The sequence below is a fragment of the Pseudomonas sp. UMAB-08 genome, assembly GCF_900095225.1.
Classification (GTDB): domain Bacteria; phylum Pseudomonadota; class Gammaproteobacteria; order Pseudomonadales; family Pseudomonadaceae; genus Aquipseudomonas.
The window spans coordinates 114758-218116 of record NZ_LT607414.1 but is presented as its reverse complement, the minus strand read 5'-3'; the positions used below and the strand labels follow the sequence as shown (position 1 = coordinate 218116).

The following is a 103359-nucleotide window of genomic DNA, read 5'->3' as shown; positions in this document are numbered from 1 at the left end:
GTAGTGAAAAAACTCGGGCAAGTAATTGACCTGACCCCGGGTCTCGCGGATCAGCTTGCCGTTGTCGCGGCTTTCCAATTGCGCCAGTTGTTCTTTGTTTTCGGCGATCAGATCGCCAAGACGGCGCAGCAGTTTGCCGCGAGCGGTGGCGGTAAGACCGCGCCATGCTGGACTTTCGAATGCCTTTTGCGCCGCCTGGACGGCGCGCTCGACATCGGCTTCGTCTGCATCGGGCAGCTCGGCCCAGGCTTGGGCCAGTGCCGGGTTGAAGCTTTCGAAGGTCTTGCCGGAGAGGGCATCGACCCATTGGCCGTCGATGCACATTTGGAAGCGTGCGAGCGTCATGCAACGTTCCCCTTTGTTGGGTGTTGTCGGGTTTGCGCGGAGGCGAGAAAGTCCAGCAGCACCTGGTTGACCAGTCGCGGCGACTCCACCAGCATCATATGCCGTTGCTCGTCGAGGACAGCAACTTGCGCGCCAGGGATCCGCTCAGCCAATTGTCGGGCCATCTCCGGTGTCGAACCGGGGTCCAGCGCGCCGGTGGCGATCAGGGTCGGCACCTGGATGTTGCCCAGGTCTTCTGCGCGGTACATGTCTTGGGTGGCGAACAACTCATAGGTGGTCAGATAGCCCTGTGGGTCATTACCGGCCAGCGTCTGGCGGATCGCGGCAATCTGCCCGGGATTAGCGGCCTGGTATTCACGACTGAACCAGCGTGACAGCGCCGCCTCGGCATTCGCATCAGGGCCATGTTCGGCGGCTTGAGTCGTCCGCTCGTTGACCCCGGCACGCTGTTCGGCGCTGCGGTTGAATACGCTGTTGAGCACCACCAGCCCGAGCATGTGCTCTGGATAGTGCAAGGCGAACGCGCGAGCGACCAATCCACCCATGGAGAAACCAATCACCGTGGCTTGTGGCAGCTGCAAATGGTCGAGCAATTCCAGTAGCTGATCGGCGTAGCCAAGCAACCCGGTGCCCGGTTCCGGGCGCGGGCTGGCGCCGTGCCCCAGCATGTCATAGGCAATCACGCGGTAGTGCGGAGCGAGACCAACGATCTGGCCGCCCCACATCTCTTTATTCAGGCCCACGCCATGGATCAGTACCACGGGTTGGCCTTGGCCGGTCGCCAGATAACTGGTGCCGGCCGGGGTACGTTCAGCGGTGAGCCGAATCATGGATCGCTCCTGCAAATCTTATGGGTTACTGGGCTTTCTCTGCGGCCAGTTCTTCCAGATCGATGTAACGATTGCCGATGCGTGGGTGCAGACGACCCCCGTTGGCACAACCGAGAACAACCACGATCTCATCCGCGCGCGGGGCGTCTTCGATCTGCATTTCCAGGGTGATGTAGTGCGAACGCAGGCCTTCGTCATCCTTATGCATCATCGGTATCTGAATCGACGTGCCTGGGCCACCGCGCTTGTTGGTGAAGCTCAAGTAGCTTTTTGCGTTGACTGCTTCACGGTAATGGTTGCCGAAACGCAGGGTGTGGATCACCGCAGAAGCGTGCTCGATTTCGCCATCGGCGCCGACCACGGCCGCTTTGCCGTAGGCTTCGATCTTGTCCGCACCGCCGATGGTGGCAATCAGACGCTCGACCATCAGTGCGCCCAGATCGGAGCAGTTGGCCCGAATTTCCGGCTTCAAATCTTCAACAAAACCACGACCCAACCATGGGTTTTTGATGACAACAGCCAAGCCAACCATGGTCACTGGGGTATCTGTGGCTTTGCCGCCCTCGATGAAGGTTTCTTCGATGTAGCTGACGATTTTGCGAATTTCAAAACTCATGAGCGGCTCCAGAAAAGAGGGAGGGGGAATGCATCGCTGTATGATGGTATACCATAATATTGCGTATGCAAGCCCCAGCTGCATGTTCATGAAAGGGGAAGACGACGGAAGGTAGGGACGTGAAGCGTTGGCCGGTTAAGGATAGGTATTGCGGGGCGGGGGGGGCTGCGGTAGTGTTTGCGCTTAAGCGCGAGGGAGTCGCCGCCTCACAGGGCGGCGCGGAGGACATTACCGTCTAGCAGTTCTGGCGTGCGCACTACTAAAAGGACGCCGGGCACCCCTGGTTTCGCGGGAGGGTTGCCCGGACCTTGGGTGCACCAGCAATGGGGGATTCGGGTGACTTCAGCTCACACTCACATCCCGCATCAACAACCCGAAACGCAAATCCAGCGCATCCGGTATCGGCAAATACACCGTATGCCCATCCCCGGGTGCGACCTCGATCGGCTCGCCTTTGACGTTCTGCAACTGATGCAGATCGAAGTGGAAGTTGCCCTTGGGCGTCATCAGCTCCATGTGATCGCCCAGACCAAAGCGATTCTTGACCTTTACTTCGGCCAATTGGTCACGCCGTTCGCCGGTCAACTCGCCAACAAATTGCTGTCGCTCAGAAACCGAGCTGCCGTTCTGGTAGTTCTGGTATTCATCATGCACATGTCGCCGCAGGAAACCTTCGGTGTAGCCGCGCTGGGCCAGGGATTCCAGATCGGTCATCAGGCTACGGTCGAACTCTCGGCCAGCCACCGCATCGTCGATCGCCTGGCGATAGACCTGAGTGGTCCGCGCGCAATAGAAGTGGGATTTGGTCCGGCCTTCGATCTTCAGTGAGTGCACGCCCATCTGCGTCAGGCGCCCGACATGCTGTACGGCGCGCAAGTCTTTGGAGTTCATGATGTAGGTGCCGTGCTCGTCCTCGAAGGCCGGCATCAGCTCGTCCGGTCGATTGGCTTCCTGCAACAGGAACACCTGATCGGTCGGCGCGCCGGTACCCAAAGTCGGTTCGGGCTGGAAGGTCTGAACGATCTCGCCGAGCTGATTTTCCGTGGCCTCCTGAGCCGTGTATTTCCAGCGGCAGGCATTGGTGCAGCTACCTTGGTTGGCATCGCGCTTGTTCATGTAGCCCGACAGCAAGCAGCGGCCGGAGTAGGCCATGCACAGCGCGCCGTGGACGAATACTTCCAGCTCCATGGCGGGTACTTGCTGGCGAATTTCAGCGATTTCTTCCAGGGACAGTTCCCGGGACAGAATGATCCGGCTCACGCCCTGTTGCTGCCAGAACTCGACACTGGCCCAGTTCACCGTATTGGCCTGCACCGACAGGTGGATCGGCATCTGCGGGAAGTGTCGGCGTACCAGCATGATCAGGCCCGGATCGGACATGATCAGTGCGTCCGGGGCCATGGCAATCACCGGCTCCAGGTCTTTCAGGAACGTCTTGAGCTTGGCGTTGTGCGGCGCGATGTTCACCACCACGTAGAAGCGCTTGCCCTGGGCCTGGGCTTCTTGAATGCCGAGGGCCAGGTTGGCGTGATCGAATTCGTTGTTGCGCACCCGCAAGCTGTAGCGCGGTTGGCCGGCGTATACCGCATCGGCGCCGTAGGCGAAGGCATAACGCATGTTTTTCAGGGTGCCGGCGGGGGCGAGCAATTCCGGGGTCGAGAGGGTCATGGCAGTGTCGGTCGCAAAAACCGCCGAGGGTAATCGGCTTGCCCGCGGGGTTTATTGATCTGGATCTATGCTTGGTGAACAAACGGATGGCACTACAAACTGCTGTTGGTATAGAGCAGGTTGCAAAGAGCCTGCTCTAAGCGTCAGGCGTTGAAGCCCATTTCGGCAGAGATCAGGCGGGCGCTGTCCAGCAGCATGTTCTTGAAGCGTTCACGATTTTCAGGGTTGTCCATGATCGCGTCTGGTCCGGACAGGTTGATGGCCGCGACCACGGTGCCCCGATGATCACGAATGCCGGAGGCAATAGCGGTGGAGTAGTCGGAGCGGTGCAGCACCCAGCCCAGTTGCCGGTCCTGCTCGGCGATTTGTTGCAGCTCGGGCAAGGTTTTGGGCGCGGGTGCCGGGTAATCGTCCAGGCGTACGTGCTGATACAGGCTAATCAACGTGGCTTCGCTCAAATCGCTGAGCAGCACCCGACCCATTGCCGTGCAGTGACAGGCAATACGCGTCCCGATGGGCACGTTGACCGACAACCGTTGGGACGCGAATGCGCGGTAGATATAGACGCTGTCGGTCTGCTCGCGCACGGCCAGGTGGCACGACAGCGAGCTGCGATCGCGAAGGGTGTTGAGGTAGGGGATCGCAACGTCCACCAGGTCGCGGCTGGCCAGGTAGGTGAAGCCATTGGCGATTACCTGCGGACCCAGTTCATAGGTGTTCTTCGCGACTTTTTTCAGGTAGCCCATGCCATTAAGCGTCTGCACGATGCGGTAGATCGACGACACGCTGACCCCCAGGCGTTCGGCGATGTCGTTCATGCCCAGCACCCGTTCGGTGCTGCTGAACAGCTGCAAAATCCACAGCCCGCGCTGTAACGCCGGAACACGGTAATCGCTGTCGATGGTAGGTTCTTCAATGCTGTTGTTCATAAGGTTGTCAATTCCTGCTCATTTCCAGGGCATCACCGCAGACTTCTTGTAGGAGCGCGCTTGCCCGCGATGGACCGCGAAGTGGTCCCGAAAATGCCGAGCACAACTTTACTGCCAGAATCGTGTTCCGCAGCCCCTCGCGTGCAGTCGCGCGCCTACACAATGTCCTATGCCAACAACGCATCCACCCCAACAGGCTTGCCACCAAACTCCTGCATGGCATCCAGTAACGCGCCCCACAAATATTGCGCCGAAGCCCGATCACACAGGATGTGAAACAGTGGCAAGTCCGGTTGCGAGCCGTTGATGATGATTGCGCTCATCCGCGCCACTGAGGTTTGCGCCACGTCGCCCGGGGCGAATGCCTGTTGGCGCAGATCGACGCCGCAGACCTTGGCCATCACTGAGCTGATGTGTTCACCGGTCAGCACCAGCCACGCGTGACTGTCCTGACGTGGCAGCAAATAGCAGCCCTTTTCGGATAACTGCCACTGGTCTTCGAGCTTCTGCAAGCGTGCACCGGCATCCTGAAAACTGCCCAGCAGGAAATACTCGGTCTGCGAAAGGCGGGCGACATTGCTGCCATCGCCCTGCACCACACAGCGGTTGGGTGCGGTCGGCAGATCGAATTGCTCCGCGTGTAGATGCGCAGCGGCATCGACCCCACGAAAGCCGACCCGCGCCAGATTGCTCAGATCAAGCAGGGCGCAGCGGCCCAGTTGTGCGGTTTCGTCCTGCTCGGCATAACGGCTGACGATCAGGCTGTCACCCAGCCGTGCCAGTCGGGCGGTGGCCTGCAGCGTATACAGAGGGCTGCGCTCGCGAAAATCTTTGGCGTTAAGAGTGACCATGCTTACAACTCCTGGCGTTTGCTGTCGACATCGAAGAACGGCAGTTTGACCACCGTGGCCTGTACCACTTCACCGCCTTCCACCCGAATCGGAATCTGCTGGCCGGGGACGCTTTGATCGACGGCGGCATACGCCAGGCCGATGATCATGCCCAGTGTCGGCGAGTATTCGCAGGAGGTGACGTTGCCGCTGATGTCCGGTCCTTTGAGCACCAGATGACCTTCCAGTGGCTGGCTGCTGCCTTTGGGCAGGCTGAAACCGACCAGTTTGCGCTTGAGCGGCTGGGCTTCGAGGATGTCCACGGAGCGGCGCCCGACAAAAAACGGTTTCTTGCGGGAGATGGCCCAGCCCATGTCGATCTCTGCCGGATGGGTCATGCCATCGGTGTCCTGGCTGATGATCACATGGCCCTTTTCCAGGCGCAGCAAACGTTGGGCTTCGACGCCGAACGGGCGAATGCCATGTGCCTGACCCGCGTCCATCAACGCGTCCCACAGGTATTCGGCATAACGTGCCTGCACATGGATTTCATAACCCAGCTCGCCGACGAAACCGACGCGCATGACCCGCGCCGCGATCCCGGCAACGGTGCCCTGACGCACGCCCAAATACGGAAAGGCGTCAGGCGACAGGTCGATGTCGACGCAGAGCTTTTCCAGCACTTCGCGCGAGTCGGGTCCGGCCAGGTTGACGGCTGCAATGGCGGCAGTGACGTTGGCGATATCGACGTTCAGACGCCATTGCACGTTCCACTTGAGCATCGCCTGATAGATCCGGTCGACGCCGCTGGTGGTGGCCGTGACATAAAAATGCTGATCGGCCAGTCGCGCACAGACGCCGTCGTCGATCACTACCCCGTGTTCGTTGGTCATCAGCGCATACCGAGTGCGGCCGATGGGTTGTTTGGCAAAGGCGAAGGTGTACATCCGCTCCAGCAGTTCGGCGGCGTCCGGGCCACGAATATCCAGGCCGCCAAGGGTCGAGACATCGATCAGCCCGACGCCTTGGCGCACATGAAGGGCTTCTTCCTGCATGCAGCGTTCGCGCGTCGCTGGCTGACCTTTTTCATCCTTGAAAGCGTAATAGGCCGGACGTTGCCAGTTGCCTGCAGGCATCATTTTTGCGCCCGCTTGTAGGTGGCGGTTATGAATCGCGGTACGGCGAATCGGGTCAAAGCTGCGTCCGGCGATGTGCGCCAGTTTTTCCGCTTCGAAGGGCGGGCGTGCCGTGGTAACCCCGGTTTCGCTGACGGTGCGCTGGGTGCTGGCGGCAACCAGTCGCGCCGTTGGCAAGGCGGAATGACGGCCTTGGGATGGTCCCATGCCCACCGTGGAAAAGCGTTTTACCAGCTGCACGTCGCGGTATCCGTGGCGTGTAGCGTTGATGATGTCGCGGATTTGCAGGTCTTCATCGAAATCGACGAATTCCTTGCCACTTGGGTGGGGGAAGATCGGCCAGTCGAAGTTGACCCGTTGTTCCGGGCTTAGGGTCTGCTCCTGATAGTCCGCCGACAGTCCCAGTGCCGCCGCCGCTTGTGCCCCGACTTTAGCGCCATCCTTGAGTACGTTTTCCAGCAGATGACGACCGTTCACGGAGCCGGCGATGGCCAGGTTTTTTGGCAGGCCAGTGATGGCGAACTCGGCCGAAGGGTCGGCGTACGCCAACTTACCGCCTGCCTGACACGCCAGTTGATAGACCGGCATGTAACCGGCGGTCATGCACAGCAGGTCGCAATCAAGTTGCAGGCTGTCCTGGGCGACTTCGCCACGGGCAGTGATGCGCCGCACATCGACGCCGCTGATATGGCGCATGCCCTTACTGTGCAAGGCTTCATACACCGTGTGTTGCAGGTACACGGTGATGCCCAGGCGTTTGAGCTCCGCAGCCAGGCGCGCATCGTCTGCGCCGTTGCGCATGTCGACCACGGCGGCGACGTCGACACCTTGTTCCACCAGGTCCAGCGCTGTGCGATAGCCGTCATCATTGCCTGTAAGGACCACCGCGCGCTTGCCGGGTTTGACTGCATAAAGCTTCATCAGGCGCTGGGCAGCGCTGCACAGCATCACGCCGGGCAGGTCGTTGTTGCGGAAAATTACCGGCTGGTCGAAGGCGCCGGAGGCGATGATGCATTGGCTGGCGCGCACTTTGTACATGCGCTTGTCTTTGATCACCGGCAGGTAATTGTCGGTGAACCAGCCATTACAGGTGGCTTCGGTGAGAATCTGGATGTTGGCGTGCTGGCTGACTGCATCGACCAATGCCTGGCGCACTTTATCGGCCTGCGTGCCTTGTACGTCGAAGCGTGCATAGGTGAGCGCTCCGCCCAGCAGACGCTGTTGTTCGATCAGCAACACCTTGGCCCCGGCGTTGGCGGCCGTGAGTGCCGCCTGCAAACCGGCGGGACCGGCACCGACCACGGCCAGGTCGACGAACAGGTAAGCCTTGTCGTAATACTCGGGCTTGAAGTCCAGATTAAGGATGCCCAGCCCGGCTTTCTTGCGGATCAGCGGCTCCCAGATTTTCCACATGCCCTTGGGCTTGTAGAACGAACGGTAATAAAACCCTACTGGCATGAACCGTGAGAGCTTGCCCAGCAGCGCATCGCGGTCGTTGTCCAATGTGCCGCTGTAGTTTTGCCCGCTGACTTCGGCACCGGCTTGCAGCCAATGGGTGTCGGCCAGCACGTTGGGTTCATCTGGCAGTTGCACCAGGGTGTTGGCGTCTTGCCCAGCCATGGTTAACGGCCCGCGAGGGCGGTGATACTTGAACGAGCGCGAGAGCAAATAACGACCGTTGCCGAGCAGGGCGCTGGCGATGCTGTCGCCGGCAAAACCGGTATAGGCCTTGCCATCGAAGTTGAACGCCAGTGGACGTTGACGATCAATCAGCAAGCCCATGGGCAACGGCAAGCGGCTTTCAAAAGTGGAATCAGGCTGGCTCATTGCTGTGCTCCGCAGGGCTGAACTCGACGCGCTGGTTGTAGACTTCCCGGGCATCGAAGGTACGCAGGATTTCATCGGTGACGGTGTGCCGTTCGGCCAGGAACCAGTAGCTGGATGCGTTGTGCATCCACCACTCACGGACCACGCCTGCGGCGTTTTCGCTGTTGAACACGTAATGTGCCCATTGCGCATCGCTGCAGGTGGCCGGGTCTGGCATGTCCTTGAATTCGCCGCCGTAGGTGAATTCGGTGATGTTTCGCGGCCCGTTCAGCGGGCAATTCATGACTTTCATACGGTTTGCCCCTTAGTGGCTGGCCGCCGTAGCGCCCATCTCGTTGACTTGCTGGAAGGTCGAAAACCGCTCCAGACCGAAGGGCTTGATCAGGTCCGGTACCTTGCCGCCGGAGGCGACCAGTTCGGCCATGGTCTTGCCGCAGATCGGTGTGGCCTTGAATCCCCAGGTGCCCCAGCCTGCGTCGAGGTAATAGTTTTCGACCGGCGACAGGCCCATGATCGGGCTGTAATCGGGGGTCATGTCGGTGATCCCGGCCCACTGGCGCATCAGCTTGGCATTGGCCAGGAAGGGGAACATTTCGATGGCAGCGGAAATCAGGCTTTCCTTCAGGTCCAGGGTCGAGCGGGTGTTGTACAGCGGGTAGGGGTCGGAACCGCCGCCGAACACCACTTCGCCACGGCCGGTCTGCTGCACATAGCAGTGCAGGGCCGACGAACTCACCAATGGGTCGAGAAATGGCTTGAACGGTTGGGTGACCATCGCTTGCAGGGGATAGCAGACGATGGGCATTTCGATCTTGGCTTTTTTGGCCATCAAAGAACTGTGCCCGGCCACAGCCTGCACCGCGCAACCGCACTGGATCGTGCCGCGGTTGGTTTTTACGGCGGTGATCCGGCCGTTTTCGATGATCAGGTCCTGAACTTCGGTCAACTGATGGATTTCCACCCCGCGCTTCGCTGCGCCCTTGGCGTAACCCCAGGCCACGGCGTCATGACGCGCAGTGCCGCCGTCGATATGCCACAGCCCGGCCATTACCGGCAGATGACCGGGGTCAAGATTGAGGCTCGGCACCAGTTCGCGAATCTGCTGGCGGTCGAGCATTTCCGTACGGCCGCCGAAGTGCTTGTTCACTTCAGCGCGTTGGCGGAAGGCGCGTACGGTGGCGTCGGTGTGGGCCAGGGTCAGTTGGCCACGCTCGGAATACATGATGTTGAAGTCGAACTCGTTGGACAGGTCCTTGAACAGCTTCACCGACTCGCTGTAGAACTTCACACCCTCGCTGGTCAGGTAGTTGGAACGAATCACCGCCGTGTTACGTGCGGTATTGCCGCCGCCCAGATAGGACTTTTCCAACACCGCGACATTGGTGATGCCGTGGTACTTGGCCAGGTAATAGGCAATTGCCACACCGTGACCACCGCCGCCGATGATGACTACATCGTAAGAGGACTTGAGTTCTTTCGGCGGCGGCAGGTCCATTTCTGCCGTGTACTCGGCAGAGAGGCCATATTTCAAGAGATTGAATGGCATCATGCCTCCTGAGGTGAAGTGTGAGTGGCCGCAGGCTCAGCGGCGCGCAGCAACTGCCTGCGCGTGGCGATCACGGTGTTTTTCAGCAGAAAGGCGATGGTCATCGGTCCGACACCGCCGGGAACCGGGGTAATGGCGCTGGCAACGGTACGGGCGCTGGCGTAATCGACGTCACCCACCAGTCGGCTGCCCTGTTCGGTGTCGATGCGATTGATCCCGACATCGATCACCACCGCGCCGGGCTTGAGCCAGCTGGCGTCGATCATCTGCGGGCGACCGACGGCAGCCACTACGATGTCTGCCAGGCGGCACAGCGCGGCGGCGTCGACGCTGCGCGAGTGCACCACGGTGACCGAGCAATTGGCTTGCAGCAGCAGGGTGGACATGGGTTTGCCGACGATGTTCGAGCGGCCGATGACCACCGCATGCTTACCAGTCAGGTCGCCGCACGTGTCGTGCAATAGGCGCATGCAGCCGCTAGGGGTGCAGGGCGTCAACACGTCTTGGCCCTGGACCAGCCCGCCGACGTTTTGCCGATGGAAACCGTCGACATCTTTGGCCGGGTCGATGGCTTGAATGACCGCACCTTCGTCAATGTGCGCAGGTACCGGCAGTTGCACCAGAATGCCATTGACCTCAGGGTCGGCATTCAATTCGGCGATGACTGCCAGCAATTGCGCCTGGCTGGTGGTCGCGGGCAGACGCTGCTCCAACGAGCGAATGCCGGCTTCTTTGGCGCGCAGGATCTTGTTGCGCACGTAGACCTGACTGGCCGGGTCTTCGCCCACCAACACCACGGCCAGCGTGGGCGTGACCTGTTGCAGTGCGAGTTCGCGGACGTCGGCTGCGACTTCACTGAGTACTTGGGCTGCGATGGCTTTCCCGTCGATATCGCGGGCGAGTGGAATGGGGCTGTTCATCGGAAGATCACCGTTTTTTCGCGATTAATAAACACCCTGTGTTGCAGGTGATATTTGACTGCCTTGGACAGCGCGACGGTTTCCGTATCGCGTCCGATACTCACCAGATCGTCGGCTTTGTGCGCATGATCGACACGCTGTACCTCCTGCTCGATGATCGGGCCTTCATCCAGGTCCGAGGTGACGTAATGGGCCGTGGCACCGATCAGCTTGACCCCGCGCTGGTGGGCTTGATGGTACGGCTTGGCACCCTTGAAACCCGGAAGGAACGAGTGATGGATGTTGATCGCCCGGCCCGACAATTGCTTGCACAGGTCATCGGAGAGGATTTGCATGTAGCGCGCCAGCACCACCAGATCGGTCTGCGTCTCTTCAACGATTTTTAGCAGCGCGGCTTCCTGCTGGGACTTGGTGTCTTTGGTCACCGGCAAGTAGATGAAACGGATGCCCTCGCGCTCGGCCATTGGCCGTAGCTCCAAGTGGTTGGAGACGATGGCGGTGATCTGCATGTCCATCTCACCTTTGTGGTGGCGGTACAGCAGATCGGTGAGGCAGTGGTCGAATTTGCTGACCATGATCAGCACGCGCATCGGATTGGCGACCGTGTGCAGTTGCCAGTCCATATTCAGCGCCGTGGCCACTTCATTGAAGTCCAGACGCAGCGCATCGATGTCGCCCTTGACGCCGCTGTTGAAGCGAAACACGGCGCGCATGAAGAACTGACTGGTTTCTTCGTCGTCAAACTGGGCCAGCTCGCTGATATAGCAACGGTTGTCGGCCAGGAAAGACGTCACGGCGGCGACGATACCCGACGTCGCGGGACAGCTGATCTTTAAAATGAAGTGGTCCGGATCGGTGCTCATAACGGGTCCTCGCAGGGAGACATGCACGCTGAATGTTCATGGGTGGGGATTAAATTCAGGGATGAAGAAAAATTCCTCATGTGAATAAAATATTCCTGTGGCGCTTTTTATAGGTGAATTAAAAATCGGCGTCCAGCATTGTTTGGTTTTTTTTTGCGGGGGAGGGTGGAGAGTCGCGGGGACGCACAGTCATTTTTGCGAATGCGGCGTATCAGGTACACGGCATCAAGGGATGCACAGAGGGATGTTCGGTTACTGACTTGTTGGGGCAGGCAACGGCCTACGCTTTCATGCGCGCCGATCCGATTGCTGCGAGGCCGAGCTTCAACTCGATCCCGTTGAGGGTGCGCTCATAGTGCGCCCGCAGGTCGGGTTCCCAGCCGATCACTTCATCCAATGTCGCGGCGGCCTTGCCCGGCGTCAGCGCAAAGTGTGCGCAATGGCTCAACAAGTTGGCGCGACTGATCACCCGACCCTCGCGGCCCACGGCCATCGCGAGATTGGGCGGAGAAGACCCTTCGAGGCACGGCACGACATCGTACATGGGTGCCAGTCGCCAGCCTCCCTTAAGCCAGAGGATGGCGTGGTTCTTGGGGTGATCGTCGTCGTTACCCACCAAGGCGTTGAAGCACATTCGCTTAAACAACTCCTGGAGGTCTTGCACCGGTACGCCACGTCGACTCATCTCGTTGGCGACGGAGGCATAGACCCAGGCGCTGCGGTCGTTGGTGTGCCATTCGGCGTCGAGCAGCGTGAGTGCGCTGAGCATCGGTATACGAACGCTCATGTCAGCAGGCGGCATGCGGTCGAAGCGCTCTACCAGCAAGGTCGAGGGCTGTTCGGCATGCAGCGCGGTACGGGCGACATTCAAACCTTTCCCGGCCGCGAACGTCATGCAGGCATGTTCCAGTGCCGGAATATCGCACTGATCATAGCGGTCACGGGGTTTGACCAGAATCAGCACGCCGTGGTCTTGCAGGGTACGCTTGGGACGGGCGCCACCCAGAGAAGACCTTTGCCTGCGTAGCTTGAGGGTCTGGATCGCCTCTTCATCCAGTTGGTTATCGAATATGGCTTCGGTGGCCTGGATGAAGGGTGTGAGGCCTTTGAGCGACGGTAACGGATCTTGCCCGATACCAGCTGGCGGATGGCGCGTCTGGCCTGCCATAAGGTTGCCCGCGCGATCATTGTTCGGGGATTTCAACAGATAATCGATAGGCCCCAGTGGGTGTCGATGGATTTCTTGCAAGACCCGCTCCCCCCAGCCATCGGGCATCGCGTCGTTGATGAAGCCGGGTATTCCCTTGTTTTTGGTTATCGGGCCGAACGTTTCGCTGCGCAGCGGATAGCGAACCGGGTCGGGCACCCAGCCACGGGTGGCGACGTACTCTGGATCGTAAGTGAACTCGCCGACTCCGTTGACGACGACCAGTCGACCCAGAGAGACCACCTTGGCGGTTTCAGGATGCTCCATGTAGACGTAGGCCCTGGACATCAAAAATCATCACTCTGTGGTTTGGCCAGGCGAACCCGATGCGGTGTATGGGGATCATTGGCTTGCAGCTGCGAGGAGGACTCGATGCCGTCGAGGCTGCGAAATACTTCCTGTGTGAGGCCCAACTGCCAAAGCACCATCATGAACGAGCGTAATTCCACGAGGGGGTCGCCGCCCTCGATTTTACGTACCGTCTGCTCGGAAATTGAAAGGGACAGGGCCAGATCTTTCTGTCGAAGTCTGGACTGCAGACGCCTGCTTTTTACCAGAAGCCCTATTCTATATAGGTTGTCGGCGCATTCCAGTGGAAAAAAGCTTTTCATAAGCCGCCTTTTAGCATTGCTAAATGTAGATAAGCAGCACTATAGCACGCCTAATCATTGCGAAAGAGGCAGGGACGCTTGCTGGATACCCGAACGCCAGGCGGTCAGTCGTCGCCGTAGTTCATGATCGACAACAGATGAATCGGGACTTTCACCAACTGCTCCGGGCCATGCGGAACATCACCATCAAAGGTCAGGCTGTCGCCGGGTTTCATATGATAGAGCTGGTCGCCATGGCGGTAGACGATCTCACCTTTCAACAGGTGCAGAAACTCGGTGCCGGGATGGGAGAAGGTCGGAAACTCTTCGCTGGCATCGTCCATGGTGACCATGTAAGCCTCGAACGTCTTCTTCGGGCCGCGGGTGTGGTTGAGCAGGTGATAGGTGTGGCCTTTCTCTGTACCACGGCGCACCACCTGCATCCCTTCGCCTTTGCGCACCAGCAGGGCGCCACTGCCTTGTTGATCGTACTGACTGAACAGTTTCGACATCGGCATGCCGAGGGCATCGCACAGGCGGCTCAAGGTATCGAGGCTGGTGGAGACCTGGGCATTTTCGATCTTGCTGAGCATGCCTTGGCTGATGCCTGCCAGTTGCGCGACATCAGCAATCTTCAGCTCTTGCAATTGACGCTGTCGCTTGATTTGCATGCCCAGGTACTGCTCGAGCCTCAAGCGTGGCTCGGCCTCGGTGGAAATCACTTTGCTCATGCTTCATTTCCGGTCATGAATATAAAATTCGCACTATGAATGTGCGATGCACCCTTGTTGCTGTCCGCCGATTTACAGCGAGAGCGCTGCCAGCATGTCTGAAGTTTTCTCCACGCGACACTCATTTCCCCGGCCAAGCCTTGAAAAGCCTGCATTGCAGGATTAAAGACAACCAGGATCTCTTCGTGGGTAACCATTTTGGCAAGGCAATTGCATTCTCTTTAGGAAAGTAACTTTCTTGTTGAGAATACATGGGTCGACTTCAGGTCATGTCCAGACGAATTCTAGCACTGGGCAATCATTAACGACTGGCGCCGACCCTAGATGCAGATCCCGCTGTTTTGCCTTGCTCGAGGAGTCCAAGTGATGTTGCCACCAGAAACACAACGAATTATCGATGAGCACAAAATCAAATATGTGCTGGCTCAGTTCGTGGATATCCACGGTTCGGCCAAAACCAAATCGGTACCCGTCTCCGGACTGCAAACTGTCATCGACAGCGGCGCCGGCTTTGCAGGCTTCGCCATTTGTGGCATGGGCATGGAGCCCCATGGCCCGGACTTCATGGCCAAGGGCGACCTGAGCACCTTGACTGCCGTGCCATGGCAGCCAGGTTACGGACGCATTGTCTGCGTCGGCCACGTCAATAACGAGCCGCACCCTTACGATTCGCGTTACGTGTTAATGCGCCAGGTAGAACGCCTGAATGCACGCGGCTGGACCCTCAACACGGGCCTGGAACCTGAGTTCAGCCTGTTCCGTCGCGATGCCGAGGGCAAGCTATGCAGCGTTGATGCCAGCGATAACCTGGACAAACCCTGCTACGACTACAAGGGTCTGTCGCGTTCGCGGCAGTTTCTGGAAAACCTCACCGAAGCGCTTCAAAAAGTCGATTTCGACATCTATCAAATCGATCACGAAGACGCCAATGGTCAGTTTGAAATCAACTACACCTACAGCGACGCGCTGACCTCGGCGGATCGTTTCACCTTCTTCCGCATGGCTGCCGGCGAAGTGGCCAACGATTTGGGGATGATCTGCTCGTTCATGCCCAAGCCTGATCCGAAACGTGCGGGCAACGGCATGCACTTCCACTTGTCCATCGCCGACGCGGTGAACAAGAACCTGTTCCATGACGCCAGCGACTCGCGCGGCATGGGCCTGTCGAAAATGGCCTACCACTTTGCGGCGGGTCTTCTGGCTCACGGCCCAGCGTTGTGTGCCTTCGCCGCACCCACCGTCAATTCATACAAACGCCTTGTGGTCGGCCGCTCGCTGTCAGGCTCGACCTGGGCTCCAGCGTTCGTTGCCTACGGCTCTAACAACCGCTCGGCCATGGTTCGGGTGCCTTATGGTCGCCTTGAATTCCGCCTGCCGGACGCGGGCTGCAACCCCTATCTGGTCAGCGCCGCGATTATCGCCGCCGGCCTGGACGGCATCGACCGCAAGCTGGATGCGGGTGAGCCGTGCAATGAAAACCTGTACTCGCTGAGCCTGGAAGAAATTGCCGGTCGGGGCATCGCCACTTTGCCGCAAAGCCTCAAGGAAGCCTGTGACGCGCTGGAGGCTGATCCGCTGTTCCGCGAAACGATGGGCTCGGAAATCATTAACGAGTTCATCGAGCTCAAGCGCATGGAATGGGTCGAGTACAGCCGTCACGTCTCCGATTGGGAGATCAAGCGCTATACCGAATTTTTCTAAGCGGCTTTCGGTAAAAACACGTTTTCAACCACTCGATTTGAATCAACCCGGGGCCTTTGAATCAGGCACCGGCTGCCAAGCAGGAGAAAGTGTATGTGCGGAATCGTAGGTCTGTACTTGAAGAACCCGGCGCTGGAGTCCCAGCTCGGCAAGCTCTTCGAACCCATGCTGCTGTCGATGACCGACCGTGGCCCGGACAGCGCCGGCTTTGCCATCTATGGCGATGAAGTGGCGGATGGCTGGATCAAGCTGACATTGCAGGCGACCACAGAGAACCAGGACTGGAAGACCCTGATGGGCGAACTGGAAGGGCGCTTGGGTTGCTCCCTGGAGTGGTTCCAGAACGCTACCGCCGTGGTGTTGAAAATCAAGACGGACGAAGCGTCGGCCCGCAACGCGTTGGCCGAGCTGGCACCGACCGTGCGCATCATGAGCGCCGGGCAGAGCATCGAGATCCTCAAGGGCATGGGCTTGCCGAAAGAGATCTCCGAGCGCTTCAACCTTAAAGGCATGAAAGGCAGCCACATCATTGGCCACACCCGCATGGCCACCGAAAGTGCTGTGACCATGGAAGGCAGTCACCCGTTTTCGACCGGCGCTGACCTGTGCCTGGTGCACAACGGCTCATTGTCCAACCACTTCCGTCTGCGCCAAGAGCTCAAGCGTGAAGGGATCGTGTTCCAGACCGAAAACGACACTGAAGTCGCTGCCGGTTACCTGGCCTGGCGCCTGCAACAGGGCGACTCGCTCAAGCAAGCCTTGGACAACTCCCTGGAAAACCTCGACGGCTTTTTCACCTTTGCCATCGGCACTCGCAATGGTTTCGCGGTGATTCGTGATCCGATCGCGTGCAAGCCCGCGATTTTGGCCGAGACCGATGACTACGTCGCCATGGCTTCGGAATACCAGGCGCTGTCCAGCCTGCCGGGCATTGAGAACGCCAAGGTCTGGGAACCAGCACCTTCAACCATGTACATCTGGGAACGCCAAAGCGCCTGAGGAGCACCGTATGAAAGCTATCGATCTATCTGTCAGTGAAGTACGCGAGCTCAATCAGGGGCTGCACGATCAGGCCAAACAATTGACCGATGCGGAGTGGGTCGTGACCCATTCCGATGGTAAACACAACCTCGCGGTCGGTGTCGATCAAGAGTTGTTCATCGATATTCAAGGCCACGCCGGTTACTACTGCGCAGGCATGAACAAGAAGGCCCACATCACCGTGCACGGCAACGTCGGCACTGGCGTGGCGGAAAACATGATGTCCGGTTCGGTACGGGTCAAGGGCAGTGCCTCCCAGGCTGCTGGCGCCACCGCTCATGGCGGCTTGCTGGTGATCGAAGGCGACGCCGGTGCCCGTTGTGGCATCTCCATGAAAGGCATCGACATTGTGGTCGGCGGCAGCATTGGCCACATGAGCTGCTTCATGGGCCAGGCCGGACGCTTGGTGGTGTGCGGCGATGCAGGCGATGCCTTGGGTGATTCGCTGTACGAAACCCACATCTACGTGAAGGGGAAAGTGGAATCCCTAGGCTCGGACTGTATCGAGAAAGAGATGCGCACTGAGCACCTGGACGAACTGCAGGAGCTGCTCAATCGCGCCGGTTTCGACCACAAGGCAGCCGATTTCAAGCGCTACGGCTCAGCCCGTCAGCTTTACAACTTCAAAGTCGATAACGCATCCGCGTATTAATTCGCGTATCAAGGAGTACACCATGAGCGACAAACCCACTCCGGTCCTGCGCGAATCCGCGACCTTCGACCGTCTGACCATTCAGGAAATCCAGCGTGCCGCCGAAACCGGCATCTACGACATTCGCGGGGGCGGCACCAAGCGCAAGCTGCCGCATTTCGATGACTTGCTGCTGCTGGGCGCCAGTGTTTCCCGTTACCCGCTGGAAGGCTATCGCGAAAAGTGCGGCACTGACGTAATCCTCGGCAACCGCTTCGCCAAGAAACCGCTGCACTTGAAAATCCCGGTAACCATCGCGGGCATGAGCTTCGGTGCACTGTCGGCCAACGCCAAAGAAGCCCTGGGCCGTGGCGCGACCATCGCCGGGACCAGCACCACCACGGGTGACGGCGGCATGACCCCAGAAGAGCGCGGTCAATCCGAGCATCTGGTCTATCAGTACCTGCCATCGCGTTACGGCATGAACCCCGATGACCTGCGCAAGGCCGACGCCATCGAAATCGTCCTGGGGCAGGGCGCCAAGCCAGGCGGTGGCGGTATGTTGCTGGGGATGAAAGTCACCGAACGTGTCGCCGGTATGCGCACATTGCCTATCGGTGTCGACCAGCGCAGCGCCTGCCGTCACCCGGACTGGACCGGCCCGGACGATCTGGCGATCAAAATCGCAGAGATTCGTGAAATTACCGATTGGGAAAAACCGATCTACGTCAAAATCGGCGCCAGCCGTCCGTACTACGACGTCAAACTCGCGGTTAAAGCCGGTGCCGACGTGATCGTGCTCGACGGCATGCAAGGCGGTACCGCAGCGACTCAGGAAGTGTTCATCGAACACGTCGGCATCCCGATTCTACCGGCTATCCCGCAAGCGGTTCAGGCGTTGCAGGAAATGGGCATGCATCGCAAGGTGCAACTGATCGTCTCTGGCGGTATCCGTAACGGTGCCGACGTGGCAAAAGCCATGGCGCTTGGCGCTGATGCGGTGGCCATTGGTACTGCGGCGTTGATTGCACTGGGAGACAACCATCCGCGACTGGATGAGGAATTGCGCAAGCTCGGTTCGGCGGCGGGGTTCTATGACGACTGGCAGAACGGTCGTGATCCGGCGGGCATCACCACTCAGGACCCTGAGCTGTCGAAGCGTCTGGATCCTGTGGAGGGTGGTCGTCACTTGGCTAACTACCTGCGGGTGTTGGTCCTCGAAGCACAGACCATGGCCCGTGCCTGCGGCAAGTCACACCTGCACAACCTCGACCCCGAGGATCTGGTGGCCTTGACCGTCGAAGCCGCCGCGATGGCCCGCGTGCCGTTGGCCGGGACCTCGTGGATACCAGGCCAGCAATACTGATCCACCCGACGCCGCCCTGATGGGCGGCGTTTTCTCTAGCTGCCAACGGGCACAGATCCGTATGCACCGCGAGCCTGCAGGACCTCGCGCTCCCTCTTTCTGCCAGTCCCTTGTGTCGACTTCCCTGTTTATGGAGCTTGCTGACTATGATTTCTGACTCGCTTACACGACCTCTTTCAAGGACGACCGTGGCGCTGCTCGCATTGAGCCTGTCGCCATTGGCCTCGGCAGCCGACGTTACGCTGGACACCGGCACCACCGCCTGGATGATGACCGCGACGATGTTCGTGTTGTTGATGTGTGTTCCGGGCCTGGCGTTGTTTTATGGCGGCATGGTCCGGGCCAAGAACTTTCTCTCGATGTTCACCCAGTTGTTCGCGGTCGCTGGAGTGATCGGCGTGCTGTGGGTGGTCTACGGCTACAGCATCGTGGTTGATGCCACGGGCATGGTCGCTGGCGAAGTCAATCTGCACAGTTTCATCGGAGGATTGAGCAAACTGTTCATGCTCGACATGACCCATGACAGCCTGGTGGGCAACATTCCCGAAGGTGTCTACAGCGTGTTCCAGATGTCCTTTGCGATCATCACTCCGGCGCTGATTGCCGGTGGTTTCGCCGAACGCATGAAATTCAGCGCGGCAGTGGCGTTTATGGCGCTGTGGTTTACCTTCGTCTATGCGCCTATCGCACACATGATCTGGGGCGGGCCAGGGGGGCTGTTGGTCAACTGGGGTGTGCTGGATTTCGCCGGCGGCACCGCGGTGCATATCAATGCGGGCGTTGCGGCACTGGCGGCGTGCCTGGTACTGGGCAAGCGTAAAGGCTACCCGAACCTCGCCATGCCCCCGCATAACCTGGGCTTCACCCTGATGGGTGCCGGTTTGCTGTGGGTCGGCTGGTTCGGCTTCAACATTGGCTCGGGTGCTGCGGTGAATACGGGTGCTGGCATCATTATGCTCACCACCCAAGTCGCCGCGTGCGCGGGTGTCGTCGGCTGGATGCTCACCGAAACCCTGATTCATGGCCGTCCCAGTGCCCTGGGCGCAGCGTCCGGTGCCTTGGCCGGTCTTGTCGGCATCACCCCGGCCTGTGCCTACGTCGGTCCGGCGGGCGCCATCGCAATAGGTTTGATTACCGGCGCGGTGTGTTTCTTCGCCGTCAGCCAGCTCAAGCAGAAACTGGGCTACGACGACACACTGGACGTGTTCAGTCTGCACGGCATCGGCGGGATCGTCGGCGCACTCCTGACCGGGGTTTTCGCGTCGCCTTCGTTGGGTGGTTATGTCGAGAACCTGGAAATCGGCGCTCAAGTGCTGACCCAGTTGAAGGGGGTCAGCTTCACCTTCGTCTATTGCTTTGTCGTGAGCATGATCATCCTCAAAGTACTGGAATGGACCATCGGCCTGCGTGCCAGCGAAGAGAACGAAGCGATGGGCCTTGACCTCGCGGAGCATGATGAGCGGGCGTATAACGTTTAATTGATAGCGGTAGTCGAAACGCCTCACGGAGTGGGGCGTTTTGACAAGGTGCCAAAGGCTACGCGTGACGTGGTGATTCAACAGGCGGTGTGCCGTCGTGAAACAGCCCTTTCAGTTGTGCGCGTAACTCCGGTGAATCAGTATGTTTGTGAACAGTGACCGCATGCTGTGCAGCCGCCTCAAGCAATTCTTTTTCAGAGTCTGCGGACAGCGCGACCGAGCAGTTGATTTCGCTCGGGAATTCGCGGCAATCGATGTATTTGCGGGCCATGATGTTCTCCTCATAAGAAGGCAGGCCATGAAGCCTGCGTGAACGACCGCTCGACACATTGCGCGGAATACATGCAATACAACTACGCGTGGCATCAAGCGTAATCATCTTGCGCAAGGCCTCGATGGGCATAAAAACTCCCCGAGAATCGCTTGGCGCACTACGAAAAAGCCCGCACATGGCGGGCTTTGAAAATCAAGTAGGTGGCCGGCGCTGGTCTCCGGCTTACAAGGTTTATCAGGACTCTCACAGAAAAGTTTTGTGCCTTCCTGCTTCGCACGGCATAAGGGCTGGATCTCAGCGCGGAGATCTTTCTAACCGTGTACCCTTCGGAACGCGCCCCACGTTTCCTTGCTATCCTTTTGCGCATCAGTCTGCGTCTTCACCTACAACTTCAGAATAGCAAAAAGTCCTCAACGCTGGCCGGATTTTTTAGAACGATTTTGCTCGGGGGGAAGGCAGGCAAGATGGAAAACTACTATCCCAAGGCTGCGGCGATATCTCGGCCTATGACGGGACCGTGGAGGACTCTCCCAAAGGATGAATATGACATTGACTGTCGAAAGGTTGGTCAGGATAGCAATGGCCAATCCAATAAACGCTCAAATTACCTCACGCTTGCCTTCACTCGGTTTGAGTCAATGCATGCTCACTGCGGGCTGCCTGTTCCAGGCCGTCTGGAATCATCAGTCACACCGGCCTTCAGCGTGGGGGGTTAAGGATTACGACGTTTTTTACTTCGACAATGATCTGTCCTGGGAGGCCGAGAATGCGGTCATCGACTCCGCTCAGCGTCTCTTCCAAGACCTTGACGTTAACGTTGATCTCAAGAATCAGGCGCGCGTCCACCTTTGGTACGGTCAACGGTTTGGCAGGTCTTACCCTCAGCTTCAGTCGGTCAAAGACGGCATTGATCGTTACCTGATTGCGGGTACGTGTATTGGGCTGGATGCTGAAACGGGTGAAGTCTATGCGCCCTACGGCCTGGCCGACGTCGAGCAAGGGGTTCTTCGTATCAATCCAAAAAATCACCAGCCGGACTTGTTCGAGCAGAAGGCGAAAAGTTATCAGACTCGCTGGCCTTGGCTCAGGATTTCAGGAACCGACCTTTCATAAAGGTAGCAACATTGACGCGGGCCCTCGGGCGCTGCGATTTCAGCGCTGTGCCTTTAGATGTATTTTTGGAGAGTGCTCGTTTGGAAAACGTCTGAGCTGTTTCTGCTAGTCTGCCGAGCCCGGAAATTAACAAAGCCAGGCTCAACCCAATGATCAATATCCGTGTCATGACTATGGACGATTACGATGCCGTCATCGACCTCATGAAGCGCACTCCCGGCGTCTCCTTCCGTGCTGCGGACTCTCGTGAATCGACCTCAAGTTATTTAGAACGAAATCCCGGGATGAGTTTCGTTGCTGAAGACGGAACCGTTCTCTGCGGCTGCATCATGTCTGGACACGACGGCCGCAGAGGGTATTTGCAGCATTTGGTTGTCCTTCCTCAGTATCGGCGTCAAGGCATAGCAAATGCGTTGGTAGAGCGCTGTCTTTCGAGTCTTGAGAAACACGGAATACTTAAATGTCATCTCGACGTGTTCAAGACAAATACGACAGCTGCTGACTATTGGCACAGCCAAGGTTGGCAGCTCAGGTCCGATATTGATCGGTATTCGTTTACCCGATCGGATAATGAGAACGCATGACCGAGTAGACCGAACCAGCATCGGTGGTGTGATCAAGGATATTGAAAACATGCTCGCCGCAGCATAATCAGAACCGCTTCCCCTCAAGCCCCGTGACTCGGGGCTTTGTCGTAAGTATCCTCCTCAATCCAATTCGAAGATGTTAAGCATGAACCTACGCAAAATTGCAGTGGGGCTGTCAGCCCTTGTTTTGTTCTCGACGGGTGCGGCAGAAGCTCGCAGCCTGCTGGACTTCATCAACCCACCCAGCCAGCATCAAGAGCAAGGGCACCGCTCTGGCTCAATCAGCCAGAGCGTGGCGATTGACCTCTATTCAAGCAAAGAGAAGCAGGCATCGTTTGATGGGTGTGCCGACCTGTTCCCGGCAGCCAAGCCGATCAGCATGGCTATTGTGCCCGCAACAATGAAACCCTTGGCCCTGTGTTCCGATAACTTTGCGGTGCTGTACTCGCAAACCAGCAAGACTCCTATGGTTGTGGTTGAACGCCTTAATTCAGCCCAGCTAAATGATGCCAAAGGTGAGGAACGAACCAATCAGTTCTATCCGGACCCACGTATTCCCAAGAGCGGGCGGGCAGAGTTGAGCGACTACCGTGGCCAACATCCGGCAGTGGATCGTGGCCACCAGTCTCCGGCAGCAGATGCACCGAATCCGAATGCAATGGCCCAGTCCTTTGCGCTTTCGAACATGGTGCCGCAAGACCCCACCAATAACCGGAAGATCTGGAGCAAGGTCGAGTCTGATGTCAGAAAGTTCGCGAAGCGAGCCGATGGCAATGTCTTCGTCTTTACCGGACCGCTCTTTGACACTGGCCATACCACCATTGGCGACAACAAGGTCTGGGTACCTACCCGCCTGTTCAAACTGGTCTACGACGCTTCGTCCAAGCGGGCCTGGGCCTATGTGCTACCCAACGCGGAAACCCGCATCGAGAGGCCGATGGACTATGAGACATTCGTGAAGACTACGGGGCTCGACCTGTTGGAAAATCTACCGGTCTCTGGTTCGGTGGTTCGCTCTTGATCTTCGAGAGTCCACATTCCTGATGGTTTCGGTCTTGTCGGTGAGCAGACACTGGAACAGTCCATGACAGCAGGGCGATTCATTAGGGGCGCCGCGCCTGTAGCGAGTGATCAGGTTTTTTCTGCTTCTGACAGGGCCTTGGCCACTACGGCAGGCAAGCTTCCGGGCGCCCTTATACGCATCTGCTTGTTCAAATTAAAACGACCGAACACAACCGTGATGTCAGAAACCGAGACGTCAAACTCTCGGGCGAGAAACTTAACCATGTGGTCAGTCGCCCTGCCTGCTACGGGGGCGGCGGTGACGCTAATCTTGAGTTGACTTCCTTTCGCCTTGCCGATGGCATCCTTTTTGGCGCTCGGAGTTCCAAGTATGTTCAGAACTAGAACCTCTCCATCCCACCCACAAAACGAGGACATCTCAACGCCACGGCCGGATGATTTCTTTTTGGTAATCGCTTTTGCTTTCTTCACATGGATCCTGCGTGGTTTGAATAAAAATGCCTAAGGAAGGTCTGAAGTAAGCAGCCGTTTCTTACGGCCTCGTTGTTTGAGGTTCAAAAAACGGTGATTTAATCGAAAATCAGACCTTTCCTCCTCTCAGTTCGCTGTTTTTTTGCTGAATAGCCCTTTTTCAGGACTCATTGTCCACATCACAGGCGCACCTCGTCTGCATTAAACAGCCTTTTTCGCATCATCCACAGGTTCGACAAGGCAAACAGTATGGTCTGCTGCGCGGTGTTTTTAACCAAGCCCCGGAAGCGGACTTTCGTATAACCAAACTGGCGCTTGATCACCCGGAATGGATGCTCAACCTTGGCCCGTACTTGAGCTTTCACGTATTCGATTTTGCGGCGCACGCGACCGATCAGGCTCTTTTTTGCATGCCTCTTATAGCTGCTGGGTTGCGCTGCGATCGACCTGAGTCACGTCCGCCACATTCGCCGCCGTACCTACTACGCTATGCACCAAACCGGATTCAGCATCGACACCGATGTGCGATTTCATCCCGAAATAGTACTGATTTCCTTTCGTTGTCTGGTGCATTTCAGGGTCACGTTTACCGTCTTTGTTCTTGGTCGAACTGGGCGCATGAATGATCGTCGCATCGACCACAGTACCCTGACGTAGCAGCAAACCTCGGTCGCCCAGATAGCCGTTGATAACCTGCAAAATCCAACCGGCCAGCTCATGTTTTTCCAACAGCCGACGGAAGTTGAGGATTGTCGTTTCATCCGGAATTCGATCCAAATGCAGCCCGGCAAACTGGCGCACAGTCGTGGTTTCGTAGAGGGACTTTTCCATCGCTGGGTCTGCTTACGTTTGCCAGTGCATTCGGCATCAGCGAAGGACATTGGCTTCATCGGGGCTCAACCGTTCAGTTCGTGGGGCAGGCGTATTTCACCAGATTTTGAAGTCTTTTTCAGAGTTTCCTTAGCGGTAAAGGCATTACGATGTCGCGTGATTCTGTCGCAGGTGCTCAATGAGCATGCGACATGAAATGCGATAGATGCGGCATTGAGAAGTAGGGATGTTAATCCGATATGCTCGGCCCCCCCCCACTCAGCGCAAAGATCTGGAGCCGCAGCGAGGTGCGCGGGCGAGCTTGTACCTGTCACGACTGACCGGGAATGGCCGATTGTGTTGAAAAAGTTGGCTTCAGTGTTGCCGCTTACACTCAAAAAAAGTTTAAGTTTGGATCCTGAACGCCGAAAACTAATGGAAGGATATATCGTCACCGGCGCAAAGCGCCGTACTAGGGCCGTTTCAAGGGACTGGAAATGCTAAGTCAGATCTATATCCGTTTAATCATCACTGTCACCACGGCATTGATACCCGGGCTGGCAACTGCCGTAGTCACGAGTGAGAGTGCCCATAGGGCTGATCTCTTAGGCGTCTATCAGGCAGCTCTGCAGAACGATCCCCTGATTTCTGCCGCTCGGCACGCTTTCGAAGGTCAGGTAGAAGCCGTCCCCCAAGCGGTGTCGGGACTCCTGCCTAACATCAGTGCTGGGACCAAGACGGAAATGACGCGCCTTGATCGTGATCGTCCTGCCCTCACTCGTGACCGCAGCGGCAACACTTTTCAAGCCAATTTAAGCCAACCGCTGTTCCATGCAGACCGTTGGTATCAACTCAAGACAGCCCAGTCATCCGTTGACCAGGCTGAACTAGAACTCGCTGCCAAAGAACAAACTTTGATTTTGACCTCCGCACAGGCCTATTTCGAGACTTTGCGCGCGCTAGATTCACTAGCGGCCGCCAAAGCCGAAGAGGCAGCCTTGCTTCGCCAACGAGACCAGGCTCAAGGCAAGTTGGCTGGAGTTTGACCAGGTGCATTTCCGGTATCGGCCTGATGGGTCTGAAATCCTACGGGGTATTAACCTCACCATTGAAGCCGGTGAGGTTATCGGAGTAGTCAGCCGTTCGGGGTCGGGCAAGAGCACTTTGACAAGGCTGCTACAGAGGATGTACGTCCCCGAGCGGGGGCGCGTGTTGGTCGATGGCATGGACCTGGCGCTCGCCGACGTCTCTTCGCTACGGCGTCAGATCGGTGTAGTGCTTCAGGACAACATGCTATTCAACCGCAGCATTCGAGAAAACATTGCCTTGGTGGACCCGGGTGCGCCGCTTGAGGCTGTCATCCGTGTCGCCACTTTGGCCGGTGCGCACGACTTCATCATGGAACTGCCCGAGGCGTACGACTCTGTCGTTGGTGAACACGGTGCTTCACTATCAGGTGGACAGCGACAGCGCGTTGCGATCGCCCGGGCACTGATGGGTAATCCGCGAGTACTGATCTTCGATGAAGCTACCAGCGCCCTGGATTATGAATCGGAGCGCGTCGTTCAGCAGAGCATGAAGTCGATCTGCAAAGGACGCACTGTGATCATCATTGCCCACCGGCTTTGGGCGGTGAGGGACGCAAATCGCATCATCGTCGTGGATCGAGGCCAGATTGTGGAGCAAGGGAGTCACGCAGAACTGTTGACTCACCAAGCTGGCCATTACTCAAGGCTGCACCGTTTGCAACAAGGAGGTAGTCATGTCCAAGCCTGAGCAAAATGGCCTCGTCCATCGTTATAAGCGCGCCTGGAAGCAGTCCTGGAAGCATCGGCACTCCATGCAGTCGCCGCATCGGATAGCCCATGAACTTCAGTTCCTGCCGGCAGCCTTGGAGCTACAGGAAAAGCCGACCCATCCAGCACCCCGCGCGATGCTGTGGGGCATCGTCCTTTTCGCCGCCGTAACGCTGGTATGGGCGTGCGTGGGCAAAATCGACATTGTTGCGAAGGCTAGCGGGAAAATCATACCCAGCGGCAAGAGCAAGGTCATTCAGTCGAGCGAAACAGCTGTAATCAAGGCAATACATGTGGTCGATGGCCAACTGGTCAACGCGGGCGACGTGCTTCTCGAACTCGATTCGACAGCCGCAGAAGCTGATGTTGGGCGGGTAACCAGCAATCTGGTAGCTGCACGAGTTGACAAGGCTCGATCAACAGCAATGCTGGATGCCATCAGTTCGACCCCCCCCCCCCGAAATCATTGGTCAACAGGATCATCGGCGCCGATCCCTCACAAGTACTGGCCGCCGAACGATGGGTCCAAGGTCAGTACCTAGAATACCGTAGCAGCCTCGATACCGCAGCAGCTGAAGTACAGCAACGCCAGGCGGATATCCAGTCAGCGCGCGCGCAGGTAGCCGGGTTGCAGAAGAGCCTTCCTATCGCCACCAAGCTGGCAGTTGACTACCAGCACCTGCTTGAGAAGCAATACATCGCGCGACATGCCTACTTGGAGAAGGAACAGGCCCGTCTGGAGATAGAGCGGCAACTGAGCGTGCAGGAAGCAAGCCTCATGCAGTCTTCAGCATCTCGGCAGGAAGCCGAACGCCGATACGACGGTATCGTTGCGCAGACCAGGAGAGCCATGCTTGATTTGCTACAACAGTCGGAGCAGAAGGTTAATTCGCTTGCTCAAGATCTGGCCAAGGCTCAATACCAAGACCAGTTGACTATTCTGAGAGCGCCCGTCAAAGGAACGGTTCAGCAACTGAACGTCCATACTATTGGGGGAGTGGTCACTGCAGCGCAGCCCCTCCTTACATTGGTGCCAGAGAACCAGCCTGTCGAGGTGGAGGCCATGCTGGAAAACAAGGACGTGGGGTTTGTTCATCCATATCAGAAAGTCACGGTCAAAGTCGAGATGTTTACGTTCACTAAGTACGGAACTGCTAGGGGCGAAGTGATAAGTGTTTCTGATGATGCTATTGAAGATGAAAAAAAAGGTCTGATATATAGTACAAAAATCAGACTGGTCGACAATCACTTATCTGGGGGTGACCAAAATATGGTACTCAGTCCTGGTATGGCTGTGACCGTTGAAGTTAAAACAGATAAAAGGCGAGTTATTGATTATTTTCTCAGTCCGCTGGAGCAGCATCTCAGTGAAAGTCTAGGCGAAAGATGAGAAGTAGCGTATTCGATATTGCCGATCATAGGTAAAGTTTGGTTGGTAGGTTTGATGCTTAAGATAATCAAGGAATGTATGCATATTATACAGTTATTTTTCGGGAACAAGCTCCGCGAGGCAGCTACAACTCTGCCAAAAATCTGCGAATATATCCAATCTGCACCCATTAAAAGGGAATTTTAAGCATGACTAGCATCATTGCTATTGAGCTATCCTTATGATATTCATCCTTTTCTGTTATCAATTTTCAGCCATCATCGGATCAATGGTTTTTAGCTATGTCTTATATAGGATGACCAAGCTGTGGTCGCTTGCTTGGATAGTGTTAATTGCGCTAATTTCTTGCGTAATTATTCCTGATAAAATTGCCGAGGAACACTGGCGAAGAATTTGCAGTTCTGACGGGGGAGTGCAAATTTATAAAAAGGTTGTAGCTCCAGGATTTTATATTGAAGGAACAACCGATAGCTTTATGCAAGAAATGCTTGGAAAGGGTTACTCTCGCGTAGAAACCAAGAGGATTATAGACGGTAAAAACAGCATTGTTTCATACTTCATCTCAGGTAATGGAGTTAGTAAGTCGACAACCAGTGGAATTGCTAGTGACTATCGAGTGGTAGATAGAAATTCTACACACAAGGGTTACTATACCGCTGAGACTGTAATTGAGAATAGCGCAGGAGTGCAGTTGGCGACGGACCGGACATTATATTTTTATGGTGGGCGCGTTTTTAAAAGTCTTAGAATCCTAGCCGGCGGCTCTGATCTGGATAAAAATCAATGGCTGTATATGTGCCCGTCTTACCCAGATCCAACACAACTAATACTTCAAACGATTCAGCCCGATCCATCGCAAAAGGACTAGATGATGACAATTTCCCAACTAAGTGATTATGCTCAGTTAGCAGATGCTACGTATGCTGACTTGCCATCACAATACAGTGACGACCAAGATATTATTTCAGCCCTGATGAGAGAAAGAGGGTTCTCTCAATAGCAGGCTATTGATTTTACGACCAGATACCAAACGTTATATCCTCTCTCAAACGACTCCGTAGGATTTGCTGCTGCTATATACAGGGATAAAAATACTGGCGAGACGATTTTTGCTATACGGGGATCCGAGGATAAAAAAGACTTTTATGAGGATGCTGCCGCAATAGGTTTATCAGGCATAGCGCTAAATCAAGCTGTTAGTCTTTTTAATTTCTATCAGATTTGGCGCGGTTCAAGCGCCGAAGCGAAAGCCGCGACACCACCGCGTTAACTATTTTGAAGAGAGGTTGAAATGGGTCAGGCAACTTGGACAGTCCAGAATACGCGCCCATTCAAAGCAATTATGTTTCTGTTAGTGCATTTGTTAGTTTCGGCCTGCCATCAAAAGCAAGTGGATCCTGCTTATGTTCGTGGAACGCACCAAAATTTCTGTATGGCTCTGGCGAATCAGGCGTCTGAAAAAAAATATGGGATACCAGCTGATCAGAGCGTAAAAGTGGAAACTAAAAAAACTACCGTATGGATAGGCGCTAGTGAATTTACTTTTGGAGTGGATGATGTTTTTTATCTTAGAAATAAGTATTTAGCCGAGCCTCGCAAAAACGAAAACCCCGAGTATGTAGAAGGGATTTGGGCCGGCGCCAGATATAGCGTAGAGGAACTGGCACGCCATTATCCAAATGTATTTAACTCCGGCTCCAGTGAGTCAGCTATATTTTATCTTGATATTAGTTGTTCGCCGGGAAATAAGCCGGGAAACTTAAATAAACTGCGCATATTTAATAAGGTCGAGGGCGCGGATGAAAAACTTGGACTCCTAAACTATACGTATCGCAACGGAGTGACAAGCATTCCTCTCAATAATGCCATTAAAAACCCTGATGGTACTCCGATTCTGATCGACTGCGACAGTGTGAATAAAACATGTAGTGCGGCATTTTCCCTTGAGCCAGATATGCTAGTTAAGTACAGCTATCCGCTATCGCAACGTTCAAATTGGTTAAAAATACAGCGATTTATAGTTAATGCCCTTACTCAAGCAAAGGAGTGAGAGTATGAATAAAGAACTCACTGAAAATCAAATTAATGAGCTGGCCGCCGAAGCGAAAAGGGCTTCAGAGCAAGCAGTTGACGTAATCGGAGCCTACGCTTTCACTTACGCGATGATCTTAAGTTTTATCGATCCTGAAGCGACTGAGTTGCTTGCGGACTTGAAGAGCAATGATCCGTTGATAGGTGCCGGCGCGGCTACAGAAATGTTTGCATTGCTACATCGATCTGATGCAAATGTGCGCGATATTGCTATCTGGTTGGTTGGCGCCTATATGGTTAACAGCGGTATAGGCGGTAATCCCCCCTGAAAAAAGTACTCGTCGGAAGTAGAATTTTCTCCTAATCGGATCAAGGAAATTTTGCGTGAAGACATCGCGTTTTTCGGACAGTCAAATCATGGCTATCCTCAAGCAAACTGAGGCTGGAACCCCAGCGTCGGAGCTGTGCCGCGAGCATTGCATCAGTTCGGCTACGTTCTACAAGTGGCGTACCAAGTTCGGCGGTATGGATGCATCGTTGCTGACTCGGCTGCGCGAGTTGGAGGACGAGAATCGTCGACTAAAAAAAATATACGCCGAAGAACGTCTTAAAGCCGAAATTATCCAGGAAGCCATGGCAAAAAAGTGGTGAAGCCATCGCGGCGACGAGAGAGGGCGCAGGAAATGGTTCGCTCAGGTCGGCGCAGCATCAAGTTGGCGTGCCTAGCTTTCAGGGTTAGCCTCACGTGCTATCGCTATCAGCCGCGTTTGGCGCCTGAAAACGCCGAGATCGCCAATAAACTGGTCCAACTCACGTACAACCAGCGGAACTGGGGATTTGGCTTGTGCTTTCTGTACCCGCGCAACGTGAAGGGCTATCGGTGGAACCACAAGCGGGTGTAACGGATTTACCGCGAACTGGAGCTGAATCTGCGGATCAAGCCGCGTAAGCGCATCGTGTGCGAGAAGCCTGAGCCGCGGGCTGTTGCTGAGGCCACCAACCAGTGCTGGTCGATGGATTTTATGCACGATCAGTTAGCTGATGGGCGTAGTTTTCGGATTTTTAATCTGATTGACGACTTCAACCGCGAAGCCCTGGGCATGGAGATTGATGTGTCGCTACCGGCTGAGCGTGTGGTGCGTGCACTGGATCAGGTTATTGAATGGCGTGGAAAGCCGCAGGCGATCCGCAGCGATAATGGTCCAGAATTCATCAGCACCAAGCTCGCTGAGTTGGCCAAGAAGCGGGGCATCCGACTTGACTTTATTCAGCCGGGCAATCCGCAGCAGAGTGCCTATGTTGAGCGCTATAACCGTACTGTGCGCTATGACTGGCTGGGACATTACCTGTTTGAGTCGATAGCTGAAGTTCAGGACTACGGTACGAACTGGATCTGGACATACAATCACGAGCGCCCGAATATGGCCCTCGGCGGCATTACCCCAAAACAGAAGTTGGCCCTGGTGGCCTGACCTCTATTTCTGGTGAGTATTAGGAATGGGGGGATTACCCGTGACTCCCGCCTCAACATTCAAAATCGCGATAAGCCTGATGGGCTTCGACGCGGCTTTTTTGCAAGACGAACATTTTCCGACTTTGCCATACCATCGAGGTGATCCCGAAAAAAACAATGGCCTTGATCGTGCCTGTATCAGTTCCTCTTTGAAGATTTCCCCTCACGAGCAAATAATTTTTTTGAAGAGGCTGGTGAATCGCCAATTGCCCGTGAGTCCTCATGCCTTTGATATGACGAGTCGGATTTTGCAAATCGCCCAGCGACCCGACGGTTGGGATGTTCACGGCAAAACAGGCACGGCCTTCCCTCAAATGGAGGACGGAAGCAGCGATGAAGCCCACGGATACGGCTGGTTTGTTGGCTGGGCGACAAAGGATGAGCACTCGCTGGTTTTCGCCTGTCTAGTTCAAGACGATCGCGTGCAACCTGTTCCCGCAGGACTACGAGTACGAGATGCGTTGATGGAGCAATGGCCTCAGCTATCGAACTCGCTAGTGAAATGAGATGACTGAAGCGCAGCCAGTTTCCATATAGAGCCTGAACGGAGCCATGTGCGTCCCCGCGTAACAAAATCTAACATCCACGCTTTAGCCCGCTCAGCCATGGCCGATATAGAGGAAGGCCACGTACGTATGCCACCTATACGTCACGCCACCCACTAATAAGAGCCCAGCCATGAACCCACTGACCCTCTTCAACAAGGCCCGAGCCAACGCCCAAGGCGCTGTGAGCGTGACTTGCACCGCTGGCGAACTTGACCAAGCCCTGGCTGGCCTGCGCATAGACCCGGTGCTGGTCACCGGATTTGTTTCCCCTTACCTGGACATCGACCAGATCGCCGCCAAGGTCAAACGGCGCTTTGCGCACAGTGCTATCAGCCTGTGCACTACATCGGGGGAGTTGTGCAACGGCGCGAACACACTGTACTGCGCGACCGGTGACAGTTGGGACCGGGTGGTGTTGCAACTGTTTGACGCCAGTGTGATTGTGTCGGCCGAGGTGGTCATGGTGCGGCTGGAGTGTGAAGACATTCGCAGCGGCGGCAAACGCCTGGCGATGCGCGAACGGATCGCCAAACTGGTAGGTAACATCAAGCAGGCGCAGGTGCGGACGGCCATTGACCACCGCGACACCTTGGCGTATGTGGTGTTCGATGGCCTTTCGGCATCCGAATCGTTCTTTATGGAAGCGCTTTACGAGTCTGGGCGCTTCCCTTGCCTGTTCGTCGGCGGCTCTGCAGGTGGCAAGCTTGATTTTAAAAAGACCCTGATCAGCGATGGCCAGCGCAGTTATCAGAACCACGCGCAAATTGTCTTCTTGAAGACCGCCGCGGATGTACGCTTCGGGGTATTCAAAAGCCAGAACTTCCAACCTGCCGGGCTGAGTTTCAGCGTGCTGACCGCTTCGGTTGAAGACCGCACCATAGACCAGGTTATCGACAGCCGCGGCAACATCAAGAGCATGGTGCAGGCACTGTGCGACGCATTCGAGTGCAGCGCTCAGGCACTGGAAAAAAAGCTGGCCGATTATTCATTCGCCATCCGTGTGGGCGATGAACTGTTCGTGCGCTCTATTGCCCGCATCGACTATCAACAGCAGATTGTCCAGCTGTATTGCGACGTCGCGCCCGGCGAAGAAATGGTGATGGTAAAGCGTACGCCCCTTCGCGATGCCACCCGTACCGACTACGAGCAATTCCTCAGAGGTAAAGGTGGCCAGCCGGTTGCGGCCATTCTTAACGACTGCATCCTGCGCCGGCTTAACAACAGCAGCGAGCTGGGCAGTATGGCCGGTATTTTCGGTAATGTGCCCTTGGCCGGTTTCTCGACTTTCGGTGAAATTCTGGGCTTGAACCTTAACCAAACGCTGACGGCGATTTTCTTCTTTCGAGTCGCCAAGGGCGCCAGTTTTACCGATGAATTCGTCGACAATTTCATCGCCCACTACGGCGAATTCAAGGCATTTTTCCTGCGCCGTCAGGTCAAGAAACTAGCGGGTCTGAACAATTTAGTGGTCAAGCAGATCATGGCGTTCAAGAACCATGACTTCAGCAGCGCCTTGGATACCCGCGGACTGGATAGCACGATTTTGCCAGTGTTCGACGGCCTGGCGGACCTGGGCCAGGTATTGGCCCAGGCCAGCCAACAGCAAGAGCAGATGGCCACGCAAATCAAGCATTACTCGGGCGAGCTGCACTTGTCGATGGACGAGTTGGCGGGCACCATAGACCGGCAAAACACCGTCGCGGCGCAAGCCGGGACTACCGTTGAGCGCCTTACCACGCAAGCGGGTGAAGCGGTGGTAGGCGCCCGCGCGCTGGCCGGCTCAAGTTTGCGTATCCAGTCGATCGTGCAAGTGATTCAGCAAATCGCCGGGCAGACTAACCTGCTCGCACTCAACGCCGCCATCGAAGCGGCGCGGGCCGGCGAAATGGGCAGAGGGTTTGCGGTGGTGGCGGACGAAGTGCGTAAGCTGGCGGAAATTACCCGCAAGAATGCCGCTGAAATTGGCGTCGATATTGACCTGCTGTCAGGCGAGATCCAGCACGTCGCGCAACAGATCGAAGACCAGTCCGTGGCCGTGGACGCCCTGCGCGAGATGCTCGATGCCTTGGAAGACTCAAGCCGCACGACTGAAGGCACGGCGCAACGCACAAAGACCATCGCTGATACCTTGACCGGGTTGACCCACTCCACGGTTTAAGAGGCCGATCACAGTGGACCGGCGCTTTACCCTGCCTCCCTCACCAAGCATTATGGGCCGCTAGCACTATTGCCAAAGGTGCCGGACATTCGTGGTGAAAAGGAACTGCAGTTGAACGAACAGACATTGTCCATGCGCCTTGAACGCGTGGCGGCGCATATGCCAGCAGGTGCGCGCCTGGCCGATATCGGCTCGGATCACGGCTACTTGCCGGTGGTGTTGATGCGCCGTGGAGCCATCACGGCGGCGGTGGCCGGTGAGGTGGCACTGACGCCGTTTCGCTCGGCCGAACGCACCGTGCGCGAGAACGGCCTGGACCAGCGGATCACCGTGCGCCTGGCCAATGGCCTGGCGGCGATCGAGCCGGGAGACGGGATCACGGCGATCAGCATTTGTGGCATGGGCGGCGAGACGATCCGCGACATCCTCGACAGCGGCAAGGCGCGCCTGAGCGGCCAGGAGCGCTTGATCCTACAGCCCAACGGCGGCGAGCAGCCACTGCGCCAATGGTTGATGGAAAATGGCTACCGCATCCTCTGCGAGGAAGTGCTGCGGGAAAACCGTTTCGACTACGAGATCATCGTCGCCGAGTGCGCCGGGCCGGTGATGTACACCGCCGAGGAGCTGTACTTCGGCCCGCTACAGATGCAGGCCCGCAGCCCGGCGTTCCTGGTCAAGTGGCAGCGCATGCTGCGTCAGAAACAGCAGACCCTGACCAACTTCGCCCGTGCGCGGCAGGCCGTGCCCGAGGAGAAGGTGCAAGACATCGCCCGGCAGGCCCGGTGGATCACCGAGCTGCTGGCTTGAGCATGACGAAGCGAGGGTCAATATGAATCGCCCTCAAATTCTCAGACACATCTGAATGACAGCTTTTGGCCGGTCATTGCCTCGAAACTTGTGGGTCTCATTCGATGCAAATGGCGGGTCAGTCGCAACATCGGACGCGATCACTGTCCGGGAACGGCCTGGCCTGGCTGCCCCTCGGCGCTGTCGAGGAACACGTTGCGGAGGGTAGGCTGTTGTCGGTGCTCGACGAGTGGGCGACAACGTTTACCGGCTACCACGCCTACTACGCCAGTCGACGTGCCTCGCCGGCATTGATGTTGGTCGTGGAGGCGTTGCGGCCTCCAGAAAACCGGTGAATGGTATCGGGCTGTGGAAGGCCGAAGGTGGCGGCTTGATCTGAATTTGCAGTGAGGCGACTGTCTCGTAGCGCCAAGACCCGATTGTGCATTCGCGCATCGGATATGAATGTCCGCGTGCCGGCATCAAACTCATCGCACCGAGGGTCGGCAATGGGGCGTTGGCTGCCGATCACGACGCCGTACTGATGGCGCGATCCAACAGCGGACACACTTGCTGTGCTCGCTCAGCAAGCACATTTCGCAGTGCCTGCATCTGAGCCATACGCTCGTCCAGCAAAGCGATCTTTTGTGCGAACAACTCTGCCAGATGATCGCTGGACTCACCTTCGGTACTCCACAGCAATGGCAGGTTCTCACCGATTTCTGTTAAGGAAAAACCTAACTGTTGCGCCAGTTTGATGTACCCCAGCAGTTGCAATGTTTCCTGCGGGTAGAGCCGGTAGCCATTGGCGGTCCGCTGAGGCTTGATCAGGCCTCTCTCTTCATAAAACCGCAAAGCGTCTACGGAAACGCCCGTGCGCTTTGCGACATCTCCGATTCTCATACTCATGGTTTCTCGCATTGACTCTGGACCTAACACCAGGCTTTAGCCTCAGGGCCCAAACTGTGAGGGATGAACATGATCAACGCAAATCAAAACCTGAAAATCGTTTGCGCCAGCGCCTGGTACGACCTAGTGGCGACGGCGGGCTTCATGACGCCTTGGACTGCGTCGCTTTGTCTGAGTGGATTTGCAGTTTTATCAAAGGCCTTGGGGCTAGCCCGCCCGGTCCCTGCGCTGGACGTAACCCAAATGCTTTTCGCCAACTTGCTGGGCAGCGTGGTGGTGGTCTGGTCGCTGTGGCGGCTCAGACACCCTAGTCGCGCTGTTGGACTTTATGATGCGCTGGCTAGAGGCTTGTTTGCTTCGTGGCAGCTCTACGCTGTTGCCAATGGCGCAAGCTTCCTGATTCTTGGGTTTACTTTTCTGGAGGTGGTCTTCGCAATCGCCCAAAGCATGCCGGTGATCGATAAAGAAGCGGCCGTCGGGTAATCTCCGTTGGCGGCGTGGTGTTCATCGTTGGCGTTCTGGCCATCGTCTGGCAAGTAGCCTGCGACGTGCTGTTCCGCGTCCGCTCCAGCGAACCCTCGACGCAAGGCAGCGATGCCCGGGCCGACGTGTCGACCTGCCCGTACTCGGCCACGGGCAAGGCGGAAAAAGCACGCTAGACTAAAAAATAGGCGCGACGCCCGGCAGGGCAGGTCGGCATCAACCGGTGCCTGGGTCCAGGCGTACAGGCTTCCAGGTTTACGCGGGCCATTGGCGGCCCAGGGAGACGTGATGAGCAAGCTTCAGCGGTGGTTGAACTCGCAGGGCAGCACCCCGTTGTGGGTGGTCTTCTGGCTCTACGGCGTAGTCCTCAGCAATGTACTGTTTGGCCTGATCCTGATGGCTTTCAATCAGGTAACCATCCCTCTGTTTGGCCTCATGCTGCTAAGTTTTGTGGTTTATACCGCGTGCGTGCTCAATGCCGTATGGCGCAATGCGGATAATGTCGGTGAACCCCTATACGGTCAGATTGCTCGCTTTCTAACGGTGGCCTGGTCGATCAATGCGGTACTGGTTTCCGGGTTTCTCTTCCTGAGCCACCTGAATGCCGTGGTCTCCCCACTGCCGTTTCCCTTCTAATCCCCAATAAGCCAAGGCCCGTAATGCGGGCCTTGGGTATTCAGCGTCTTCACTGCGGCCCCTCTAGCCTCGGCTGACTTGGCCGCGGGCGTTGACGATTGCTAAAATCAGCCGAAAGGAGTCCTTCGGATGTGCCTGAAAAAACAGGGGCAAGCCCAATCGGGTGTGCCTGCTCACTAAATCGAAGGCCGCTCTGCCGGCATACGTGGAGAGCCCCGAATGAAGTTGAGCATCAGTCGTTTGTCGGCCCGAGACATCAACTTGATCGCTGCTGTCGCCATTGTGCTTCTGTTTTTCTGGGGGCTGGGCAACGTGCCATTTCTCAGTGTCAACGAAGCTCGTCGAGCAGTCACCGTGCGTGAGATGCGCGCAGCGGGGGGCTGGCTTTTGCCCTACATGAACGGTGAGCTGTACCTGTCCAAGCCGCCGTTTTTTTATTGGATAAGCCTTATTTCGACCGCCGCGCTGGGCAGCTTGTCCGAGTGGAGCGTTCGCCTGCCATCGGCGCTGTCTGCGACATTGTGTTGTGTCGGAGCCTATCTGTATGGAGCTAAGCAGGGAGGGCGGCAGGCAGGTTTGTTCGCCGCAGTATTTCTGGCCGCAAACGCGGGGTTCAGCCTGTTTGCACGCCGCTCGGAAATTGAGATGCTGTTGACCCTGCTGTGTTTTGGTTCCTTGATGGCAGCTTGGCAGTATGTGTTCAACCAGGGACGAGTCGGTTGGAGCCGACTCAGTTACGCGCTTCTGGGTTGTGCGCTGTTGACCAAGGGGCCGGTCTGCCTGTTGTGGGTGACGGCGCCTATTCTGGCCTATGCCTTGATCTATCGAGACGCCAGGGCCAAGGCCTACTTATGTGATGGCTGGGGCTGGTTGGTCGCCGCTGTGGTGGGCAGTTCCTGGTATGTGGCGGTGTCTCTGACGCTGGGTTGGGGTATCTGGGCGTCGATCATTAACGAAGACATCGTGAAAAAAATCGACGGGCAGGGTGCTGAGTCCTGGTACGCCTATCTGCAGTACCTGGCCGGAGACTTCTTTCCATTCTGGTTGATTGTGTTCGTGCAGCCTCGGAAATTCTGGGCGCTGATTCGCGAGCGTCGCGAGGCGGCCATGCTGCTGTGCTGCAGTCTGCTGCCATTGCTGGTTTTTTCTCTTTTCACCGAAAAGCATGCCAAATATCTGTTGCCGACTTACCCGGCTATCGCGCTACTGCTGGCCCTGCACTGGGCGGCGTTGTTTGAAGATACCAAGGGACGCTGGCGAGTTTGCCTCGCCATTGTTCCATACGTGATGCTGGCCGGATTTTTAGTGTTTTACGTGTTCATCGAGTCGCGTGCACTGGCTTATCGGGTCGACGGCCTCGAACAAATCGCCACCCTGTCGGCCGAGCACCCTGGTCAAAATGCCTACAGTGTGGGTGAACCGGATATTCGGTTGGTCTATTACATGGGGCGTCCGGTTGTGCCACTCACGATTGAAGAGGTGCAAAGAAAAAGCGAGTCACCGGGGCTACTGTTCGTGCAGCAACCCTTGGCGCAAGAATTGCTGGGCCTGGCATCGTGCAAACTGGGCGAGATTGAGCCGTATTTGAAACCACACCGCTCAGCGCTTCTCATCCAGTTGGGGGCCCACTGCCGCTGATCCCGCGCTCTTCATACCCGCGAACTGTCGAGCCACTCCACTGACGTGCGCCAGGCGCAGATACCCAAAAAATAGGCTGACATCGTGAGCCACAGCCCCATCACCATCGGGTTGCTGTCGGGATGGTTCATAACCAGCGACAGGCTGCACAGCAGCCAAATGGAGGTCACTGCAATGTTGATCGGCATGAATCGACGGACGCGGAAGGGGTGAAGGAACTTGATCCGGGTTAGGGTCAATAGCGCCAACCCGATAATGGTGATCAGCGTTAGCCAGGGCGTCGGGGAAATAATGTAAAGACACAGGGTGACAACGTTCCACGCTGCCGGGAAGCCCTGAAAGTAGTTGTCCTTGCTCTTCATGTTTACGTTGCAGAAGCAAAAGAGTGACGAGACCAGGATTAGCGATATGGTCAGCAGCAGGGTGTAGTCCGGTAGCGGGATATAGCGATAGATGAACAGGGCCGGGATAAATACATACGTCAGGTAGTCGATGACAAGATCCAGGACGGACCCGTCGAAACCCGGCAGTACGGACTGGACATTGACCTTACGGGCCAGCGCACCGTCCAGTCCATCCACTATCAGGGCGACGCCTAGCCACAGCAGGCAGGCTTTAGGCTGATTTTCGAATAATGCGATGGTCGCCAAAAAGGCAGTGACCACGCCGGTGGCGGTAAAACCATGGGCGCCCCATGCTTTGAGTCTGGCTATGCGTAGAGTCGATATCACGGGGACGTTCTCCAGGAAGTAAAGCAGTCCAGTGACCACCCTCGACGGGGTCACTGGAAAACCTAGCTAGGTTGCAACTATCGACCGGATATCCGGTGATAAGGTTCACCGGCAAGACGTATTTGGGGCTGCGACTCACTTTGTGGCTTGGCAGGACAGTACTTCTAAGCTGTGTTGCTCGCAGTGGCTGCGAGCGGCAAACAAAAAACTCTACAACGATGGCGTGGCCTCAAGGGAAGCCGATCGAAAGGTCTCCTGCGGTTCGCTTTCGACCTCGGGCCTTACTCTTTGCCGCTTTCGATGGCGCGCTGGGCTTGCTCCAGTTTCTCGATATCGGCTTTGCTTAGCTGAGGCCGGTCGATCTTCAGGGTGATCTTGTTCAGCTTGCCGGTGAAGGTGAACGGCGGCAGATAATCGGCGTCGTTGACCCCTGTGAGGGTGTCAGAGCCGATATCCAGGCTTTCGTCCCATGCCAGGGTGAAGGGCAAACTGTGGTCCATTTTGTGTTGATCCGCCAGCTTGCCATCTACCTTGAGGGTGCCCATACCGCCGCGACCGACACCGGAGAAATTGTTGAACCCCAGCGTCTCGGCGCCCAGGCCGTCGTACTTGAAGTCGAACTCCAGCACATGCTTGCCCGGCGTGAGTGCGTCGGCACCTTCCCAGCGCACTCGCTCCAGATCGATCAGGTTCCACAAGAACACCGGTTTACTCTTCAGGACATAGAAACCGTAGCCGGCGAAGCGTCCGCCTTGGGTGATCAGCATGCCTTCGGCGCCGTTTTGCGCAACCTCCACCTCGGCAGTGAAGGTGTAGGAGGTATTCAGCACGCTCGGCGCGTCACCATTGGGCGTACCAATCAGCGGATGGGTCCAGGTGAACATATTGCGCCCGGCTGTAATGCTCGGTCTCGGGGCGATCATCCGTGGCAGTACCGAGGTATCCAGCGGCAGTACCTGATACTTGCGTGCCTCGTCCATGAACATGGCCTGCATCTGCTTGAGCTTTTCGGGATGTTGCGTCGCCAGATCGGTGGACTGCGAGTAGTCCTCGTTCAGGTTGTACAGCTCCCATTCCATCTTCATCGGATCGGTTGCTTTGGCGGTCATGTCCCACGGTGCCCGCACGACCTTGGTACTGGCGATCCAGCCGTCGTGATAGAGAGCATGGTCGCCCATCATCTCGAAGTACTGGGTCTTGTGGGTAGAGGGCGCTTCGGCGTTGGCCTTGTCGAAGGTGTAGAGCAGGCTGGTGCCCTCGATCGGTTTCTGGACAATGCCATTCACCAGCTTTGGCGCACTGATGCCGGCGGCCTCCAGGATGGTCGGTACGATGTCGATGACGTGGTGGAACTGGGAGCGGATGCCGCCCTTGTCAGTGATCCGCGCAGGCCAGGAAATCGCCATGCCCTGGCGCACGCCGCCCATGTGCGAAGCTACCTGCTTGACCCACGTGAAGGGCACATCGAAGGCCCAGGCCCAGCCAGCGGCCATGTGGTTATAGGTCTGGTCGGTGCCCCAGGCGTCATAGAATTTCTTCAGCTGCAACTCGACCGGTATTTGCACGCCGTTGAACATGGCGACTTCGTTGGGTGTACCGAACATCTGGCCTTCAGAGCTGGTGCCATTGTCGCCAGTGATATAGATGATCAGGGTGTTGTCCAGCTTGCCCATATCCTCGACAGTCTGGATCACCCGGCCAATCTCGTGGTCGGTGTAGGCCTCATAAGCGGCGAACACCTCAGCCTGGCGGATATACAGCTTCTTCTGGTCGGCGCTCAGGCTGTCCCATTCGGGCAGCAGATCTTTTGGCCAAGGAGTCAGCAGGGTGTTCGGCGGGACCACGCCGAGCTTCTTCTGGTTGGCGAAAATGGTCTCGCGCAGCTGGTTCCAGCCGCCGTCGAAGAGGTGCATGTCGCTGACTTTCTTGATCCACTCCTGCGTCGGGTGGTGCGGCGCGTGGGTGCCGCCGGGCGCGTAGTAGACAAAAAACGGTCGGTCCGGCGTCAGCGCGTTCATGCGTTGCATGTAGTCGATCGCATCGTCGGCCATCCCCGTGGTCAGGTTCCAGCCGGGCTTGCCCTCGAACGGATAGATCGGTGTGGTGTTGCGGAACAGATTGGGTTGCCACTGATTGGTGTCACCACCGACAAAACCGTAGAAGTACTCAAAGCCCATGCCGGTTGGCCACTGATCGAAGGGGCCGGCCTGGCTGGCCTGGAAGGCGGGAGTGTTGTGATCCTTGCCGAACCAGGAGGTGTGGTACCCATTCTCCTGCAGTATGCGGCCGACAGTCGCCGTGTCCTTTTCAATGACGCTGTCATAGCCGGGATAGCCGGTGGCGGCTTCTGAAACAGTCCCGAAGCCGACCGAGTGATGGTTGCGTCCGGTAATGAGCGCTGCGCGGGTAGGCGAGCACAGTGCGGTAGAGTTGAAGTCGTTGAAGCGCAGGCCGTTGGCCGCGATGCGATCCATGCTCGGCGTCGGGATCACCCCGCCAAAGGTACTGGACACACCATAGCCGGCGTCGTCGGTGATTATCAGCAACACATTCGGCGCGCCCTTGGGCGGGACTATCGTCGCCGGCCAGTAGGGTTTTGAGCTTTGCGCGATGTCCGTGATCGAGCCCTCGAACGGCAGGTCGGGCGCGGGTAGCTGCTGCCCTGAAATCACTCGGGTGGTGCTGGTTGCGCCGGGGGGGCCATTGAGTTGATCGGCGTGTGCGCAGCCGATGAATACACCGAGGCCAAGGGCGAGGCATCGTAGCAAGGGGTGGACAGTTCGCCGAGCTGAGGTTGAACGAGGGACACTCATCATGTGCTCCGGTGCGGGCATGCGCCGCTACGTGTCGGTTACTGCTCAGGCTGATGATAGCTTTTGGTTCAAATTTGGCTCGGGTTGTCCTGTTTTAACCGACAGCCGTAAGCCTGATCAATCTCGCCGTGCGGCTCGCTGGCGCTGAAGTTCTGGCGCTGTCTGTAACCCGTATGGCCTTTGACAAGAGAGGTACGGTGTCTATAACTGATCCTGACGTCAGAAAGGCTGAGCAATGACCTCAGCCTGAAGGAAACCAAGGGGCGCACAAATGCTTGTCAGGAAACGGCGCTGGAGCATTGCCATAATCGCAGTCGGGGTAGTGTCTGCCTGCCTGGCTTTTGCTGTGAATCAGTACATTCGTGGTCCATCGTCTTTGACGCTGGGTGATGGGAAAAATGGCCCTTTGGATATGGTCTGGATTCCTCCCGGTGAATTCTTGATGGGGAGCGATCATAAGAAGGCGCGACCCAATGAGGGGCCGGCCCATAAGGTTCGACTCGATGGTTATTGGATTGACCGCAACGACGTTACCAACGCAGATTACGCCCGTTTTATTTCTGAAACACATTATGTGACCACCGCCGAACGCAAACCCAAATGGGATGATCTGAAAGTACAGCTACCACCTGGTACGCCAGAACCGGATGACAGCGTCATGGTGCCCGGGGCATTGGTTTTTGTGGGCGCAGACAGGCCAATCCCCCTGAATGATTTCAGCCAGTGGTGGGCGTTTGTCCAGGGGGCTGACTGGCGCCATCCGTCTGGCCCCGACAGTACAATCGAAGGCAAGGAAACCCATCCGGTCGTTCAGGTTTCACATGAGGATGCAGAGGCGTACGCAAAGTGGGCACACAAGCGCCTGCTGACCGAGGCTGAATGGGAATACGCCGCAAGAGGCGGGCTGGAACAAGCGGACTATGCATGGGGGAGTGATTTCACGCCGGGCGGCGAAAAGATGGCCAATACCTGGAATGAGGTACAACCGTTCCCTGTTACAGGGTCCCGCAATAAATTCAAGATTGGCACCCAGCCTGTAGGCAGTTACAAGCCCAACGCTTATGGGCTGTACGACATGTCAGGGAACGTTTGGCAGTGGATCGCCGATTGGTATCGCGCTGATGCGTTCAGAGTAGGGCTCAAGCTTCAGCCGGCTGGCGAAGTATCGTTTAACCCGATGGGTCCGCTCCAGAGTTATGACCCGGCACTCGGGGTAACAGCCAATGCACCGCAGCGTGTGATTCGCGGTGGATCTTTTCTTTGCAGTGACAGCTACTGCACGAGCTTTCGAACCAGCGCCAGGCAGGGGGCGGATCCGATGAATGCCATGTCGCACCTCGGGTTTCGCTTGGCGATGAGTAATGATCAATGGGGAAAAAACCGCTGAATGCGATACGCAGGCGCGAAGAAGGTATAGCGGTTTATCAGCGCGGTAGCGCCGCCCCGACGTTCTGGCGGCTAGGGGAGGGCAGAGGGCAAGCCGCGCAACACTTTGTTAGCGTGAAGACACGTTATGATGAGCCCGCCCGGCGCTGATCTTTCAAGTCACGGGCACGCCTTAGTCCCGGAGTCAGATACGTAATGTCCACCATCACCCTCTTTGAAACCCCGCCGCCCGAGCCCATCAAAAGCCAGATTTTGCAGATGGTCGTCGATTACGTAACCGACATCAGCATGGTGGCGATCGCACCGAGCAATCCTCTCTACAACCTGTATCAATACGGTATCGGATACGAGGTTCATCTCTATCTGGACGCTATGGACGGCTCCAAAGGTATTCCGGTCGAGTTGATCGTAGCGTCGGATGCTCAGGACCCTTCCGCAGTCGTCGGCTTCTTGCTGTATCTGCCCGTGAAGGACGATCCCGAAGCCTGCGCAGTGGCCTATATGGCTGTGCAGGCAAGCCACCGACGTCGGGGTGTTGCGCGCGCGATGCTGCAGGAAATGGTCGGTCGATACCCTCATGCCGAGCTGGCCTGCTTCGTTGCCAAGGTTCCGCATTTCGAGTCGATGGGGTTTCAGGTTGTGGGCGTGCGCGGTCCCCAGGTGCTCATGAACACCCGTGACCACGGTACGGACAGCCTGTTGGCGGTGCTGGATGTCGCGCCTATTTATAAATCTGTGGAGGTGCGGCAGATACATACTTATCTGCTTCAGCAACATGGAAAAAAGGCGATGATGGATGCCGAGAAGCAGCGCGACCGGCATCTCGACCAGATGACACGTCACGCGAAGGCCTTTGTGCTGGAGCGTCTTGGAGAGGCCTCAGTGCACAATAACGGGCGCGGCCCACGCATGCTCTAGGATGTGTTCAGGCACTCACTGCGTGCCGAACATAGCCGTCCAGTAAATCCCCGCATCACTCTTCGGATCAACCGCATAGGCTGCGCCCAGCTCGCGGAACTGTGGGTTCATCAGGTTGGCGCAGTGACCGGAACTGGCCAGCCAGCCATCGACCACCTTGCGCGCGACGTCCTGCCCGGCGGCGATGTTCTCGCCGATCTGCTGGCCGACGTAGCCTGCCAGTTCAGCCCGGTCGCCCGGTGTGCGGCCATCGCGGCCTTTATGATCAAAGAAGTTGTTGTTGGCCATGGCCCGGGCATAGTTCTCGGCCGCCGTCGCGAGCATCGCGTTCCAGGCCAGTGGCGTCGTGGCGGCAAAGGATTGGGTGCCACACTGGCGCGGCTGCGTGCGTGCGGTGTTGATCATTTCGAGGAGCTTCTGTCCTTCCGCCTGCCAGTCGCCCAAGCGCCCAGCCAACAGCGGACGCGCCAGAACGATGCGCCACTCACGTCCCTCTCGGCTCACGCCGATATCGACGAATTGCGGGTCCAGCACGACTTGGCAAAAGCTCTCCCGCACCGCCGTCATGGCCGACTGCGCATCACGCGGTCCGGACAGGCTGATCGCCTGCACGTTGACCATCGGATAAGTCGCCCGCGCCAGCGCCTGCTGCAAGTCCCCGACACTGTTGGCGGGCAGGACCAAACGCGGATCGGATGCTAGCGGCGGTAACTCCTGGGACGCCTGGCCCGCGCAGCGCTGCCCCTGGCTGCGGTAAGCGTTGATCGACTCGACCAGTTGGGTGTCCTCGGTCGCCACGGCAGTGGCGGCGAACACCAGCCCCAGCGAAAATGCGGCAAGACGAATAGCGGATGATAGGAGGCGCATGGAAGTCTCTCTTGAACTGACTGCGGCCATGATGCGCGATTTCGCCCCACCCAGCGCAATGCCTTTTCACGCCGGACCGAAAATCGTTTGGTACGCATGACGCTTAGTGTGTTGACACACGCTGCTGGAATGATTTGACGACTACAATAAAGCGAAGTCGCAAACAGGGCGCACCCATCGATGCACTACAGAGTGGTTCCGTCAGAAGGTTCGACCATGCGCCTCAAAGGGATAGCAGCCTGCCTCGCAATAGCCCTTCTCATAGGTCCGGCGATCGCGGCTGACCAGGCGCAAAATAAGGAAGTGGCTGTGGGCAAAGCGCAGGTCCTGGAGCAGAAAGCTGCAGAGAAGGGGAGCACGACACCTGCGCCCAAGGCCGAGGCCATCACACAACCTGAAGCGCAGGCGGTCGATCCGGTAGGAAAAGCACCTTTGGACGATGCAATTACCTGTCTTGCACGCTCCATTTACTGGGAAGCCAAAGGTGGGGCCTCTGCCGACATGGAAGCCGTCGCCAGCGTTGTCATGAACCGACTTGGCCATGAGGGTTTTCCAGATACGGTGTGCGCGGTGGTCAAGCAAGGCTCTGAAAAGCATGCCTGTCAGTTTTCGTGGTGGTGTGATGGGCGTTCGGATCAGGCAGAAGAGGACGCCCCTTACGCGATTGCCAAGGACATAGCGCGAAAAGCGCTCAACCAGCAACTGACGGACCGAACCCACGGCGCTATGTATTTCCACGGCAAGAACGTGTCGCCCGACTGGGCCAAGGAATACATCAAGACAGCCGAGACCGGGAAGTTTCTCTTCTATAAGCCCCACGACGGTACAGCGCGATAGGCCTTCAATCTGGCGTGCGTTTATCCGTGGTAGCTAAAGGGGCGCATCGGCCACTATCAGTGTAAAGCGCGAGCAAAACGCTGCGCGTAGCATCGCTGATCTCCAGCCCGTAGGCGTGGTACCAAATCTCGGCGGGACCTGTATCCAGGCAGTCAAACTTTATTGATTCACCGAGCGAATAACACTGGCTTGCGAGAGCCCCAACGGGTCAATCGTATTCCGCTTCCTGATGCTCTCCCAACAGCCGCCGCTGACGTGGCGAGGCCGTCGCCAACACTATGGGGTTGAAGCGCCAGTGCAGATAGGGCGCGAATTTCTGCGCCACCATGCGCCGGCCGTAGTGCACCTGCAACAGGTAGCGCGTGCGGTCGAGGGTTTGGTTGTTACTCCCTGCGTGCCACAGTTCGCTGCGAAACATCAGTACGTCCCCGGCCCGGCACAGCACCGGCTGCGCAGAACAGCCCTGCCAGTGGTTTTCGCCGTCAGCCGGCGGACGCCCGGCCCGGTGGCTGCCAGGTATCACCCGAGTGGGGCAGAGGTCTGCATCAATATCGTCGAGGTAGAGGTGCGCGGTGCAAATCTGCATCGGCAACTCGAAGGTGGGGTCGGCCAGCAGGTTTTGCGGCAGCTCCATCACCAGGTAGTCCAGATGCAGTTTGGTGCCGACGAAGCCGGGATGGCAGCGCCAGGCGGTCTGGCCGATGATGTGGCAATCGGTTCCGAGAGCAGCCTCGGCCAGTTCGATGATCCCGCTCAGGTCGAGAAACGGCAGCCACAACGGGTCGCGGTTGAACACGCACTTGTAATGGTCGAGCAGGCCGCTGTAGTCCCAATGCTGCGGGTCAAGGCAGTCGATAGCATTGCGCAGCGTGGTTATTTGCGAACCATCCAGCACTCCGGGCAGCAGTACGAAACCCTCTCGGTGCAACGTCCCAAGACGGCCGGCGGTCAGTGATGACAAGATCGCTGTGGTGGTCATGTTGCGCCCCCGACAAACGCAGATAACTCCAACTCATACTGGCACTGAGGGGGGTACTTCGCCAGGCTCGCGTCCTCCGACTATTACTTTTTCACGATAATGGGTCGCTCACTTGAAAAGGTGGCAGAAACAGCCAGGAGGTTTTTCCGATAATACTGCGGGTTACGCGGCGGTATCGTTATGTTGAAGCCGGCAGCCTGAGTGCCGAGCATTGTCAGCGATACGGCGATTGCGACGAGATACAGCAACCGAGGGTAATCCCCATGCTAGACCACGTTTTTATTTCAGTAAGCGACCTCGACAGGTCCATCGATTTCTACGAAAAGTCCCTTGCGAGCCTCGGGATCAAGCATGTCGTCGACTATGACGGTGCGATGGGCCCGGAGGGGCATCCGGATTTAAAGGGATTTGGCCGAGACGGTCGAGTTTTCTTCTGGCTAAGACTGGGTAGGGCGGACAGCCGGGCCGTTCATGTTGGCTTTGTCGCCAACAGCGAAACCGAGGTTAACGCATTCTATGAAGCTGCCATCGGGGCAGGTGCTACCGATAACGGCAAACCGAGTGCTCGCCTTTATTACGACCCGCGCTACTACGCCGCCAATATCTTCGACCCCGACGGCTACAGCATTGAGGTCGTGTTCAAGAGTTGGCAGCACCCGCAGTCTTAGCCTTGGGCCGCGACGGGACTTGGTCCTATTCAATTGTGGGCGTGTCTGCTGTCGCTTATTCAGTGACTACGAAACCAGAGGCCACTCGGCCAGCGGTCGATAGCGGCCTTTGTGCGATTCGAACAGGGTGAGGTGTCTGGCACTTAGGTGAAAGTCTGGTTGCGTATTGGACTCAGGGACGGGTGCTCGATAGTCCCGCATCAAGGTCAGGTGAGGGCGAAACTCCCGGGTGGCTTCCACAAACCCAAGCGGTAGCAGCGCCTGTTGCAGGGCATAGACCAGCTGGCGTAAGGCCGTTGGTGGCTGCGCTGGAGCGAGTAATAAAACGTTGGATTGGTGCCATACATCCAGGCGGTCGAGAGGTACAGTCCAAGGCTGACCTGGCGTTCGAGCCCGTGCGGCAGCGGCGCAGATGTCCGGGATTTGGCTCACGGCTACAGAACCCAGAAACATCAGCGTCAAATGAAAATTTTCCGCTGGCACTGGGCGTCCGCTGCTTAGCTCAAGAGCGCGCCGCCACTGGGCTATGGCTCGACGTTGTGCATCTGCGCAGGGCAGGGCGAAAAAAAGACGCTTGAGCGGTTCGCCTTGCTCACGAGCTTCATGACCCATGCCTTGCCCCTCCAGGTCGCAGTTTGGCTTGGCTGCCACCGGCGAAGCACACCGGCAAGCCGTAGCTGTGAATCACCGCCTCAACCTCGCTGCGGTTCATGCTGTCCTGTTCGATACGGGGCAGTACGTGTTGCTCAGTCATTTCCAAATCCTGTGAGGTCTGAGTTCAGTTCAGCGGGGAGGGCCGTACGCCTGCGACGCTGTGCTGCATGTCTGTATTCAGGGCAAAGCTGTTAGCATGCTGGCTTCAAGCCATCATGGCGTGTCATTCGGAAAAGGAGTTTGCCCACATGTCGCAAAACATCAGCATCGCCGTGATCGGCGCAGGCCGTACCGGCTCACCGTTGCTGCGTGAACTGCTGCAGTATGACTACATTCAGGTTCTCGGTGTCGCGGACCTCGATCCCAACTCCATCGGGATGACCCTGGCCCGCGAGCACCAGATCCCTTGCTTTTCGGACCCGATAGCGATGGTCGAGGCCGTTGGCGAGGTGGATATCCTGGTTGAAGTCAGCGGTGATCGGGAGCTAAAGGCCAAGATCAAGCAGCACTACGAAACTGCGGGCAACCGCCACACCATCATCTTGCATGACCTGGTGGCGCGGCTGGTGATCAGCTTGTGCGATCGTAGCCCGACCCTGGTGCCGTCGCGACATCCTGACGACCACGGGATTGGCTGAGGGCGCGCGTTACGGGTAGATATCCACCCAACGCTGACGCTCAGGCTATGGAAAGTAGATCTACCCCGTTTCCCCAGGATCGATAAACCGGACTAATAGCCTTACTCCTTGAGTGTTTTTTTCAGGTAGTAACGCTGATGTCCGGGCGGGCAGTCTTCCAGCACGCCCATTATCTGGAAGCCCTGCTTCTGATAGAAGTCGGGCGCCTGGAAGCTGTAGGTGTAGAGAAACAATCCCTTACAACCCCGACGTTGCGCTTCCTCCTCTGCTCTCTTCAATAACTTGCCGCCTAGGCCATGGCTGCGCAGGGTATCGTTCAACCAAAGATAGTCAATGTAGAGCCAGCCCATCCCGAAATGGCCGAACATGCCTCCTATTATCTGGCCGCCGCTATCGCGGGCATAGAGTTGAAAGTCCTCGTAGGCATAGGGCCCGATCTGCTCCACATTGAAGCGTTCCAGACCTTGGCGCACCACAGCCATGGCCTCGGCATCAGCGCCTAAGCTGAAACAGTAAGGGGTATCGGTCATAAGCTCTCCCGTGCGGTGTTGTCAGCTGAAATTAATACGCTGCATGATTGTAATCGTTGGCTGGCGATGCTGCTTGCGCGACGACTACGGCGACTAACTGTTACATCACACAATCTTCAATGGATTGATCGGCCGGCACGACTAATCCCCCTCGCAACTGATATTCGCCCTGCAACTTTCCAGCAGGTTGCGCTCATGCATCAATAGCCATTAGGGTTGACGACAACTGAGTCGCCCGACGTGAATTACCCAAGGAGAGTTTTATGTCGTTCACCATTAATCCAATAAGTGCCGCTGACACAAACCAGGCAGCGGCGGCCTTATGTGAATTGTGGCCGCGATACTCACCGGCTGAGATTATTTCGACAATCGACGAGTTACTTCGCCCCAATGGCTACAACCTTGTCGGGCTTTGGGAAGAAGGTTCAACCTCAGCGGTAAGCGTACTGAGCTATCGGATTCAGTTTTCTCTCTGGTTAGGAAAGTCTTTCTATATCGTGGACATTGCGACACTGCCTCAGTGGCGTGGAAAAGGCCATGCCTCAAAATTACTTGATTGGGCTGAGGCTGAAGCCGTGCGCCTGGGTTGCTCGGCCGTGCATCTTGACTCCGGGGTCGGCACGGACAGGAGTGCAGCTCATCGACTCTACATGCAGCGTCACTATCAGATTTCCTGCCATCACTTTTTGAAACGGCTGGCCTGAGACTGCCTGTGTTTTCTAGCCTTCTGACTGAATCAGCCCGGGCTGTGTGTAAACGTATTCACGAATTTTAGGTCTGCGTTCCTGCGTGAAACCCGCCAGCTTGGTGATCAGCGGTTGGTGTGCATCAACCCACACCACGTCCTTATTCCGCTAGAGAACCCTGATGCACAACATTGCCGCAACCCAAAGCACTATCCCCGCGACGGTTAGTGGCGCAGAAAACGAGTGGCTCCAGTCGAACAGATAGTTGGCCACCACGGGGCCGGCGATTTGTCCGACACCATACGCGGCGGTCATGGCGGCCAGAACGTTGAACTGCACTGTGCGAGCGATACGACTTGCAGCGGGCATAGCAATTGTCACTGTTCCCATAAATGTGCCACCGACGATCAAAGCACTGGCCAGGTAGGCTGCCGGCAAGGCGCTTATTACGGGCAACACGACACCTATTGCCTGTACGGCCAAGTTGGTGAAGAGGGCAGTGCGCGTTCCCCATCGGGCCACTACGCTCTGCCATAAAAAGCAGGAAGGCACGGCCCCCAAGCCAAATACTGCCCACACATGAATAGGCGCGAGCGTGTCCACTGCATTGCTGACCAGCAAGGGCAGAAAGGTGGCGGTAATAATGTAGCCAAACCCCGCCAAGCCATAAATGACGATCAGTTTGCCGATGCCCAGTGACATCATGCCGTCTGGCAAAGGCTGCACGCGCATCGAGGTTCTGGTCGCAGTACGATCTCTCAGGCCGGCAACCGCCAAGGCCGCCAAAGCGGTAGCGCTCACCGCCAGAAGTAGCCATAGGTCATGGCTGTGGAAGCCAAAAAACTGCCCGGCCGCCAATATTTCCGCAGAGAGCAATACCCCCACCCCCACCCCGGCATACAGCAATGGTGCGCCCTGACTGTAGCCTTTGTTTTGCAGCAGCCACACTGATGCCCCGACCATCGCCAAAGAGCTGAATATCCCCGCCAGTCCTCGAATAAAAATAATCAGCCAAATCCCATCGGCGACCGACAATGCGGCCAGCGACAGTACCGTGGCCGCCAGCATCCAGATGCACAGTCGGTAGGCGTGTTTGTTGTTTATACCCACAGCCATCAGTGCGCCGAGAAGGTAGCCACCATAGTTAACCGAGGCCGCGATGCTGCCCGCGTGAACGTTGAGAAGGCCATCGTCGACCATAGTTGGATAGATGCCGGTGAACGCAAAACGCCCGAAACCCATTCCAACCGCCATCACCAAGGCGGCCGCCAATGCAGCGAACATGGGCTGGTTACCCAAAAATCGATCTGCTGTCATGGCGCCCGGAACTCCTCTTGCGTGGAGGTGAGTACGTCGCGCAACGCAGCGAAGGCGGGAGTGTTGAAATTGCGGCGCCATATTAGCCAGGTATCCACGTTCATCACTGGGTGAGTCTGAACATCGGGCGGATCGCGCAATAACTTCAACACGCTACGGGGAACCAGGCTGACGCAGCTGCCAGCCACTACACAGGCAAGCATGCCGTGGTAAGAACCCATTTCTTGGATATCGATGGAGGTTTTTTGCAGTTCGGTGGTATCGGCGAGCCAGTCTTCTGCAATCGCACGATAGCTACAGCCTTGGCCAAATGCCGCGAGCGAACGTACAACCACATCGTCGGGACGAGTGACCGGCGGATGGGAGGCAGGCAGTAGCAGCAACAGCTCCTCACGGAACACGGTCTTGCCCATCAGGCTCATGGCTTCTAGGTCTTGAGGGGAAAGGGCATCACCCACGCCTGGTAATGCCACCAACGCACAGTCCAATAACCCGTTGCAAACCGCGTCCAGCAATGGCCGTGACGGGCCGGTAGAGATTCGCAGCTGAACCTTTGGCCACTTGCTGTGGTAGTCAGCCAATGGCGTCGGTAGGCGGCTGGCGGCGGTGCTTTCCATGCTGCCAAGGCGCAGAATCCCCTGCGGTGCCTGAGGACTAAGCATCTGCCTAGCCTCTTCAGCGAGTATCAGCAATCGGTTGGCATAGCCGAGAAAGCGCTCGCCCTCAGCGGTAAGACTCAAGCGTTTTCCTTCACGCAGGAAAAGCGCTACCCCCAGTTCTTCCTCAAGTTGCTGGATACGGGTGCTGACGTTCGATTGCACACGCCCTAACTGCTTTGCAGCGCGTGTAATGCTCAGCTCAGTAGCTACCGAGCAGTAGATTTCCAGGGACTGATGATCCATTTTAAAGATCTCGTAAAGAGAATAACTTTTAAATATTATTCTCGAAATGAGATTATCGAAAGGAAATTCTCTAACCCTCAGGAATCCACCGTCCGTAAACACCCACACGCGGCCAAGTCTTCTGGCCGATTTCTGCGTGCTGCGACCGGCTGAAATCTACCCAAAGCCAAGGTTCAGAAACGGGAGCACCACTTGGGTAGGTTAGGCTACGACAGGATGGTTGGATCGCTAAGAAGCGGCTTCAGCTTGAATGAACTGTTAGGCCGCGCCCTCGGAATGCCTAGACCAACCGGATTTATAAATTCCGGTGGTGCTTAAGTGACATAGATCAGCTCTCAGAGGAGATGATTGAGTCATGACTGGATTCAGCAGCTAGTTTCAATCGGTCAGCTTTACTAATGTATTTAGACTTGCTTGGCGGTGCCAATTTGGCACTGGCCTTTTTGGCATGAGCATTTAATAACTGCTTTATTTTCTTACGACGATTCATGTTTTCCTACTCGTCCGTCGACGGTTGATTACCGGTGTACTCGGTTACGCCCATTGCGTTTGGCTTGGTAAAGCGCGTCATCGGCACGCGTGACGAGGCTTTCCAGGGTGTCACCCGCTTCGAAGAGGGCGACACCAAAGGAGGCCGTTATAGTGTCGAGCACTTTGTCCGCTTTACGGGCCTTGATCCGTAATGACTGGATCTTCAGGCGCAGTTGCTCGGCGAAGGCATGGGCGCTGGCGAGATCGGTGCACTGCTTCAGGATGACGCAGAATTCTTCACCGCCATAGCGTGCCGCCGTGGCGTGAGGTGGAAGCGAGTCCCGTAGCACCTGGCCGACGTGTTGGAGTACGCGGTCACCTAGAGGGTGACCGTACTGGTCATTGAATTGTTTGAAGTGATCGATATCCAGCATCACCAAGGCCACCGTCTGGGGCGCGTTGCTTAGCGCTTGTTCCAGCAGCCGGGTGAAGGTGTCTCGGTTGAACACCTGGGTCAGACCGTCCAGCGTCGCGGCCAGTTGGGCACGTTCAAGCTTGTCTCGCAGGTTTTTGATCTCACTTTGAGCCGCATGCAGTTGAGACAGGAAAAGCGCTTGCTGATCCTGCATGAGCTGGGTGCTCTGTTGCAGCTCGCTGAGTATGCCGGGCAATCGCTCATCGATCGGCTCATCAAGCATGTCGAGGCAATGCCCGAGGCTGGCCTGAAAGTTAAGATTGCCCTTCACGTGATGCGAAACGTCTCGCTCCATGCCGTCTACCAGACTGATCGCTTGTTGCTGCCCGATGCGGGCATCCTCCAGCTCGTCGCGGATGATGTAGTCGCGAAAAAGCTTGGCCGCGGATTCCGGAGGGAAATAGTCGAAGTCTCGGACAACCCGATCCAGGTGGCGATTGAGTTCTGGTTCCTGGCCCTTGCTGTAGGTGTACCAGAGGGCGTAGTGCACGGGGTTGGGCGCAATGTTATGACGCACCATCAAAGGTACAGCTTGCTTCAGCAGGGCCGCCGCCTCGCGGGTATCCTCTGGATAGAGTGCCAGGGCAGTCGCTCGCTTCTTTGATTGGCTCATAACATCACTGTTGTTGTTTATTTTGGCGAATATACAGCAAGGTTCCGCTGTCCGCGACGACTCACAAAACAAGCAGGGTCTTGCATAAAAAAACAGGCCCGGAAGGCTGATCTACGGTACGTAGATTGCACTTCCAGGCCTGTCTCTTCGCCCGTCACACAAGGTTCAACTGCTCAGTCCTTCACGCCACCAACCGATGGCAGAAGTACACCACCAGTACACCCGCAGCCAACGTCACGTACGGCAATATGCCTGCGCGTTTGGCGCCGTCATCTGCCTGAATGTACAGGTCGGTCATCATGGCGGCGGGGAAGCGGCCCTTGTCTTGTACGTAGTGCCGATAGAAGAACACCGGGATGATCAGCAGCGCCAGCAGCACGCCGGTGAACAAGGTGCCTGCGCCCCAGATGTCGGCGCCAAGGCCCATGCACGCGAGGTTGACGAAGCTCAGTACGCCACCCAGGACCAGCAACACGGTGGGTGCTTTGTAGGGGCGCACCCAGTCCGGGCGGTCCATGCGGTGGATCCAGCCAGCGTTGAGGTTGAGGAAGTTGAAGATAATGTAGCTGACGTTGGACGCCGCGAGGACGAACACGTAGTCGGACATCAGCAGCAACAGCAGGTTGAACGACAGGTCGGTCCACATGGCTGCGGTGGGGGCACCGTGTTCATTGGTGCGGCCCAGGTATTTCGGCAGCCAGCCATCCACGGAGGCTTGGTACAAGGTGCGCGACGAGCCGGACATCGAGGTCATGATCGCCAGCAAAGTGGCGAGGATCAGCATGATCAGGACGATATTGGCAACAAGCTTGCCGCCACCGATGCTGTCGGCCATGGCCTGACCCACGCCCATGCCACTGTAGATCGCCGGGGACAGCAGGCCGCTGTAGACCGCCGGGGTGGTGATTACGCCGTTGGCATCCACCACCGCCGCGCTGACCAGTTGACCGAGACCAAGGCTGCCCTGAAATGCCATGGGTACCAGGGTGAACACCAGAATGCACAGCAGACCGGCATAGAAAATCGCCTTGAAGGTGTCACGCTTGGGGTCTTTGAACTCGCGGGTGTAGCACACGGCGGTCTCGAAACCGTAGGTCGACCACGCGGCCATGAATAAGCCACCGGCCATCAGCGACCAACCGGAAATGTCCCAGGCGCCATCGATGACCAGCCCGCCGGCATCGTGAGCCAAGGGATACAGCGGCAGGAAGTTAGCGTGGGTGGCATCGCCGGTCAGCAACGGCACCACGCCGACCAACAGCAGCGGGATCAGTGAGGTGACGCCGAGGATCAAGGTCAGGCGCGCCGAGCGCAGAATGCCGCCGTGTTGCACCGCGAACACCCCGAGCAGAATCACCACGCCCACGACGAAGGTCGCGTTCAGGCGCAGGGACAGCCCGCTTTTGATCCAGCCCAGGTCCAGCAGCGTCAACTGCCAGGTATTGATCAGTGCATCGGGTGCAAACAACGCAGTGAGGATATAGCCGGCCGCCAGCCCGGAGCCGATGGACAGCACCGGCGACCATGCCAGCCAGTTGCACCACACCGAGACAGGGGCGATCAGCTTGCTGTAACGCACCCAGGCCACGGCACCATAGACCGATGCTCCACCGGATTTATGCGGAAATAATCCGGCGATTTCGGCGTAGGTGAAGGCCTGGATAAAGCCGAACAGGATCGAAACGATCCAGACGATCCATGCCGGTTTACCCACCGTTGCGGCAATCGCACCAATGGAGAACAAGACCAGTGCCGGCACGCCGCTGGCGACCCAGAATGCACCTCTCCAGTCAATTTTGCGATGCAGGCTACCGGCCGTCTGGCCTTCCTGCGGTACGGTCTCGAACGTAGTCGCTTCCATCTCTGTTATCCCATGTGTAAGTAAAGTTGTCGGGGGCAGTCGGAAGTTGAGCCAGCACCCCCTTCGTCGAACCGGAACAGCGGATTCGGCGGACGTAAGGGGTGTCGGTCAGCGAGTGCTTGCGGTCTTGTTTAAAGACTCTTGGTCTCGCTGGTTGGCAACGCAGTAACAGTGTTCGATTAACAGTGTTCGGTGCTGCAGTGACGTGTTCTATCGTTTAACTGCGCACCCGGCTTTTGTCCGGGTCGTAGAAAATCGGTGCCATGACCTGAGCGTCGATGCGCTTTTGCAAACCATCGACCTTGCCCACTTGCAGCGTTGTGCCCACGTCGGCACAGGCGACATCCACCCGGCACAACGCGATATTGCTGGCCAGCAACGGTGAGCGGCAGGCACTGGTGACCACGCCGACCTGAGCGCGGCCGCTGTACACGCCATCGCCGTGATGCGCGCCTTCGTTGCCACTCAATTGCAGGCCTACCAGCTTGTGCATCGGATTGGCACTGCGTCGCAGCAGGGCATCGCGGCCGATGAAGTCGTCGGTTTTGCTCTTGAGTGGCACGCTGAAGCCGATCCCGGCTTCAAAAGGATCGGTCTGGTCGCTGAATTCGTACCCGGCAAATATCAGCCCGGCTTCGATGCGCAGCATGTCCAGTGCTTCAAGGCCCAGCGGGACGATGCCCAGCGGTTCGCCCAGTTGCCAGATGCGATCCCAGACCCGCTCGGCGTCCTGTGGCTGACACCAGACTTCATAGCCCAGCTCGCCGGTGTAGCCGGTGCGGGAAATCATCAACGGGCAACCGTCGTAGTCGTCCAGCCGACCAACCAGGAAACGGAACCAGCCCAGTGCTTCCACGGTCGGCTGAGTGGCCGGAGTCCAGACCATTTGTTTGAGCAATTCACGGCTCAATGGCCCTTGCACCGAGAGGTTGTGAATCTGCTCGCTGGCAGACTTCACCCAGACTTTCATCCCGAGCTTCTGCGCTTGCTCACGCAACCAGACCCCGGCGTAATCCTCGCCACAGATCCAGCGGAAGTTGTCCTGCCCCAGACGCAAGAGGGTGCCGTCGTCGAGCATGCCGCCGTGTTCGTGGCACATCGCCGAATACACCACTTGGCCGATGGCCAGGCGCCGAACGTCGCGGGTCAGGCAGTACTGGAGCAAGGCTTCAGCGTCCGGGCCGATGATTTCGAATTTGCGCAGGGCAGTCAGGTCCATCACCGCCACCCGTTCGCGGCAGCCGTAATATTCATCGATGGCGCCGAACCCGTCATAGCGCAGCGGCAACCACCAGTTGCGGTAATCGGTGAAGCTGCCGGTGAGGGCGCTGGTGCGAGAGTGAAAGCCAGACTCACGGGTCAGCGTCGGGTCGGCATCAGCAGTTTTTCGAGTGGCCATGGCGATAGAAAAGCGCTCCTTGTCGGAATAGACACGAATCTGGATGTCGGTCGGGTTCCAGCCGTTGGCCGGGTCAATGTCATCCGGGCACGATGAGCTGGCGCAGACCAGATCTGTCATGGCCCGCAACAAAACGTAATCTCCCGGTCTGGACCAGGGTTCATCCAGGGTCATTTGCTGGTGCGCATCGATCCCGGTGTTGAAGAAAAAGTTGATGGCCGGCCAACCGCTGCGGGCTTGTACCCCGAAGGATTCCAGCGCACGACTGATGTTGTCACTGCAGTTGTCGTGCCCAAAATAGCCGTGACTTTCGTAGTAGCGAGCGGCGCAGGCCAGGGCAAAGGAGTCATGGCGGCCCACGGTGTCGCGCACCACTTCCAGCATGGGCTGCATCTGCCGGTCAAAAAACTTGGCGAACAGGCCCGGAGCGGGGTAGGCGTTACCGTTGAGGGTCCGCGTGACGGTTTGATCGAGGTCCAGCTCTTGCCGACGATCCAGTGCCCGGTGATTGAGGGCGACGAAATCCGAGCATTGCCGTCCGGCAACATCAAGCACCTGGATGTACTGGCCCTGGCGCACGGTGTAGCTGTGCGCAGTGCCAGCGCGAACGGTGAACTCCTGCAGCGGCTCACCTAAGGGCTCGGGCGGGGGCGGGACCAGAATCGACGAGGGGTTGGCCCGCTGCACGATCAGTCGCAGCTCGCTGGCCGTCTGTTGCAGATCGACGGCGCCGGGCTCACTCGGCGCAGCGACGATGATCAACAATGCTTCGCCCGCCACGAAGCTGCGGCTGTACCCGGCAGGTGAGTCTTCGTCCCACAGCGAAGCTGATTCGGGAAGGCGATGCGGGTCTACGCCGCGCTTGCCCAACGCTTGCACAATGCGTCGGGTTTGCAGGCTGGGTTCAGCGAGCTGCGTCGCGATAAAGCGGCACCCCCATGTTGCCACCAGCCCCAACGCGGCCAGGGTTGTGCGCCCCAGTCTGTCGAACGCCAGCAGCTCGCAGGGTTGCAACCCTTCGATGTCGATCACTTGCAGGGTGTCGCCGGGTTCCAGGGCGATCAGCGTCAGACCGCCACCGGCTACCCGATAGCGTTCAATCGCAGGCGCCCGGGCAAACAACCCCGGTTCCCACGGGTGCGAAACACGCGGTGCACTCATGTGGATGCTCCTTTATCTGGCGTACAGGCTCAGCCGACGGATTTGATGGCAGTGGGCGCATCGCCCAGATACGCGGCCATGGAGTCATCCAGTGCTTCAAGCCAGGGCGTGTGATGGGGCGGTGATTGGGTGCCAGTCATCAGCGAGCGATAGGACTTGTCGCGATACCCCATGATGTTTTCGGCTTTGTCGTGCTTCCAGTTCAGGAAGGTGTTGTTGACGGCGGGGATATCGAAGCTCGGGTAGTCAGTGGCGTCTACCAGTTGTTGAATGTATGAGCCCTGGAATTCGAACATCTGCGAGGTGGTTTCCAGCGCCAGCTCACGCTCCTGCCATTGTTTGCTGTCAGCGATCATGTGGGCCTGATCGGGCAGGGCGATGCGTTTCAGAATCACGTCGCGGGCATACCAGGCCTGAGCGTCGAACATGTTGAACGAGTACCACTGGTCCTGCATGCCGAGGTACATCATCTGCGGGTTGGATTCCCAGAAAATGCCCTTGTACAGGTTCATCGGCCACAGACGGTTGTCGGTCTTGAGGCACAGTTCGTCCGGCAGGAACGGGAAGTTATGTTTGTAGCCCGTGCAGAGGATCACCGCATCGATGTGCTTGTGGCTGCCATCGATGAAGTACGCGCGATTTTTCTCCAGGCGTTGCAGCAGCGGCTTTTCTTCCCAGTTGGCAGGCCAGTCATAGGCCATCGGCTCGGTGCGGTAGCAACTGGTAATGCTGCGGGCGCCGTATTTGTAGCATTGCGAGCCGATATCCTCGGCCGAGTAGCTGCTGCCGATCAGCAACAGATCCTTGCCCTTGAATTCCAGCGCATCGCGGAAATCGTGCGCATGCAAGATGCGCCCGCCGAAATGTTCGAAACCGGGGAAATACGGCATGTTCGGCGTCGAGAAATGGCCGCTGGCGTTGATGACGTAATCGAACGCTTCCGACGTCTGGGTATTGCTGTTGTGGTCTTGGGCGACGACTGTAAAACGCTTGCTTTGCGGGTCGTAGCTGACGTGGCGCACCGCGTTATTAAAGCGGATGTAATCGCGAACCCCGGCCTTTTCGACGCGGCCCTTGATGTAGTCCCACAGCACTTCCCGTGGTGGATACGAGGCGATAGGGCGGCCGAAATGCTCCTCAAAGGTGTAGTCCGCGAACTCCAGGCACTCTTTTGGGCCGTTGGACCACAGGTAGCGGTACATACTGCCGTGGACCGGCTCGCCGTTTTCATCCAGGCCGGTGCGCCAGGTGTAGTTCCACATGCCGCCCCAGTCTTGCTGTTTCTCGTAGCAGACCAGTTCGGGGATTTCTGCTCCCTTGTCCCTGGCCGATTGAAAAGCCCGGAGTTGCGCCATGCCGCAAGGGCCAGCGCCGATGATTGCAACGCGTAGGGTCATGTTCGTGCCTCGTGTCTTGGGTCTTTCTGAAATGGGTGATGAGTTGCTGAAGCCTTGGCTCATCAACGAAAAATTACCGTCTTGTCCTGGTTGATGAACACGCGGTGTTCCAGGTGGTATTTCAGGGCTTTGGAAAGTGCGACGGTTTCGGTGTCGCGGCCAATGGCGACCAGCGCATCGGGCAGGTAGGTGTGGTCCACACGCTGGATTTCCTGCTCGATGATCGGGCCTTCGTCCAGGTCGGAGGTGACGTAGTGGGCGGTGGCGCCGATCAGCTTCACGCCGCGCTCGTAAGCCTGGTGATAGGGCTTGGCGCCTTTGAAACCGGGGAGGAACGAATGGTGAATGTTGATCGCGCGGCCGGACAACTGCTTGCACAGGTTGTCCGACAGAATCTGCATATAGCGGGCGAGGACTACCAGGTCGGTCTCGGTCTCTTCGACGATTCGCAGCAGCTCGGCTTCCTGGCTGGATTTACTTTCTTTGGTCACCGGCAGATAGATAAAGCGGATGCCCTCGCGTTCGGCCATCGGCCTCAAGTCCAGGTGGTTAGAGACAATGGCGGTGATTTGCATGTCCATCTCGCCTTTACGGTGGCGATACAGGAGGTCGGTCAGGCAGTGGTCGAACTTGCTGACCATCAGCAGCACGCGGGTCGGCTTGGCCGAACTGAACAGCTGCCATTGCATGTCGAAACCGCCAGCCAGTTGGGTCATGCCCTGGCGTAACGCAGCCGTGTCACCGACTACGTCCTTGTTGAACCGAAACACGGCGCGCATGAAAAATCGCCCGGTGAATTCGTCATCGAACTGCGACAGTTCGCTGATATAGCAAGCCTGTTCGGCCAGCCAGGACGTGACCGCTGCAACAATGCCGGAGGCGGCAGGGCAGCTGATCTTGAGGATGTAATGCTCGTGTGACGTGTCCATCGGGGTCTCCCTCGTAGTTGAAGTGGCGCAGGCGGTCGATCAGCCTTTGGCAGTGCGTTTGGTTTTTTCCGGGTCATCGAAGGGCAGGGCATGGGTCATGGCGCTCGCCTCCAAACTGCCGCGCACCTGCAGGGCAACGCCTGGCGCCGCGCAGTCAACTGCAATGCGGGCGATGGCCATGGAGCGTTTGCTCAGGCGCGAATACATGCCACAGGTGATGACGCCGACCTGTTTGCCGTCGTGCCACAGGGTGTCGCCGGCGTCAGCAGCGCGGGCGCCCTCTATCAGTACGCCGGCAATCTTGAAGCGCTCTTGGCCGCGCAGACGGAAGTGTTCGTGGGCGCCGCGGAAGTCCTGTTTCTCCGGGGATACGGTGAAATCCAGACCCAACTCCCACAGCGTGTCGCCGGCTTTTTGATCGGCGAAGGGGTACATCTGCGAGTTGTCGTAGGGGAAGAACATCAGCGCGCTTTCCACCCGCAACCAGTCGAGGGCGGTGAAGGCGCACGGAATGATGCCCATGCTCGCCCCCTGTTCGAGGATCTCGTCCCACAACAGCGGGGCATCAGCGGCCTTGCAGAAGATTTCGTAGCCGCGTTCACCGGTATAGCCTGTGCGGGAAATCATCACCGGACGGCCGAACAACTTGGTTTGCAGGTGGTGGAAGTACGGCAGCTGACGGATGCCCGGTACGTGTTCGGCGAGGAAGTCCACTGCCAGCGGCCCTTGCAGCGACAGGTCATGCAGGTCGTCGTCGAACAACACCGCGACCTGACGGCCTTGTGCTGCGCGCACCAGCATCTCGTAGCCAGTGCCTGCGCCGTGGACCACCATGAACGCGTTGGGGCCGGTGCGGTAAACGATGCAGTCGTCGACAAACTTGCCATCCTCATCAAGCATCGAGGCGTACACCGATTTGCCGGGGTAGAGTTTGGCGATGTCACGGGTGGTCGCCCATTGCAGCAGGCTTTCGGCGTGAGGGCCGACGTAATGGACCTTTTTCAGTCCTGATACATCCATCAGGCCAGCGCGTGTGCGGATCGCCTGATGGTGGTCGGCGAGGTCTGTGGCATAGGTCCAGGCGGTGCCCATGCCGTTCCAGTCTTCAAGCTGAGAGCCAAGCGCGCGGTGACGTTCAGCCAATGCGGAGATGCGCCATGAATGGGCCATGTGGTGATTCCTTGTCTGGAAAAAGGGCAACGAAAAGTGTTCAGGTCAACTTTTCAGGATTGGGTATCGAAGCGGCTTAACCACTCGACCAGGGTTTGCCGATAGCGGGTCATGCCCTTGTAGTCGGCGATGGGGTCGGGCAAATCACGCAACACCCGGTGCAGGCGGCAGCCCCAGCCGGGGTGGCTGACCAGTTCGTTCATGCTGATCAGGTAAGTGCGGATGCTGAACATCAGGCCGTTGCTGCGGGGCAAGCGCGCCATGAATTGCAGCTCCACACGCAGGTGCACGAGTTGGCCGACGTTGTCGGCAGTGACGCTGCCGCGTTCGGCGCCCCATTCGTGGAAGGTCTCGGACGAAGAGTCCAGGCGCGGATTGATGGTCAGCGTCCAGTTCAACCGACGTACGGGCTGATCCACTTGAATGTTGAGCAGGTGCTTCAGCGCCCGCTCGAAAATGCCCATTTGGTTGGCCATCGGAACCGGTGAGTGCCATTGCTTGAAGCTCATTCCGGCGTCGAAAGCCAGGGACCAGTCAGCCGGGTTGGTGACCATTCCTGCGTCCATGAACAGATCGCCGTCGCGCTGGTCGAGCAAGGCGATGTCGCCTTGTACCTGACGGGTGATGAACTCCAGAGGCTCACAGGGCAGGGTCGAGGCATCGCCGAAGCTAAACACCTGATCTATGTCCAGCGCCTTGTTACGCCAATGCCAACGATCACCGTTGCAGCTCAGTTCGAACCACTGCGGGTAGTCGGCTGACAGGTGCTCCATGAACATCTGCAAGGCATCCCAGGCCGCTTCCTGCATATGCGGCATGACCAGATAGCGGCTTGGGTCTTTGTCCAGAACCAGGGCGCGCTCGGCCATTTCCGAACGGTAATGCTCGTCGATGTCGAACCAGTGCTGGTAAACCGACCCCGATTCCTTGGCACGTGCCGGTTCGATGTTCACCGAGTACATGTAGCTGTCTTCGATGAACGGAAAGGGGAAGCGCTCGATGGCGAATGCACTGTTGCGAAAGCTGAACGTATCCCGGTAGCTTTCCAGAGGGCTGAATTGAACGGTCATGGTCGACTCCTAAAGGTCCAGCAAAACGGAAGAACCGCAGGCGCGAGAGACGCAGGGCATAAGGAATTCAGCCTGCTCGGCAGCGCTGAGAACATGGTCGCGGTGTTCGATATCGCCCTTGAGATGACGCGTAGCGCACTGCCCGCAGACCCCGCCGCGGCACAGGTTGGGGATTTCCAGGCCGGCTGATTCCAGCGCCTCGAGCAGGCTTTGCTCGGCGCTGACCTGAATCCGTCGTCCGCTGCGCGCCAGCTCCAGGCTGAACGGCAGGCCCGGCTCCGCACCGCTAAAGGCTTCCCAATGCACTCGGCCCTCCGGCCAGCCAAGGGCCTTGGCCTGCTCCTTTACGCCCATCAACAAACGTTCCGGGCCGCAGACATAGACATGACTGCCCAATGGCCGCTCGCTGAGAACTGCCGCCAGATCGAGGGTCTCGCCAGCGCTGCTGTCATAGCCATGCAGACGCGCACCCAGGCGTTGTTGCAGTTCGTCGGTGTAGGCGTCGGTCAGGCCTTTGCGGTAGGCGTAATGCAGCTCGAAATCGGCGTGACGTTGCTCCAGCGCAGTGATGTACGCCAGGAACGGCGTGATGCCGATGCCGCCGGCAATCAGGATGTGCTGGCGTGCAGCTGAGTGCAGGGCAAACAGGTTGGCCGGGGGCGAGATGCGCAGGCTGTCGCCGACCTGCACCTGTTGATGCAAAAACCGAGAACCGCCACGGGAGTCGTCCTGCAAACGCACGGCGATGCGGTAGTGATAGAGGTCGGCAGGGTCGCTGGTCAGCGAGTAGGCATTGCGCAGACTGCGTTCGCCCAACGGCAGATGGACCTGCACGTGACTGCCCGCGGAAAATCCCGGCAAGCGCCCGGAAGGACTGGCGAACGTGAGCTCGCGAATCACCGGGGTCAGCATTTTTGCGTCGGTGACCCGCACCTCCAGAACCGTGCTCATGGTCGTGCTCCTGACGTGGCCTGGGAGTAGGGCTGATCAGGGTTGTCGCAGACGCCCAGATAAGCCCCCAGGCGCTGGGAAAAATGCTCGCGCACACCCAGCACGACATGGCAGTGGATGCAGGCCACTTGGCCTTCGGGACCACTGTCCTGAAGCCTGGCGCAGTGCACGCAATACACACGACGTTTTGTGGGTCCGGATTCGATCAGGTCGATTTCTTCGTTGTGCATTCCCGCCGCGTGGGCCATGCCGTGGACATGCCACAGAAACGCTTCGTCGCCGAGGATATAAAGGTGGGTGCCAACCGCTGCGGCATGGAGCAAACCTTTGAGTTGCTGCTCGAATCCGTCTACCCCGGCGCAGAGCACTCGGGGTGCGGGCAGCGCCGCTTGATCAAAGTGCTGGATCAAGTCCCCCAGCGCTTTTGAAGTGGCGGACTGCGTCACCAGAATGTGATGCAGCGCATGGGGGCGCAACGTCGGTTCGCGGTACACCGGCACACTATGCGGTCTGTACGGCGCAGCGCTTTGTGTCTCAGTCATTGCAACCCTCCTGGTGGTTCAGTGTTTCAAAATCGGTCGATTGAACGTCCTGATCTGGTGCACAGGCTGGGCGTTTGGCCTTAGCCTGGTGCGCTGCTTTTCGGTGATTTACCGTGCGCAGGATCGGTGTCGTTGTTTCCTGGTGGGGAAGATAGTTTCCCAAAAGGAATTACTGCTCAATCTAGAAAAAGAGATATCTCTTTTGGGGTAGTCCGCCGGTAATAACCGCGAAGGCATGGAAGTTGCTCGGCAAACGCCATAGATTTCCAAAGGGCAGGCGGATGTCATTGAAAGCTCCAATGCGACCCGGGTGGTTGGGCCAATGGTTCCTGCGCACGCGACCACGTCAGGTGGACGACGTGCGCGCCTTGCTGGCCAAACTGCCGCTATGCCTGGCACGCGCAGACGATGCTTTGCCCGATTTTCTCGACCGATTCGAAGCGCTGAACCCCGGTAGCAAGCTGGGGGTGTTATTGACCGGCGAAGATTTCGGCCCCACGCGCCGGGCTATGGTCAGCCCGTGCGATGAGGTCTCCAGTTGCCCTTGGCGCGACGGCGAGATGGCTGAGGCGCCGTTGGTGTGCCCTGCGTGCCAGAGCCGTGGGCGTCATCGATTACTGACCGCTTTACCAGGCACTGCACCCGGCAAGCGCGGAGTCTTGTTGCTGGACACGCCATACCCTGCCAGTCGCGAGTTTCATGGCGTGCTGAGGGAGACGGCGCGGGGGGTGGGGGTCACGGTGCAGTTGCTGTGTCACAAGCGAGAACAGCAACGCAAAGAGGCAACGTTCCAGCACGGTGCGTTAGCGCGTGAACTTCACGATTCGGTTGCACAACAATTGGGCTATCTGTCGTTTCAGGCCAGCCTGATGCAGGCAGCGCTGCGTGAGCCCGAGCAGGCCGCCGTTCTGCTGACTGATTTACGCGGCGGGTTGAGCCAATTGCAACGCCAGGTGCGCGAACTGATCACCAGCGCTCGCCTGACCATGGATGGACGCTCGCTGCGTCAGGCACTGGCTGATTCCGTAGCCGAGTTTTCCCGGCGCTGCATCATCGTGTTCGAGCTGGACAACCGTTTGACCGAGGATGCGCTGTACCCGGAAACCGAATTGCAGATTTTGCAGATCATCCGGGAAGCATTGGCCAACGTGGTGCGGCACTCCCACGCCCGGCATGTGCGGATCGAACTGCGCCAGACCCCGCAAGGCGAGATTTCGGTGACCGTCGAAGATGACGGCATCGGCTTGAGCCCCGCGTCGCTGGAGGAAAATCATTATGGCCTGGCGATCATTCGTGAGCGCGCCTCGACCATCGGCGCGCAGTTGTCCATCGAAACCATTCGCCCTCACGGCGCTCGCGTGCACCTGACCCTTATCCAGAACAATGACGACCCACAGAGGCGCTTCGATGAACAGCACGACCTTATTGTTGATCGATGACCATCCCTTGTTCCGCAAGGGGCTGGCGCAATTGTTTGCCGCCAGCGATGACTTCGATGTGGTTGGCCAGGCCGCCAGCGGCAGGGAAGGGATCAACCTGGCCCTGCGCCTGACGCCCAAGCTGGTCTTGCTGGACCTGCACATGCCGGGCTTGAGCGGTTTGCAGGTGCTCGACGAGATGAAGCAGTTGGGGCTCGAGTGTCAGATCGTGGTCTTGACCGCTTCGATGGATCGCGGCGAGCTGCTGACGGCCTTGCGCCTGGGTGCCAGCGGCTACGTCTTGAAAGAAACTGAGCCGGAAGCGCTATTGGCGTACATGCGCAATTGCAGCAAAGGCGCGATTGTCCTGGATGACTGTCTGGTCTCGCTGCTGGCCGGGCACAACGACATCAGTGCCGATGCCCCGCTGGACGGGATCGACGCCTGTGGCCTGACTGATCGCGAAGCACAAACGCTGGCATTGATCGCCTCGGGCATGAGCAATAAACAGATAGGCCGTGAGCTGGGTATCAGCGATGGCACCGTGAAGATCTACGTGAAGAACCTGTTGCAGAAGCTCAACCTGCGTTCGCGACTGGAGCTGGCAGCCTGGGTGCACAAGGCTGCGTCAATGAGAAAAGAGGAGCGGCATTGATGGCCGAGCACAGCGCGTCAACGCTTGAGTCGATATTTACCCGTCAGGCACTGCAGTATATGGATGTATTCCCCATCGCCTTGCTAGAGCTCACTGACAACGGCGAGATCACCCAGTACAACACCGCCTGGGCAGACCTGATGGAGCTGCCGGGCGATGAGCGAAACATGGTTGAATACGTGCACCAGGAAGACCGTTCCCTGTGGCGGCAGGCGTTGTATGAGTTGCGCCACCGCCCTGATATTTCCTTCAATCAGCGCCTGCGTTTCGTGCACCCCCAAGGTGAGCTGCGGTGGTTCGACATCAGCCTGAAGCGGCGCGACGTCAGGTTTTATCTGGTGGTCAACGACATCACCCAGCACAAGCGCCGCGAGATCGCCTTGCAGGCCAGTCAACGCAGCGCCCTCAGCCTGCTGGACAGCATGCCCGGCCTGATTTATCGCGGCCGCAACAACCACGACTGGACCATGGAGTTCGTCAGTGCTGGCTGTCTGCAGCTCACCGGTTACCCCGCAGAGCGCTTGATGGACAGTCATGACTGCACCTATAACAGCCTGATCCACCCCGACGATGCGGATTACGTCTGGCGCGAGGTTCAATACGCCTTGACTCGTTACCAGCCCTACGAACTCAGGTACCGGATTCGCTGCGCAGACAACTCGATCAAGAACGTCTGGGAAAAGGGTGTTGGCATCTATTCGGACAGCCGTGAGGTGTTGGGTATCGAGGGTGCTATTTTTGAAATTGTCACTCCGTAGGCAGGTCCGGCGTGAAGGGCTGTTAGCCGGTACTTGCTATTACCTTTACGTTAACGTAAATAATGGGCCACGTGCTTTTGCCATTGGCCCAGGTTTTGCTCTTTGCAGAGAACACCTGCCTGACCGGGCAAACTTTTCTTTACTGCCACCTGAACCGGGTGTAGATATTCTCAACAGCTTGCGTGTCTCGTCGCCAGCTCCGGGAGTGGCTCGGGGATGCACTGGGCGGACCGATTCGGAGCGCTGAATGTCGCTAATAAAAACAATAAATGCTGAGTTACAAGGCGAAGCCCGGCTGGCCCGGGAGACACTGCACGGCGAAGGCGAAGTGCCCGATGGGGTGCTGCGCGCCGAAATTGATGCCTCATGGCGGCGCAGTCTCAGCCACGGTGTGCATTTCAATAGCAAACACGAGCTCGCGCTGGAGTCGACGGCCAGTCTTGAGTTGCTGTTGGCGAGCAATCGCCTGCTTATCGACGCCGCGACGCCGGAGATCGACTACCTGGCGGCTCAGCAAGGTAAGGAAGGGCTGATTATTCTGGCCAATGCCGACGCCACCATTCTCGCCCTTGAAGGTCGCGCCGATGACCTTAAAGGCAGCGGTTTACAGGACATCGCTCTGGGTGCCTGTTGGAGTGAGGCGGCTCGCGGCACCAATGCCTTGGGCACTGCGCTGGTCGATGCGCGTCCGACATTGATCGATTGTGGCGAGCACTTTCTGGATCGCTTGAGTCCTTTCTCATGCACCTCTGTGCCGATTCACAGCCCCCATGGCGAGCTGCTCGGTGTGCTTGACCTGACCCGCGAAGGCCCTTTAGGGCGCGTTCAGGACAGCACAGCGCTGTTGTGCATGGCCGTCACCCAGATTGAAAGCCGCGTGTTCAACGCGACCTATCCGGATCAAATCGTCCTGGCCTTCCACAGTCGTCGCCAATACCTTGAATCCGCATGGCAGGGCCTGCTGGCATTGGACTTGACCGGGAAAATTCTGGCGGTCAGCGCGCATGCCTGTCAGTTGCTCGGTGCGCCTCGTGCAGGGTTGGTGGGTCGACGCTGTGAAGAGTTTCTGGGCATCGATGGCCTGCAACTGCTCGCGCGTCTGCGGCAGGGCAGCATAGGCAGCCTGCAAACCGCCAAGGGCGAGTTCTTCTATAAAGCCCTGCGCGCGCCACAACGCTCGCCCAACGTGGCCAGTGTTCCCCGGGGCACGCCGAAAGCGGCCCCGGCGCAACCCGATCTCGAGGCGCTGGCGGGAGGTAACAGTCGGTATGCCCGCGCGCTGCGCATGGCACGCCAAGGGCTGGCGAACGAGCTGCCGGTTTTGCTGCTGGGCGAAACGGGGACCGGCAAGGAGGTCATCGCCCGGGCCCTGCACAGGGCAGGTACGCGCGGCGATAAGCCGTTTATCGCAGTGAACTGTGCGGCCATCCCTGAAGGGTTGATCGAGTCCGAGTTGTTTGGTTATCGCGAAGGTGCTTTCACCGGCTCACGGCGTGGCGGCATGATTGGTCGCCTGCAACAGGCCCATGGCGGAACGCTGTTTCTCGACGAGATCGGTGACATGCCCTTGGCGCTCCAGGCCCGTTTGCTGCGCGTGTTGCAGGACCGCAAGGTCGCACCGTTGGGCGCAGGCGAGGAACAGGATATCGACGTCGCACTGATCTGTGCCACCCACCGCGATCTCAAGCGTCAGGTTGAGGAAAAGCAGTTCCGTGAGGATCTTTTTTACCGGGTGAATGGCATCAGCGTGATGTTGCCCGCCTTGCGTGAGCGTGACGATTTTGATGCGCTGGTGAGCAGCTTGTTGGGCAAATTGGGCAATGTGACGGTCAAGCTCTCCACTGATTTGCAATCGTTGCTGGCGGGCTACCACTGGCCGGGCAACATACGCCAGTTGGAGATGGTGCTGCGCACAGTGTTGGCCATGCGCGACGAGGGCGAAAGCGAGTTGGGGCTGGAGCACCTGCCCGACAGCATGCTTGATGACCTGAGCGCGTGTGACCGTCCTCAAACCGGCCGTATTCGCGAGAATGAACTCGAATTGATCCGCAATTCCCTGGACAGTCATCAGGGCAACGTTTCGGCCGCCGCTGACGCGTTAGGCATCAGTCGGGCGACGCTGTACCGCAAGCTCAAACAGTTGCGCAGCTGATGCAGCGATTGATTGTCAGGCTGGTCGACAGCAAGGACCCGCAGGCACTCCACGACGCGTTGACATGGCTGTATGGCTTCGTCCGTCCGCATCGCCTGGCCATCGGCGGTTTGTTGGGCCTGTCGCTGTGTGCTTCGTTGCTGGTGCTGGTGCAACCCTGGCTGACCAAGTTGCTGATCGACGATGGTTTGCTGGCGCGTAACTTTTCGATGCTGACCTTGATCGCCGGATTGATGATCGGTGCCGGGCTGCTGGGCACGGTGTTATCCGGGATCAACCGTTATCTGTATACGCGACTGTCCGGACGGATCCTGTTCGCGTTGCGTGACGAAATTTATCGGCATTTACAGACATTGTCGCCGACGTTCTATGGACAGCGACGCATTGGCGACTTGATGTCCCGGCTTGATGGCGATGTCGCGGAGGTCCAGCGCTTTGCCGTCGATTCACTGTTCTCGGCGGTCTCCAGCATCATCGGGCTGGTCTTCGCGGTGGCGATGTTATTGGCCCTGTCCTGGAAACTGTCACTGCTGGCCGTGGTGTTGATTCCTTTGGACATCCTCTGGCTGCGCTGGATGCGGCGTAAAGTCGCGCATGAGGTCAAACAGCTGCGCGAGCGCTCGGCGGACGTGTCGTCCTTCATGGTCGAAACCCTGCCCGTGATGAAGTTCATCCAGGCCGCTGGTCAGCAACAGCGCGAAGCACGCAGGCTGGAGGCCTTGGGGCAGGGCTACATGACTCAACTGCTGCGCCTGCAAGTGACTGAATTCTTCACCCAGGCGGTGCCCGGCACCTTGACCTCATTGTCTCGGGCCTGCGCGTTCCTGATCGGTGGTTATTGGGTGGTGCAGGGCACTTGGCAGCTCGGCGCGTTGATCGCCTTTTCGACGTATCTGGGCATGGCCGTCGGCCCGGTGCAGAGCCTGCTCGGACTGTATGTCGCCCTGCAGCGCATGACCGTGAGCCTTGGCCGGGTCATGGAGTTGCGCGGTGAAAAGCCGGGGGTCAGCACGCCGGAGCACCCGCTGCCGATGCCCACCACGGGCGAGGTGTGGTTCCAGTCGGTGCACTTCAGCCATCCGGGGCGTCCGGCGATCCTCAAGGGCATTGATGCGCGTATCCCTTATGGCCTGAAAGTCGCCTTGAGCGGCGGTTCCGGGGTGGGTAAGTCGACGCTGATCGATCTGCTGCAACGCTTTCAGGATCCGCAAGCCGGCCGTGTCCTGCTCGACGGCTGTGATCTGAGGGATCTGGACCTGTTCGAGTTACGTCGGCGCATCGCGGTGGTCAGTCAAGACATCGTGCTGTTTCGCGGGAGTCTGGCGGATAACCTGTCCTACAGCTCGCCAAATGCCAGCCGTGTGGCGATTGCCGAAGTCGCTCATCTGGCGCAACTGGACAGCCTGATCGAGTCCCTGCCCGAAGGCCTCGACAGCCCGCTCGGCGAGCGAGGACAACAGCTTTCCGGTGGGCAGAAACAACGAATCGCTATCGCCCGCGCACTGTTGCAAGACCCCCTGATTCTGGTCCTCGATGAAGCCACCTCGGCGGTAGACGAAGCCACCGAGCGTGAAGTCATTTGCGCCATCGACCGGCTGTTTGCCGGGCGGACACGGATTTTGATCAGTCATCGTCCGTCGACGCTGGCGGATGCGGACCTGCGTTTCCATATGGTGGACGGCGTGCTCACGTCGTCGACAGTCGTCCATGAGGCCTGAATCCCTTATGCAGCCTGTGCGCATCGGCATCGTCGACAGCGGCCATTCGCCCGCGCAACAGCGTCGGGTGGTTGCCAGTCGACGTTTCTTGCTGGTGGAGCAGGGGTTGGCAGAGGACGAGGCGCTGGAGGATGAGCTCGGGCATGGCAGTGCGATCATCGATGCTATTTGCCGACGCGCGCCCGAGGCTGAGTTTTGCGTGGCCCAGGTCTTCGATAAACGTGGGGTCACCAGTGCGATGCAAATCTCAAGCGCGATCGGTTGGCTGGCTGAGCACGAAGTTCGCCTGATCAACTTGAGCCTCGGGATGCGTCAGGACCGAAGCCTGTTGCGTGAAGCCTGTGCGGCGGCGCTCAAACGTGGGGTGTTGCTGTGCGCCTCAAGTCCGGCTCAGGGCGAGGCGGTATTTCCGGCGAGTTACCCCGGTGTGTTGCGGGTTACCGGCGATGCGCGCTGTGGTGAGCAGGATTGGTCGTGGCTCAACAGCACGCAGGCGGATTTCGCCGCGTGCGTGAGTGGCACATTGGCCGGGCAGTCCGGTGCCAGCCTGGGTTGCGCGGCGTTGAGCGGGCACATTGCCGCGTACCTGGCTGAACAACCGAACGCCTCTAACTCGGAAATCATCGACTGGCTACGGGCCCATGCCCGTTACCGTGGTCCTGAGCGGCGGGTCGGGCCATGAGTACGATTCTGATTTTGGGCGCCGGGCCTGCCGGCGCGGCGGTTGCATTGGGCCTGCGCCGGCTCGGTTACCGCGTCTCGATCGTCAGCGAGTGGCGGCGCTTCCCTGCACTGGAAGGTGTCTCGCTGAGGGTGCTGGAGGCGTTGCGTGCGGCGGGTTTGGAACATGCGCTGGTCGATGCGACGCTGCCGTCTCAGCGCAAGGTGTCCTGGAATGGTCAGCAGCACGCACAAAACATTGAATGGCTGCTGGATCGCCCACGGTTTGATCGCGGTCTGCGCGAGGATCTGCAGCGTGCCGGTGTCGAGCTGATCGAGGGGCGTGTGCTGGCGGTGCAATCGTCTGCCTCGGGGCATCAGGTGCAGATTGAAGGCCACGCCGATCTTCAGGCGGACTTTCTGGTCGAGTCACGCGGTCGTCAGGCGCCCGCGTTGGGCAAAGGCCTGCGCGGGCCGGAAACCGTCAGCCTGCTCAACCGCTGGCAGGGCGCGCCGGGTGCGACCGCGAGCGCGGTTGAAAGCATCGAGCAGGGTTGGGTCTGGATGGCGCGCCAGGCCGATGGATGTTGCTACTGGCAACTGACGGTGGATGTGGCCAGCGCCGACTTGCCGGGCAAAGCGCAGTTGCTCGACTACTGTCGGGAAAGACGCCGGACCTCGGCGTTGGCGACGGCATTTTTCGCCGACGGTCCCGAGGTTGATGTGCACCTGCATGCCCGCAGCAGCACGGCCATTCTCTGCCCGCAGGTGTGCGGCGATAACTGGATTCGGGTCGGTGATGCCGCCATGGCGGTGGACCCGCTGTCGGGCAACGGCATCTTTCAGTCACTGTCCTCGGCGCTTCAGGCCCCCGTGGTGATCAACACCTTATTGCGCGCGCCTGAACGGGCGGCGTTGGCCCAGCAGTTTCATCGGCAACGTGTCGAACAGTTGTTTTTGCGCTTCGCCAGGATCGGGCGCGATTTCTATGCCGATGAACAGCGCTGGCAGGATCAACCTTTCTGGAAGGCGCGTCGCCAATGGCCGGACGCTGAGCTGGCGCACAAACCGGCTGATTTCTCGGCCGTCAGCGTGCAGCAGGCACCGGTATTGCGTGACGGTCTGGTGGATGAGGCGGAGGTGGTGGTGACGGCGGATCAACCGCTGGGGGTCTGGCACTTGCAAGGCATCGAGCTGGCGCCCCTGGTCCGTCGTCTGCAAACAGAGCCCGCGCAGCAGGCGCTGGCGGGCTTGTCGAAAGAGCAGGAGCATTTGGTGCGCAGTTGGCTGCTCAGCCAGGGCTACCGCCCTTAAACACCCTCCGGCAGTCAGCCTGTCGGAGGGTGTTGCTGGCTTACAGTTTGATCAGCACGGATTTCAATTCGGTGTAGTGCTCGATGGCGGCATAGCCCATCTCCCGGCCGACCCCGGACATTTTGTAGCCACCGAAAGGCAGCGCTGGATCGAGCGCGCTGTGGCAGTTGACCCACACCGAGCCGGACTTGATCCGGGGGATCATCCGGTGCACGGCGGCCAGGTCGTTTGACCAGACGCTGGCGCCCAGCCCGTAGGGACTGTCGTTGGCCAGACGCAGGGCATCGGCTTCGTCGTCGAAGGGAATCGCCACCAGCACCGGCCCGAAAATTTCTTCCTGAACCAGCGGGTTTTTCTGATCGACACCGACGATCACGGTGGGTTTGACGAAATAGCCCGGCCCGAACTGTTCGCCGCCACAGGCGATGGTCGCACCGCCCTCACGGCCCATCTCGATGTAGCGAGACACCCGCTCTTGTTGCCGGGCCGAGATCAAGGGGCCCATGTCCACGCTAGGGTCCAGGCCGTTGCCAAGCTTCATCGCATTGGCGATATCCGAGATGTCGGCGACCACGTTATCGAAGTGCTTGCGCTGCACATACAGCCGCGAACCGGCGCAGCATACTTGGCCCTGATTGAAGAAGATGGCGCTGGCAGCCCCCGCGGCAGCAGCCGCGAGGTCCGCATCACCCATGACGATGGTCGGTGACTTACCGCCCAGTTCCAGGGTGACACGGGTCATCGAGTCCATGGCGATCTTGCCGATCTGCTTGCCGACGGCGGTGGAGCCGGTGAAGGTCAGCTTGTCGACCAGCGGATTGTGGGTTAGGGCGGAACCGGCAGTGATACCGGTGCCGGTTACCACGTTGAAAACCCCGGCCGGATAGCCAGCTTCGAGTGCCAATTCCGCGAGCTTCAGGGCGCTCATGGGCGTTTCGTCAGCAGGCTTGAGCACCACAGTGCAGCCGGTCGCCAGCGTCGGGCCGAGTTTCCAGCAGGCCAGCAGCAGCGGGAAGTTCCAGGCAACGATAGCGCCCACCACCCCCACGGCCTCGCGGCGGATAAAGCTGTGAAACTGATCGTTGGGCATCAAGGGCATCGAAACTTCGACGCTGGAACCTTCGATCTTGGTTGCCCAACCGGCCATGTAGCGCAGGAAGTCGATGGACAGCTGCACATCCATTACCCGTGCTACCGCAGCACTTTTGCCATTGTTCAGGCATTCGAGCTGGGCCAGCACCTCTGCATCGCGCTCCAGCAGGTCGGCGAGTTTCCACAACAGGTTCTGCCGCTCACGGGGCCGGGTCCGGCTCCAGGCCGAGTCATCAAACGCATGGCGAGCCGCGAGTACCGCGCGATCGACATCGTCCGGCGTCGCGCAGGGCACAGTGCAGAGCACTTCACCGCTGGCGGGGTTATGCAACGTCATGACGTTGCCGTCGGCGGCCTCGACCCACTCGCCGTTGATCAGCATGCGGGGCGCGCGTTTTATGAAGGCAACAGTGGCGGGGAGTAGGGATGAATGGCTCAGCATAGGAGTGACCTCTTGTTATTCGAGTGGATGCGAGGTCTTTCGCAACGGCTGTGCCAAGTCGACTTGAAGGGTTAACTGATTGATTTAAATAGTTATTATTTGATCGGTTGAAAACGGTGGGCAGTTTGAGTGTCGCAAACTGCGACAGGTGATTAAATTTAAGACCCTGATTTTATTGGGCTTCAGGTGTCTCTGTAATGGTCAGCATATTCCAAGACATGTTAGGAGTTTCGCTCGCACGAGCTTTTTTTATGCCGATATTTTAATGCTAGTCAAGTCTTCGTTATTGGGTGAGAACGTTACTGATTGCATTAACCGCCAATTGAGAGCCTTTGGCATTCAAGTGATTGTAGTCCATGTAATAGGAATGGGTGTCGCCTATCAGGCACACCTGTTTTTGACAGAAAATATTGTCCAGCGTGACCAGTCTTATTTTATTTTGCTCGCTGTCTAGTTCGAAAAGATGACGAGTGAATTGCTGAAATTGGTTGTGTTTTGACAGGGGTACGGACAGTTCGCCTACCCTCTGCAGTATGTTCTCGTCGCTCGATCCTGTTCCGCGGGCGAGTTGGTAATAAAGGCTTTTCGGGTCGACCATCTGCTGCGGAACCTGAGCCACTATGTAAAGATGAGTGCCAAGCGCCTGGTAAGCCTCGACGGTTTTATTCAGGGCCTTCTCAAACACAGCCCTTGATGCTTCTTTGGTTTTTTCCTGGGTGTCTTGGGACACTAGAAAATAGCTGCTCTTTTTCCACTTGTCGTAATCGCCATCCGTATAAAGTGTCCAGCGTGAGACAAGAATTACTGTCTTGATGCCGTTCATTTTTACATAGTCATATTCGCGTTTCGCGAGGGCTTCGCACACGCCCACAACATAATTGCCAGCGAGAACATCCACACCCAAAAGTGGAGGGCAGCCAGCCAGACCGATATGCACGATGGTTTTCCCCTGCGCTTTGCCTGCGGTGTCGAAGGCGGGCAATAGCACTTCTGCGTGGCTGTCGCCAAATACAGCAACCTCTGGGGTAGCGTTTTTGTCGACCGCCCCAAATAAGCAGAAATCGATATTCCAACCGTTGCCATCGTAATTTTTATCGCAGGGAAAGCGTATTTTTGTGTAGGTAAATGATTCCAGCGCTGCCGGATCTAAATCAAACCGGCTGGCGAAACCTTCGTTGATATATCCGGTCAGTCCCACGCCTATGAACATCAGTGAAAAAATGGCCCCCAACGTGAATATCTGATGTCTTTTTATCGAGCTTTTTTTTCGGAAAGCCTGTTCTACAAAACGCCAGCTTAAATAAGCTAATACCAGCGACAATAGGGTGAGCGCAAGCATGACCGTTGAGCTCGGCTCGACCAGATAGCTCTCGCGCGCGAAGGCGAAAATGGGTTGATGCCATAGGTAGGCGCTGTAACTGATCATCCCGATCAGCACGAAGGCGCGAGTGCTCAGCACCCGCCCTACCAGGGTATGAGCGTTGGCAAAAATGATAATCAATGCTGCGCCCATTGTCGGGATCAAGGCATGCAACCCGGGGAATGAGGTGGTACTGTCGAAGTTAAAGATGGCGTAAATAATTAACGAAGTGCCGAGAATCGTTGCGGCTTGATTAATGGCTTTCGGGCCACTTTCCAGACGAGGCCGCCAGGAAAAATAAAAGGCGATGAAGGAGCCCACCAATAACTCCCATGCTCGGGCATGCAATAGATAAAAAGATGCGGAGGATTCATGGGTCGCACCGTGTTCAGAAATGGCCAGGCTCATCATTGCACCAATCATCAGAATGGCGACGATCCTTTTTCGACCCAGTCCCCAAGCGGCCATCAGAATCAGTGGAAAGACTAGGTAATACTGCTCTTCCACCGCGAGGGTCCAGGTATGCAGTAACGGTTTCAGCTCAGAGGTCACATCGAAATAACCACTCTCGCGCCAGAACAGCACGTTAGACGAAAATGTCGGCACCGCGATTAAACTCTTGGCAAAAAATTTGAAGTTCAGGGGGTCGAGCCATGCCCAGGCCATGGGCAGGCAAATGAACATAACGACGAATAATGACGGTAATATCCGCCGTGCTCGGCGCTCATAAAAATTTACCAGCGAAAATTTACCAGCCAGCATCTCGGTCAAAATGATCGACGTAATCAAATACCCAGAAATCACGAAGAACACATCGACACCGATAAAGCCTCCGGAGAATAACTGAAAGCCCGCATGGAAAAGAATAACGGGGACGACCGCCATCGTGCGCAGTCCGTCGATTTCAGGGCGGTAGTTCAAGGCCGGATTGTGAATAGTGCTCATGATGAGTCGACTCTTCCAAGTTGAGTTTAGGTATTAAAACTTGATTCATGCATGAGGACGTTCAGGTCGAGTGAGCGTGCACAAAAAACACGCAGGCAAATGCTACCGCCAGACGCAAAACGCCTAAGGGGGCGGCGAGGATAGCCAGTGCACTGACGCTCCTTCAACGCTGCGTGCCAAAGCCCAATGCAGAGCCCTGATCTACACAGTCATTTGAACGGAATATTAACGTTGCAGTTTTAAAGCGGCGGTGTCGTTTTATTGGGGGGCATGGTAGCTCTCTGCCAGGCCATTTTTCCCAGTGGGTCTGAGGACGCCCAAACGATGATAGCTCAGATTTTCATCATGACTAGCCCGCTCCTTTATCGACAGGGCTAGCTTCTGAATGGTAAGCGGCCAACAAACTCATCAGCGTGGGGGGGTGTTACCTATGGGTACCGTGCTGTTATCGAGAAGGCCTTACCCGGTACCCACTGCCAAAACTGCGACATACTTGAGGCGCCAGCGCGGGCAAGCATCAGGCGCGACTCTGTGGCAAGACGTGCCATGCGAACTCTGCTCGTCTCAGAGTGGAACAGTTGTCGCGAAATTAAACGCAGCCAGGGTCAGGCCAGGCGTTAACGAAGTTAATAACAAGGTTTAACTGATTGATTTAAATAAGTATTACTAAACTGGCACGCTACGTGTATTGGACATCTCCAACTAAAAAACAAAAAGCACCGTGGGAGGTTCGACGTTGATGAAGAGAAAACTCCGAGCAGGCATGACGAGCGGTTTGCTGGCGATGGCCGCTTGCGTCGCTCTGCATTCGCCTCCAAGCATGGCGGCACGTGATGCCCAAGGCATCCTCAAGGAAACGTGTCAGGGCTGTCACACGCCTGAGGCTGATAATGGCCTGAGCCGCATCAGCCACCAGCGCAAAACGCCGGAAGGCTGGCTGATGAGCATTGCGCGCATGCAGACCATGCATAACCTGCAGATCAGCGATGAAGACCGTCGCACGTTGGGCAAGTACCTTGCCGACACCCAAGGCCTGGCACCCAGCGAGACGGATGGCGTGCGTTATGCGCTCGAACGTCGACTCAATACCGTCGAGCACTTTGATGATCAGTTCAGCCAGATGTGTGGCCGCTGTCACTCAGGCGCCCGCGTTGCGTTGCAGCGGCGTCCGGCGGAGGAGTGGGAGCGTCTGGTGAACTTCCACCTGGGGCAATGGCCTTCGCTGGAATACCAGGCCCTGGCACGTGACCGTGACTGGTTCGATATTGCCCGCAAAGACATGGTCCCACTGCTGGCCAAGAAGTATCCGCTGGAAAACAAGGCCTGGGCAAACTGGCTGAAAGCCCGGCCGCAGGCAGATGCGCTGGTCGGCGAGTGGAGTTTCAGCGGTCAGTTGCCCGGCAAGGGTGAGTTGTCGGGAACCATGAGCGTCAGCGCCGATGGCAGTGATCAGTTCAAGGTTGCGGTCAAAGGTCAGTACGCGGACGGTAGCCCGTTCAATGGTGACGGCAGCGCGATTCTCTATAACGGTTACGAATGGCGCGGCAACCTGAAAATTGATGGCGTGGCCATGCGTCAGGTGTTTGCCGCCAAAGACGGCGAACTGCAAGGACGGATGTTCGAGACCGCGCATGACGAGCGTGGGCTGGACTTCATTGCGGCCAGGCAGGGTTCCTCTCGTTTGCTCGCGGTGCAACCGGGGTATCTGAAAGCAGGCAGTGAAACCGAGGTCAGCCTGATTGGCAGCGGCCTTAAAGGCACGCCAAGCTTTGGACCCGGGGTTCAGATTGTCGAGGTCCTGGAGCAGACTCCGGAACGCCTGCGGTTCAAGCTCAAGGCGGCAGACAGTGCTAAACCCGGCGTTCGGCAAGTCACGCTGGGCGCACTCAAAGGCGTGACCCTGGCGGTTTATCAACGCATTGACCAGGTCAAGGTCGTGCCCGAGTTCTCAGTGGCGCGCATCGGCGAGAACGGCGGCTCTACGCCGAAGGTCCAGGGTCGCTTCGATGCCGAGGCCTGGGGCAAGGGTGTTGACGGCAAGCCTTACCGGATTGGCGTGTTCCCGGCGCAGTGGAAAGTCGAGCCGTTCGACGACCGTGCCAAAGAGGACGAAGACGTCAAGTTCTCCGGCAGCATGCAAGCCGACACCGGTGTGTTCACGCCGGGCGGTGCGGGACCTAACCCCGAGCGCAAAATGTCGACCAATAACGCTGGCAACCTCAAGGTCATCGCGGCCGTGGATGACGCCGGTAAATCGTTGACTGGTGAAGGCCACATGATCGTCACCGTGCAGCGTTGGAACAATCCACCCATTCCCTGATCCGGTGTCGCGTCTGGCCCCTCAGGCCGGGCAAAACCAAAGGTTGAGGCATTGTTCAGGAATGACCGGGATTCTCCCCACAACGGAGGGTTCCACAGGAGGTTGCAATGGGCGCTATTTTGAATCTGGTCGAACGAAATCTGCATGAAGTGCATGTCGATTCCGACCGCATGCTGTTCCATATTCCCAGCAGTTCCCTGTTTGCCAGCGACGAGCTGACCGGCAGTATCATTGACACCCTGCGTGGAGACGGCTGCTCATCAGAGGATCTGATATCGCAGTTGGCCAACCGCTACGATGGCGAAGAAGTTACCGAGACCCTGCGTGAGTTGATGGCCCTGGAACTGGTCAGCGATGGTTCGCCACTGACGCCGGACATCGGCGTCAAACGGGTTGATCGCACAGCAATCAATACCGTGGTCTTGAACGTCAACACCGGCTGCAACCTGAGTTGCACCTATTGCTATAAGGAAGACCTCGACAAGCCGTCTGAAGGCAAAAAGATGGACGTCGCGACGGCGGTGGCGTCGGTTGAGATGTTGCTCAAGGAATCCCCTGATGAAGAACGCTACACGGTGGTGTTCTTTGGCGGTGAGCCACTGAGCAATCGCAAACTGCTCGAATACATGGTTGATTACTGCGAGAAACGCTTCTCTGAAGCCGGCAAAATGGTCGAGTTTGTGATGACTACTAACGCCACATTGCTGACTGAAGAGATCGTCGATTACCTCAATGCCCATCGCTTCGGTCTGTCGGTCAGCATCGACGGTCCCAAGACCATCCATGACCGCAACCGCATCACCGTCGGCGGGCAGGGTACTTACGACGTAGTTCGACGCAAAGCGCAAATGCTCCTGTCGCGCTACAACAGCCGTCCGGTCGGCGCACGGGTAACCCTGACCAAGGGCGTCACCGACGTCGAGACCATTTGGGATCACTTGTTCAACGAGATGGGCTTCGCCGAAGTCGGCTTCGCCCCGGTGACGTCCGGCGACATCAGCACCTACAACCTGTCCAGCGAGGAACTGATCGAGGTCTTCGCCAGCATGAAGGCCTTGGGTAGACGCTATCTGGAAGCTGCGCTGATTCATCGCAATATCGGGTTCTCCAACCTGCATCAGTTGATCACCGACATTCATGAAGGGCACAAGAAGGCCCTGCCATGCGGCGCAGGCCTGAAAATGCTGGCGGTGGACCATAAGGGCGAGTTGAACCTGTGTCACCGGTTTACCGGCTCAACGCTGCCGACATTCGGCAACGTCCACACCGGGGTCAAACAGGTGGAGTTGAACGACTTCCTGTCCCAGCGCCTGGACCGTACCAATACGGGTTGTGAAGACTGCCGCATTCGTAACTTGTGCTCGGGCGGCTGCTACCACGAAAGCTATGCCCGTTATGGCGATCCGGCTCATCCGACGTATCACTACTGCGAACTGATGCGCGATTGGGTCGACTTCGGTATCGAAGTCTACACCCGGATCATGGCGGTCAATCCTGCGTTCATTACCAGCTATATCACTCCGCGGAAGGCGCATTGATATGAAACATCTCAAAGCAATCAACAATAAAGCCCTGAAGCTTGAACAGGCCGCGGCAGAGAACCGTATCGAAGAAGTGGTGGCCATGAGTTCGGTCGCCGGTTGCGCCTCGACCACAGACCCAGGTTGGGAAATCGACGCATTTGGTGGTGTGTCGTCGCTCTGCCAACCCATGGAAGCAGACCTCTATGGCTGTTCCGATCCATGTTGGTGGCCCGCCCAGGTGCCCGACATGATGAGTACCTATCCCGACTGGAACAAGGATGCGCAAGCCTCCAACGACAGCTGGCGCAATCTTGGAACAGTGTTCCCGGACGACAAATAAAAAATCGGACAGATGAACATGAGGGATATCAGCATGCTTCGCTCAGGCACCTGCGGCCTTGCCGCTTTCGCCATCCTTGGCACCTGTTCATTATCGGCCCTTGCCGATACGAACCCGACACTCAATCCCGGCCATGAGTACATGGTCGCGACCAACTACCCGAACAATCTGCATGTCATCGACCTGCAGACCGACACCCTGTACAAGACCTGCACCTTGCCGGACGCCTTTGGTCCGGGCACCGTTCAGTTATCGCCGGACCACAAGATTGCGTATGTGCTGAACAACCACTATGCCGATGTCTATGGCGTTGAACTGGACAGTTGCAAGCAGGTGTTCCATGCCAGCATCACCCAGAAATCGGGAGAGAAAGCGCGGTCGATGTTCGCGTTCACGGTCAGTCACGATGGCAAGGAGCTTTACACCGTCGCCAACCCGACATTGATGCTCAAAGACCGCTATGAAGTGCAGCCGCCGCGCCTGGACGTCTACGCCACCGATGCCGGGATGGACGCCAAGCCGGTGCGCAGTTTTCCAGCCCCGCGCCAGCTGACCATCATGCAGAGTGGCGATGATGGCACTTTGTATGTGGCCGGTGCGGACGTCTACAAGGTCAACGTGAAAACCGGCAAGTTCGACGTGTTGATCCCCAGTCGGCACTGGACGCGCCCGTTGTACAGCCCGCCTGACGTGCTGTATGTGTGGAGTCAGCAGACCTATCGGCATGATTTTGCGCTGCTCTACACCACCGCCAAGTTCAAGGACAAGAAAGAGGACCCGGCCACGGCCGACCTGCTTTATGGTTTGTTCAGCGTTGACCTGAAAACCGGCAAGACTGAAACCACGGATTTCGGCCCTTTGACCGAGATCTACTTCAGTGGCATGCGCTCGCCCAAGGATCCGAACCTGATGTACGGCGTGCTCAACCGTCTGGCCAAGTACGACATCAAGCAGAAAAAGCTGATCACAGCAGCCAATCTGGATCACTCCTACTACTGCATTTCCTTCAACAAGGCGGGCAGCAAGATCTACCTGGCCGGCACCTTCAATGATGTAGCGATTTTCGACGCCGACAGCCTGAAGCCGTTGGGCAAAATCAAATTGCCTGGGGGAGACATGGCAATTACCACGGCGCAGATATTCATTCGCTAAACGCTGTCTGATCACGCACCGTTCAAAAAGCCGCAGCCTGGGAAAGGCTGCGGTTTTTTCGTCTCTAATCGGATTAAAGTGCGCACTGTGAAATGTCCCGGAACCTAAGGGTCATGCCTGTACTCCCACTTACACTGATTGAAACCTGGCAGGAGACACTCGACATGAAGATTCTGATGGTGCTTACGTCCCATGACAAACTCGGTGATACGGGCGAGAAAACCGGTTTCTGGCTTGAGGAGTTTGTTGCGCCGTATTACGCGTTTTTAGATGCAGGGGCAACGATCACTGTGGCGTCACCCAAAGGTGGTCAACCACCTCTGGACCCCAAAAGTGACGCCCCGGACGGTCAGACCGAAACGACTGAGCGCTTCAAAAAAGATTCGGCTGCGCAGCAGGTACTGGCCAGTACAGTCAAACTGGCTGATGTGCAGGCCAGTGATTTTGACGCAATTTTCTATCCGGGTGGTCATGGCCCCCTGTGGGACCTTGCCGAAGATCCGAAGTCCATCGCCTTGATCGAGGCGTTCTACAACGCCGGTAAGCCGGTCGGTTCGGTCTGTCACGCGCCGGGTGTACTTCGCCACGCGAAGATCAATGGCGAGTCGATTGTCAAAGGCAAACGCGTAGCAGGGTTCAGCAACAGCGAAGAGGCGGCTGTCGGTCTGACCCACGTCGTGCCGTTCCTGGTAGAAGATGAACTCAAGCGCCTCGGTGGGCACTATGAAAAAGTCGAGGACTGGCAAGTACTGGCAATCACCGACGGCATGCTGGTGACTGGCCAAAATCCGGCGTCCTCAAGCGCGGCGGCAAAAGAGCTACTGAAACTCCTGGTCTGAAGCCTTCGGCGGCTCCAGCGCCCCGCGATGTGAACATAGTACGTTGCATCGCGTGGGCGAGTTGTTTGGCGTTTGGTCGATGGCATTTGCGTTGAAAAGGAATACGTCGGGTTACCGGTCATCCTGAAGCGGGATCTATTTAGCAACGAGTACGTGTCGACGGAGTCTGAATAGAACACCTCAAAAAAGGCCATTCAAATGGATATGCCTTATCGAACGTTCTCGAATGTTTACCGTGGGCAGGTGATCCATGTGCTGGTTCTTTGTCCCCCTGGCGTCAAGAATATTGTTGATTTCATCATCAAGGTCACGGTGACTCTGCACAAACAAGCGTCCTCGCCGACGATTAATATTTGTGACCGTGGTTACGAGTCATACGATGAAGCCCATCACGCCGGCATCCTTATTGGTCAGGACATGATCGATAACCTTGAACACTGACCTGTTCCAGACTTTCTCTTCTTGCGTTGTATTGATCTCCATCAGAATCGGGCTATTCAGATGCACCCCGGCGTGGGCGATGGGAGTGTTAAACTCCAGCCAATTCACACGCGGGGAAACGGCTGTGCGCAGATTGTCCATAATGGTTGCGGTTTTGATGTTGGCGGGATGCGGTGCAGGCGAGCCGGATAAGCCCGCCAAGACACAGGCACCCGCTGTCGTGCAGGTCGCTGCGCCCCAGTGGGACGTTCTGGTGGCAGAGCCCAAAGCGGTCAGCGACCTGACAGACAGGCTCATCGAGCACGGTTTTCCTTCTTTTGTCGTGGTCCGGGACGGCAAGGAGCGAGTACTGCTGGGACCGTTCAACTCAAGAGCCGAAGCCGAAGAAAAACGCGCCCAACTGGCGATGAAGATGAGCTATGCGGGTTCAGTGGTTGACCATCCGCAGTGAGCCTGTGGACGGCGGCGAATCCGCTGCCGAGCAGCTACAGCGCGACACCCGGCACGGGGTGTGTTATGACCCTCGGTTCGATGTACTGATAAATAATGGAGGGGTTTTATGGACGAAGTACAGCGGTTAGGCGAGTTGTTGAGCGCCAATCAACGCAATGAAGAACACAAGCATCAGCAGTTCCACGCTGATCTGGCACATTGGGAATCGAGCATTCTCAAGCTGTACGAACAGATTGAGGGCTGGATGGCTCCGCTCAAAAACAGCGGGCAGATGGTGTTCGAATACGAGCCGCACCTTGCGCAAAGCAAGGGCTATCCGGACGAGAATTCGCCATTCCGCACGCAACGGATGACGCTGTCATTCGCGTCCCGTCAGGTGGTATTTGTACCCGATGCCATGGGATCCAAGGGCCAGGTTTCGATTGCCGCGAGCGGCCTCAGTGTGCATGCTCAGGAACAGATCTCCCTGACCCTGGCCCCACCTGCGGAGCAGTGGATGATGAACAAACGCATCGGCGTTAAGGAATCGGAAAACCTTCCGTTCACAGCGGATGGCTTTGCCAAACAGCTACAGACGCTGGTCCCTCAGCACCCGGCTTAATGCAAATGGGTGCTGCCCTCTACGCAGCGCGATCGCGCTGCGTAGGAAGACGGGGCAGAGTCTCCCGTCAAGCAGGCTTGTACCCGGTTTCAGATCAAGAACGACGCCCAAGCAGCAAGCCCACTACCAGGCCCAGCCCGGCAGAGAGGGCGACGGTCTGCCATGGGTGACCACCGATGTAGTGTTCGGTGGCGTCGACCACGGGTTTGGTGCGCTCACGCACGTTGGAGACTGCATTCAGGGCCTGTTTAAGCTTCAGGCTCAGCTGTGCACGCAGTGTTTCAGCGTCGTCGCCTACCAGCGTAGCGCTGTCCTTGAGCAATTTGTCTGATTCTTCTATCAGCGCCTGCAATTCACTGAATGCCTGATCCTTGATTTGCTCGGCGGCGTTTTGAACGGCGGTTTTACGGGCCATGGTTTCTTCCTTTCAATTGATGACAACAGTGAGCAATGGAGTCTCTGACTGGCGGAAAAGTTGCAGTCTTTTTCGCGTTCATCGGCTAAGTCGACAAACATTACCGGGTCAGAAACTTCCCACAGCAGTGTAAGATACAGTCGATTTTTAGCCACAGGTGATCTGTATGAGCTTCAACCTGGCCAACCGGCCCGTCGCTGAGCGCGCAGCGCTTGAAGATGAAAAATCCAGACTGTTCGATCTCTGGCAAAACAATTTGGGCAAGGCCAAAGGCGATGCTGGCCGACTGGTGGGTGAAAAATCCAAGCGCAAAGGTAAATGGGCCGAATGGGTTCGTTCGGAACTCGACGGCATGTCCCCGCCTGAATACGCGAACATGGTACGCAGTGAAATAAATCGTTTGATGGCGGCCGCCAAGTAGATACCGGCTGAGGCTGCTTCAAAATAGCTCGGCGATTGCGTCCCTGACCTTGATGACTGCGGGGTCTAGCAGGGCGCTGGTGCGCCAGCCGAGTTCGATCGGATAACGCGGCAGGGGCAGCGGGCAGGGCAGCAATGCCAGGCCGGTCAATGTTGCAATGGCCTCGGCGGCGTGGCTGGGCACAGTTGCCAACGCGTTGGTGCCTTTGAGCAGGTAAGGCAGTGCGGCGAAGTGGGTCGTCGAGGCGCACACCTTGCGAGTCAGGCCCAGGTTTGCCAGGCTTTCATCGACGATCCCGATGAAGCCGCCCGACGAGATCAGAATGTGTTCGCGTTCGACAAACGCCTTCAGCGTCAGGTCGTGTTGCCCCTCGCGCAAGCTGGCGGGGTCGACCAGGCACAGATAACCGCCTTCGCCCAACACGTGGCGGCTTAGCAACCGATCAGCAAAACCACCTGATGCAATCGCCAGGTCGATAGTGCGCTCCATCAGCGCGCGGGCGACGATCTGGCTGTGGGTCTGGCGAAATATCAAGCGCAGTTTCGGCGCTCGGGTTTCAATCAGTGCCATTAGCCGTCGCCCCAATGCGATTTCGAAATCATCAGACAAACCGACCGCCACCGAGCGGCCCTCGTAGTCATTCTGCAGGGGGTCGACCATCGCCAGGCTCTGTCGGCATTTATTCAACGCGTCGGTGATCACCGGTTTCAGCTGGTCTGCGCGCAATGTCGGTGCCAGCCCGCGACCCGTGCGGACAAACAGTTGATCGCCATACAGCTCGCGCAGGCGCCGTAGCGCAGCACTGACAGCCGATTGAGTGACCCCCAGGCGCAAGGCCGCGCGACTGGCACTGGCTTCATCGTGCAGGGCTTCGAAGACCTTGAGCAGGTTCAAGTCCATGTTGGCGATATTCATTTGGCTCATATCATTCAGCACTGAAGTGGGCTTTATTCATGATCTGGCGCTCCATGACAATACGCAATACCCCCGCATCAGGAGTCGCTGAAATGCCCACGTCCATTGTTGCCGCGTTGCAAACAGGTTCGCTGCCGAGCGGCAAGGCCGATACCCTCGCGCAGATACTTTCCTACGAAGAAGCCATCGTCGAATCGGGCGCTCGCGTTGTGGTCATGCCCGAAGCGCTGCTGGGCGGCTACCCCAAAGGAGAAGCCTTCGGCACGCAGTTAGGCTATCGATTGCCGGAAGGCCGCGAAGCTTTCGCCCGTTATTTCGCCAACGCCATTGATGTGCCCGGCGCAGAAACGCAAGCGCTTGCCCAGCTGTCGGCCCGCTGTGGTGCCAGTCTGGTGCTCGGCGTGATCGAGCGTGCCGGCAGCACGCTGTACTGCGCGGTGTTGTTCTTCGAACCGGAAGGTGGACTGGTCGCCAAGCACCGAAAGCTGATGCCCACCGGCACTGAACGGCTGATCTGGGGTAAGGGTGATGGCTCGACCCTGCCGGTGATCGACGCAAAAGCCGGACGTATAGGCGCAGCGGTCTGCTGGGAAAACCACATGCCGTTATTGCGCACGGCCATGTACGCCAAAGGGGTGCAGATATGGTGTGCGCCGACAGTAGACGAGCGGGATATCTGGCAGTGCTCAATGCGCCATATCGCCCACGAAGGCCGTTGCTTCGTGATCGGCGCCTGCCAGGTTCAGGCCTCGCCGCAGGCGTTGGGCATTGACGTGCCGAACTGGCCCGCCGAACGCCCGTTGATCAACGGCGGCAGCGTGATCGTTGGCCCGCTGGGAGAGGTGCTGGCCGGGCCGATGGTGGGTGGAACGGGGCTGTTGACGGCGGAAATTGATACGGACGAACTGGTTCGAGCGCGTTATGACTTCGACGTCGTCGGTCACTATTCACGGCCGGATGTGTTTGAGCTGGTGGTGGATGAGCGGGTCAAGGCCGGCGTGCGCTTTATTAATGAATAATCACCAGTTGCCGTAGACCGACGGAGGCAGGCTCAGGGTGCCGCTGTCGCTGAAACGCATCGTACCAAACAGGCCGCCCGCCAGTTTGCCGTGCAGTACGTAGGGCAGGTTATCCAGGGTCTGGGTTTGTGTCAGCCCCAGCGCCTGACGCAGGGCCGCGAAGGCTGACACACTGACGGGCACCACCAGCACGGTTTCGGAGAAGCCCGGTATGGAACCTTGCTGATCGCTGACCCCAGAGGCCAGTTGCCGGTCGTTGATGTCCAGTTGCAGGGCGACACCGTTGTAATTGATCACCTCGGCGTTAGGGTTTTGCAGACGAAGTTTGACCGCAAAGCGCAGTTCCAGATCCTGACCTTGCAGCGGTTCAATCCCGACTACGTTGATGTTTAGCGGGTCGCGGTGAGGGAACAGCGCGCAGGCGCTTATGGCCAGAATCAACAGCGAAGTGAGCAGGGCGCGGATCAGGCGTAACGGCATCAGTGACGCTCCAGTTGGCAAGGCACAATGGCAAGTCGTTGAACGCGTCCTTTGCAAGCTGACGGCTCAACTGTGCGACCGCGCAAGGGGGCAGAGGTTCGTTTTACGCTGGCGGCTCCGAGCCCCGCAACACCTTGAGCTGGCTTTTTGTGCGTCGGCCCCTAAGATGACCGGCAGTAAAGCCGTAAACACCCCGGAGTGTCCAGGAACGGCTCGCAAGGACAGGCAATCATTCATGTCGGAAAAAGACACCATCTCCATGCAACTGGTGCGCGAAGCGCTGTTGCAGAGTTGTGCGCCAGGGGCCGCCACCGATGAGGTGTTGAGCAAGGTCGGGATTGCACCCGCGTTGCTTGGACAAGCCAATGCTCGGGTCCCGGCGACGGCGTATGCACGGTTGTGGCGCTTGCTGGCGCGGCGTCTGGACGATGAGTTTTTCGGCATGGACCCACGGCGCCTGAAGTCGGGCAGTCTTGAGTTTCTGTGTCGCTCGTCCATGGCTCAGTTGACGGTGGCGGCGGGGCTGGAGTCGGGCTTGAGCTTTCTGTCCTTGATGTTGGAGGACTTGCAGGCGGGATTGGTGCGCCAGCAGAGCCTCGCGGAAATTGTCCTGGACGAGCACGACGGGCCACCGAAGCGGGCGTTTACGTATTTCACCTACTGGATGATCGTCCACGGCGTTGCCTGTTGGCTGGCGGGGCGACGGATTCCTATTCTGGCCATTGAGTTGCGCTGTGCGGAACCGGACTTCTGCGAAGATTACAATGTGATGTTTTCCGAAAACCTGCGCTTTGACCGGCCCAGGACTCGGATGATTTTCGCAGCTGACTGCCTGGACCTGCCGATTAAACGCAGTGCCGAAGAGCTCAAGCGATTCTTGGCCCGCGCCCCGGCCAATATCCTGGTGAAATACCGCGACCCGGAAAGCTTCGCCAGCCGGATCAAAAACGATTTGCGCCTGCTGCCCGCCGAGCGCTGGCCGGAAACCGAGACCCTGGCCCAGACGTTGTGCATGTCGGCATCGACCCTGCGGCGGCGTTTGGCTGAAGAAGGCCAGACCTATCAGGCCATCAAAGACAGTGTGCGCAAGGAGCTGGCGATTGTCTGGCTGGCCGACGCCGAGGTCAGTTTCGCCGAAATCGCCGAGCGTCTGGGGTTTGCTGACACCAGTTCGTTCTACAAGGCGTTTCGCAAATGGTCAGGTTCGAATCCGGGGCATTATCGGAGTTTGATTCTGGGGATGTGAGCCAGGGATGCCAGGCGCACGTCGTCATGCGTTTCGCATTGGCCAAACCAGTCACACAACTTGAAAGCTTTGACCATTGTCCGTGCGCGCCCTCGGGGTGACTATTCTTGCGACTTTTCTTACGGTTCCAAGAATAAAAAACCGAGGATGAAATGCGCGAATACACACACGCTGCCAACACATTCGATTATCAAGCTACTTGCAATGCCACGCTCCAGGGCGAGTTGACGGGGCTCAATGCCTGCGTTGAGTGCTGTGATCGTCATGCCTTGCCTGGGCGCATCGCGTTGTTCTGGGAAGGTCGCCAAGGTGCCAGCGCGACGTATACCTTCACTGAACTACAGGAAAAAGCCGGACGTTTCGCCAACTTCCTCAAGGCCCAGGGCGTAAAGCCTGGCGATACCGTCGCCGGCTTATTGCCGCGTACGGTCGAGTTGCTGATCGCGGTGCTGGGCACCTGGCGGGTCGGTGCGGTGTATCAGCCGATGTTCACGGCCTTTGGTCCCAAAGCTATCGAACATCGCCTGCACTGCTCGGGCGCCGCGCTGGTGGTCACTGACGGCGATAACCGTCACAAACTGACGGATGTGCCAAATTGCCCGTTAATCGTCACCGTGGGTGGCGCCAAGGGTGAGGGCATCGTACGGGGTGATTTCAGTTTCTGGGCCGAAGTGGAGCGCCATCCTGCGGCGTGCGAGCCAGTGATACTGCCCGCGGATGCACCGTTCCTGCTGATGTGCACCTCGGGCACTACCGGTCCGGCGAAACCGCTGGCGGTACCCTTGCGGGCAATTGTTGCGTTTCAGGGGTACATGCGCGATGCCATCGACCTGCGCCCGGAAGATGCGTTCTGGAACGTGGCCGACCCGGGTTGGGCTTATGGCCTCTATTACGCCGTCATCGGTCCGTTGGCGTTGGGTCATCCGACAACCTTCTATGATGGTCCGTTTACGGTCCAAAGCACCTGCCAGATCATCCGTAAATACGGGATTACCAACCTCGCGGGCTCACCCACTGCGTTTCGTCTGTTGATCAGTGCCGGTGCCGAATTCGCCAAACCGATCAAGGGCCAGTTGCGCGTGGTGAGCAGCGCCGGGGAACCGCTCAACCCTGAAGTGATCCGCTGGTTTGCCGAAAACCTCGAGGTCACCATTCATGACCATTACGGGCAGACCGAGCTGGGCATGGTGCTGTGCAATCATCACGGCCTGGAACACCCGGTAAGAATGGGCTCGGCAGGCTTTGCGGTGCCGGGGCATCGGATTGTGGTGGTGGGCGAAGACGGTGAAGAACTGCCTGCCGGGCAACCGGGGATTCTCGCTGTTGATCGCGAGCAATCGCCGCTGTGCTGGTTCGACGGTTACAAGGGCATGAAAACCAGCGCTTTCGTTGGCAAGTACTACTTGAGCGGCGACACCGTGGAGTTGAACGATGATGGCAGCATCAGCTTCGTCGGTCGCAGTGATGATGTGATCACGACTTCCGGCTACCGGGTGGGTCCTTTCGATGTCGAAAGCGCGCTGATTGAGCATCCAGCCGTGATGGAGGCGGCGGTCATCGGCAAGCCGGACCCAGAGCGCACAGAGCTGGTCAAAGCCTTTGTCGTGCTGACTCAGCACTACCGCGCCGATCCGCAGCTGGCCGAAGAACTGCGTCTGTATGTCCGCCAGCGTCTGGCCGCGCATGCCTATCCGCGGGAAATCGAGTTCGTCAGCGAGCTGCCCAAAACTCCAAGCGGCAAGCTCCAGCGCTTTATTTTGCGCAATCAGGAAATCGCCAAAGCCCAGGCGGATCAAGCCGCCCCTCATACCGCGTGATTCAAGGAATTTTATGCAGATCCAAGACAAGGTGTTTCTGGTCAGTGGCGGCGCCTCTGGCCTCGGTGCAGCCACCGCGCAGATGCTGGTCGCGGCGGGTGCGAAGGTCATGTTGGTGGACATGAATGCAGAGGCCGTGGCTGCTCAGGCTGAAAAACTCGGCGCGCAGGCGCGTTGGTCAGTCGCCGATGTCAGCCAGGAAGCCCCTGCACAAGCTGCTGTTGATGCGGCGGTTGAAGCTTTTGGCGGGCTGCACGGGCTGGTCAATTGCGCCGGCGTGGTCGGCGCTGAAAAAATCCTTGGCAAAAATGGCCCGCACGGGCTGGACAGCTTCAGCCGGGTGATCGGCGTCAACTTGATCGGCAGCTTCAACCTGCTGCGCTTGGCGGCGGCGGCCATCGCTGAGACTGAAGCGGGTGAGGGTGGCGAGCGCGGTGTAATCATTAATACCGCGTCGGCGGCCGCCTACGACGGGCAGATTGGTCAGGCCGCTTATGCCGCGTCCAAGGGCGCCATCGTCAGCCTGACCTTGCCTGCCGCCCGTGAACTGGCGCGCTTCGGCATCCGCGTGATGACCATCGCCCCCGGTATTTTCGAAACGCCGATGATGGCTGGTATGACCCCGCAAGTGCGTGATTCCCTGGCGGCGGGCGTACCGTTTCCACCGCGTTTGGGCAAGCCCGAAGAGTTCGCTGCGCTGGTTCGGCATATTATTGAAAACAGCATGCTCAATGGCGAGGTGATCCGTCTCGACGGTGCCTTGCGTATGGCAGCCAAGTAGCTGAGGAGCTAGTTATGACCCTTCAAGATCCAATTGTTATCGTCAGTGCCGTGCGCACCCCAATGGGTGCCTTTCAGGGCGATTTCAAAGGCCTGACCGCGCCACAATTGGGCGCGGCAGCCATTCGTGCCGCCGTTGAGCGCGCCGCCGTTGCACCGCAGGATGTGGAAGAAGTGCTGTTTGGCTGTGTGCTCTCGGCAGGGCTGGGGCAGGCGCCTGCCCGGCAAGCGGCATTGGGTGCGGGGCTGAGTAAGTCGACCCTGTGCACCACGCTGAACAAAATGTGCGGCTCGGGCATGCAGGCGACGATTCTGGCCCATGACCTGCTGCTCGCCGGCAGCGCTAAAGTCGTGGTCGCTGGCGGCATGGAAAGCATGTCCAACTCACCGTATCTGCTGGACCGGGCGCGCAGCGGCTATCGCATGGGGCATGGCCGGGTGATCGACCACATGTTCCTTGATGGCCTCGAAGATGCCTACGACAAGGGCCGGCTAATGGGCACTTTCGCCGAGGACTGCGCCGAAACCAATGGCTTTAGCCGTGAAGCGCAGGACGACTTTGCCATTAATTCCCTGACGCGGGCGCAACACGCGATCAGCAGTGGCAGTTTTGCGGCCGAAATCGTCCCGGTGCAGGTCACAGTGGGCAAGGAGCAACGCCTGATCAGCGACGATGAACAGCCGCCCAAGGCTCGGTTGGACAAAATTCCTACCCTGAAACCGGCATTCCGCGAAGGCGGCACCGTGACGGCGGCCAACTCCAGCTCGATCTCCGACGGTGCTGCGGCGCTGATGCTGATGCGTCAATCAGAAGCACTGACACGTGGGCTCAAGCCGCTGGCGGTGATCCGCGGCCATGCAGCTTTCGCTGACGAGCCTGGGCTGTTCCCGACCGCGCCAGTGGGCGCGATCAAAAAACTGATGGGCAAGACAGGTTGGTCGCTGGACGAAGTGGACCTGTTCGAAGTCAATGAAGCGTTCGCGGTGGTCGCGCTGGTGACCATGAGCAAGCTGGAACTGCCCCACAGCAAAGTGAACGTCCATGGTGGCGCCTGTGCCCTGGGTCATCCAATTGGCGCCTCGGGGGCACGGATTCTGGTCACGCTGCTGTCGGCCCTGCGTCAAAAAGGCCTGCGCCGTGGCGTCGCCGCCGTGTGCATTGGCGGCGGCGAAGCGACAGCCATTGCGGTCGAATGCCTGTACTGAGACGGTTAACGAGGAAAAGTCATGCTACCCACAGAAGAACAACAGCAGATCAGTGACGCGGCCCGTCAGTTCGCCCAGGAGCGGCTCAGACCGTTCGCCGCGCAATGGGATCGCGACCATTCGTTCCCGCGGCAGGCCATCGGCGAGATGGCTGAACTGGGCTTCTTCGGCATGCTGGTGCCTGAGCAATGGGGTGGCTGCGATACGGGTTATCTGGCTTACGCCATGGCTCTGGAAGAGATCGCGGCTGGCGATGGCGCCTGCTCGACCATCATGAGCGTGCACAATTCGGTGGGTTGTGTGCCGATTCTCAAATTCGGCAACGATCAGCAGAAAGAGCGCTTTCTTCGACCCCTGGCCAGCGGCGCCATGCTTGGGGCCTTTGCCCTGACTGAGCCTCAGGCCGGTTCCGACGCCAGCAGCCTGCGCACCCGCGCCCGTCGTGAAGGCGATCATTACGTGCTCAACGGCTGCAAGCAGTTCATCACCTCCGGGCAAAACGCGGGGGTGGTGATCGTGTTCGCCGTGACCGACCCCAGTGCGGGGAAACGTGGGATCAGCGCCTTTATCGTGCCGACCGACTCGCCCGGTTATAAAGTTGCGCGGGTCGAGGACAAGCTCGGCCAGCACGCCTCCGACACCTGCCAGATTCTGTTTGAAGACGTTAAAGTCCCGGTCGAACAGCGTTTGGGCGAAGAAGGTGAGGGCTACAAAATCGCGTTGGCCAACCTCGAGGGCGGGCGTGTCGGCATTGCATCGCAATCGGTCGGCATGGCTCGTGCGGCATTTGAAGTCGCGCGTGATTACGCCAAGGAGCGTGAAAGTTTTGGCAAGTCACTGATCGAGCACCAGGCCGTGGCGTTCCGGCTGGCTGACATGGCGACCTCAATCGCGGTTGCGCGGCAAATGGTGCATTACGCAGCGGCCCTGCGTGACAGTGGTAAACCGGCGCTGGTTGAGGCCTCTATGGCCAAACTGTTCGCCTCGGAAATGGCCGAAAAAGTGTGCTCTAGCGCGCTGCAAACACTGGGTGGTTATGGTTACCTCAGTGATTTTCCGCTGGAACGTATTTACCGCGACGTCCGTGTCTGTCAGATTTATGAAGGCACCAGTGATATTCAGAGAATGGTTATCTCTAGAAGTCTTTAGTGTTATTTATCATGAGGTTGTATTCGAATATTGATGTGTTTTGTTTGATTTGACGTTTTCTGTTATTTATAAAATTAAGGATATATATCAATGGGTTATGAAACTATTTTAATGGAGATCCGAGGTCGCGTCGGATTGATTACCCTGAACCGTCCGCAGGCGCTGAATGCCCTTAATGCGCAGTTGGTCAGTGAATTGAACCAGGCGCTGGACGTGTTGGACGCCAATCGCGATATCGGCTGTATTGTGCTGACAGGCTCGAAAAAAGCCTTCGCCGCTGGCGCTGATATCAAGGAAATGGTTGAGCTGACCTATCCACAGATTTACCTGGATGACCTGTTTTCGGACAGCGACCGCGTCGCCAGTCGACGTAAACCGATGATTGCGGCCGTAGCCGGTTTCGCGTTGGGCGGCGGCTGCGAGCTGGCGCTGATGTGCGATTTCATTTTGGCGGGCGATAACGCGAAATTCGGCCAGCCGGAGATTAAGTTGGGTGTTCTGCCGGGCATGGGCGGGACTCAACGTCTGACGCGCGCCGTGGGCAAGGCCAAGGCGATGGAGATGTGCCTCAGCGGGCGACTGATCGATGCCGTGGAAGCCGAGCGCTCGGGACTGGTAGCGCGAGTACTGCCGGTCGATGATCTGCTGGACGAAGCGCTGAAAGTGGCCGCTGAAATCGCCGCCAAATCCTTGCCTGTGGCAATGATGGTCAAGGAAAGCGTCAATCGGGCCTTTGAAGTCAGTCTGTCTGAAGGCATCCGTTTCGAGCGCCGGGTATTCCATGCGGCCTTCGCCACACAGGATCAGAAAGAAGGCATGGCGGCGTTCATTGAAAAACGTGAGCCTCTGTTCAAGGGTCGTTAATCGCCCTTTGTGCGGCTAAGGCCGGCTCACCCATTGGAACAGTGCGCTCAAATCGGCGGGTGCAGATGCCGGCGAGGGTGGCGCAGGCTCCGCAGTGGCCGTGGGGCTGCTGAACGCTAGAAGCTGTTGCGATGTCCAGTTTTGCTGGAAGTACTGCGACAGCGGCTGGCAGGAGCCGGGGTGCACCAGACACAGTCGTTGCGGGGTTTTTCGGTACTCCGCAGCCAACTGCTGAAGCTGTTCCTGGTCCAGGCCTAGAAATCCTTGGTGATCGGTCTTGCCGTCGAATAGAAAATGCTGCGGCTCCAGGCGTGCCAGATTCTTCAGGCTGGGTGCGTCCATGCGCACGATGTACCAGATACGATGCGCCAAGGGCTGCCCAAGCAGGCCGGGTTCTTCGGTCAGACGCAGGTCGATGCCAGACAGTGAAGGTTGTCCGTAGGGCGACCGATCTTCGCGACACACAGCGGTGCCTGGGATCGGAGCGTCCTGAAACCGTTCAATGGCTTGATCCGAGCCCTTGGAGAGGCTTTGTGGGCCTGTTACCTGGATACTCTCACGTCGCAGCTCAATACGGGTGTGGAGTGTGTTCAGCGTCAGCGAATGACCGGCATCCGCGTGTAGTGCTTGGCCAGCACTTAAATGAATGCGCTCGGACACGGGTTCCAGAGGGCGACCGTCAACTCGGATCCGTGTTGGCTGCGCCTTCGTATCGGTGACTTCAATCGGGTTACCGCAGACCACTGGCCGATCCGGGTCATTGTCGAAATAACGCACTCGCATGTGCGAACCCCCGGTTAATTCGGGCGCGTTGCTGTCATTCGGTTTGCCTTGACTGGCCAGCGGTACCCAGCAGTTGACGTCTGCATGCCAGTGAAACCTGACCTGAATCTGGCCGTGTTCATCGCGCTGAACAGGGTGCTCATCGACGCCGACCAATGTGACCGTCTGACCATCAGGAATCTGCGGTTTGCAGTGTTTGAGCTGCGGCCGAAAAGGCTGGGTCCACGGGATAGCCCGAAAATGGGTGCGATAGCCTTGATTGAAGGGTGCGATCCCTGTGCCCGGCATAACCCCGGGAGGATGATCCGTGGATTCCCACCATTTTCTGCCACGAGGTGGATCATGATCGAATATCGCAGCGATATCGAGCGGGTCGAAGCCGTTCAGCAACTGCAGTTGTTTGCCTGCATGGTGGACTTCAGTCAGTAGCCACTGATCATTGAACAGGTTGTCGGGATGACCAAACACTTGCTGAATCCGGCCACTGACCGGCGCGGGCTGATTGCTGTGACCGTGTACCAGGCGTCTCTCGCAACGCAAACGCTCCAGTGTGCGCTCGCTCAGTTGCCTTGTTCGGGCGTCTTCAGGGGTCGACTGATCTACACGGCGAAAGGATTCGCAAGGCTGATTGACGGCAGGGTCACTGGCTGGCGCATAACGGATGTTGTCCCCGGTCATTATTGAGGGTTGATCGATGGGGGCCGGGCCCTGGCTGCTGTAGCTGGGCGGAATGGAAAAACGTTTGGCCATATGGCTTATCGTCGCCGGGGATGCAGCGCGGCCATCGTTCATATGGAACCGGATCGGCGTTGGCTGCTCGGGAAAGCTGCCCGGATCATCGGCAAAAATCAGTACGTGGCCGTTGTGGCGGTGTTCGAAGTGGTAGTGGATGCCTTCTTCTTCGCACAGGCGTTGCAGCAGATGCAGATCGCTTTCGTCGTATTGAACACACATTGACCGTGGCGGATACAGCCCGACCATCTGCTCGAAACGGTAGCTGTCATCGTCGATACCATGTTCTTCAAGGAGTTGAGCGATGATCTGCGGCACGCTCAATGCCTGAAAAATCCGTCGATGACTGCGCTGCTGCAGCACGTGCATCCTGGGCGCCAGATGAATGCGGTAATGGCTCAAGCTGGTACCCGCATAGAGCAGGCAGGCGCCAGCGATCAGCCCATGAATACCTTTGTTGTCCACGCTATTGTTTAGTGCGTCGAAGGACAGATAGGCGCTGCGCGAGAGCAGGGGGCCGAAGTCCAGGTGCGGGTTTGGGCTGATCAGGTCAATGTCGAAACGATAGGGTTCATTCAAGGCTTCGTGGCCCTTGAAGCTGATGACCTGTAGCGCCAACTCGCAATGGGCGATGGTCAGGGTCGTCAGCGTTCTATTGTCTCGGCTCATCCGCGCATCCTCGGTCTTAAAGCATCAAGGGTGCAGAGGGTACGGAATGCCAGTGACGAAAGTCATCGTTAAGCCATTTTTCGGAAAAGGACTACAACTCAGGTATTGGTGTTGCAGGCGCAAGCCAGGGTTTTCCTGTCCGGGATCAACCTCGTTCGATCAATGGCTTGATAGCAGGGGGTTTCATCTGGCGTTATCGCGTATAAAATACCCTTCATTTTCAGCGTTATGCCGCCTCAGCTGTCAGCTGCCTGCTGACAGAGAGGGGCAGTTAACAGTCACGGATCAAGAGAACAAGCATGGGCGCACAGTGGAAGGTCAAGCATAAAGAAGCAGCATCCAACGCTAAAGGGCGGATTTTTGGCAAGCTGTCCAAGGAAATCATGATCGCTGCGCGTGCTGGCGCTGATCCTGACATGAACCCGCGTCTGCGACTGGTTGTCGAGCAGGCGAAAAAGGCCTCGATGCCTCGCGAAACCCTCGAGCGCGCTATCAAAAAAGGCGCTGGCTTGCTGGGTGAGGGCGTGACGTTCGAGCGTCTGACCTACGAAGGTTTTGCGCCGCACCGTGTCCCGGTGATCATCGAGTGCCTGACCGACAACATCAACCGTACCGTCTCGGAAATCCGTGTGTTGTTCCGCAAAGGGCAACTGGGGGCCGCCGGTTCTGTTTCCTGGGACTTCAATCATCAGGGCCTGATCGAGGCCGTTCCCGCCACACCGGACGCGGATGCTGAATTAGCGGCCATCGAGGCGGGTGCTCAGGATTTCGAACCCGGAGAAGACGGCGCCACCCTGTTCCTCACCGAGTTGACCGATCTGGATGCCGTTTGCAAGGCACTGCCTGAGTTCGGCTTTATCGTGCAGTCCGCACAGCTGGGTTATCGCCCAAAAAGCACCGTTGATGGCCTGAGCGACGAGCAAATGGCTGAAGTCGAAGCGTTTCTTGAAGCCATCGATGGCCATGACGATGTGCAGAATGTGTATGTAGGGTTGGCAGGTTAACCCGTTGAATCGGTTTGCCTGACACACCCTCTTCAGGCAAGCCTGCTCCTGGCACAGTGGGGAGCAGGCTTGCCTGTATCTGCCGCCCTATGCTCAGCGCGAGGCTGGTTTCTGAATCTCCGCGTGTGCCATCAGCTCCTGATTGATAAACGCGCTAATCATCGCCCTATAGACTTGCTCGGTCACTGCCGGGTTGGCGCCCAGCTCCATGGATAACGAAACTACCTTGGCAATGACCTGCTCGACCCTTTGCGGGGCTTTTACGTCATCGGTAGTTTTTTTGAAATGGGCCGCCTGTTCTACGTAGGCGCCGCGCTTGGCCAAGAGCGTGACGATGTCGCGATCAATCTGATCGATATTTTTGCGGACCTGGTCGATGCTCTTGCAGTCGACAATCCCGTTGGTGGCTTGCTCGTTCATGCTAATTGATCTCGATAAGGTAAATCCGGGCCGACCTTGGTGCAGGTCAGCGCCGCGGCCGCGACGGCGAAGTTAAGCATTGCGTCGATAAGCGCTCTGGACAGCTGTTCCAATCCGCTTGGGCTATCAAGTTGCCGTTCGCTGAGAAAGGTAATCAGTGCGGCCTGGAACGTGTCGCCTGCGCCCACGGTATCGGCAGTGATGATTTCATGGGCGGGTACCGACCAGTTTCCATGCTGGCGAGTGAAGACGCTGGCGCCTTTGCTGCCTCGGGTGAGGAAGACCAGTTGGCAGCGTTTGTTCAACCAGCTCTGGGCAATGCTGTGTGGGTCGCGATCCGGGTACAGCAGGTTCAGGTCTTCATCGCTGACCTTGATGATGTGGGCATGCTCGGCAAAGGCGTCGATCTGTTCTCGCCAACGTTCGATATCGGGCTCCGGATTGAGGCGTACGTTGGGGTCGAGTGTGATCAGACGCTGGTCGCTTTCACGTTCGATCAGCGCCAACAGCGTGTCGGCAATGGGTTGCACCACCAGCGAGAACGAACCGATGTGAATACCGCGCACGCGCTCATCCAGCGTTGGTAGGTGCTGAACCTGCAATTGCCGGTCCGCGCACCCTTCACCGCGAAAGCTGTAGTGCGGCGAGCCGTCGGCCCCCACAGCGACCATCGCCAAGGTGGTTGGCGCGTCGAAGTCGATCAGGTAATCAGGCTGCACACCTTCCTCGTCGAGCACCGTGCGCAGACGACGGCCCAGATAATCGGTGGAAATCCCTGCAAAAAAAGCCGCATCAACGCCCAGGCGGCGCAGGCCCACCGCGACGTTGAACGGCGAGCCACCCGCAATGGCCTGAAAACCCACTTTGTTGCTCTGCCCGTTGTTGTCTGGCTGACTGAAAAAATCGAACAGCGCTTCGCCACAGACTAAAAACATAGTTACTCCACGGCCTTAAAGTGCCCGTAAATAATGACGATAGCGGTCGTAGACCTGCTGATAAGCAATGACATTCTCGGGGATTGGTCGGGTTTCGCTGCTGGCGTCGAGGCTCACGCAGCGCTGACACAATGCCTGCAAGCTCTGACTTTGTCCGTTTTCTGCGGACCAGCACCATGCGGCCTGAATAGCCGCGCCGAGTGCGGCGGCTTCACTGTGTGCGGTGCAGATGACCGGGGTGTCCATGACATTCGCGACGATTTGCCGCCAGATCGCGCTTTTAGCGCCGCCGCCGATCAAGCGGACCGTCTCACTCTTGATGCCATTGGCACGCAGCAGGTCCAGGCCGTAGCGCAAACCAAAGGTGGTGCCTTCGATCACTGCACGGCACAGGTTGGCCTGGCTCAGGTTGGTGCTGTTAAGCCCCAGAATACTGCCGGTGGCGTGAGGCAGGGCGGGTACACGTTCGCCATTGAGGAAGGGCAGCATCAGCACGCCTTCGGCACCGATCGGCGCCTGGGCTATCGCGCGGTTGAAGCTGTCGATGTCCAAGGCAAACAGTTCGCGTATGGCGCTGGTGGCATTGGTCAGGTTCATGGTGCAAATCAACGGCAGCCACCCCCCCGAGGAAGAACAGAAGGTCGCCACCGAGGCTTGGTCGCTGACCTGTGGCTGGTCCGCGTAGGCGTAGACAGTGCCCGAGGAACCAAGGCTCATGGTGATCGAGCCGGGTTGGATATTGCCGGTGCCGATGGCGCCCATCATATTGTCGCCACCACCACTGGCGACAATAGCGTCCGGATTTAGCCCCAGTAGCTGGGCGATCTGTGGACGAATCGTGCCCACGGCCTGCTGTGCGTCGATCAGCGTAGGCAAGGCGCGGCTCAAGCGGCCACTGGGGTCGATATGTTCGAGTAGTGCCACGTCCCAACTACGCGTGCGTACGTTGAAATAACCGGTGCCGGAGGCGTCGCCGAATTCGCTGCAACAGCGTCCGGTCAGCCAGTAGTTGAGGTAGTCGTGAGGCAGCAAAATCTTGTCGATGCGTGCGAAAAGCTCAGGATGGTGCTCCAGGGTCCACAGCAGCTTTGAGACCGTGTAACCCGGTGCGATGGCAACACCGAGACGCGCGAGAGAGCCGGCTTCGCCGCCGAGATAGTCCAGTAATCGGTTGTTTTCCGGGGTGGATTCGGTGTCGCACCACAGTTTGGCCGGGCGCAACACTTCGCCTTGCTGATCCAGTAGAACCAGGCCGTGTTGCTGTCCGGAAACGCCGATGGCCTGGATCTGCAAGCCGCTGATGCCGGCCTCCGCCAGCGCATCACGGGTGGCCTGCTCGAACGCCGCCAGCCATTGCTGCACATCCTGCTCGCGCCGACCATTGGCAGCGCTGATCAGGCTGTGCGGCGCGGCGCCTTGGCCAAGCACGTTGCCGCTGACTGCATCGAGCACGATGGCCTTGGTGCCCTGGGTGCCGCAATCAATACCGAGAAACATGTTCACCTCAGACGGATTTGGCCAGCAGGTTTTCCAGGGTCTTGCGCACGCCCAGTTCACGCAAGCTGTTGAGGTTATGTTCGAACGCGGCGACAAATTCGGCGGACTGTGGAATCGCCGTGCCAAAGATTTCTACAACCTCCAGCAAACGCTGAGTGATCAAGACATCGTCGGCGACCAACGCCCGGCAGAATTCTGCCCTGGGGTCGGCGATGGGGTACGTGTTGCCGGCTTCATCCACGCCCTTGAGGTATATGGCCCAGGCCGCCACCACCAGAGACGCACGGTCGAGGTTGCCTTTATCAAGAATCAGGCGGTTGATGGTCGGCACGGTGAACTTGGGGAATTTCGACGAGCCGTCGGAGCAGACCCGCGCCAACTGATCGGCAATCGCCTGGTTGGAGAAGCGCTCGATCAATGTGTCCTTGTAGCCTTCCAGGTCGATCCCGGGCACTGAAGACAATTGTGGCGTGACATCCAGGTCCATGTAGGCGCGTACGAATTGCACGTACAACGGGTCGTTCATGGTCTCGTGGACGAAGCGATAGCCCTGCAAAAAGCCCAGATAGGTCAGTGCAAGGTGACTGCCGTTGAGTAACTTGATTTTCATCTCTTCGTAGGGGGTCACGTCGCTGGTGAACTGCACGCCGACCTTTTCCCAGGCCGGGCGGCCGCTCACGAAGTCATCCTCCAGCACCCATTGCACAAACGGTTCGCAGACCACCGGCCAGGCATCATCGACACCGTATTCATCGTGTACCTGGAGTCGCTGAGCGGTGGTGGTCATGGGGGTGATGCGGTCGACCATGGCGTTGGGGAAGCTGACGTTAGCGGCAATCCAGTCGTGCAGATCGGCATCTCGCAGGGCAGCGAAAGCCAGCAACGCCTTGCGTGCGACGGTGCCGTTATGTGGCAGGTTATCGCAAGACATTACGGTAAAGGCGGGAAGGGCGTTCGCGCGGCGTATTGCCAGGGCCGCGCAGAGCAGGCCGAACACGGTTTTCGGCGCAGTCGGGTACGCAAGATCATGTTGAATTTGCGGCAAGTGCGCCATGAATTGACCGTTGCTGTCGTCGATGCAGTAGCCACCTTCGGTGATCGTCAGTGAAACAATCCGAATCTCAGGGCTGGCCAGCTTGTCGATCAGCGGCTGCACGCCGTCTTCAGCCAGCAACATGTTGCTGATGGAACCGATGATCCGGGTTTCGGTGTCGTCGGTATCGCCGAGTTCACAGAGCGTATAGAGGTAGTCTTGCTCGGCGAGGGCGTCACGCACGGCGCGATCTTCCGGACGCAAGCCAATCCCGCAGATACTCCAGTCATGGCCTTCGCCGAGGTTCATCAGTGCGTCGGTGTAGAACGCCTGATGTGCACGGTGAAAGCCGCCAACGCCGATGTGGGCGATCCCCTGACGAGTGTCGGCCGGGCTGTAGAGCGGGCGAGCGACGGTGGCGGGGAGTTGTGAAAGGTTCTGCTTGTTCAGTTTCATGAGGGCGGTCTCGAATGTTTAAGCGGCGGCCTGTAAAGCGCTGGTGATCACCAGGCCCTGAGCGTTGAACAAATGGCAGTGGGTGCTGTCCAGGTGCAGGTTCAGGGTCTCGCCATACTTGCTGGCCAGATCTCCGCGGATACGCAGGGTCAAGGCTTCACCTGATGAGGTGCGCACATGACAATACGTGTCGCTGCCCAGACGCTCGCTGACATCGGCGATTACCTGCATCTGGCAGTCTCCGTCCCTGGCGATGTTCAAGTGTTCCGGGCGAATACCCAAGGTCACGGCGCTACCGACGCTCAGGCTGGCACCGGCCAATGGCAGGTTGATTGTGGCGCCGGCGTCCAGGGTGACTTCGCAGCCATGGCGGTCGACGCGGCTGATGGTGCCCTTGAGAAAGCCCATTTTCGGCGTGCCCAGAAAGCCTGCAACGAACAGGTTGGCTGGATGGTGGTACAGCTCCAGCGGCGAGCCGACTTGTTCAACCTTGCCGCCGTTGAGGACCACGACCTTGTCGGCCAGGGTCATGGCTTCGACCTGATCGTGGGTCACGTAGATCATTGTCGCCTTCAGCTCTTTATGCAGGCGTGACAGCTCCAGACGTGTTTGCACGCGCAACGCTGCGTCGAGGTTGGAGAGGGGTTCATCGAACAGGAATATTTTCGGGTTGCGCACAATTGCCCGACCGATGGCCACGCGCTGACGTTGACCGCCGGAAAGCTGTTTGGGTTTACGCTCCAGCAGCGGTTCCAGTTGCAGGATGCGCGCCGCTTCGCTGACTTTGCGCTCGATATCGGCTTTATTTCCCCCTGCCAGATCAAGGGCGAACGACATGTTCTTGCGCACGGTCATGTGCGGATACAGGGCATAAGTCTGAAACACCATGGCCAGGTCGCGCTTGGCCGGGCTGACCTGGGTGATGTCTCGCCCATCGAGCTCGATGGTA

General features: G+C 57.8%; 98 protein-coding genes and 5 pseudogenes (1 of these 103 running past the window's edge). 55 read left to right on the top strand and 48 right to left on the bottom strand.

What is annotated here, in order from left to right; genetic code table 11:
* The 14 genes from K0F75_RS00985 to K0F75_RS00920 form a co-directional block, all read right to left on the bottom strand.
* On the bottom strand, positions 1–345 hold a 345-nt coding region (locus K0F75_RS00985), incomplete at its 3' end, for an aldehyde dehydrogenase family protein (protein ID WP_219059899.1).
* Complete coding sequence (locus K0F75_RS00980) at positions 342–1175, bottom strand: alpha/beta fold hydrolase (protein ID WP_219059898.1); 834 nt, start codon at positions 1173–1175, stop codon at positions 342–344. The genes K0F75_RS00985 and K0F75_RS00980, both read right to left, overlap by 4 nt.
* A 25-nt stretch (positions 1176–1200) precedes the next feature.
* On the bottom strand, positions 1201–1791 hold the full coding sequence (locus tag K0F75_RS00975) for an amino acid synthesis family protein (RefSeq protein ID WP_219059897.1): 591 nt from the start codon (positions 1789–1791) through the stop codon (positions 1201–1203).
* Positions 1792–2133: 342 nt separating this feature from the next.
* Positions 2134–3459 carry a tRNA 5-hydroxyuridine modification protein YegQ gene (gene yegQ, locus K0F75_RS00970; RefSeq protein WP_219059896.1) on the bottom strand — a complete coding sequence of 442 codons (1326 nt, stop codon included), beginning with the start codon at positions 3457–3459 and terminating at the stop codon, positions 2134–2136.
* A gap of 143 nt (positions 3460–3602) precedes the next feature.
* Positions 3603–4388 carry an IclR family transcriptional regulator gene (locus tag K0F75_RS00965; protein WP_219059895.1) on the bottom strand — a complete coding sequence of 262 codons (786 nt, stop codon included), beginning with the start codon at positions 4386–4388 and terminating at the stop codon, positions 3603–3605.
* 167 nt (positions 4389–4555) lie between these two features.
* On the bottom strand, positions 4556–5239 hold the full coding sequence (locus K0F75_RS00960; protein WP_219059894.1) for a sarcosine oxidase subunit gamma: 684 nt from the start codon (positions 5237–5239) through the stop codon (positions 4556–4558).
* Positions 5240–5241: 2 nt separating this feature from the next.
* Positions 5242–8181, bottom strand: a complete 2940-nt coding sequence (locus K0F75_RS00955) for a 2Fe-2S iron-sulfur cluster-binding protein (protein WP_257604219.1) — start codon at positions 8179–8181, stop codon at positions 5242–5244.
* On the bottom strand, positions 8168–8473 hold the full coding sequence (locus K0F75_RS00950) for a sarcosine oxidase subunit delta (RefSeq protein WP_219059893.1): 306 nt from the start codon (positions 8471–8473) through the stop codon (positions 8168–8170). Before K0F75_RS00950 ends, K0F75_RS00955 begins: the two co-directional genes overlap by 14 nt.
* Positions 8474–8485: 12 nt before the next feature.
* Complete coding sequence (locus K0F75_RS00945) at positions 8486–9727, bottom strand: FAD-dependent oxidoreductase (protein WP_219059892.1); 1242 nt, start codon at positions 9725–9727, stop codon at positions 8486–8488.
* Positions 9727–10647, bottom strand: coding sequence for a bifunctional methylenetetrahydrofolate dehydrogenase/methenyltetrahydrofolate cyclohydrolase FolD (gene folD / locus K0F75_RS00940; RefSeq protein WP_219059891.1), 921 nt, complete (start codon positions 10645–10647; stop codon positions 9727–9729). Before folD ends, K0F75_RS00945 begins: the two co-directional genes overlap by 1 nt.
* On the bottom strand, positions 10644–11510 hold the full coding sequence (gene purU / locus K0F75_RS00935) for a formyltetrahydrofolate deformylase (RefSeq protein ID WP_219059890.1): 867 nt from the start codon (positions 11508–11510) through the stop codon (positions 10644–10646). Before purU (K0F75_RS00935) ends, folD begins: the two co-directional genes overlap by 4 nt.
* 280 nt (positions 11511–11790) lie before the next feature.
* Positions 11791–13005, bottom strand: coding sequence for a type II toxin-antitoxin system HipA family toxin (locus tag K0F75_RS00930; RefSeq protein WP_219059889.1), 1215 nt, complete (start codon positions 13003–13005; stop codon positions 11791–11793).
* Positions 13005–13328 (bottom strand): transcriptional regulator, encoded by a 324-nt coding sequence (locus K0F75_RS00925; RefSeq protein WP_219059888.1) that lies wholly within the window; start codon positions 13326–13328, stop codon positions 13005–13007. Before K0F75_RS00925 ends, K0F75_RS00930 begins: the two co-directional genes overlap by 1 nt.
* 104 nt (positions 13329–13432) lie before the next feature.
* Positions 13433–14026, bottom strand: a complete 594-nt coding sequence (locus K0F75_RS00920) for a helix-turn-helix domain-containing protein (RefSeq protein WP_219060328.1) — start codon at positions 14024–14026, stop codon at positions 13433–13435.
* A gap of 378 nt (positions 14027–14404) precedes the next feature.
* Between K0F75_RS00920 and glnT the strand changes: the two genes are divergently transcribed.
* The 5 genes from glnT to K0F75_RS00895 all read left to right on the top strand — a co-directional run bounded on the left by glnT (position 14405) and on the right by K0F75_RS00895 (position 20255).
* Positions 14405–15739: a type III glutamate--ammonia ligase gene (gene glnT / locus K0F75_RS00915; RefSeq protein WP_219059887.1), complete on the top strand. Its 1335-nt coding sequence runs from the start codon at positions 14405–14407 to the stop codon at positions 15737–15739.
* A gap of 93 nt (positions 15740–15832) precedes the next feature.
* Positions 15833–16738, top strand: a complete 906-nt coding sequence (locus K0F75_RS00910; RefSeq protein WP_219059886.1) for a glutamine amidotransferase family protein — start codon at positions 15833–15835, stop codon at positions 16736–16738.
* A 10-nt stretch (positions 16739–16748) separates the two neighbouring features.
* A complete protein-coding gene (locus K0F75_RS00905; RefSeq protein ID WP_219059885.1) occupies positions 16749–17432 on the top strand; it encodes a protein glxC in 684 nt (227 codons plus the stop codon).
* A gap of 22 nt (positions 17433–17454) precedes the next feature.
* Positions 17455–18777: an FMN-binding glutamate synthase family protein gene (locus K0F75_RS00900; RefSeq protein ID WP_219059884.1), complete on the top strand. Its 1323-nt coding sequence runs from the start codon at positions 17455–17457 to the stop codon at positions 18775–18777.
* A gap of 146 nt (positions 18778–18923) precedes the next feature.
* Complete coding sequence (locus K0F75_RS00895; RefSeq protein ID WP_219059883.1) at positions 18924–20255, top strand: ammonium transporter; 1332 nt, start codon at positions 18924–18926, stop codon at positions 20253–20255.
* Positions 20256–20313: 58 nt separating this feature from the next.
* Here K0F75_RS00895 and K0F75_RS26025 read toward each other — a convergent pair whose 3' ends face one another.
* The gene (locus K0F75_RS26025; RefSeq protein WP_219060327.1) at positions 20314–20526 is read right to left on the bottom strand and encodes a DUF1059 domain-containing protein; all 213 of its coding nucleotides are present in this window, start codon (positions 20524–20526) and stop codon (positions 20314–20316) included.
* A 546-nt stretch (positions 20527–21072) separates the two neighbouring features.
* On the opposite strand from K0F75_RS26025, the gene K0F75_RS00885 reads away from it, so the two are divergent.
* From K0F75_RS00885 to K0F75_RS00875, 3 genes are all read left to right on the top strand, one after another.
* Positions 21073–21642, top strand: a complete 570-nt coding sequence (locus tag K0F75_RS00885; RefSeq protein ID WP_219059882.1) for a nucleotidyltransferase family protein — start codon at positions 21073–21075, stop codon at positions 21640–21642.
* Positions 21643–21791: 149 nt separating this feature from the next.
* A complete protein-coding gene (locus K0F75_RS00880) occupies positions 21792–22226 on the top strand; it encodes a GNAT family N-acetyltransferase (protein WP_219059881.1) in 435 nt (144 codons plus the stop codon).
* A 148-nt stretch (positions 22227–22374) separates the two neighbouring features.
* On the top strand, positions 22375–23250 hold the full coding sequence (locus K0F75_RS00875; protein WP_219059880.1) for a DNA/RNA non-specific endonuclease: 876 nt from the start codon (positions 22375–22377) through the stop codon (positions 23248–23250).
* A gap of 110 nt (positions 23251–23360) precedes the next feature.
* On the opposite strand, the gene K0F75_RS00870 is transcribed toward K0F75_RS00875, so the two are convergent.
* Together K0F75_RS00870 and K0F75_RS00865 are read right to left on the bottom strand one after the other, a co-directional pair.
* The gene (locus tag K0F75_RS00870) at positions 23361–23723 is read right to left on the bottom strand and encodes a DUF167 family protein (protein ID WP_219059879.1); all 363 of its coding nucleotides are present in this window, start codon (positions 23721–23723) and stop codon (positions 23361–23363) included.
* Between the two features lie 179 nt (positions 23724–23902).
* A pseudogene (locus K0F75_RS00865) lies at positions 23903–24566 on the bottom strand (IS5 family transposase); the annotation flags it as partial.
* 464 nt (positions 24567–25030) lie between these two features.
* On the opposite strand from K0F75_RS00865, the pseudogene K0F75_RS00860 reads away from it, so the two are divergent.
* The 13 genes and pseudogenes from K0F75_RS00860 to K0F75_RS00810 all read left to right on the top strand — a co-directional run.
* A pseudogene (locus K0F75_RS00860) lies at positions 25031–25567 on the top strand (TolC family protein); the annotation flags it as partial.
* Between the two features lies 1 nt (position 25568).
* Positions 25569–26309: pseudogene (locus tag K0F75_RS00855) on the top strand (ATP-binding cassette domain-containing protein); the annotation flags it as partial.
* Complete coding sequence (locus K0F75_RS25510; RefSeq protein WP_257604217.1) at positions 26296–26871, top strand: biotin/lipoyl-binding protein; 576 nt, start codon at positions 26296–26298, stop codon at positions 26869–26871. The pseudogene K0F75_RS00855 and the gene K0F75_RS25510, both read left to right, overlap by 14 nt.
* Positions 26796–27719, top strand: a complete 924-nt coding sequence (locus tag K0F75_RS25505) for an HlyD family type I secretion periplasmic adaptor subunit (RefSeq protein WP_257604216.1) — start codon at positions 26796–26798, stop codon at positions 27717–27719. The genes K0F75_RS25510 and K0F75_RS25505 overlap by 76 nt, the downstream gene beginning before the upstream one ends.
* Before the next feature lie 220 nt (positions 27720–27939).
* Positions 27940–28587 (top strand): hypothetical protein, encoded by a 648-nt coding sequence (locus K0F75_RS00845; protein WP_219059877.1) that lies wholly within the window; start codon positions 27940–27942, stop codon positions 28585–28587.
* Between the two features lie 423 nt (positions 28588–29010).
* Complete coding sequence (locus tag K0F75_RS00840; protein WP_219059876.1) at positions 29011–29769, top strand: hypothetical protein; 759 nt, start codon at positions 29011–29013, stop codon at positions 29767–29769.
* Positions 29770–29773: 4 nt separating this feature from the next.
* On the top strand, positions 29774–30079 hold the full coding sequence (locus K0F75_RS00835) for a hypothetical protein (RefSeq protein ID WP_219059875.1): 306 nt from the start codon (positions 29774–29776) through the stop codon (positions 30077–30079).
* A gap of 55 nt (positions 30080–30134) precedes the next feature.
* A pseudogene (locus tag K0F75_RS00830) lies at positions 30135–31222 on the top strand (IS3 family transposase).
* Between the two features lie 40 nt (positions 31223–31262).
* Complete coding sequence (locus K0F75_RS00825) at positions 31263–31769, top strand: penicillin-binding transpeptidase domain-containing protein (RefSeq protein ID WP_219059874.1); 507 nt, start codon at positions 31263–31265, stop codon at positions 31767–31769.
* Positions 31770–31941: 172 nt separating this feature from the next.
* A pseudogene (locus tag K0F75_RS26125) lies at positions 31942–33096 on the top strand (FIST signal transduction protein); the annotation flags it as partial.
* A gap of 195 nt (positions 33097–33291) precedes the next feature.
* Positions 33292–33969 carry a methyl-accepting chemotaxis protein gene (locus K0F75_RS26120; RefSeq protein WP_374028589.1) on the top strand — a complete coding sequence of 226 codons (678 nt, stop codon included), beginning with the start codon at positions 33292–33294 and terminating at the stop codon, positions 33967–33969.
* Between the two features lie 111 nt (positions 33970–34080).
* Positions 34081–34776 carry a tRNA (adenine(22)-N(1))-methyltransferase TrmK gene (locus tag K0F75_RS00815; protein WP_306823014.1) on the top strand — a complete coding sequence of 232 codons (696 nt, stop codon included), beginning with the start codon at positions 34081–34083 and terminating at the stop codon, positions 34774–34776.
* 104 nt (positions 34777–34880) lie between these two features.
* Complete coding sequence (locus K0F75_RS00810; RefSeq protein WP_219059871.1) at positions 34881–35111, top strand: LysR substrate-binding domain-containing protein; 231 nt, start codon at positions 34881–34883, stop codon at positions 35109–35111.
* Between the two features lie 172 nt (positions 35112–35283).
* Here K0F75_RS00810 and K0F75_RS00805 read toward each other — a convergent pair whose 3' ends face one another.
* On the bottom strand, positions 35284–35664 hold the full coding sequence (locus K0F75_RS00805) for a MerR family transcriptional regulator (RefSeq protein WP_257604215.1): 381 nt from the start codon (positions 35662–35664) through the stop codon (positions 35284–35286).
* 63 nt (positions 35665–35727) lie between these two features.
* On the opposite strand from K0F75_RS00805, the gene K0F75_RS00800 reads away from it, so the two are divergent.
* The 4 genes from K0F75_RS00800 (at position 35728) to K0F75_RS00785 (ending at position 38421) form a co-directional block, all read left to right on the top strand.
* Entirely contained in the window at positions 35728–36147 is a 420-nt protein-coding gene (locus tag K0F75_RS00800; protein ID WP_257604214.1) for a hypothetical protein, read from the top strand.
* 17 nt (positions 36148–36164) lie between these two features.
* The gene (locus K0F75_RS00795) at positions 36165–36323 is read left to right on the top strand and encodes a hypothetical protein (protein WP_219059870.1); all 159 of its coding nucleotides are present in this window, start codon (positions 36165–36167) and stop codon (positions 36321–36323) included.
* A gap of 112 nt (positions 36324–36435) precedes the next feature.
* Complete coding sequence (locus tag K0F75_RS00790) at positions 36436–36783, top strand: hypothetical protein (RefSeq protein WP_219059869.1); 348 nt, start codon at positions 36436–36438, stop codon at positions 36781–36783.
* A 219-nt stretch (positions 36784–37002) separates the two neighbouring features.
* Positions 37003–38421, top strand: coding sequence for a glycosyltransferase family 39 protein (locus K0F75_RS00785; protein ID WP_219059868.1), 1419 nt, complete (start codon positions 37003–37005; stop codon positions 38419–38421).
* Between the two features lie 11 nt (positions 38422–38432).
* On the opposite strand, the gene pcsA is transcribed toward K0F75_RS00785, so the two are convergent.
* Complete coding sequence (gene pcsA, locus K0F75_RS00780) at positions 38433–39152, bottom strand: phosphatidylcholine synthase (RefSeq protein WP_219059867.1); 720 nt, start codon at positions 39150–39152, stop codon at positions 38433–38435.
* A 281-nt stretch (positions 39153–39433) separates the two neighbouring features.
* Complete coding sequence (locus tag K0F75_RS00775) at positions 39434–41920, bottom strand: arylsulfatase (protein WP_219059866.1); 2487 nt, start codon at positions 41918–41920, stop codon at positions 39434–39436.
* Positions 41921–42236: 316 nt separating this feature from the next.
* On the opposite strand from K0F75_RS00775, the gene K0F75_RS00770 reads away from it, so the two are divergent.
* Both K0F75_RS00770 and K0F75_RS00765 read left to right on the top strand, forming a co-directional pair.
* Positions 42237–43352 carry a formylglycine-generating enzyme family protein gene (locus K0F75_RS00770; protein WP_219059865.1) on the top strand — a complete coding sequence of 372 codons (1116 nt, stop codon included), beginning with the start codon at positions 42237–42239 and terminating at the stop codon, positions 43350–43352.
* 194 nt (positions 43353–43546) lie between these two features.
* Positions 43547–44269: a GNAT family N-acetyltransferase gene (locus tag K0F75_RS00765; protein WP_219059864.1), complete on the top strand. Its 723-nt coding sequence runs from the start codon at positions 43547–43549 to the stop codon at positions 44267–44269.
* A gap of 15 nt (positions 44270–44284) precedes the next feature.
* On the opposite strand, the gene K0F75_RS00760 is transcribed toward K0F75_RS00765, so the two are convergent.
* Positions 44285–45136: a CAP domain-containing protein gene (locus K0F75_RS00760; RefSeq protein WP_219059863.1), complete on the bottom strand. Its 852-nt coding sequence runs from the start codon at positions 45134–45136 to the stop codon at positions 44285–44287.
* A 216-nt stretch (positions 45137–45352) separates the two neighbouring features.
* Between K0F75_RS00760 and K0F75_RS00755 the strand changes: the two genes are divergently transcribed.
* Positions 45353–45973 carry a cell wall hydrolase gene (locus K0F75_RS00755; protein WP_219059862.1) on the top strand — a complete coding sequence of 207 codons (621 nt, stop codon included), beginning with the start codon at positions 45353–45355 and terminating at the stop codon, positions 45971–45973.
* 208 nt (positions 45974–46181) lie between these two features.
* Here K0F75_RS00755 and K0F75_RS00750 read toward each other — a convergent pair whose 3' ends face one another.
* The gene (locus K0F75_RS00750) at positions 46182–46952 is read right to left on the bottom strand and encodes a phytanoyl-CoA dioxygenase family protein (RefSeq protein ID WP_219059861.1); all 771 of its coding nucleotides are present in this window, start codon (positions 46950–46952) and stop codon (positions 46182–46184) included.
* A gap of 263 nt (positions 46953–47215) precedes the next feature.
* Between K0F75_RS00750 and K0F75_RS00745 the strand changes: the two genes are divergently transcribed.
* A complete protein-coding gene (locus tag K0F75_RS00745) occupies positions 47216–47620 on the top strand; it encodes a VOC family protein (RefSeq protein ID WP_219059860.1) in 405 nt (134 codons plus the stop codon).
* A gap of 66 nt (positions 47621–47686) precedes the next feature.
* Here the strand turns inward: K0F75_RS00745 and thpR are convergent, their stop codons facing one another.
* Positions 47687–48232: an RNA 2',3'-cyclic phosphodiesterase gene (gene thpR / locus K0F75_RS00740; protein WP_219059859.1), complete on the bottom strand. Its 546-nt coding sequence runs from the start codon at positions 48230–48232 to the stop codon at positions 47687–47689.
* Positions 48222–48374 (bottom strand): hypothetical protein, encoded by a 153-nt coding sequence (locus tag K0F75_RS00735; protein WP_219059858.1) that lies wholly within the window; start codon positions 48372–48374, stop codon positions 48222–48224. The genes thpR and K0F75_RS00735 overlap by 11 nt, the downstream gene beginning before the upstream one ends.
* A 148-nt stretch (positions 48375–48522) precedes the next feature.
* On the opposite strand from K0F75_RS00735, the gene K0F75_RS00730 reads away from it, so the two are divergent.
* The gene (locus K0F75_RS00730; RefSeq protein WP_219059857.1) at positions 48523–48912 is read left to right on the top strand and encodes a hypothetical protein; all 390 of its coding nucleotides are present in this window, start codon (positions 48523–48525) and stop codon (positions 48910–48912) included.
* 101 nt (positions 48913–49013) lie between these two features.
* Here K0F75_RS00730 and K0F75_RS00725 read toward each other — a convergent pair whose 3' ends face one another.
* Positions 49014–49442 (bottom strand): GNAT family N-acetyltransferase, encoded by a 429-nt coding sequence (locus tag K0F75_RS00725; RefSeq protein WP_219059856.1) that lies wholly within the window; start codon positions 49440–49442, stop codon positions 49014–49016.
* 263 nt (positions 49443–49705) lie between these two features.
* On the opposite strand from K0F75_RS00725, the gene K0F75_RS00720 reads away from it, so the two are divergent.
* Complete coding sequence (locus tag K0F75_RS00720) at positions 49706–50146, top strand: GNAT family N-acetyltransferase (RefSeq protein WP_219059855.1); 441 nt, start codon at positions 49706–49708, stop codon at positions 50144–50146.
* 150 nt (positions 50147–50296) lie between these two features.
* On the opposite strand, the gene K0F75_RS00715 is transcribed toward K0F75_RS00720, so the two are convergent.
* From K0F75_RS00715 to K0F75_RS00660, 12 genes are all read right to left on the bottom strand, one after another.
* On the bottom strand, positions 50297–51445 hold the full coding sequence (locus tag K0F75_RS00715) for a YbfB/YjiJ family MFS transporter (protein WP_219059854.1): 1149 nt from the start codon (positions 51443–51445) through the stop codon (positions 50297–50299).
* Positions 51442–52347, bottom strand: a complete 906-nt coding sequence (locus K0F75_RS00710; protein WP_219059853.1) for a LysR family transcriptional regulator — start codon at positions 52345–52347, stop codon at positions 51442–51444. Before K0F75_RS00710 ends, K0F75_RS00715 begins: the two co-directional genes overlap by 4 nt.
* 328 nt (positions 52348–52675) lie before the next feature.
* Positions 52676–52837: a DUF2986 domain-containing protein gene (locus tag K0F75_RS00705; RefSeq protein ID WP_219059852.1), complete on the bottom strand. Its 162-nt coding sequence runs from the start codon at positions 52835–52837 to the stop codon at positions 52676–52678.
* Positions 52838–52865: 28 nt separating this feature from the next.
* Positions 52866–53906 (bottom strand): GGDEF domain-containing protein, encoded by a 1041-nt coding sequence (locus tag K0F75_RS00700; protein ID WP_219059851.1) that lies wholly within the window; start codon positions 53904–53906, stop codon positions 52866–52868.
* A 181-nt stretch (positions 53907–54087) separates the two neighbouring features.
* Positions 54088–55767 carry an APC family permease gene (locus K0F75_RS00695; protein ID WP_219059850.1) on the bottom strand — a complete coding sequence of 560 codons (1680 nt, stop codon included), beginning with the start codon at positions 55765–55767 and terminating at the stop codon, positions 54088–54090.
* Positions 55768–55984: 217 nt separating this feature from the next.
* Positions 55985–58327 carry a DUF1989 domain-containing protein gene (locus tag K0F75_RS00690; RefSeq protein ID WP_219059849.1) on the bottom strand — a complete coding sequence of 781 codons (2343 nt, stop codon included), beginning with the start codon at positions 58325–58327 and terminating at the stop codon, positions 55985–55987.
* 29 nt (positions 58328–58356) lie between these two features.
* Positions 58357–59724 (bottom strand): NAD(P)-binding domain-containing protein, encoded by a 1368-nt coding sequence (locus tag K0F75_RS00685; RefSeq protein ID WP_219059848.1) that lies wholly within the window; start codon positions 59722–59724, stop codon positions 58357–58359.
* Between the two features lie 62 nt (positions 59725–59786).
* A complete protein-coding gene (gene purU / locus K0F75_RS00680) occupies positions 59787–60653 on the bottom strand; it encodes a formyltetrahydrofolate deformylase (protein ID WP_219059847.1) in 867 nt (288 codons plus the stop codon).
* Positions 60654–60692: 39 nt separating this feature from the next.
* Positions 60693–61823, bottom strand: coding sequence for an aminomethyltransferase family protein (locus K0F75_RS00675; protein WP_219059846.1), 1131 nt, complete (start codon positions 61821–61823; stop codon positions 60693–60695).
* A 53-nt stretch (positions 61824–61876) separates the two neighbouring features.
* A complete protein-coding gene (locus tag K0F75_RS00670; protein ID WP_219059845.1) occupies positions 61877–62893 on the bottom strand; it encodes a DUF3445 domain-containing protein in 1017 nt (338 codons plus the stop codon).
* A gap of 9 nt (positions 62894–62902) precedes the next feature.
* Complete coding sequence (locus K0F75_RS00665; RefSeq protein ID WP_219059844.1) at positions 62903–63844, bottom strand: PDR/VanB family oxidoreductase; 942 nt, start codon at positions 63842–63844, stop codon at positions 62903–62905.
* Positions 63841–64386 (bottom strand): dimethylamine monooxygenase subunit DmmA family protein, encoded by a 546-nt coding sequence (locus K0F75_RS00660; RefSeq protein ID WP_219059843.1) that lies wholly within the window; start codon positions 64384–64386, stop codon positions 63841–63843. Before K0F75_RS00660 ends, K0F75_RS00665 begins: the two co-directional genes overlap by 4 nt.
* Before the next feature lie 299 nt (positions 64387–64685).
* On the opposite strand from K0F75_RS00660, the gene K0F75_RS00655 reads away from it, so the two are divergent.
* The 7 genes from K0F75_RS00655 to K0F75_RS00625 all read left to right on the top strand — a co-directional run bounded on the left by K0F75_RS00655 (position 64686) and on the right by K0F75_RS00625 (position 73061).
* Complete coding sequence (locus tag K0F75_RS00655; protein WP_219059842.1) at positions 64686–65825, top strand: sensor histidine kinase; 1140 nt, start codon at positions 64686–64688, stop codon at positions 65823–65825.
* Complete coding sequence (locus tag K0F75_RS00650) at positions 65794–66459, top strand: response regulator (protein ID WP_219059841.1); 666 nt, start codon at positions 65794–65796, stop codon at positions 66457–66459. Before K0F75_RS00655 ends, K0F75_RS00650 begins: the two co-directional genes overlap by 32 nt.
* The gene (locus K0F75_RS00645; protein ID WP_219059840.1) at positions 66459–67217 is read left to right on the top strand and encodes a PAS domain-containing protein; all 759 of its coding nucleotides are present in this window, start codon (positions 66459–66461) and stop codon (positions 67215–67217) included. The genes K0F75_RS00650 and K0F75_RS00645 overlap by 1 nt, the downstream gene beginning before the upstream one ends.
* Before the next feature lie 247 nt (positions 67218–67464).
* On the top strand, positions 67465–69369 hold the full coding sequence (locus K0F75_RS00640; protein WP_219059839.1) for a sigma-54-dependent Fis family transcriptional regulator: 1905 nt from the start codon (positions 67465–67467) through the stop codon (positions 69367–69369).
* Complete coding sequence (locus K0F75_RS00635) at positions 69369–71087, top strand: ABC transporter ATP-binding protein (protein ID WP_219059838.1); 1719 nt, start codon at positions 69369–69371, stop codon at positions 71085–71087. The genes K0F75_RS00640 and K0F75_RS00635 overlap by 1 nt, the downstream gene beginning before the upstream one ends.
* Before the next feature lie 7 nt (positions 71088–71094).
* Positions 71095–71769, top strand: coding sequence for a S8 family serine peptidase (locus tag K0F75_RS00630; RefSeq protein WP_374028584.1), 675 nt, complete (start codon positions 71095–71097; stop codon positions 71767–71769).
* Positions 71766–73061 carry an FAD-dependent monooxygenase gene (locus K0F75_RS00625; protein ID WP_219059836.1) on the top strand — a complete coding sequence of 432 codons (1296 nt, stop codon included), beginning with the start codon at positions 71766–71768 and terminating at the stop codon, positions 73059–73061. The genes K0F75_RS00630 and K0F75_RS00625 overlap by 4 nt, the downstream gene beginning before the upstream one ends.
* Positions 73062–73101: 40 nt before the next feature.
* Here the strand turns inward: K0F75_RS00625 and K0F75_RS00620 are convergent, their stop codons facing one another.
* Entirely contained in the window at positions 73102–74595 is a 1494-nt protein-coding gene (locus K0F75_RS00620) for an aldehyde dehydrogenase (RefSeq protein WP_219059835.1), read from the bottom strand.
* A 283-nt stretch (positions 74596–74878) separates the two neighbouring features.
* Positions 74879–76900 carry an acyltransferase family protein gene (locus K0F75_RS00615; RefSeq protein ID WP_219059834.1) on the bottom strand — a complete coding sequence of 674 codons (2022 nt, stop codon included), beginning with the start codon at positions 76898–76900 and terminating at the stop codon, positions 74879–74881.
* Between the two features lie 739 nt (positions 76901–77639).
* Between K0F75_RS00615 and peaA the strand changes: the two genes are divergently transcribed.
* The 8 genes from peaA (at position 77640) to K0F75_RS00575 (ending at position 84569) form a co-directional block, all read left to right on the top strand.
* Positions 77640–79220, top strand: a complete 1581-nt coding sequence (peaA, locus tag K0F75_RS00610; RefSeq protein WP_219059833.1) for a quinohemoprotein amine dehydrogenase subunit alpha — start codon at positions 77640–77642, stop codon at positions 79218–79220.
* A gap of 107 nt (positions 79221–79327) precedes the next feature.
* Complete coding sequence (gene peaB, locus K0F75_RS00605; RefSeq protein ID WP_219059832.1) at positions 79328–80758, top strand: quinohemoprotein amine dehydrogenase maturation protein; 1431 nt, start codon at positions 79328–79330, stop codon at positions 80756–80758.
* A 1-nt stretch (position 80759) separates the two neighbouring features.
* Positions 80760–81083: a quinohemoprotein amine dehydrogenase subunit gamma gene (gene qhpC / locus K0F75_RS00600; protein ID WP_219059831.1), complete on the top strand. Its 324-nt coding sequence runs from the start codon at positions 80760–80762 to the stop codon at positions 81081–81083.
* Positions 81084–81116: 33 nt separating this feature from the next.
* Positions 81117–82235, top strand: coding sequence for a quinohemoprotein amine dehydrogenase subunit beta (peaD, locus tag K0F75_RS00595; RefSeq protein WP_219059830.1), 1119 nt, complete (start codon positions 81117–81119; stop codon positions 82233–82235).
* A 164-nt stretch (positions 82236–82399) separates the two neighbouring features.
* A complete protein-coding gene (locus K0F75_RS00590) occupies positions 82400–83074 on the top strand; it encodes a type 1 glutamine amidotransferase domain-containing protein (protein WP_219059829.1) in 675 nt (224 codons plus the stop codon).
* A gap of 198 nt (positions 83075–83272) precedes the next feature.
* Entirely contained in the window at positions 83273–83515 is a 243-nt protein-coding gene (locus K0F75_RS00585) for a hypothetical protein (RefSeq protein ID WP_219059828.1), read from the top strand.
* Positions 83516–83639: 124 nt separating this feature from the next.
* On the top strand, positions 83640–83966 hold the full coding sequence (locus K0F75_RS00580) for an SPOR domain-containing protein (RefSeq protein WP_219059827.1): 327 nt from the start codon (positions 83640–83642) through the stop codon (positions 83964–83966).
* Between the two features lie 108 nt (positions 83967–84074).
* Positions 84075–84569, top strand: coding sequence for a hypothetical protein (locus tag K0F75_RS00575; protein WP_219059826.1), 495 nt, complete (start codon positions 84075–84077; stop codon positions 84567–84569).
* 94 nt (positions 84570–84663) lie between these two features.
* Here K0F75_RS00575 and K0F75_RS00570 read toward each other — a convergent pair whose 3' ends face one another.
* Positions 84664–84984, bottom strand: a complete 321-nt coding sequence (locus K0F75_RS00570) for a YqjD family protein (protein ID WP_219059825.1) — start codon at positions 84982–84984, stop codon at positions 84664–84666.
* 166 nt (positions 84985–85150) lie between these two features.
* Between K0F75_RS00570 and K0F75_RS00565 the strand changes: the two genes are divergently transcribed.
* Entirely contained in the window at positions 85151–85405 is a 255-nt protein-coding gene (locus K0F75_RS00565; protein WP_219059824.1) for a hypothetical protein, read from the top strand.
* Between the two features lie 18 nt (positions 85406–85423).
* On the opposite strand, the gene K0F75_RS00560 is transcribed toward K0F75_RS00565, so the two are convergent.
* Positions 85424–86329, bottom strand: a complete 906-nt coding sequence (locus K0F75_RS00560) for a LysR family transcriptional regulator (RefSeq protein ID WP_219059823.1) — start codon at positions 86327–86329, stop codon at positions 85424–85426.
* Between the two features lie 83 nt (positions 86330–86412).
* Between K0F75_RS00560 and K0F75_RS00555 the strand changes: the two genes are divergently transcribed.
* Complete coding sequence (locus tag K0F75_RS00555; RefSeq protein ID WP_219059822.1) at positions 86413–87339, top strand: carbon-nitrogen hydrolase family protein; 927 nt, start codon at positions 86413–86415, stop codon at positions 87337–87339.
* Here K0F75_RS00555 and K0F75_RS00550 read toward each other — a convergent pair whose 3' ends face one another.
* Positions 87340–87819: an LEA type 2 family protein gene (locus K0F75_RS00550; RefSeq protein ID WP_219059821.1), complete on the bottom strand. Its 480-nt coding sequence runs from the start codon at positions 87817–87819 to the stop codon at positions 87340–87342.
* A 235-nt stretch (positions 87820–88054) separates the two neighbouring features.
* Between K0F75_RS00550 and K0F75_RS00545 the strand changes: the two genes are divergently transcribed.
* From K0F75_RS00545 to K0F75_RS00520, 6 genes are all read left to right on the top strand, one after another.
* Complete coding sequence (locus K0F75_RS00545) at positions 88055–89065, top strand: AraC family transcriptional regulator (protein ID WP_219059820.1); 1011 nt, start codon at positions 88055–88057, stop codon at positions 89063–89065.
* 152 nt (positions 89066–89217) lie between these two features.
* The gene (locus K0F75_RS00540) at positions 89218–90882 is read left to right on the top strand and encodes an AMP-binding protein (protein WP_219059819.1); all 1665 of its coding nucleotides are present in this window, start codon (positions 89218–89220) and stop codon (positions 90880–90882) included.
* Between the two features lie 13 nt (positions 90883–90895).
* Positions 90896–91663 (top strand): SDR family NAD(P)-dependent oxidoreductase, encoded by a 768-nt coding sequence (locus K0F75_RS00535; RefSeq protein WP_219059818.1) that lies wholly within the window; start codon positions 90896–90898, stop codon positions 91661–91663.
* Between the two features lie 14 nt (positions 91664–91677).
* Positions 91678–92868 (top strand): acetyl-CoA C-acyltransferase, encoded by a 1191-nt coding sequence (locus K0F75_RS00530; RefSeq protein ID WP_219059817.1) that lies wholly within the window; start codon positions 91678–91680, stop codon positions 92866–92868.
* Between the two features lie 21 nt (positions 92869–92889).
* The gene (locus K0F75_RS00525) at positions 92890–94017 is read left to right on the top strand and encodes an acyl-CoA dehydrogenase (RefSeq protein ID WP_219059816.1); all 1128 of its coding nucleotides are present in this window, start codon (positions 92890–92892) and stop codon (positions 94015–94017) included.
* 90 nt (positions 94018–94107) lie between these two features.
* Positions 94108–94881 (top strand): enoyl-CoA hydratase, encoded by a 774-nt coding sequence (locus tag K0F75_RS00520; protein ID WP_219059815.1) that lies wholly within the window; start codon positions 94108–94110, stop codon positions 94879–94881.
* 15 nt (positions 94882–94896) lie between these two features.
* Here the strand turns inward: K0F75_RS00520 and K0F75_RS00515 are convergent, their stop codons facing one another.
* Positions 94897–97065, bottom strand: a complete 2169-nt coding sequence (locus tag K0F75_RS00515; protein WP_219059814.1) for a type VI secretion system Vgr family protein — start codon at positions 97063–97065, stop codon at positions 94897–94899.
* A gap of 299 nt (positions 97066–97364) precedes the next feature.
* Here K0F75_RS00515 and K0F75_RS00510 point away from each other — a divergent pair, with 299 nt between their 5' ends.
* A complete protein-coding gene (locus K0F75_RS00510; protein ID WP_219059813.1) occupies positions 97365–98069 on the top strand; it encodes a YebC/PmpR family DNA-binding transcriptional regulator in 705 nt (234 codons plus the stop codon).
* Between the two features lie 93 nt (positions 98070–98162).
* Here the strand turns inward: K0F75_RS00510 and K0F75_RS00505 are convergent, their stop codons facing one another.
* The 5 genes in view from K0F75_RS00505 to K0F75_RS00485 are tightly spaced (at most 18 nt apart) and all read right to left on the bottom strand, a layout consistent with a single transcriptional unit that may run on beyond the window.
* Complete coding sequence (locus K0F75_RS00505) at positions 98163–98489, bottom strand: chorismate mutase (protein WP_219059812.1); 327 nt, start codon at positions 98487–98489, stop codon at positions 98163–98165.
* The gene (locus tag K0F75_RS00500; RefSeq protein ID WP_219059811.1) at positions 98486–99424 is read right to left on the bottom strand and encodes a carbohydrate kinase; all 939 of its coding nucleotides are present in this window, start codon (positions 99422–99424) and stop codon (positions 98486–98488) included. Before K0F75_RS00500 ends, K0F75_RS00505 begins: the two co-directional genes overlap by 4 nt.
* A 15-nt stretch (positions 99425–99439) precedes the next feature.
* On the bottom strand, positions 99440–100921 hold the full coding sequence (gene xylB / locus K0F75_RS00495; RefSeq protein ID WP_219059810.1) for a xylulokinase: 1482 nt from the start codon (positions 100919–100921) through the stop codon (positions 99440–99442).
* A 7-nt stretch (positions 100922–100928) separates the two neighbouring features.
* Complete coding sequence (locus K0F75_RS00490; RefSeq protein ID WP_219059809.1) at positions 100929–102410, bottom strand: mannitol dehydrogenase family protein; 1482 nt, start codon at positions 102408–102410, stop codon at positions 100929–100931.
* 18 nt (positions 102411–102428) lie between these two features.
* A protein-coding gene (locus K0F75_RS00485) for an ABC transporter ATP-binding protein (protein WP_219059808.1) crosses the window boundary here: on the bottom strand, positions 102429–103359 show its 3' portion. 173 nt of this gene lie beyond the right edge of the window; only the last 931 of its 1104 coding nucleotides appear in the window; the start codon falls outside the window, past its right edge — the gene reads right to left on this strand; the stop codon is at positions 102429–102431.

Bases quoted from the DNA above. Each gene is read 5' to 3' on its own strand.
- K0F75_RS00980 (WP_219059898.1), bottom strand. From the start codon at position 1,175: ATGATTCGGCTCACCGCTGAACGTACCCCGGCCGGCACCAGTTATCTG.
- K0F75_RS00975 (WP_219059897.1), bottom strand. From the start codon at position 1,791: ATGAGTTTTGAAATTCGCAAAATCGTCAGCTACATCGAAGAAACCTTC.
- yegQ (WP_219059896.1), bottom strand. From the start codon at position 3,459: ATGACCCTCTCGACCCCGGAATTGCTCGCCCCCGCCGGCACCCTGAAA.
- K0F75_RS00965 (WP_219059895.1), bottom strand. From the start codon at position 4,388: ATGAACAACAGCATTGAAGAACCTACCATCGACAGCGATTACCGTGTT.
- K0F75_RS00960 (WP_219059894.1), bottom strand. From the start codon at position 5,239: ATGGTCACTCTTAACGCCAAAGATTTTCGCGAGCGCAGCCCTCTGTAT.
- K0F75_RS00955 (WP_257604219.1), bottom strand. From the start codon at position 8,181: ATGAGCCAGCCTGATTCCACTTTTGAAAGCCGCTTGCCGTTGCCCATG.
- K0F75_RS00950 (WP_219059893.1), bottom strand. From the start codon at position 8,473: ATGAAAGTCATGAATTGCCCGCTGAACGGGCCGCGAAACATCACCGAA.
- K0F75_RS00945 (WP_219059892.1), bottom strand. From the start codon at position 9,727: ATGCCATTCAATCTCTTGAAATATGGCCTCTCTGCCGAGTACACGGCA.
- folD (WP_219059891.1), bottom strand. From the start codon at position 10,647: ATGAACAGCCCCATTCCACTCGCCCGCGATATCGACGGGAAAGCCATC.
- purU (WP_219059890.1), bottom strand. From the start codon at position 11,510: ATGAGCACCGATCCGGACCACTTCATTTTAAAGATCAGCTGTCCCGCG.
- K0F75_RS00930 (WP_219059889.1), bottom strand. From the start codon at position 13,005: ATGTCCAGGGCCTACGTCTACATGGAGCATCCTGAAACCGCCAAGGTG.
- K0F75_RS00925 (WP_219059888.1), bottom strand. From the start codon at position 13,328: ATGAAAAGCTTTTTTCCACTGGAATGCGCCGACAACCTATATAGAATA.
- glnT (WP_219059887.1), top strand. From the start codon at position 14,405: ATGTTGCCACCAGAAACACAACGAATTATCGATGAGCACAAAATCAAA.
- K0F75_RS00910 (WP_219059886.1), top strand. From the start codon at position 15,833: ATGTGCGGAATCGTAGGTCTGTACTTGAAGAACCCGGCGCTGGAGTCC.
- K0F75_RS00905 (WP_219059885.1), top strand. From the start codon at position 16,749: ATGAAAGCTATCGATCTATCTGTCAGTGAAGTACGCGAGCTCAATCAG.
- K0F75_RS00900 (WP_219059884.1), top strand. From the start codon at position 17,455: ATGAGCGACAAACCCACTCCGGTCCTGCGCGAATCCGCGACCTTCGAC.
- K0F75_RS00895 (WP_219059883.1), top strand. From the start codon at position 18,924: ATGATTTCTGACTCGCTTACACGACCTCTTTCAAGGACGACCGTGGCG.
- K0F75_RS26025 (WP_219060327.1), bottom strand. From the start codon at position 20,526: ATGGCCCGCAAATACATCGATTGCCGCGAATTCCCGAGCGAAATCAAC.
- K0F75_RS00885 (WP_219059882.1), top strand. From the start codon at position 21,073: ATGACATTGACTGTCGAAAGGTTGGTCAGGATAGCAATGGCCAATCCA.
- K0F75_RS00880 (WP_219059881.1), top strand. From the start codon at position 21,792: ATGATCAATATCCGTGTCATGACTATGGACGATTACGATGCCGTCATC.
- K0F75_RS00875 (WP_219059880.1), top strand. From the start codon at position 22,375: ATGAACCTACGCAAAATTGCAGTGGGGCTGTCAGCCCTTGTTTTGTTC.
- K0F75_RS25510 (WP_257604217.1), top strand. From the start codon at position 26,296: ATGTCCAAGCCTGAGCAAAATGGCCTCGTCCATCGTTATAAGCGCGCC.
- K0F75_RS00845 (WP_219059877.1), top strand. From the start codon at position 27,940: ATGATATTCATCCTTTTCTGTTATCAATTTTCAGCCATCATCGGATCA.
- K0F75_RS00840 (WP_219059876.1), top strand. From the start codon at position 29,011: ATGGGTCAGGCAACTTGGACAGTCCAGAATACGCGCCCATTCAAAGCA.
- K0F75_RS00835 (WP_219059875.1), top strand. From the start codon at position 29,774: ATGAATAAAGAACTCACTGAAAATCAAATTAATGAGCTGGCCGCCGAA.
- K0F75_RS26120 (WP_374028589.1), top strand. From the start codon at position 33,292: ATGGCGTTCAAGAACCATGACTTCAGCAGCGCCTTGGATACCCGCGGA.
- K0F75_RS00810 (WP_219059871.1), top strand. From the start codon at position 34,881: ATGCAAATGGCGGGTCAGTCGCAACATCGGACGCGATCACTGTCCGGG.
- K0F75_RS00805 (WP_257604215.1), bottom strand. From the start codon at position 35,664: ATGAGTATGAGAATCGGAGATGTCGCAAAGCGCACGGGCGTTTCCGTA.
- K0F75_RS00800 (WP_257604214.1), top strand. From the start codon at position 35,728: ATGAACATGATCAACGCAAATCAAAACCTGAAAATCGTTTGCGCCAGC.
- K0F75_RS00790 (WP_219059869.1), top strand. From the start codon at position 36,436: ATGAGCAAGCTTCAGCGGTGGTTGAACTCGCAGGGCAGCACCCCGTTG.
- K0F75_RS00785 (WP_219059868.1), top strand. From the start codon at position 37,003: ATGAAGTTGAGCATCAGTCGTTTGTCGGCCCGAGACATCAACTTGATC.
- K0F75_RS00770 (WP_219059865.1), top strand. From the start codon at position 42,237: ATGCTTGTCAGGAAACGGCGCTGGAGCATTGCCATAATCGCAGTCGGG.
- K0F75_RS00765 (WP_219059864.1), top strand. From the start codon at position 43,547: ATGTCCACCATCACCCTCTTTGAAACCCCGCCGCCCGAGCCCATCAAA.
- K0F75_RS00760 (WP_219059863.1), bottom strand. From the start codon at position 45,136: ATGCGCCTCCTATCATCCGCTATTCGTCTTGCCGCATTTTCGCTGGGG.
- K0F75_RS00755 (WP_219059862.1), top strand. From the start codon at position 45,353: ATGCGCCTCAAAGGGATAGCAGCCTGCCTCGCAATAGCCCTTCTCATA.
- K0F75_RS00750 (WP_219059861.1), bottom strand. From the start codon at position 46,952: ATGACCACCACAGCGATCTTGTCATCACTGACCGCCGGCCGTCTTGGG.
- K0F75_RS00745 (WP_219059860.1), top strand. From the start codon at position 47,216: ATGCTAGACCACGTTTTTATTTCAGTAAGCGACCTCGACAGGTCCATC.
- thpR (WP_219059859.1), bottom strand. From the start codon at position 48,232: ATGGGTCATGAAGCTCGTGAGCAAGGCGAACCGCTCAAGCGTCTTTTT.
- K0F75_RS00735 (WP_219059858.1), bottom strand. From the start codon at position 48,374: ATGACTGAGCAACACGTACTGCCCCGTATCGAACAGGACAGCATGAAC.
- K0F75_RS00730 (WP_219059857.1), top strand. From the start codon at position 48,523: ATGTCGCAAAACATCAGCATCGCCGTGATCGGCGCAGGCCGTACCGGC.
- K0F75_RS00725 (WP_219059856.1), bottom strand. From the start codon at position 49,442: ATGACCGATACCCCTTACTGTTTCAGCTTAGGCGCTGATGCCGAGGCC.
- K0F75_RS00720 (WP_219059855.1), top strand. From the start codon at position 49,706: ATGTCGTTCACCATTAATCCAATAAGTGCCGCTGACACAAACCAGGCA.
- K0F75_RS00715 (WP_219059854.1), bottom strand. From the start codon at position 51,445: ATGACAGCAGATCGATTTTTGGGTAACCAGCCCATGTTCGCTGCATTG.
- K0F75_RS00710 (WP_219059853.1), bottom strand. From the start codon at position 52,347: ATGGATCATCAGTCCCTGGAAATCTACTGCTCGGTAGCTACTGAGCTG.
- K0F75_RS00705 (WP_219059852.1), bottom strand. From the start codon at position 52,837: ATGAATCGTCGTAAGAAAATAAAGCAGTTATTAAATGCTCATGCCAAA.
- K0F75_RS00700 (WP_219059851.1), bottom strand. From the start codon at position 53,906: ATGAGCCAATCAAAGAAGCGAGCGACTGCCCTGGCACTCTATCCAGAG.
- K0F75_RS00695 (WP_219059850.1), bottom strand. From the start codon at position 55,767: ATGGAAGCGACTACGTTCGAGACCGTACCGCAGGAAGGCCAGACGGCC.
- K0F75_RS00690 (WP_219059849.1), bottom strand. From the start codon at position 58,327: ATGAGTGCACCGCGTGTTTCGCACCCGTGGGAACCGGGGTTGTTTGCC.
- K0F75_RS00685 (WP_219059848.1), bottom strand. From the start codon at position 59,724: ATGACCCTACGCGTTGCAATCATCGGCGCTGGCCCTTGCGGCATGGCG.
- purU (WP_219059847.1), bottom strand. From the start codon at position 60,653: ATGGACACGTCACACGAGCATTACATCCTCAAGATCAGCTGCCCTGCC.
- K0F75_RS00675 (WP_219059846.1), bottom strand. From the start codon at position 61,823: ATGGCCCATTCATGGCGCATCTCCGCATTGGCTGAACGTCACCGCGCG.
- K0F75_RS00670 (WP_219059845.1), bottom strand. From the start codon at position 62,893: ATGACCGTTCAATTCAGCCCTCTGGAAAGCTACCGGGATACGTTCAGC.
- K0F75_RS00665 (WP_219059844.1), bottom strand. From the start codon at position 63,844: ATGAGCACGGTTCTGGAGGTGCGGGTCACCGACGCAAAAATGCTGACC.
- K0F75_RS00660 (WP_219059843.1), bottom strand. From the start codon at position 64,386: ATGACTGAGACACAAAGCGCTGCGCCGTACAGACCGCATAGTGTGCCG.
- K0F75_RS00655 (WP_219059842.1), top strand. From the start codon at position 64,686: ATGCGACCCGGGTGGTTGGGCCAATGGTTCCTGCGCACGCGACCACGT.
- K0F75_RS00650 (WP_219059841.1), top strand. From the start codon at position 65,794: ATGAACAGCACGACCTTATTGTTGATCGATGACCATCCCTTGTTCCGC.
- K0F75_RS00645 (WP_219059840.1), top strand. From the start codon at position 66,459: ATGGCCGAGCACAGCGCGTCAACGCTTGAGTCGATATTTACCCGTCAG.
- K0F75_RS00640 (WP_219059839.1), top strand. From the start codon at position 67,465: ATGTCGCTAATAAAAACAATAAATGCTGAGTTACAAGGCGAAGCCCGG.
- K0F75_RS00635 (WP_219059838.1), top strand. From the start codon at position 69,369: ATGCAGCGATTGATTGTCAGGCTGGTCGACAGCAAGGACCCGCAGGCA.
- K0F75_RS00630 (WP_374028584.1), top strand. From the start codon at position 71,095: ATGCAGCCTGTGCGCATCGGCATCGTCGACAGCGGCCATTCGCCCGCG.
- K0F75_RS00625 (WP_219059836.1), top strand. From the start codon at position 71,766: ATGAGTACGATTCTGATTTTGGGCGCCGGGCCTGCCGGCGCGGCGGTT.
- K0F75_RS00620 (WP_219059835.1), bottom strand. From the start codon at position 74,595: ATGCTGAGCCATTCATCCCTACTCCCCGCCACTGTTGCCTTCATAAAA.
- K0F75_RS00615 (WP_219059834.1), bottom strand. From the start codon at position 76,900: ATGAGCACTATTCACAATCCGGCCTTGAACTACCGCCCTGAAATCGAC.
- peaA (WP_219059833.1), top strand. From the start codon at position 77,640: ATGAAGAGAAAACTCCGAGCAGGCATGACGAGCGGTTTGCTGGCGATG.
- peaB (WP_219059832.1), top strand. From the start codon at position 79,328: ATGGGCGCTATTTTGAATCTGGTCGAACGAAATCTGCATGAAGTGCAT.
- qhpC (WP_219059831.1), top strand. From the start codon at position 80,760: ATGAAACATCTCAAAGCAATCAACAATAAAGCCCTGAAGCTTGAACAG.
- peaD (WP_219059830.1), top strand. From the start codon at position 81,117: ATGCTTCGCTCAGGCACCTGCGGCCTTGCCGCTTTCGCCATCCTTGGC.
- K0F75_RS00590 (WP_219059829.1), top strand. From the start codon at position 82,400: ATGAAGATTCTGATGGTGCTTACGTCCCATGACAAACTCGGTGATACG.
- K0F75_RS00585 (WP_219059828.1), top strand. From the start codon at position 83,273: ATGGATATGCCTTATCGAACGTTCTCGAATGTTTACCGTGGGCAGGTG.
- K0F75_RS00575 (WP_219059826.1), top strand. From the start codon at position 84,075: ATGGACGAAGTACAGCGGTTAGGCGAGTTGTTGAGCGCCAATCAACGC.
- K0F75_RS00570 (WP_219059825.1), bottom strand. From the start codon at position 84,984: ATGGCCCGTAAAACCGCCGTTCAAAACGCCGCCGAGCAAATCAAGGAT.
- K0F75_RS00565 (WP_219059824.1), top strand. From the start codon at position 85,151: ATGAGCTTCAACCTGGCCAACCGGCCCGTCGCTGAGCGCGCAGCGCTT.
- K0F75_RS00560 (WP_219059823.1), bottom strand. From the start codon at position 86,329: ATGAGCCAAATGAATATCGCCAACATGGACTTGAACCTGCTCAAGGTC.
- K0F75_RS00555 (WP_219059822.1), top strand. From the start codon at position 86,413: ATGCCCACGTCCATTGTTGCCGCGTTGCAAACAGGTTCGCTGCCGAGC.
- K0F75_RS00550 (WP_219059821.1), bottom strand. From the start codon at position 87,819: ATGCCGTTACGCCTGATCCGCGCCCTGCTCACTTCGCTGTTGATTCTG.
- K0F75_RS00545 (WP_219059820.1), top strand. From the start codon at position 88,055: ATGTCGGAAAAAGACACCATCTCCATGCAACTGGTGCGCGAAGCGCTG.
- K0F75_RS00540 (WP_219059819.1), top strand. From the start codon at position 89,218: ATGCGCGAATACACACACGCTGCCAACACATTCGATTATCAAGCTACT.
- K0F75_RS00535 (WP_219059818.1), top strand. From the start codon at position 90,896: ATGCAGATCCAAGACAAGGTGTTTCTGGTCAGTGGCGGCGCCTCTGGC.
- K0F75_RS00530 (WP_219059817.1), top strand. From the start codon at position 91,678: ATGACCCTTCAAGATCCAATTGTTATCGTCAGTGCCGTGCGCACCCCA.
- K0F75_RS00525 (WP_219059816.1), top strand. From the start codon at position 92,890: ATGCTACCCACAGAAGAACAACAGCAGATCAGTGACGCGGCCCGTCAG.
- K0F75_RS00520 (WP_219059815.1), top strand. From the start codon at position 94,108: ATGGGTTATGAAACTATTTTAATGGAGATCCGAGGTCGCGTCGGATTG.
- K0F75_RS00515 (WP_219059814.1), bottom strand. From the start codon at position 97,065: ATGAGCCGAGACAATAGAACGCTGACGACCCTGACCATCGCCCATTGC.
- K0F75_RS00510 (WP_219059813.1), top strand. From the start codon at position 97,365: ATGGGCGCACAGTGGAAGGTCAAGCATAAAGAAGCAGCATCCAACGCT.
- K0F75_RS00505 (WP_219059812.1), bottom strand. From the start codon at position 98,489: ATGAACGAGCAAGCCACCAACGGGATTGTCGACTGCAAGAGCATCGAC.
- K0F75_RS00500 (WP_219059811.1), bottom strand. From the start codon at position 99,424: ATGTTTTTAGTCTGTGGCGAAGCGCTGTTCGATTTTTTCAGTCAGCCA.
- xylB (WP_219059810.1), bottom strand. From the start codon at position 100,921: ATGTTTCTCGGTATTGATTGCGGCACCCAGGGCACCAAGGCCATCGTG.
- K0F75_RS00490 (WP_219059809.1), bottom strand. From the start codon at position 102,410: ATGAAACTGAACAAGCAGAACCTTTCACAACTCCCCGCCACCGTCGCT.